At 42.4% G+C, this 115,343-nt stretch carries 108 protein-coding genes, 1 tRNA gene, 1 other RNA gene, 1 riboswitch and 3 other annotated features (2 of these 114 running past the window's edge); of the genes, 13 read left to right on the top strand and 97 right to left on the bottom strand.

All coding sequences use genetic code 11. The features are described 5' to 3' along the window. From alaS to cymR, 6 genes are all read right to left on the bottom strand, one after another. A protein-coding gene (gene alaS / locus FILTAD_RS13910; protein WP_124071574.1) for an alanine--tRNA ligase crosses the window boundary here: on the bottom strand, positions 1-340 show its start. It extends 2,294 nt beyond the left edge of the window; 340 of the gene's 2,634 nt are visible here — the first part of the coding sequence; its start codon is at positions 338-340; its stop codon lies off the left edge, out of view. Between the two features lie 502 nt (positions 341-842). Then, the gene (gene recD2, locus FILTAD_RS13915; protein WP_415579226.1) at positions 843-3,290 is read right to left on the bottom strand and encodes an SF1B family DNA helicase RecD2; all 2,448 of its coding nucleotides are present in this window, start codon (positions 3,288-3,290) and stop codon (positions 843-845) included. Between the two features lie 15 nt (positions 3,291-3,305). Continuing rightward, positions 3,306-3,965 carry a tetratricopeptide repeat protein gene (locus FILTAD_RS13920; protein WP_124071575.1) on the bottom strand — a complete coding sequence of 220 codons (660 nt, stop codon included), beginning with the start codon at positions 3,963-3,965 and terminating at the stop codon, positions 3,306-3,308. Between the two features lie 13 nt (positions 3,966-3,978). Beyond that, a complete protein-coding gene (mnmA, locus tag FILTAD_RS13925; protein WP_124071576.1) occupies positions 3,979-5,100 on the bottom strand; it encodes a tRNA 2-thiouridine(34) synthase MnmA in 1,122 nt (373 codons plus the stop codon). Between the two features lie 22 nt (positions 5,101-5,122). Beyond that, positions 5,123-6,265, bottom strand: coding sequence for a cysteine desulfurase family protein (locus tag FILTAD_RS13930; protein WP_124071577.1), 1,143 nt, complete (start codon positions 6,263-6,265; stop codon positions 5,123-5,125). A 203-nt stretch (positions 6,266-6,468) separates the two neighbouring features. Further along, on the bottom strand, positions 6,469-6,888 hold the full coding sequence (gene cymR / locus FILTAD_RS13935) for a cysteine metabolism transcriptional regulator CymR (RefSeq protein WP_124071578.1): 420 nt from the start codon (positions 6,886-6,888) through the stop codon (positions 6,469-6,471). 131 nt (positions 6,889-7,019) lie between these two features. Here cymR and FILTAD_RS13940 point away from each other — a divergent pair, with 131 nt between their 5' ends. After that, a complete protein-coding gene (locus tag FILTAD_RS13940; protein ID WP_124071579.1) occupies positions 7,020-8,306 on the top strand; it encodes a replication-associated recombination protein A in 1,287 nt (428 codons plus the stop codon). Positions 8,307-8,404: 98 nt separating this feature from the next. Here FILTAD_RS13940 and FILTAD_RS13945 read toward each other — a convergent pair whose 3' ends face one another. From FILTAD_RS13945 to hisS, 5 genes are all read right to left on the bottom strand, one after another. Continuing rightward, complete coding sequence (locus FILTAD_RS13945) at positions 8,405-9,031, bottom strand: Yip1 family protein (RefSeq protein ID WP_160117618.1); 627 nt, start codon at positions 9,029-9,031, stop codon at positions 8,405-8,407. Positions 9,032-9,337: 306 nt separating this feature from the next. Then, a complete protein-coding gene (locus FILTAD_RS13950) occupies positions 9,338-10,111 on the bottom strand; it encodes a tRNA threonylcarbamoyladenosine dehydratase (RefSeq protein ID WP_124071581.1) in 774 nt (257 codons plus the stop codon). 103 nt (positions 10,112-10,214) lie between these two features. Then, positions 10,215-10,395, bottom strand: a non-coding RNA gene (gene ssrS / locus FILTAD_RS13955) — 6S RNA. An 86-nt stretch (positions 10,396-10,481) separates the two neighbouring features. Next, the gene (gene aspS / locus FILTAD_RS13960) at positions 10,482-12,245 is read right to left on the bottom strand and encodes an aspartate--tRNA ligase (RefSeq protein WP_124071582.1); all 1,764 of its coding nucleotides are present in this window, start codon (positions 12,243-12,245) and stop codon (positions 10,482-10,484) included. A gap of 19 nt (positions 12,246-12,264) precedes the next feature. Then, on the bottom strand, positions 12,265-13,539 hold the full coding sequence (gene hisS, locus FILTAD_RS13965; protein WP_124071583.1) for a histidine--tRNA ligase: 1,275 nt from the start codon (positions 13,537-13,539) through the stop codon (positions 12,265-12,267). A gap of 52 nt (positions 13,540-13,591) precedes the next feature. Further along, positions 13,592-13,831, bottom strand: a binding site (T-box leader). A gap of 115 nt (positions 13,832-13,946) precedes the next feature. Between hisS and FILTAD_RS13975 the strand changes: the two genes are divergently transcribed. After that, positions 13,947-15,497 carry an N-acetylmuramoyl-L-alanine amidase family protein gene (locus FILTAD_RS13975; RefSeq protein WP_238988256.1) on the top strand — a complete coding sequence of 517 codons (1,551 nt, stop codon included), beginning with the start codon at positions 13,947-13,949 and terminating at the stop codon, positions 15,495-15,497. Positions 15,498-15,578: 81 nt separating this feature from the next. Here the strand turns inward: FILTAD_RS13975 and dtd are convergent, their stop codons facing one another. The 7 genes from dtd to FILTAD_RS14010 all read right to left on the bottom strand — a co-directional run bounded on the left by dtd (position 15,579) and on the right by FILTAD_RS14010 (position 24,538). Further along, on the bottom strand, positions 15,579-16,019 hold the full coding sequence (gene dtd / locus FILTAD_RS13980) for a D-aminoacyl-tRNA deacylase (protein ID WP_124071585.1): 441 nt from the start codon (positions 16,017-16,019) through the stop codon (positions 15,579-15,581). Positions 16,020-16,034: 15 nt separating this feature from the next. After that, positions 16,035-18,233 carry a RelA/SpoT family protein gene (locus tag FILTAD_RS13985; RefSeq protein ID WP_124071586.1) on the bottom strand — a complete coding sequence of 733 codons (2,199 nt, stop codon included), beginning with the start codon at positions 18,231-18,233 and terminating at the stop codon, positions 16,035-16,037. 177 nt (positions 18,234-18,410) lie between these two features. Next, the gene (locus FILTAD_RS13990) at positions 18,411-18,923 is read right to left on the bottom strand and encodes an adenine phosphoribosyltransferase (RefSeq protein WP_124071587.1); all 513 of its coding nucleotides are present in this window, start codon (positions 18,921-18,923) and stop codon (positions 18,411-18,413) included. Then, a complete protein-coding gene (gene recJ / locus FILTAD_RS13995) occupies positions 18,923-21,262 on the bottom strand; it encodes a single-stranded-DNA-specific exonuclease RecJ (RefSeq protein ID WP_124071588.1) in 2,340 nt (779 codons plus the stop codon). Before recJ ends, FILTAD_RS13990 begins: the two co-directional genes overlap by 1 nt. A gap of 111 nt (positions 21,263-21,373) precedes the next feature. Beyond that, positions 21,374-21,733, bottom strand: coding sequence for a LapA family protein (locus FILTAD_RS14000; protein ID WP_124071589.1), 360 nt, complete (start codon positions 21,731-21,733; stop codon positions 21,374-21,376). 92 nt (positions 21,734-21,825) lie between these two features. Next, entirely contained in the window at positions 21,826-24,093 is a 2,268-nt protein-coding gene (gene secDF / locus FILTAD_RS14005) for a protein translocase subunit SecDF (protein WP_124071590.1), read from the bottom strand. A 124-nt stretch (positions 24,094-24,217) separates the two neighbouring features. Then, on the bottom strand, positions 24,218-24,538 hold the full coding sequence (locus tag FILTAD_RS14010; protein ID WP_124071591.1) for a post-transcriptional regulator: 321 nt from the start codon (positions 24,536-24,538) through the stop codon (positions 24,218-24,220). A gap of 96 nt (positions 24,539-24,634) precedes the next feature. Here FILTAD_RS14010 and FILTAD_RS14015 point away from each other — a divergent pair, with 96 nt between their 5' ends. Continuing rightward, a complete protein-coding gene (locus FILTAD_RS14015; protein ID WP_124071703.1) occupies positions 24,635-26,155 on the top strand; it encodes a putative polysaccharide biosynthesis protein in 1,521 nt (506 codons plus the stop codon). Here FILTAD_RS14015 and FILTAD_RS14020 read toward each other — a convergent pair. The 35 genes from FILTAD_RS14020 to FILTAD_RS14190 all read right to left on the bottom strand — a co-directional run bounded on the left by FILTAD_RS14020 (position 26,146) and on the right by FILTAD_RS14190 (position 56,076). Next, complete coding sequence (locus tag FILTAD_RS14020) at positions 26,146-26,787, bottom strand: DUF421 domain-containing protein (RefSeq protein ID WP_124071592.1); 642 nt, start codon at positions 26,785-26,787, stop codon at positions 26,146-26,148. The genes FILTAD_RS14015 and FILTAD_RS14020 overlap by 10 nt on opposite strands. 122 nt (positions 26,788-26,909) lie before the next feature. Continuing rightward, complete coding sequence (gene yajC, locus FILTAD_RS14025; protein ID WP_124071593.1) at positions 26,910-27,182, bottom strand: preprotein translocase subunit YajC; 273 nt, start codon at positions 27,180-27,182, stop codon at positions 26,910-26,912. A 42-nt stretch (positions 27,183-27,224) separates the two neighbouring features. Beyond that, positions 27,225-28,364 (bottom strand): tRNA guanosine(34) transglycosylase Tgt, encoded by a 1,140-nt coding sequence (gene tgt / locus FILTAD_RS14030; RefSeq protein WP_124071594.1) that lies wholly within the window; start codon positions 28,362-28,364, stop codon positions 27,225-27,227. Then, positions 28,364-29,416 (bottom strand): tRNA preQ1(34) S-adenosylmethionine ribosyltransferase-isomerase QueA, encoded by a 1,053-nt coding sequence (queA, locus tag FILTAD_RS14035; protein ID WP_124071595.1) that lies wholly within the window; start codon positions 29,414-29,416, stop codon positions 28,364-28,366. Before queA ends, tgt begins: the two co-directional genes overlap by 1 nt. 29 nt (positions 29,417-29,445) lie before the next feature. Next, complete coding sequence (gene ruvB, locus FILTAD_RS14040; RefSeq protein ID WP_124071596.1) at positions 29,446-30,456, bottom strand: Holliday junction branch migration DNA helicase RuvB; 1,011 nt, start codon at positions 30,454-30,456, stop codon at positions 29,446-29,448. A 33-nt stretch (positions 30,457-30,489) separates the two neighbouring features. Then, complete coding sequence (ruvA, locus tag FILTAD_RS14045) at positions 30,490-31,095, bottom strand: Holliday junction branch migration protein RuvA (RefSeq protein ID WP_124071597.1); 606 nt, start codon at positions 31,093-31,095, stop codon at positions 30,490-30,492. 120 nt (positions 31,096-31,215) lie between these two features. Continuing rightward, positions 31,216-32,505: a sensor histidine kinase gene (locus FILTAD_RS14050; RefSeq protein ID WP_238988257.1), complete on the bottom strand. Its 1,290-nt coding sequence runs from the start codon at positions 32,503-32,505 to the stop codon at positions 31,216-31,218. Between the two features lie 149 nt (positions 32,506-32,654). After that, positions 32,655-33,431 (bottom strand): phosphotransferase, encoded by a 777-nt coding sequence (locus FILTAD_RS14055; RefSeq protein WP_160117619.1) that lies wholly within the window; start codon positions 33,429-33,431, stop codon positions 32,655-32,657. A 99-nt stretch (positions 33,432-33,530) separates the two neighbouring features. Next, complete coding sequence (locus tag FILTAD_RS14060; RefSeq protein WP_124071599.1) at positions 33,531-34,682, bottom strand: LysM peptidoglycan-binding domain-containing protein; 1,152 nt, start codon at positions 34,680-34,682, stop codon at positions 33,531-33,533. A gap of 172 nt (positions 34,683-34,854) precedes the next feature. Further along, entirely contained in the window at positions 34,855-35,736 is an 882-nt protein-coding gene (pheA, locus tag FILTAD_RS14065; RefSeq protein WP_124071600.1) for a prephenate dehydratase, read from the bottom strand. 15 nt (positions 35,737-35,751) lie between these two features. Further along, the gene (locus tag FILTAD_RS14070; RefSeq protein ID WP_124071601.1) at positions 35,752-36,207 is read right to left on the bottom strand and encodes an ACT domain-containing protein; all 456 of its coding nucleotides are present in this window, start codon (positions 36,205-36,207) and stop codon (positions 35,752-35,754) included. A gap of 63 nt (positions 36,208-36,270) precedes the next feature. Continuing rightward, positions 36,271-37,560: a GTPase ObgE gene (gene obgE / locus FILTAD_RS14075; RefSeq protein ID WP_124071602.1), complete on the bottom strand. Its 1,290-nt coding sequence runs from the start codon at positions 37,558-37,560 to the stop codon at positions 36,271-36,273. A gap of 11 nt (positions 37,561-37,571) precedes the next feature. Further along, positions 37,572-38,171, bottom strand: coding sequence for a Spo0B domain-containing protein (locus tag FILTAD_RS14080; RefSeq protein ID WP_124071603.1), 600 nt, complete (start codon positions 38,169-38,171; stop codon positions 37,572-37,574). A gap of 150 nt (positions 38,172-38,321) precedes the next feature. Next, positions 38,322-38,612, bottom strand: coding sequence for a 50S ribosomal protein L27 (rpmA, locus tag FILTAD_RS14085; protein ID WP_124071604.1), 291 nt, complete (start codon positions 38,610-38,612; stop codon positions 38,322-38,324). 12 nt (positions 38,613-38,624) lie between these two features. After that, a complete protein-coding gene (locus tag FILTAD_RS14090; RefSeq protein WP_124071605.1) occupies positions 38,625-38,954 on the bottom strand; it encodes a ribosomal-processing cysteine protease Prp in 330 nt (109 codons plus the stop codon). Between the two features lie 6 nt (positions 38,955-38,960). Further along, the gene (gene rplU / locus FILTAD_RS14095) at positions 38,961-39,269 is read right to left on the bottom strand and encodes a 50S ribosomal protein L21 (protein ID WP_124071606.1); all 309 of its coding nucleotides are present in this window, start codon (positions 39,267-39,269) and stop codon (positions 38,961-38,963) included. A gap of 12 nt (positions 39,270-39,281) precedes the next feature. Beyond that, positions 39,282-39,355, bottom strand: a sequence feature (ribosomal protein L21 leader region). A gap of 46 nt (positions 39,356-39,401) precedes the next feature. Next, complete coding sequence (locus tag FILTAD_RS14100) at positions 39,402-40,013, bottom strand: M50 family metallopeptidase (protein ID WP_124071607.1); 612 nt, start codon at positions 40,011-40,013, stop codon at positions 39,402-39,404. Further along, on the bottom strand, positions 40,010-40,561 hold the full coding sequence (locus tag FILTAD_RS14105) for a hypothetical protein (RefSeq protein ID WP_124071608.1): 552 nt from the start codon (positions 40,559-40,561) through the stop codon (positions 40,010-40,012). The genes FILTAD_RS14100 and FILTAD_RS14105 overlap by 4 nt, the downstream gene beginning before the upstream one ends. Before the next feature lie 204 nt (positions 40,562-40,765). Further along, the gene (gene minD, locus FILTAD_RS14110; RefSeq protein WP_124071609.1) at positions 40,766-41,563 is read right to left on the bottom strand and encodes a septum site-determining protein MinD; all 798 of its coding nucleotides are present in this window, start codon (positions 41,561-41,563) and stop codon (positions 40,766-40,768) included. A gap of 2 nt (positions 41,564-41,565) precedes the next feature. Then, positions 41,566-42,237 carry a septum site-determining protein MinC gene (gene minC / locus FILTAD_RS14115; RefSeq protein ID WP_124071705.1) on the bottom strand — a complete coding sequence of 224 codons (672 nt, stop codon included), beginning with the start codon at positions 42,235-42,237 and terminating at the stop codon, positions 41,566-41,568. Positions 42,238-42,273: 36 nt separating this feature from the next. Continuing rightward, the gene (gene mreD, locus FILTAD_RS14120) at positions 42,274-42,798 is read right to left on the bottom strand and encodes a rod shape-determining protein MreD (protein WP_124071610.1); all 525 of its coding nucleotides are present in this window, start codon (positions 42,796-42,798) and stop codon (positions 42,274-42,276) included. Beyond that, positions 42,795-43,688 (bottom strand): rod shape-determining protein MreC, encoded by an 894-nt coding sequence (gene mreC, locus FILTAD_RS14125; RefSeq protein WP_124071611.1) that lies wholly within the window; start codon positions 43,686-43,688, stop codon positions 42,795-42,797. The genes mreD and mreC overlap by 4 nt, the downstream gene beginning before the upstream one ends. Positions 43,689-43,706: 18 nt before the next feature. Further along, positions 43,707-44,723: a rod shape-determining protein gene (locus FILTAD_RS14130; protein WP_124071612.1), complete on the bottom strand. Its 1,017-nt coding sequence runs from the start codon at positions 44,721-44,723 to the stop codon at positions 43,707-43,709. Positions 44,724-44,878: 155 nt separating this feature from the next. Next, a complete protein-coding gene (gene radC / locus FILTAD_RS14135; protein ID WP_203229725.1) occupies positions 44,879-45,553 on the bottom strand; it encodes a RadC family protein in 675 nt (224 codons plus the stop codon). A gap of 16 nt (positions 45,554-45,569) precedes the next feature. Continuing rightward, positions 45,570-46,184, bottom strand: coding sequence for a Maf family protein (locus tag FILTAD_RS14140; RefSeq protein WP_124071614.1), 615 nt, complete (start codon positions 46,182-46,184; stop codon positions 45,570-45,572). 95 nt (positions 46,185-46,279) lie between these two features. Beyond that, positions 46,280-46,948: a hypothetical protein gene (locus FILTAD_RS14145; RefSeq protein WP_124071615.1), complete on the bottom strand. Its 669-nt coding sequence runs from the start codon at positions 46,946-46,948 to the stop codon at positions 46,280-46,282. A gap of 89 nt (positions 46,949-47,037) precedes the next feature. Further along, positions 47,038-47,793, bottom strand: a complete 756-nt coding sequence (locus FILTAD_RS14150) for a prepilin peptidase (RefSeq protein ID WP_124071616.1) — start codon at positions 47,791-47,793, stop codon at positions 47,038-47,040. A gap of 32 nt (positions 47,794-47,825) precedes the next feature. Next, entirely contained in the window at positions 47,826-48,530 is a 705-nt protein-coding gene (locus FILTAD_RS14155; protein ID WP_124071617.1) for a potassium transporter, read from the bottom strand. Next, complete coding sequence (locus FILTAD_RS14160) at positions 48,527-49,117, bottom strand: hypothetical protein (protein WP_124071618.1); 591 nt, start codon at positions 49,115-49,117, stop codon at positions 48,527-48,529. The genes FILTAD_RS14155 and FILTAD_RS14160 overlap by 4 nt, the downstream gene beginning before the upstream one ends. Next, a complete protein-coding gene (pilM, locus tag FILTAD_RS14165) occupies positions 49,118-50,095 on the bottom strand; it encodes a type IV pilus biogenesis protein PilM (RefSeq protein ID WP_124071619.1) in 978 nt (325 codons plus the stop codon). A 111-nt stretch (positions 50,096-50,206) separates the two neighbouring features. Further along, complete coding sequence (locus FILTAD_RS14170) at positions 50,207-50,662, bottom strand: prepilin-type N-terminal cleavage/methylation domain-containing protein (protein ID WP_124071706.1); 456 nt, start codon at positions 50,660-50,662, stop codon at positions 50,207-50,209. 92 nt (positions 50,663-50,754) lie between these two features. After that, positions 50,755-51,960, bottom strand: a complete 1,206-nt coding sequence (locus FILTAD_RS14175; RefSeq protein WP_124071620.1) for a type II secretion system F family protein — start codon at positions 51,958-51,960, stop codon at positions 50,755-50,757. Continuing rightward, positions 51,957-53,000 (bottom strand): type IV pilus twitching motility protein PilT, encoded by a 1,044-nt coding sequence (locus FILTAD_RS14180; RefSeq protein WP_124071621.1) that lies wholly within the window; start codon positions 52,998-53,000, stop codon positions 51,957-51,959. The genes FILTAD_RS14175 and FILTAD_RS14180 overlap by 4 nt, the downstream gene beginning before the upstream one ends. 11 nt (positions 53,001-53,011) lie before the next feature. Continuing rightward, a complete protein-coding gene (locus FILTAD_RS14185; protein WP_124071622.1) occupies positions 53,012-54,670 on the bottom strand; it encodes a GspE/PulE family protein in 1,659 nt (552 codons plus the stop codon). A gap of 14 nt (positions 54,671-54,684) precedes the next feature. After that, positions 54,685-56,076 carry a VanW family protein gene (locus tag FILTAD_RS14190; RefSeq protein WP_124071623.1) on the bottom strand — a complete coding sequence of 464 codons (1,392 nt, stop codon included), beginning with the start codon at positions 56,074-56,076 and terminating at the stop codon, positions 54,685-54,687. Positions 56,077-56,279: 203 nt separating this feature from the next. Between FILTAD_RS14190 and FILTAD_RS14195 the strand changes: the two genes are divergently transcribed. Genes FILTAD_RS14195 through FILTAD_RS14205 form a run of 3 tightly spaced genes read left to right on the top strand, consistent with a single transcriptional unit; the run spans position 56,280 to position 59,186 of the window. Beyond that, on the top strand, positions 56,280-56,756 hold the full coding sequence (locus FILTAD_RS14195) for a type IV pilus modification PilV family protein (RefSeq protein WP_160117620.1): 477 nt from the start codon (positions 56,280-56,282) through the stop codon (positions 56,754-56,756). After that, positions 56,734-57,258, top strand: a complete 525-nt coding sequence (locus FILTAD_RS14200; RefSeq protein ID WP_124071625.1) for a type II secretion system protein — start codon at positions 56,734-56,736, stop codon at positions 57,256-57,258. Before FILTAD_RS14195 ends, FILTAD_RS14200 begins: the two co-directional genes overlap by 23 nt. Further along, complete coding sequence (locus FILTAD_RS14205) at positions 57,255-59,186, top strand: hypothetical protein (RefSeq protein WP_124071626.1); 1,932 nt, start codon at positions 57,255-57,257, stop codon at positions 59,184-59,186. The genes FILTAD_RS14200 and FILTAD_RS14205 overlap by 4 nt, the downstream gene beginning before the upstream one ends. A 163-nt stretch (positions 59,187-59,349) precedes the next feature. Here FILTAD_RS14205 and FILTAD_RS14210 read toward each other — a convergent pair whose 3' ends face one another. From FILTAD_RS14210 to FILTAD_RS14220, 3 genes are all read right to left on the bottom strand, one after another. Further along, positions 59,350-61,074 carry a GGDEF domain-containing protein gene (locus tag FILTAD_RS14210; RefSeq protein ID WP_124071627.1) on the bottom strand — a complete coding sequence of 575 codons (1,725 nt, stop codon included), beginning with the start codon at positions 61,072-61,074 and terminating at the stop codon, positions 59,350-59,352. Positions 61,075-61,136: 62 nt separating this feature from the next. Continuing rightward, complete coding sequence (locus FILTAD_RS14215) at positions 61,137-62,840, bottom strand: sensor domain-containing diguanylate cyclase (RefSeq protein WP_124071628.1); 1,704 nt, start codon at positions 62,838-62,840, stop codon at positions 61,137-61,139. 100 nt (positions 62,841-62,940) lie between these two features. Further along, a complete protein-coding gene (locus FILTAD_RS14220) occupies positions 62,941-64,170 on the bottom strand; it encodes a bifunctional folylpolyglutamate synthase/dihydrofolate synthase (protein WP_124071629.1) in 1,230 nt (409 codons plus the stop codon). 62 nt (positions 64,171-64,232) lie between these two features. Here FILTAD_RS14220 and FILTAD_RS14225 point away from each other — a divergent pair, with 62 nt between their 5' ends. Both FILTAD_RS14225 and FILTAD_RS14230 read left to right on the top strand, forming a co-directional pair. Further along, positions 64,233-65,099, top strand: coding sequence for an ATP-grasp domain-containing protein (locus FILTAD_RS14225; protein WP_124071630.1), 867 nt, complete (start codon positions 64,233-64,235; stop codon positions 65,097-65,099). Further along, positions 65,096-65,893 carry an ATP-grasp domain-containing protein gene (locus FILTAD_RS14230; RefSeq protein ID WP_124071631.1) on the top strand — a complete coding sequence of 266 codons (798 nt, stop codon included), beginning with the start codon at positions 65,096-65,098 and terminating at the stop codon, positions 65,891-65,893. Before FILTAD_RS14225 ends, FILTAD_RS14230 begins: the two co-directional genes overlap by 4 nt. A gap of 80 nt (positions 65,894-65,973) precedes the next feature. Here the strand turns inward: FILTAD_RS14230 and FILTAD_RS14235 are convergent, their stop codons facing one another. The 5 genes from FILTAD_RS14235 to FILTAD_RS14260 all read right to left on the bottom strand — a co-directional run bounded on the left by FILTAD_RS14235 (position 65,974) and on the right by FILTAD_RS14260 (position 72,396). Beyond that, positions 65,974-67,194 carry a hypothetical protein gene (locus tag FILTAD_RS14235; RefSeq protein ID WP_124071632.1) on the bottom strand — a complete coding sequence of 407 codons (1,221 nt, stop codon included), beginning with the start codon at positions 67,192-67,194 and terminating at the stop codon, positions 65,974-65,976. Between the two features lie 12 nt (positions 67,195-67,206). Further along, positions 67,207-67,860: a type II secretion system protein gene (locus tag FILTAD_RS16000; RefSeq protein WP_124071633.1), complete on the bottom strand. Its 654-nt coding sequence runs from the start codon at positions 67,858-67,860 to the stop codon at positions 67,207-67,209. Further along, positions 67,860-68,231 carry a type IV pilus modification PilV family protein gene (locus tag FILTAD_RS14245; protein WP_124071634.1) on the bottom strand — a complete coding sequence of 124 codons (372 nt, stop codon included), beginning with the start codon at positions 68,229-68,231 and terminating at the stop codon, positions 67,860-67,862. The genes FILTAD_RS16000 and FILTAD_RS14245 overlap by 1 nt, the downstream gene beginning before the upstream one ends. Before the next feature lie 390 nt (positions 68,232-68,621). Further along, entirely contained in the window at positions 68,622-71,267 is a 2,646-nt protein-coding gene (locus FILTAD_RS14250) for a valine--tRNA ligase (RefSeq protein WP_124071635.1), read from the bottom strand. Between the two features lie 85 nt (positions 71,268-71,352). Continuing rightward, positions 71,353-71,585, bottom strand: a binding site (T-box leader). Positions 71,586-71,811: 226 nt separating this feature from the next. Next, on the bottom strand, positions 71,812-72,396 hold the full coding sequence (locus FILTAD_RS14260) for a hypothetical protein (protein WP_124071637.1): 585 nt from the start codon (positions 72,394-72,396) through the stop codon (positions 71,812-71,814). Positions 72,397-72,464: 68 nt separating this feature from the next. Here FILTAD_RS14260 and FILTAD_RS15850 point away from each other — a divergent pair, with 68 nt between their 5' ends. Next, positions 72,465-72,605, top strand: a complete 141-nt coding sequence (locus tag FILTAD_RS15850; RefSeq protein ID WP_160117621.1) for a hypothetical protein — start codon at positions 72,465-72,467, stop codon at positions 72,603-72,605. 132 nt (positions 72,606-72,737) lie between these two features. Here the strand turns inward: FILTAD_RS15850 and hemL are convergent, their stop codons facing one another. From hemL to FILTAD_RS14315, 11 genes are all read right to left on the bottom strand, one after another. Next, positions 72,738-74,030, bottom strand: coding sequence for a glutamate-1-semialdehyde 2,1-aminomutase (gene hemL, locus FILTAD_RS14265; protein WP_203229722.1), 1,293 nt, complete (start codon positions 74,028-74,030; stop codon positions 72,738-72,740). Position 74,031: 1 nt separating this feature from the next. After that, complete coding sequence (hemB, locus tag FILTAD_RS14270; protein ID WP_124071639.1) at positions 74,032-75,012, bottom strand: porphobilinogen synthase; 981 nt, start codon at positions 75,010-75,012, stop codon at positions 74,032-74,034. Continuing rightward, positions 75,000-75,773, bottom strand: coding sequence for a uroporphyrinogen-III synthase (locus FILTAD_RS14275; protein ID WP_124071640.1), 774 nt, complete (start codon positions 75,771-75,773; stop codon positions 75,000-75,002). Before FILTAD_RS14275 ends, hemB begins: the two co-directional genes overlap by 13 nt. Continuing rightward, positions 75,766-76,695 (bottom strand): hydroxymethylbilane synthase, encoded by a 930-nt coding sequence (gene hemC / locus FILTAD_RS14280; RefSeq protein ID WP_124071641.1) that lies wholly within the window; start codon positions 76,693-76,695, stop codon positions 75,766-75,768. Before hemC ends, FILTAD_RS14275 begins: the two co-directional genes overlap by 8 nt. A gap of 57 nt (positions 76,696-76,752) precedes the next feature. Beyond that, positions 76,753-77,583, bottom strand: coding sequence for a cytochrome C assembly family protein (locus tag FILTAD_RS14285; protein ID WP_124071642.1), 831 nt, complete (start codon positions 77,581-77,583; stop codon positions 76,753-76,755). 50 nt (positions 77,584-77,633) lie between these two features. Beyond that, positions 77,634-78,998, bottom strand: a complete 1,365-nt coding sequence (gene hemA / locus FILTAD_RS14290; RefSeq protein WP_124071643.1) for a glutamyl-tRNA reductase — start codon at positions 78,996-78,998, stop codon at positions 77,634-77,636. Positions 78,999-79,362: 364 nt separating this feature from the next. Next, positions 79,363-79,968: a ribosome biogenesis GTP-binding protein YihA/YsxC gene (gene yihA, locus FILTAD_RS14295; RefSeq protein ID WP_124071644.1), complete on the bottom strand. Its 606-nt coding sequence runs from the start codon at positions 79,966-79,968 to the stop codon at positions 79,363-79,365. Further along, positions 79,955-82,288, bottom strand: a complete 2,334-nt coding sequence (lon, locus tag FILTAD_RS14300; RefSeq protein ID WP_124071645.1) for an endopeptidase La — start codon at positions 82,286-82,288, stop codon at positions 79,955-79,957. The genes yihA and lon overlap by 14 nt, the downstream gene beginning before the upstream one ends. 119 nt (positions 82,289-82,407) lie before the next feature. Further along, entirely contained in the window at positions 82,408-83,670 is a 1,263-nt protein-coding gene (gene clpX, locus FILTAD_RS14305) for an ATP-dependent protease ATP-binding subunit ClpX (RefSeq protein ID WP_124071646.1), read from the bottom strand. A 306-nt stretch (positions 83,671-83,976) separates the two neighbouring features. Further along, positions 83,977-85,263 carry a trigger factor gene (gene tig, locus FILTAD_RS14310; protein WP_124071647.1) on the bottom strand — a complete coding sequence of 429 codons (1,287 nt, stop codon included), beginning with the start codon at positions 85,261-85,263 and terminating at the stop codon, positions 83,977-83,979. A gap of 301 nt (positions 85,264-85,564) precedes the next feature. Further along, positions 85,565-86,545 carry a tetratricopeptide repeat protein gene (locus FILTAD_RS14315; protein WP_124071648.1) on the bottom strand — a complete coding sequence of 327 codons (981 nt, stop codon included), beginning with the start codon at positions 86,543-86,545 and terminating at the stop codon, positions 85,565-85,567. A 409-nt stretch (positions 86,546-86,954) separates the two neighbouring features. Here FILTAD_RS14315 and FILTAD_RS14325 point away from each other — a divergent pair, with 409 nt between their 5' ends. Next, complete coding sequence (locus tag FILTAD_RS14325; protein WP_124071649.1) at positions 86,955-87,521, top strand: NADPH-dependent FMN reductase; 567 nt, start codon at positions 86,955-86,957, stop codon at positions 87,519-87,521. 56 nt (positions 87,522-87,577) lie between these two features. On the opposite strand, the gene FILTAD_RS14330 is transcribed toward FILTAD_RS14325, so the two are convergent. From FILTAD_RS14330 to FILTAD_RS14380, 11 genes are all read right to left on the bottom strand, one after another. Then, entirely contained in the window at positions 87,578-87,937 is a 360-nt protein-coding gene (locus tag FILTAD_RS14330) for a winged helix-turn-helix transcriptional regulator (protein ID WP_124071650.1), read from the bottom strand. Positions 87,938-88,194: 257 nt separating this feature from the next. Further along, positions 88,195-88,268, bottom strand: a tRNA-Arg gene (locus FILTAD_RS14335). A 76-nt stretch (positions 88,269-88,344) separates the two neighbouring features. Next, entirely contained in the window at positions 88,345-88,839 is a 495-nt protein-coding gene (locus FILTAD_RS14340) for a metallophosphoesterase (RefSeq protein ID WP_124071651.1), read from the bottom strand. Beyond that, positions 88,836-89,450 carry an XTP/dITP diphosphatase gene (locus FILTAD_RS14345; RefSeq protein ID WP_124071652.1) on the bottom strand — a complete coding sequence of 205 codons (615 nt, stop codon included), beginning with the start codon at positions 89,448-89,450 and terminating at the stop codon, positions 88,836-88,838. The genes FILTAD_RS14340 and FILTAD_RS14345 overlap by 4 nt, the downstream gene beginning before the upstream one ends. Before the next feature lie 159 nt (positions 89,451-89,609). Next, positions 89,610-90,413 (bottom strand): glutamate racemase, encoded by an 804-nt coding sequence (gene racE / locus FILTAD_RS14350; protein WP_345788909.1) that lies wholly within the window; start codon positions 90,411-90,413, stop codon positions 89,610-89,612. Further along, positions 90,414-90,821 (bottom strand): MarR family winged helix-turn-helix transcriptional regulator, encoded by a 408-nt coding sequence (locus tag FILTAD_RS14355; RefSeq protein WP_124071709.1) that lies wholly within the window; start codon positions 90,819-90,821, stop codon positions 90,414-90,416. A gap of 125 nt (positions 90,822-90,946) precedes the next feature. Then, positions 90,947-91,165, bottom strand: coding sequence for a helix-turn-helix domain-containing protein (locus FILTAD_RS14360; protein WP_124071710.1), 219 nt, complete (start codon positions 91,163-91,165; stop codon positions 90,947-90,949). Between the two features lie 120 nt (positions 91,166-91,285). Next, positions 91,286-91,735 carry an acyl-CoA thioesterase gene (locus FILTAD_RS14365; RefSeq protein ID WP_203229723.1) on the bottom strand — a complete coding sequence of 150 codons (450 nt, stop codon included), beginning with the start codon at positions 91,733-91,735 and terminating at the stop codon, positions 91,286-91,288. Between the two features lie 142 nt (positions 91,736-91,877). Next, on the bottom strand, positions 91,878-92,684 hold the full coding sequence (gene sdhB / locus FILTAD_RS14370) for a succinate dehydrogenase iron-sulfur subunit (protein ID WP_124071653.1): 807 nt from the start codon (positions 92,682-92,684) through the stop codon (positions 91,878-91,880). A 30-nt stretch (positions 92,685-92,714) separates the two neighbouring features. After that, positions 92,715-94,460 (bottom strand): succinate dehydrogenase flavoprotein subunit, encoded by a 1,746-nt coding sequence (gene sdhA / locus FILTAD_RS14375; protein ID WP_124071654.1) that lies wholly within the window; start codon positions 94,458-94,460, stop codon positions 92,715-92,717. A 58-nt stretch (positions 94,461-94,518) separates the two neighbouring features. Beyond that, complete coding sequence (locus FILTAD_RS14380) at positions 94,519-95,127, bottom strand: succinate dehydrogenase cytochrome b558 subunit (protein WP_282432592.1); 609 nt, start codon at positions 95,125-95,127, stop codon at positions 94,519-94,521. 231 nt (positions 95,128-95,358) lie between these two features. On the opposite strand from FILTAD_RS14380, the gene FILTAD_RS14385 reads away from it, so the two are divergent. Both FILTAD_RS14385 and FILTAD_RS14390 read left to right on the top strand, forming a co-directional pair. After that, the gene (locus tag FILTAD_RS14385) at positions 95,359-95,763 is read left to right on the top strand and encodes a YslB family protein (RefSeq protein ID WP_124071655.1); all 405 of its coding nucleotides are present in this window, start codon (positions 95,359-95,361) and stop codon (positions 95,761-95,763) included. Between the two features lie 430 nt (positions 95,764-96,193). Then, on the top strand, positions 96,194-96,757 hold the full coding sequence (locus FILTAD_RS14390) for a hypothetical protein (RefSeq protein WP_124071656.1): 564 nt from the start codon (positions 96,194-96,196) through the stop codon (positions 96,755-96,757). Positions 96,758-97,158: 401 nt separating this feature from the next. Here the strand turns inward: FILTAD_RS14390 and FILTAD_RS14395 are convergent, their stop codons facing one another. From FILTAD_RS14395 to zapA, 13 genes are all read right to left on the bottom strand, one after another. After that, on the bottom strand, positions 97,159-98,373 hold the full coding sequence (locus tag FILTAD_RS14395; protein WP_124071713.1) for an aspartate kinase: 1,215 nt from the start codon (positions 98,371-98,373) through the stop codon (positions 97,159-97,161). A 90-nt stretch (positions 98,374-98,463) separates the two neighbouring features. After that, positions 98,464-98,640: riboswitch (Lysine riboswitch) on the bottom strand. Between the two features lie 67 nt (positions 98,641-98,707). Continuing rightward, positions 98,708-100,501, bottom strand: coding sequence for an excinuclease ABC subunit UvrC (gene uvrC / locus FILTAD_RS14400; protein ID WP_124071657.1), 1,794 nt, complete (start codon positions 100,499-100,501; stop codon positions 98,708-98,710). A 68-nt stretch (positions 100,502-100,569) separates the two neighbouring features. Further along, positions 100,570-100,884, bottom strand: coding sequence for a thioredoxin (gene trxA, locus FILTAD_RS14405; RefSeq protein ID WP_124071658.1), 315 nt, complete (start codon positions 100,882-100,884; stop codon positions 100,570-100,572). Between the two features lie 172 nt (positions 100,885-101,056). Next, complete coding sequence (locus FILTAD_RS14410; RefSeq protein WP_124071659.1) at positions 101,057-102,031, bottom strand: electron transfer flavoprotein subunit alpha/FixB family protein; 975 nt, start codon at positions 102,029-102,031, stop codon at positions 101,057-101,059. A 33-nt stretch (positions 102,032-102,064) separates the two neighbouring features. Further along, on the bottom strand, positions 102,065-102,838 hold the full coding sequence (locus FILTAD_RS14415; RefSeq protein WP_124071660.1) for an electron transfer flavoprotein subunit beta/FixA family protein: 774 nt from the start codon (positions 102,836-102,838) through the stop codon (positions 102,065-102,067). A gap of 25 nt (positions 102,839-102,863) precedes the next feature. Next, positions 102,864-103,637, bottom strand: a complete 774-nt coding sequence (locus FILTAD_RS14420; protein ID WP_124071661.1) for an enoyl-CoA hydratase — start codon at positions 103,635-103,637, stop codon at positions 102,864-102,866. Positions 103,638-103,673: 36 nt separating this feature from the next. Continuing rightward, positions 103,674-104,255 carry a fatty acid metabolism transcriptional regulator FadR gene (gene fadR / locus FILTAD_RS14425; RefSeq protein WP_124071714.1) on the bottom strand — a complete coding sequence of 194 codons (582 nt, stop codon included), beginning with the start codon at positions 104,253-104,255 and terminating at the stop codon, positions 103,674-103,676. 93 nt (positions 104,256-104,348) lie between these two features. Then, positions 104,349-106,046, bottom strand: a complete 1,698-nt coding sequence (locus tag FILTAD_RS14430) for a long-chain-fatty-acid--CoA ligase (RefSeq protein ID WP_124071662.1) — start codon at positions 106,044-106,046, stop codon at positions 104,349-104,351. Positions 106,047-106,281: 235 nt separating this feature from the next. Continuing rightward, a complete protein-coding gene (locus FILTAD_RS14435; RefSeq protein WP_124071663.1) occupies positions 106,282-106,695 on the bottom strand; it encodes a DUF350 domain-containing protein in 414 nt (137 codons plus the stop codon). A 351-nt stretch (positions 106,696-107,046) separates the two neighbouring features. Further along, positions 107,047-109,404, bottom strand: coding sequence for an endonuclease MutS2 (locus FILTAD_RS14440; protein ID WP_124071664.1), 2,358 nt, complete (start codon positions 109,402-109,404; stop codon positions 107,047-107,049). 16 nt (positions 109,405-109,420) lie between these two features. Continuing rightward, positions 109,421-111,127 (bottom strand): DNA polymerase/3'-5' exonuclease PolX, encoded by a 1,707-nt coding sequence (polX, locus tag FILTAD_RS14445; protein WP_124071665.1) that lies wholly within the window; start codon positions 111,125-111,127, stop codon positions 109,421-109,423. A 64-nt stretch (positions 111,128-111,191) separates the two neighbouring features. Then, positions 111,192-111,731, bottom strand: coding sequence for a CvpA family protein (locus tag FILTAD_RS14450; protein ID WP_124071666.1), 540 nt, complete (start codon positions 111,729-111,731; stop codon positions 111,192-111,194). A 9-nt stretch (positions 111,732-111,740) separates the two neighbouring features. Then, entirely contained in the window at positions 111,741-112,001 is a 261-nt protein-coding gene (gene zapA, locus FILTAD_RS14455; RefSeq protein WP_124071667.1) for a cell division protein ZapA, read from the bottom strand. Positions 112,002-112,090: 89 nt separating this feature from the next. Between zapA and rnhC the strand changes: the two genes are divergently transcribed. Then, positions 112,091-113,026, top strand: a complete 936-nt coding sequence (gene rnhC, locus FILTAD_RS14460; RefSeq protein WP_124071668.1) for a ribonuclease HIII — start codon at positions 112,091-112,093, stop codon at positions 113,024-113,026. A 156-nt stretch (positions 113,027-113,182) separates the two neighbouring features. Here the strand turns inward: rnhC and pheT are convergent, their stop codons facing one another. After that, a protein-coding gene (gene pheT / locus FILTAD_RS14465) for a phenylalanine--tRNA ligase subunit beta (RefSeq protein ID WP_124071669.1) crosses the window boundary here: on the bottom strand, positions 113,183-115,343 show its 3' portion. Its footprint extends 251 nt past the window's final position; the window shows 2,161 of its 2,412 coding nt (coding positions 252-2,412); the start codon falls outside the window, past its right edge; its stop codon occupies positions 113,183-113,185.

The following is a 115,343-nucleotide window of genomic DNA, read 5'->3' on the forward strand; positions in this document are numbered from 1 at the left end:
CCGTCAAAAACGACCACGCATGACTGATTGCTTCTTCTTTAAAATAATCCCCAATCGAAAAGTTTCCTAGCATTTCAAAAAACGTATGATGACGGGCAGTTTTCCCTACGTTTTCTATATCATTCGTGCGGATTGATTTTTGTGCATTTACGATACGCGGATTTTCAGGAACGACACGTCCATCGAAATACTTTTTCAATGTCGCAACACCACTGTTTATCCAAAGAAGAGATGCATCGTCAATCGGTACCAGTGGTGCGGATAGTTCGATTCTGTGATCATTTTGCTTAAAGTATTCCAAAAACAGCATTCGGATTTCTGAAGTGGTTAGTTTTTTCATGTGTATTCCTCCTCTTAAAATCAATCACGCCTCGGAGTGATTGCGTCCAGATTTTGAATTGAGCTTGCTCAATTAACTCCTTACAAAATCTGTGACATCCGCCGGAGGCGTTAAGTTTATTCAGCATGGGTTAGACCCCCGCTAAATTGTAGGTTTCGTTCGCATGCATCTTGCCACTTATAAAGATGGTAGACTTCTGCCGAATGAAATTAAAAAAATCCCCGCCCCTAAAACAAGGGACGAAGATGTTAGTCTCGCGGTACCACCCTAATTACCGAACAAATTCAGTTCGGCATCTCTGGTTGCCTTAACGCGGCGGACGGCAGTGATGAGCTGCACTCGGGAGTAGCTTTTCCGACATTCAACTCGAAAGTCCTTTCAGCCAAGGGACTTTTTTCTGAACGAGTGTATATGCGTACTTTCTCCGTCTACGTGTTATGTATGCCTATGGTTTTTCGTTTTAGTATTTCTAATTGGATTATAGAAAAGAATTCACCCACTGTCAATCTGCGGCTTCAAGATACGTATAAGGTGTGATCCCTTCCATGCCAATCATCGGATCTATTTCAATGAACGTTTCAGTTGTCAGCATACACGCAGTCATTTCGGCATCATCCGATCCGTTTACTACTTGACTCTCTTTTTCAATTTCCGAACCTTCTTCTTTTTCTACTTCCGGAAGGGTGACATCGCCATTTAATCGTTCTTTCAGCGTTGTCTGTCTTTCTTGTTCATCCGTACGATTGATGCCCGCTTTAAATTCTTCCGGCTCACCGCAAAGAATAAGAAAGTTTTTCGCACGTGTTATACCCGTATAGAGAAGATTGCGTCGCAACATTTTCCGATGACTCCGTACAACCGGCATAATGACAATCGGAAATTCACTTCCTTGGGATTTATGGATTGAGCAACAATAGGCCAATGTAATCTGATTCAGATCACTTCTTTCATATGTCACTTCAATACCATCGTACGAGACGACTAGTAATTCTTTTTTGTCCACTGTCTCTTTTGCTTTTATAATTGCGATGACTTCACCCATATCCCCGTTGAAGACGTTACTTTCGGGTTGATTGACCAATTGAAGCACTTTGTCACCAATTCTGTAAACAGCTTCACCGAATACGACTTCTTTTCGCTTAGGTCCCGGTGGATTGACCATTTCCTGAATCATCTTATTCAGTCCGTCAATACCCGCAGGTCCTCTGTACATGGGCGCCAGTACTTGTATATCTTTTATGGGGTGGCCTTTTGTTATCGCATTACGAACGATTTGCTGGACCGCTTCCAACACTTGGTCACCACTCGCTTTTAAAAACGAACGATCAGACGTCTTTTTCGTGATATCAGCCGACCATTCCGACCGTTTAATCATATGAGCCATTTCGATAATCGTTGAGCCGGCACTTTGCCTGTAGATTTCTGTTAGCTCGACGACAGGCACTTTTTTTGAATCGAGCATATCCCGCAGTACTTGACCAGGACCGACTGGCGGCAATTGGTCTTGGTCACCTACGAATAGCAATTGTACATCGTCTGCCAGTGCCTTCAACAACTGATGCGCAAGCCAGGTATCCACCATCGACATTTCATCGATAATAATAAGGCGGCCTTCAACCTCGCGTTCCGTCTCTTCTTCTTTTTCTTGTCCTGTGAAACCTAGAAGACGATGAATGGTCATCGCAGGCAGCCCTGTGGACTCTGACATCCGCTTAGCTGCGCGTCCTGTTGGAGCCGCCAAGACAATTGGAAACGGTTCTTTCTTTTTGGCGTATTCCAGCGGATCAAGCGAAAGTCCATGTAATTCTGCATACACTTCTACTAAGCCTCGTATAACCGTTGTTTTCCCCGTTCCAGGTCCTCCAGTTAAAATCATGACAGGCGAATGGAGCGCCGTTTCGATCGCAGCTACTTGCGTTTCTGCATAGTTGACCTCTAGACGTTCCTCCACCTCCCCAACCGCTTTCCGAATTTCAGAAACCGGAAACTGATCCGTTGTATCATTTTGCATGAGTCGTTCTATTTTGGAGGCGATACCAATTTCTGAGAAGTAAAGAGACGGGATATACAACCTTTTTCCTTCTGCAGATAGTTTTCCGTCTTCGACAAGTTCTATAATTGCCTGGGAAATGTCAGTAAAAGGGATATCTATCCGTTGGCTCATTTCTAGTAATCGTTTAACTTCCGGCAAAATAGCCTCTGCTTCAACGAAAACATGGCCTGCCGATTGCACGGTCTGATTCACCGAATGGAGAATGGCCGCTTTTATCCTCGCCGGGTGATTTCCCGTGATACCTAGGTTTTTCCCTAACTCATCAGCGCGTTGAAAGCCAACCCCCTCTACTTCTTCGATGAGTCGGTATGGATTTTCCGTCAAAAGCGCTAGTGCGTTTTCCCGGTAAAGTTGGTAGATGCGCATGGCGATTTGTGGACCGAATCCCCATTCGTTCAGTTGAACAATCGTTCGTTCAAGTCCCATATTCTGTTCAAGTACCGAGACGAGTGTTTCTTTCTTTTCAGCGGATAGCTTTGGAATAGCATCAAGTACGGATGGATCATCCAATATTTTTTTCACTGCGTCTTTCCCTAGTGTTTTTACAATTGTATCGGCGGTTTTCATGCCGATACCCGGGAACAAATCACCTGACAAGTAATGGATAAGCCCTGTTTCAGTCGCCGGCATTTCCTTAGTGAATGTCTGGACATCGAATTGTGCTCCGTATGTAGGATGTTTGACAAGTCGACCTGTGAATTTATAGTCCTCATCAGGGTTCAGTTGCGGAAAGTTCCCCTTTACAATGATTTCTTTGTCCTCGTAACCACTATTCGTCTCCCGCACTTTCAATTTTACAATCGTAAACAGGTTGTCGGGATTATGGAAAATCGTCACGACCGGTCTTCCCATCAAAAAAATTGATTCTATTTTCCCCGTTTCGCTATTAGCCATCATCACCGACACCCTCCTTTAATTTCCCGACTGCTCAATCATGTTATAAATATTACGTGCTTCGATATGTTCAGGGTCAATCGTAAATGCCTTTTCCAAATGATGTAAGGCATCTTCTTTACGATTTGTTGAAACTGCGTAGAGTATGCCCATGTTATAATGCGCGTCTACATTCTCTTCGTCATTTTCGATGATATACCGGAATTCATCAGCAGCTTGTGGAAATAATTCCATTTTTGATAATAAAATACCGTATGAAAGGCGGATTTCTAAGTCTTCAGTAGACAATTCCGCGGCACGTTGTAAATAGGGTAATGCAAGCTTGTCCTTATTTGATCGTTCTAAACTTTTTCCTAGCATGAAGTAAGCATCCGCTTCATCTACACCCTGACGGATTGCCCGTTCATATAATTTTGTCGCTTCCTCGTACCGTTCCTTATTGTAATACAGATTGGCTAAGCCGTAGAAAGCTGTACCGGCTTCTGTATCCAGCGTAATTGCTTTTTGGAAAAACGGTTCTGCCCGTTCAGCATCTCCAAGTGAAGCGAAAACATTTCCTAAATTAATAAATCCTACTGCGTTTTCAGGGTCTTCCTCGACAGCTTTCATAAATGCTTCAACCGCTTTTTCATAAGCCCCATCTTGTAGTGCCGTAATCCCGATTTCATTGTAATTCATGTTGTAATTCCCCTTATCCTACATAGTCAAGTTGCTTGCCGTTTTTACTAACCGTATCAATCGTTCCGCCACCAAGACATTCGTCGCCATCATAGAAAACGACGGATTGTCCAGGTGTAATAGCCCGTACAGGCTCAGCGAAACGAACAATCGCTTGTCCATCTCCCAATCGTTCAACTGTCACTTCCGTATCCGGCTGACGATAGCGGAATTTCGCTGTACAGCGGAACGTTTCCGGCATTTCACGTACAGTTGAAAAACTGACATCGATTGCTGTCAGGCTGTCGGAAAATAATGCGTCGTTGTAGAAGTTTTGCCCGACAAGTAACACATTCGTTTCTAATTTTTTACCAATAACGAACCACGGTTCACCAGCTCCGCCAATACCGAGTCCATGACGCTGTCCGATTGTGTAATACATCAGACCATCGTGACGTCCCATTTTTTTGCCGTCCATTGTTTTCATATCACCCGGTTGTGCAGGAAGATACTGGCCAAGGAATTCTTTGAAATTCCGTTCGCCGATAAAGCAGATGCCTGTTGAATCTTTTTTTGCAGCTGTAGAAAGTCCTGCTTCGACCGCTTTTTCACGCACCAAACTTTTTTCCATATGGCCGATCGGGAACATCACCTTCTGTAATTGTTCCTGTGTCAATTGGTTCAAGAAATACGTCTGATCCTTATTGGCATCTTTCCCGCGTAACATGGATACACCGCCATCCACTTCCACGACTTGCGCGTAATGACCTGTCGCCAAGTAATCCGCTCCAAGACTCATTGCATGTTCCATGAATGCCTTGAATTTGATTTCCTTATTACACATAACGTCGGGATTGGGCGTGCGACCCGCTTTATACTCTTCCAAAAAGTAGGAAAAAACTTTATCCCAATATTGCTTTTCGAAGTTTACTGCATAGTAAGGGATGCCGATATCATTGCACACATTAATGACATCTTCATAGTCCTCCGTTGCTGTACAAACGCCGAATTCATCTGTATCATCCCAGTTTTTCATGAAGATACCGATTACGTCATAGCCTTGCTCTTTTAATAGGAGTGCCGCAACTGAAGAGTCGACACCGCCTGACATACCAACCACTACACGAGTGTCTGCTGGTGATTTTATCGTTTTCATAGATTTTTCATCCTTTTACTTTTCATTTCGCAAGTCTGTTCACGATTTCCGCTGTTTTTTCGGCTGCTTCTTTCACGCTTGTCCTATCAAGTCCCAAGCCGAAACTGAATCGGACCGAGTTACGTAATCTTGGGGAGCCTTCTCCGAACATCGCAGTAAGAACATGGGAAGGATCCAGTGAACCTGCGGAACATGCGGAGCCGCTTGATACGGCAACACCAGCCATATCCAAATTGACAAGAAGTGATTCAATTTCCGTTCCTGGGAAACTAATATTGACTACGTGCGGAAGTCTTGCCGCGTTTTGCACATGGACTTCATAATCGACGCCTTGCTCGTCAAATACGTCCGTCAAAATAGACGTGTAAGCGGCATAGGCTGTTTTCTTATCGTCAATTGTCTGTTGGGCAATTTTAACAGCTTCTGCAAAAGCCACGATTGCGGGAATATTTTCAGTGCCAGCACGCCGTTTTCGTTCTTGCCCTCCACCGAATAGGCGTGGGGAAGTTTCAATCCCTTTGCGTTGGTAAAGAAAACCGACACCTTTTGGACCGTTCAATTTATGTGCGGAAACAGATAATAAATCAACACCCAAGTCACGGACGTCGATTGAAACGATACCATATGCTTGAACAGCGTCCGTATGGAATACAGCTTGATGCTCATTCAATAATTGCCCAATTTCACGGATGGGTTGCATCGAACCAACCTCATTATTCCCGAACATGATGGAGACAAGTATGGTTTCTGCTGTCAATGCAGCTTTCACTTGCTGTTGACTGATTTGCCCGTTTTCATCCACATCCAAATAAGTTACATCATAGCCAAGTGACTCTAGCTGTTTACACGAATGTAGAACAGCGTGATGCTCGATTTTCGTTGTAATAATATGATTCCCTTTCTGTTTCATCGCCATTGCTGTCCCAAAAATCGCGTTGTTGTCCGCTTCTGTACCACCTGAAGTGAAGATGATTTCTGAAGGGTCCGCTTTGATGGACAGGGCGAATACTTTCCGGGCGTCATCCAGCCACTTTCGCGCTTCCCTGCCATAACTGTGAATACTGGAGGGATTTCCGAATGTAGATTCAAGTACTTTTATATAAGTATCGGCAACAACGGGATGAACCGGTGTTGTCGCTGCATGGTCCAAGTAGATTGTTTTCATCGTAAGGCTCCTATCAATCGCGTCTCGGCGTGATTGCGTCCAGATTTTGAATTGAGCTTGCTCAATTAATTCCCTTCAAAATCTGTGACATCCGCCGGAGGCTTTAACTTGATTCAGCAGGGGTTTGAACCTACACTGAATTGAATGTATATCTAGCATTCATACCGCCACTTATGGAAGTAGCGGACTTCTGCTGAATTAAGTTAAATATAAAACATATAGCTATCAGGTTCTGTCATTTTTTCGGATTCCATCAGATCTGCAATCGTTGTAGTGTCAAGCACGCTTCGTACTGCCTCCCCAATTCGTTTCCATAGTTCCTGTTGGGGCATATCGGTTTCATCCAACCCTTCCACGAGTTGAATGGGGCCTTCCAAAATACGAATTACATCACCCGCTGTTATTTCCGTGGGCGGTTTCGCAAGTTTATAGCCACCATAAGCACCTCTGACACTTTTAACGATGCCATTATTACGAAGTGGTGGTATCAATTGTTCTAAATAGGCTTCGGATAAGTTTTGCTCTTCCGCAATTTTACGGAGTGGAATAGGACCTTCTCCGAACTTGCTGCCAAGTTCGACGATGATTGTCAGCCCGTATCTCCCTCTAGTCGATATTTTCACGATGAATCCCGTCCTTTTCTAACGATTGCTACAGAATAGTATAGCATAATGAGGGCGTTCGCTCCCCGAAAATGATTTCTCATCTACCAAAGTGTATAATAAAAGAACTGTTGTACGTAGGAGGGATACATTTGCAAAACGAACCACTTGCTTTTCGCATGCGACCTAGAAATATAGATGAAATTGCTGGACAGAAAGAAATCATCGGAGAAAAAACGGCGCTTTACAGGATGATTAAAAACGGTCATGTCCCTTCAATGTTATTATACGGGGAACCGGGCATCGGTAAAACATCACTTGCTCACGCAATCGCAGGTACGAGTAATTTGCCTTTCATCGCATTGAATGCGACCGTCTCAGGTAAAAAGGATATCGAAGGCGTTGTCGCTGAATCTCGTATTACCGGAAAAGTATTGTTATTTTTGGATGAAATCCATCGTTTCAATAAATTACAGCAAGATACACTTCTACCTCATGTCGAAAGTGGCGCGATTGTCCTGATTGGTGCGACTACCGAAAACCCTTACCATGACGTCAATCCTGCGATACGGTCACGCTGCGGGGAAATACGGCAAATGACGCGCCTAGAACCAGAGGATTTGCTGGCCGTTCTTAAAAGGGCCATGTCGGAAGAAGAACGCGGACTAGGGAAGATTTCCATTGAAATTTCAGAGGAACAGCTAGTAAGGATCGCAGAAGGCGTAAACGGAGATGCACGAAAGGCGTTAACCGTTCTTGAGTCAGTTGTAGCTGCCAGTGATGAACTAGACGGAAGACTAGTTGTTGAAGATTGGCTCATCGATAATTTACTCGGCCGAATTGGGTTATTCGGCGATAAAAAAGGCTCTCATTTTTATAATCTACTATCCGCACTCCAAAAGTCTGTGCGCGGCAGTGATGTGAATGCAGCTCTCTATTACCTTGCAAACCTGCTTGAAATCGGTGACCTTGTCGCCGTTACTAGACGGTTACTTGTCATGAGCTATGAAGATATTGGACTCGCAAATCCCGAGATAGGACCACATGTACTAGCAGCAACCGATGCGGCAATGCGACTTGGTATGCCTGAAGCACGAATCCCACTCGCAAATGCCGTCATCGAAATGTGCCTAGCTTCAAAATCAAACTCCGCCTACAAAGCGTTTGACGCAGCCGTTAGAGCTATCAATGAAGGGAAAATCGGCGATATTCCCCCTCATTTAAGGGATACGCATTACGCAGGCGCAGCCGACCTTGGGCATGTGGGCTACAAATACCCCCATGACACGCCAATCGGTTCCTTCGGCGGTTGGGTTAACCAGTCTTATTTACCCGACAAAGTCCAGGGCGCAGAGTTTTATAAACCCATCTTAGCTGGCGATGAAAAAAAATTGGCCGGTATATACGAAAAGTTGAAAGAGTTTCGAAGAGTGAAATAACAATTACACACTGACTGCAATGACGATTCGTTAATTCATCTAAAAAACCAACCACACAAAATGGTTGGTTTTATTTTCGTTTTTCGTTGTCACTTCGTTCACATGAAGATAAAAGGGACAATGAAAACACTTAATACGAGAACGATTGCGACAAAAGGAATGAACATTGTCAATAAGCTTTTCCAGGCCGAAAAACGATGCGCTTCAGCGATTGCAAAAATAGTGATGACAAAAGTCCAAATCCCAGTAACGATTGCAACAAAACCACTGATAAATAACCAGATTATTTGTGTCCGTGAAAAATCGTACTCTTCAGTAAACATGCCCCCACCAAGAATGGCTATATCAACAAGCCAAATTAAAGAAACTAACAGGTATGGAATTTTGGATATTGCAGTAGCCATTTTAAGCTCATCGAAACCCCCGCTTCCACCAATCCATGTACCAACAATGTAGGAAATGCCCGACCCAATCCACCAACTAAGAAGACCAAGTAACGGCCCCATTATCAGCGCGAGAATGAAGATAGTTGGCAAAGATATGGAATCGCCTAAGTTATTGCTTGTTGCTCCGTCAAGCATCTGGGGAATGCCTGCAAGCAAAGCAAGAATGACCGCAAATTTCATCGGCTTCGTGTTGATTGCGTATCGTACAGTTTCCCTTGGTCTGACCCAAATGGTTAGCCATGGGTTTAGTTGTTTCTCTTCTATTCTATTTCCCTCCAAAATTCCAGCTCCTTTTCTTAATGGATATACCTTTTACTATTGTTGTTGCATTAAAAATGCCATTGAAAACGCTGCGGCGCTTCGTGGATGCCCACGCTTTATTTATATGGAAAGATAATTATTCAACCTATATCCCATTCAGTTATCATATTAATAACCTATATTATGTATGCGTTATCAATGATGGAAGTGCAATAGTTCCCCCATTAGCTAAATTTGAGGACAAAGGCTACGCTGATCCATAAAAAAAATACCTACAGCTAAAACAACTTTGGGCTGTTTTAGCTGTAGGCATTGCCAAAAACGTCACATGACGCGTTTATCTTTTACACGGGTAACCGGAATATCCGCGACTATATCATTCATGACCCAGCTGGCGCAGACGAGTCCTGCGACTGAAGGGACAAATGCGTTCGATGCGGGTGGCAATTGCGCTTTACGTATGAACGCATCTGACTTGCCTACCGTATCGACAACTTCTTGGCGGATGACGATTGGGCTTTCATCTGAAAAGACGACTGGTACGCCTTTCGTTATCCCTTCTTTACGCAGACGAGTACGGATCATTTTCGCAATTGGATCTGTATGCGTCTTCGAGATATCTGCAATTTGGAAACGCGTAGGATCCATTTTGTTTGCAGCACCCATGCTTGAAATGATTTTCACTCCGCGTGCAACACACTCTTTTATTAAATGAATCTTGTAAATAATCGTATCGGATGCATCGATAACATAATCAGGTTTGTAGCTGAAGAATTCTTCAGACGTCTCATCCGTATAAAACATATGAAGCGGAATGACTTCGCAATCGACATTGATGTCTGCAATGCGCTCTTGCATCACTTCCGTTTTCGACCGACCGATTGTAGATAGATTTGCGACAAGTTGACGGTTGATATTCGTAATGTCGACTGTATCTTTGTCTACTAAAATAATTCGGCCGATGCCGCTTCTAGCACATGCTTCCGCCGCAAACGAACCAACTCCCCCAACGCCGAGAATGGCAACCGTCATCCCTTGCATTCGTTTTACGCCTTCTGTTCCTATCGCTAACTCATTTCTTGAAAATTGGTGTAACAAAGTAATTCAACCCTTTCGAAAACTGTGATTTTTCCCAATAAAAAACCTCTCCGCACGTACACGAGAGAGGTATGTAGTCAATTAATGATTGATGTAATAAGGAACAAATCCCGATTGTGCCGTCTTTGTAGTATCGTTTTGAACCCGCACTCAGCAGGTGGGTGCCCTATTCAATTACTTTGACGTCCCATTGAAGGGCTTGCCATCCTAATCGAAATATAGGTTCCCGACGATATTATGTTCGGTCAAAACTGATTGGCAAATAACGAACACTTCAGGATTTGTATTAACTTCATCTTATCATATCTCTTATATTAGTTCAATAGTAAAGTTGAACAAATTTTCAGTTCTATTTCAGATCCATCTTTTTTCAAGCTTTCTTTGCTGCAATCCGTATGCCCAATTCTGCAAGTTGTGCATCATCCACTTGGTCCGGCGCTGAAGTTAGCAAGCAGCTTGCGCTAGCTGTTTTCGGAAATGCGATGGTATCCCGTAAGTTGGTTGAACCTGACAGCAACATGACAATTCGATCGAGTCCGAAAGCAATACCGCCGTGTGGAGGCGTACCATAATCGAATGCATCAAGAAGGAAACCGAATTGTTCCCTAGCCTGCTCTTCGCTGAATCCAAGCGCTTTGAACATTTTCTCTTGCACATCACGTTTGTAAATGCGGAGCGATCCCCCACCAAGCTCATAACCGTTTAACACAAGGTCATACGCTTGTGCTTTAACTGTTTGGGGACTTGATACAAGTTCTTCTACATCTGACGGCATCGTGAATGGATGATGCGCCGCGTAATAACGTTCATCTTCTTCGTCATATTCAAACAATGGCCAATCCGTCACCCATAGGAAATTGAATTGTGTCTCATCAATGAGCCCTTGGTCTTTTCCAAGTTTTGAACGAAGCGCGCCTAATGCGTCAGCTACTACATTTCTCTTGTCTGCAACGAACAATAGCAAATCGCCTGCTTCAGCATTCGCAATTGTTTTCAATGAATTGCCTGCATCGCCTTCAAAGAATTTCGCAATCGGGCCTTTCAAGCCTTCTGCATCTACTTTCAACCATGCAAGACCTTTCGCTCCATAACGTGAGGCGAATTCGCCGAGTGCATCGATGTCTTTGCGTGAATAGCCATCTGCCGCCCCTTTTACGTTAATGAGTTTCACTTGTCCGCCATTTTCGACAGCACCTGCAAATACTTTGAACGCCGAGTCTTTCACCACTTCAGATGCATCGATCAATTCAAGGCCGAAACGAGTATCGGGTTTATCCGAACCGAAGCGGGCCATCGCTTCATCGTACGGAAGACGTTTGAATGGAATTTCAACATCGATTCCTTTTACATCTTTCATGACTTTCTTCATCAAACGCTCATTCAATTCAATAATGTCTTCGATCGACATGAAACTCATTTCCATATCGATTTGAGTGAATTCCGGCTGGCGGTCCGCACGAAGGTCTTCATCGCGGAAACAGCGGGCAATTTGGTAATAGCGATCAAAGCCGGAAACCATCAGCATCTGTTTGAACAGTTGCGGAGATTGCGGCAAAGCATAGAACTCACCTTCATGAACACGGCTTGGTACGAGGTAATCGCGTGCGCCTTCAGGTGTCGATTTTGTCAAAATTGGCGTTTCCACTTCTAGAAAACCTTCTGTATCCAAAAAGTTACGGACCGTTTTCGTAATATCCGAACGCATTTTGAACGTTTTCGCAAGCTGCGGACGACGGAGGTCTAGGTATCTGTATTTCAGTCTGATTTCTTCACCCACATCTGTATCGTCTTCAATGATAAATGGCGGGTTCTTTGCTTCGTTGACAATGATTAGGTTTTCAACTTGGATTTCGATCGCGCCTGTCTTCATGTTCGCGTTTTTTTGCTGTTCTTGGCGTTCAATCACTTTACCCGTCATTTCGATGACAAATTCATTGCGCAATTTGTCTGCAATAGCTAACGCTTCACTTGAAATTGCGGGGTTAAATACCGCTTGCACAATTCCTGAACGATCCCGTACATCGACGAATATAAGGCCCCCGAGATCTCTTCTTTTTTGCACCCATCCTTGTAATGTGATTGTTTCCCCGATTTGTTGTTCTGTTAGGTCATCGCAATAATGTGTCCGCTGCATTGCCTTCATCCGCCTTTCGTTATCTCGTTGTGTTTTTTATAATTTTTTCTACAAGTTCGCCGACAGGCACTTTTTCTTGTGTGCCGTCCGCCATGATTTTTAATTGGACTGCACCTTCAGTCACTTCATCTTCACCGATGATTACAACCATACGGGCCTGTAGTCTATCCGCTGACTTCATTTGTGCTTTCAATTTACGATCCATATAATCCAAATCCGTACGAATCCCGGCTGCCCGAAGTTCGTTTAATAATTTAAAACCTGGTCGTCGGGCAGTTTCACCGAGTGTGATGATATATACATCAAGTGTTGGTTCGTCTGCGAATATCTTACTTTCCGCTTCCATCGCAAGAAGTAAGCGTTCAATACTCATGGCGAAGCCAATTCCCGGTGCTGAAGGACCGCCGATTTCTTCTGCGAGTCCGTTATATCTTCCCCCGCCGCAAAGCGTTGTAATCGCTCCGAATCCTTCTGAAGTACTCATGATTTCAAAAGCAGTGTGGTTGTAATAATCAAGTCCGCGAACGAGGTTCGGGTCTACTTCGTAGTCGATTCCCGCATCTTCGAGAAAGCTTTTCACACTTTCAAAATAGCTTGCAGATTCTTCATTCAAATAATCCGCCAATGATGGTGCTGAAGCGATAAGCGGGTTTCCGCTGTCCACTTTACAATCCAATATTCGCAATGGGTTCTTTTCTAGTCTCGTCTGGCAGTCCGGGCAGAACTGATCAATATGTGGATTGAAATGTGAGACGAGCGCTTCTTTATGTGCCGCTCTACACTCCTTGTCTCCCAGTGAATTGATAACAAGTTTCAGCTTTGTCAATCCGACACGCTTGTAAACGTCTAGTGCAAGCGAAATCACTTCAGCATCGATTGCGGGATCTGCACTGCCGATCGCTTCAGCACCAAACTGTACAAATTGGCGATAACGCCCGGCTTGTTGACGTTCATAACGGAACATGGGTCCTGTGTAGAATAGCTTGACGGGCTGATCTGGATAACCGAACATTTTGTGTTCTACAAATGAACGAACAACCGGAGCGGTACCTTCAGGACGTAGTGTCATCGAACGATCGCCTTTGTCTGTGAATGTGTACATCTCTTTTTGGACGATATCCGTCGTATCCCCGACTAATCGTTGGAAAAGCTCTGTTTGTTCGAATATAGGTGTACGAATTTCTTTATAACGATACACATCACATGCTTCCAGTATCACTTTTTCAACTTGTTGCCACTTCCATGTTTCAGACGGTAGAATGTCTTGTGTTCCTCTAGGCACTTTAAAAATCATTTGACTACAGCTCCTTTTTAAAAATAGAAAAAGACCCCCATCCCTTGCCTATGCAAGGGACGAGAGCCTTTGTAAGCTTCCGCGGTTCCACCCAAATTGACGCATACAACATTAGCGCCCACTTCGTTTCCGGATAACGACCGGCTCCGTCCACACCTACTGAAAGAATTTTGTTCAGCATGGAACCTCGATGGTGTTTTTCATCATTTGCTTCTGTAGGATGGATTTCAGCCACGTCCTTCCCTCTCTTATCAGCAAGCCTAACAATTACTTTCCACGTCATTGGCAATTTCGTTTAATCGATTACCCATTATATTAATGATTGCCTCACATAGTGTCAACCTTTTTCGATTAAATGTAGTTTTTTAGTCGAAAAACTTTTACAATGGCTATAGGGGGGTGATTGCTTGAAGAAAACAGGGAAATGGATACTAGCATTTATTCTTCTATTTACCTTCGTTTTTGATATGCCACGTACATATGCGCAAGCAGAAACAGTTGTTGTCGATACGGAATCTCTTCATATTCGTTCGGGACCAGGTCTAACTCATCGCGTCACAGGTTCTCTTAAGAACGGTGAACGTGTCAATGTACTAGCTGCGTCAGGTGATTGGCTACAAATCCAGTCTGAACACCACGAAGGGTGGATTGCATCGTGGTTGACTTCATCCGACAGCACAGCTGAAATAACAGTTTTAGAAATACTTTCACGTGTGGATGGACTGAACGTCAGGGCTACGCCTACTACTGGCTCTGCAGTCCTTGCCAGAATGAATGCGGGCGATAAAGCCATTATGACTGGACAAGATGGGCAGTGGGCAGCGATTGAATTCAATGGTATCGCTGGTTGGGTTCACACAGATTACATTACGGAAACAGCCATGCCAACAGTAACGCAAACAGAAGAAAAACATGCGATTACATCCAAGGAACCTCAGTCTTTCACAGTTGCCGTAAATGCATTAAACGTTAGGAAAAAAGCGGATTTGTCTTCAAAGCGTATTGCTTTAATCCAGCAAGGAGAAACCTATGCCATTAAAGAAATAAACGGTAATTGGGTTCGAATTTCAATCGGAGGCGGGAAAACAGGTTGGGTTTACTCGTTTCACGGTACACTCTCGACGAATAATCTACAATCAACTTCGCCGGATGCCGAAAAAACAACGACAGTGACCATCCTCACAAACGGGACAAACCTTCGTGAAGCGCCAACGACTTCTTCACAAATCGTAACACGGGCGGATGCGGGAGAAAAATTGACCGTTATTAAAGAAGCAGATGATTGGTATGAGGTCTCTTTACCAAGTGGTGAAACAGCTTTTGTGGCAAACTGGGTTGTTTCAACAGATGAAGAAGAAGTCCCTCTGGCAAAACCAACTAAAAAGGAGAAAAAAGCACGAGTTCCCGGTACATTAAAGGGACTTACAATCGTTATTGACCCCGGACATGGCGGAAATGATAAAGGTACGACAGGCGCACGCGGAACAGATGAGAAAGGGATTACCCTTCAGACAGCCGATTTGTTAGCTTCAAAGCTTCAAGCAGCGGGCGCCACTGTTTTATTGACGCGGGAGACAGATACGTACATTGCACTTAGAAAACGAGTTGCAATTAGCCATCAGTATGAGGCAGATGCATTCATAAGTATACATTATGATGCCAATCCTGACTCCTCTATTGCAGGTTTTACGACTTTTTATACGCAATCCAGTCAAAGAGAGCTTGCTTCAGCAGTGAATGCAGGACTAGGGTCGGCTGTTTCACTGCGTAATAGAGGAACACAACCGGCAGATTATCTAGTTCTTCGTGAAAACAAGCAAAACGCGATTTTGATTGAACTTGGATTTTTATCGAACCCAGCGGAAGAACGTGCAATAACAACAGACATTTTCCGTGAACAAGCCACCCATGGTATTTATAAAGGTTTACTGGATTATTTCAATTCAAATTTGGAATGATGAGTAGACAAAAAGACTTTCCCTTTTAGTAAGGGAAAGTCTTTTTTATTGGCCAATGTGCAAAGCGACCCTTATATAATGTCATTTCGAATCTATAGTAATGGTGACAGGGCCATCATTGACAAGTGAAACGTCCATCATTGCGCCAAAAATACCCGTTGCCACTGTAAGTCCCTCTTGCTCGAGTAGATCATTAAATTGCTCCCAAAGAGGTTCTGCCTGTTCAGGTCTTGCCGCTTCGATGAAACTTGGACGTCTTCCCTTTTTCGTGTCACCGTATAACGTAAATTGGGAAACAGACAAAATAGCACCACCCGCCTCTATGATAGAGCGGTTCATCTTGCCATCCTCATCTTTCCATAATCGAAGACCAGCAATTTTCTTGGCGATATAAGCAGCATCTTTTTCAGTATCCGAATGGGTGACGCCTACGAGTAATACATATCCTTTATCAATCGAACCTGTCACTTCACCATCGACAGTGACAGAAGCCGATTTTGATCTTTGTAAGACAACTCGCATACTAACATCCCCCTATCAGTTTATAACACGTTGCACGGAGTAGATGTCGCGGACTTGTTTAATCCGATCGACGATCCTGTGCAAATGTGCAATATCCGTAATTTTAATCGTCATATTGATCCGCGCAATTTTGTCGCGGTCCGCTTTACCACTTACTGCTACCATTGTTGTCTTTGTTTCCGCGACGACCATCATCACTTCATTCAGCAAACCTTGTCGATCAAATGCAGATACTTCGATATCGACTTGGAATTCTTTTCTCGTGCTGGAAGTTCCATGAGCCCATTCCACCTCAATGATGCGATCAATTTCTTCATCTCCGGCAGAAATGTTTGGACAATCAGAACGGTGGACAGAAACACCCCGGCCTTTTGTTATGAATCCGACAATTTCATCACCCGGAACAGGGTTACAACATTTCGACAAACGAATGAGTAGATTATCAATTCCTCTTACGATGACCCCTGATTCAGTCATCTTATCTGGTGGCGCTGTATTCATATCGGAAACGATTTTATTGATTGTATCTAGCTGTTCACGTTCTTTGCGTAATTTTTCTGCGAGGCGATTGACGACTTGTTGAGCGGTTATCCCATTGAATCCGACAGCGGCATACATATCTTCCTCAGATGTGAAACTGAATTTCTCAATTACCCGTTTGGTATTTCCTTGTGTCAGCACGTCTTTCAAATCAAATTCCTGTGCTTTCACTTCTTTTTCAATCATTTCGCGGCCTTTTATAATATTCTCTTCGCGCAACTGTTTTTTGAAAAATTGACGAATCTTATTCTTTGCTTGAGATGTATTAGCGATTTTCAGCCAATCGCGGCTTGGCCCGAATGATTGTTTTGAAGTTAAGATTTCAATAATATCACCGGTATGTAATTCAGTATCAAGCGGAACCATTTTGCCGTTCACTTTCGCTCCGATTGTCCGATTACCTACTTCGGAATGCACACGATAAGCAAAATCGATGGGTACCGATCCGTCCGGTAACTCCATAACATCACCATCAGGTGTAAATACATATACCATGTCCGAGAACAAATCGAATTTCAAAGACTCCATAAATTCTTCAGCATTCGAAGACTCATTTTGAATCTCGAGTATTTCCCTGAACCACGTCAATTTGGAATCGATATCTTTTGAGTCACCTGTCAGTTTTTTACCTTCTTTGTATGCCCAATGCGCCGCCACTCCGAACTCCGCGATTTTGTGCATTTCTTCTGTCCGGATCTGCACTTCAAGCGGGTCACCGGCTGGACCCACGACTGTCGTGTGCAAGGATTGGTAGAAATTTTGTTTCGGCATTGCGATATAGTCTTTGAATCTGCCTGGCATCGGCTTCCAAAGCGTATGGATACTCCCGAGAACTGCGTAGCAGTCTTTTATACTGGGAACGAGTATACGTACTGCAAGAAGGTCATATATCTCATTGAATTCTTTCTTTTGAAGGACCATTTTCCGATAAATGGAATACAGATGTTTCGGCCTGCCTGAAATATCTGCAACGATATCCATATCGCTGATTTCTTCTTTAATTTCTGTCATCACTTTTTCCAAGTAATTTTCACGCTCAACACGTTTCCGTTTCATCAAATTAACAATTCTGTAATATTGCTGCGGATTTAAATAACGCAATGCAATATCCTCTAATTCCCACTTGATAGCCGAGATTCCGAGTCTATGAGCAAGCGGCGCAAAGATTTCCAACGTTTCAGCTGAAATACGGCGTTGTTTCTCTTCTGAAACATGTTTTAGCGTCCGCATATTATGAAGACGATCTGCCAACTTTATAAGAATCACACGGATATCTTGCGCCATCGCAATGAACATCTTGCGGTGGTTTTCCGCTTGTTTTTCTTCTTTTGACTTATATTTCAACTTATCCAGTTTGGTCACACCGTCAACAAGCATCGCCACTTCTTCACCGAAATCGCGAATGATATCTTCGCGGCTAACGGCTGTGTCTTCAACGACATCATGGAGGAATCCAGCAGCCATTGTTGAAGGATCCATCTCTAGTTCGGCAAGAATCCCGGCAACTTGTATCGGATGGATAATATAGGCCTCGCCTGAACTTCTAAACTGGCCTTCATGCGAGTTTTTCGCGGCTTCATATGCTTTCACAACGAATGCAACATGCTCTTCGTTCATATAGGAGCCGACACGTGCGAAGATGTCTTCCGCCGTCATGTCACGATTTTTCGCCATGTTCTAACCCCTTTCGACATTTTCCGCAGAAATGATAGTACTTCTATTGTATGTATAAACGTATACCAATGTAAAGAGTGTTGGCAAAAGAAAAACAAAAATCACATAGAATACACAATTCAGCTATATTTAAGTCTTAAGAAAAATCCTTCGCATCTCTAACGCGAAGGATTCTTTTTAATATGTAATTAATGAACGCATGTCATAGCCTTTTAATTTGTTGCGGCCGTCAAGGTAAGACAACTCAATAATGAAAGCGCATCCAGCAACGATGCCGCCCAGTTTTTCGACAAGTTCAATTGTCGCACCGATTGTTCCACCCGTTGCGAGTAGATCGTCTACGATTAACACACGTTGGCCCGGTTTGATGGCATCTTTGTGAATAGTCAGCACATCTTTCCCATATTCCAGATCATATTCCACTTCTATTGTTTCCCGTGGTAATTTTCCTGGTTTACGGACTGGTGCAAATCCAGCTTCAAGCGCATACGCAACTGGACAGCCGATGATGAATCCGCGTGCCTCAGGTCCGACGATGATATCCGTCTCAACCTCTTTTGCGAATTTAACGATTTCGTCCGTGGCAAATTTATAGGCCTTCCCATTATCCATTATTGTAGAAATATCTTTAAAACTAATGCCTTCTTTCGGATAATCCGGTACAATTGTTACAAATTCTTTTAAGTCCATCATTGTTCCTCCCCATCGATTGCTCGATTTAGAATTTCATCGAACCATTGCTTCAATTCCATATATGGTGCATACAGCAATTTTTCTTCAAGTTTCATTTGCCGTTCCCGCTGTTTGTAGGAAGGTGCCTCGGAAAGATCACGCTTTCCGACAGTTTCCAAAACAGAAACAAAGCCATCTTCTATCTTAACAAATTCGAGCTCAGAAAACACCTTTGACATGAAATAAACCGTATCTTTTTTCCATCCTTTATGTTTTGTGAGTTGTTCTGCATTACTCACAACATCAAATCGCTCTCTTTTTTTAAGAAAACTGTAATACCAACCGAACTGATCGCGTCCTGGTAGACCTTCAAAATATTTTGATTCGGGTACATGAAAATGCGCATAAATGCGGTCGGCTTGCATCGACTTCACAAGCTCTTCTAGCTGTGAAGATTCATCTGGGATATCCAGCAGTACAATGTTATCAGCTTTCGGCAATTGATCACCTTTCATCAATTGGATATCAATCCCTTGTAGAGAAGGACGGAAATAATCTGCAGTTTGTGCGTTAAACGCAATGAAAGATGTGCTGTCGGTAGGTACGGTCGGAAGCCATCTGGACGGCTCGCGCATGCCCCGTAAATCGAATAGTTGCCAGTCATCCGAGCGGATATCCCGGATTAAAAGCTGTGGCTTCTTATTCCCATTCCACTCATTCACTTGTAGATCGCCTGTAATCGATAGCTTGACGCCTGGCGTTATGTCGTCAGCAAGTGACCCAATGCCAAACCCGATTGCATCTAACGTTTGAGCCCCATCCGTCAGCTCTAATTTCATATGGTTTTTAGCCGCACCGATTTTCCGAACGGATGAGGCTGTCAGGTCTTCAAGCATATACATCGGTTTCTTAAAAGCCATTCCAAACGGTCGTAAACTATCCAGCGACTCAAGAACGCCTACATCAATTTCATCAATTGACAACGGGACATCGATTTCTATGAGAGGCGAAAGCATTTCAGCGGTCAATACTTGTTCAGCTTGTCCATTCAAATTATCTCGCAAAATGCCAATATCCTCTATGGCCAGCGACATCCCTGCTGCCATTTGGTGCCCGCCAAAATGTGGCAGATACTGCGCATTTTTTGACAGCTCTGCATACAAATCGAATCCTTCGATGCTCCTTGCTGATCCTTTTGCAATGCCCGATTCCGAATCAATCGATAAAACAATTGACGGTCGATAATATTTCTCCGTCAGACGGGATGCGACTATGCCAACAACGCCGGCATTCCATCCCTTTCCTGCTATCACCAAGCAATGCGGTACCACTTCACCATACAGATCGGTAATCATTTTTTCCGCCTCCGAAGTGATGGCTGTGACGATTGCTTGCCGTTCTTTATTCAATGTATCCAGTTCTTTAGCGAGCGTCATTGCATGAGTGGAATCATCCGTTTTCAGCAAATCAACCGCCGGATAGGCATCCCCCAGACGGCCTGCCGCGTTTAGACGGGGCCCAATCATGAAACCGATTGATTCTTCCGTGAGCTCTGCCTGTTCAGTACTTGAAATTCTAGCAAGCGCCTGGATTGCAGGTCGCTTGGAGTTACGCATTCTTCTAATACCTTCTTTAACAAAATACCTGTTTTCATCGCGTAGCGGAACGAGATCTGCAACTGTCCCGATGGCTACGAGTTCCATAAGTTCATAGGGAACGGTTCCCATCAATGCAGTTGCCAGTTTGAATGCAACACCGACACCTGCAAGTTCCCCAAAAGGATAGTGACCTTCAGGATGACGTGGATGAATAATCGCATCCGCATCCGGTAATACGGCCCCTATTTCATGATGGTCTGTAATGATCATGTCCATTCCAAGAGATTTTGCGTAGGCTACTTCTTCAACGCCTGAAATCCCATTGTCAACGGTGATGAGTAGAGAAGCGCCTTCTTCATATAACTTGAGAAATAGCTTCTTATTGGGACCATAGCCGTGTTCAAATCGATTGGGTATGGAGAATGTGACATCTGCCCCTAATGACTCCAGTGCCGTCGTAAGGACCGTCACGCTTGTCACACCGTCGGCATCGTAGTCGCCGTATACGACAATTTTCTTATTCGCAGCAATAGCGGATTCGATTAGATGAATAGCTTTTTCCATGTCGTACAACAAAAACGGGTCATGCATTGTCGTTTCGTCCATATGTATAAATGAATGCACTTCCGTAGGGTCAATTATCCCCCTTGAAGCGAGTATTTTCGCATGTAATGACGGAATGCCTACTTCCTTTTCCAATTGTTTAACGATTTCTTCGTTTGGACGATTAACAGTCCATCTTTTTGCTGACTTGATCAAGTATGCTCACATCCTTGCTCTCATTATAACGGATGGATTCGTCAGACGAAAAGAAAAGGATCAACTTCTTCATCAACAAAACAAAACACCGTTACAGGAAGGTGCCTTATCTCAGTGTTTCTTTCCTTTTAATGTTTGTTCGCTGTCTATTGCCTCTTGCTCTTCAACGGGGAAAACGACTTTTTGCAACTCTGCAATTTCATTCTGTTGCGTGGCAATTGTTGATTCCTTTATAGTTATTTCTTTTTCAAGTGCCTTGATTCGCCGATTCAGTTGAATCGCACGGAACATGGCGACCAAACCACTGACTACCGCCCCTAAAAGTGCGGCACATAAAATAACGAGTACGAGCGGCCACTCTGCTTCTCCGAATACATAATTCACCGGTACGGAATCGACATTTACAACTGCAAACACGGCGATGATTATCGCAAAAAGAAGACCTACTACTAATGTCCATTGAAATTTCAACCTAATCCCCCCTATGAAGTTAAAAAAATGGAACAGAATATACAAATGTATACCCTGTTCCATCATTTTCTTAAACAACTATACCTCTTTACTTAAACGACCGGCTCATCCGATCCAAACTTCTTCTTCTCTTTATCCACTGAAATAGCGCCGTTTTTCCTGATTTCACGTTTTTTCAGATCAAACCATATTTGAGCTGAGATGAAAATCGAAGAATACGTACCTGCGACTAGACCAATCAAAAGTGCAATCGAGAATGTCTGGATAGAAGGTGCACCGAGTATCAACAACGCCGCTACGACGAAGATTACGGTAAGCACTGTATTAACGGAACGCCCAAGTGTTTGACGTAGTGATTTGTTTACGATTTCCGCAAGTTCTGTTTCATCACTGATCTTACCACGATGGGTCATGTTTTCACGTATGCGGTCAAACGTAACAATCGTGTCATTGATGGAGTAACCGACAATTGTCAAAACAGCCGCAATGAACGTAATATCGACTTCAAGACGTAAAATACTGAACAACGCTACCATGAAGAATGCGTCATGCAGAAGTCCCAGAATAGATGCCAGACCCATTCTCCATTCAAATCGGAATGCTACATAGATGACGATTCCAAGTGCTGCGAAAAGGAGTGCAAAAAATGCGTTTTTCGCAAGTTCACGACCAACTGTAGATGAAACAGTCGAAATGTTCGGTTGTTCACCATATTGTGAAGCTACTTCTTCTTTGAATTTTTTTACGCCTTCTTGATCGAAATCATCTTTATATCTGACGACACCGATATTTTTCTTATCACCGGAAATGACAATATCTTCAGATGGATGTCCGATTTCTTCCAAGTAATCCGTTAATGCGTCTTTCGACAACTGTTTATCAGCAAGTATTTCTACACGGGTACCACTAGAGAAATCGATTCCAAGATTCAACTTGAAAACGCCTAGCATAATGACACCTGCTATAAGTAAAATTGCCGATAGAACATAGAATTTCTTCCGCGAATGAACAAAGTCAAAACGGTCGAATTTCGTCGTAAGATCGAGTGCTTCCACATTTTCTTCCGGCGCATGGATTCTTTTTTTCGAAATACCAAGAAGACCCTTTTGATTGTCAAGTTTACCACTATTGACCAACAGCCCTAATAGTAGACGTGATCCCCATACCGCTGTCAAGAAGCTGACAAGGATGCTGATGATGAGCATCGTTGCAAATCCTTTAACGGAGCTTGTCCCGAATATGAAGAGAACAGCCGCAGCTAGAAGGGTTGTAATATTGGCATCCAAGATTGCTGTGAAAGAAGATTTGGCGCCGGCCATAAATGCTGTTTTCACCGATCTTCCCACCCGTAATTCTTCCCGTATCCGCTCATAGGTTAAGATATTGGCATCGACTGCCATCCCGACCCCGAGCATAATTGCCGCGATTCCCGGTAATGTTAATACACCATTAATGAGTGTAAACACTAGAATAACAAGGAAAATGTAAACAAAAAGTGTAATAACAGCTACAAATCCTGGCAAACGATAATAAAGCAACATAAATGCAAAGATAAGCGCTACACCGACAATACCAGCTGTAATTGTCTTATCCAATGCTTGTTCACCAAACTGTGCACCAACAGAAGTTGAATACACTTCTTCAAGATGAACAGGGAGTGCTCCTGCATTCAAAATACCTGCAAGGTTTTTTGTTTCCTCTACAGTAAATGAACCTGAAATTTCTACGTCAGATGAATTGATTGGATAGCTGACACGCGGGTCCGATATGAACTTCGGATCAGGCTTTGCCATTTCTGCTTTGTAAGAGTCAACGCCCTCTACAAAATCAAGCCAGATGACAAGCACATTATTCGGTGCCGGTTTACTTGAAATCTCTGTAGTCACTTTACCGAACAATTTCGGGTCTTTCATTTCAAGTGTGACAACAGGACTGCCGTTTTCGCCAAAGTTCGCTTTCGCTTTTCCTTCTTTCAAATCGTTTCCGTCAAGAAGGAGATTATCTTCGGAATCCCTAAATGTCAGATTTGCCTGTGTAGAAAGAAGTTCACGAGCCGCTTGTTGGTCTTTCACGCCCGCAAGTTGCACACGGATACGATTGCCTGATTCGATTTGGATACTTGGCTCACTTACACCCAGTACGTCAACTCGACTTGAAAGGGCTTTCGCCGTATCTTTAACCATTTCTTCTGTAATATCTTTGCCATCTAACGCCTCTACTTGATAAAGTACTTCAAATCCACCTTGAAGGTCTAAACCGAGCTTCACGTCTTTCACTATCGGAGTTGCAGTCTTTCCAATCGTCAATCCTAGTAGCACGATTAATAGAAAGAACGCAATAATCCGGCCTGTTCTTTTCATAGTTGAATTTCCCCCTCTTAATATGGAGCGGCACGGCATATTACTATGTACGTACACTAAAAAGCAATAAGTCCATTATGAAACACGGTCATCCGTGTGTCAAATGGACTTGCGTTATTTTTTATTATAACGTATTTTTCGACTTTTGCGAGGTTAGCAATATTTGTAATTCATCGCTATTCAAATCGGAAAACCAATCTCCTTCACGTTGTTCTTCAATTTGTGTATAGGTCATGAATGCGGAAGGGGAAATTCGTAAGATATCATTGGCCATTTCATGGATCCTCATCGCGGCAATGTCTTTTTTACGCCATTTTTTTTTGACACAATATGTCCAAATATCTGTTGTGGTCACAGTCGGATATCCGTATAAATGAAATTCGTTTTTTTTACTTTCAATTGCCGGGAGCATATGGGTGAATAATTGTTCGAACTCTATTTTCATTTTTTTCATCCCTTTTCAAAGCAGTCGTAAGTTTCTTCATTTACGCATACGTTTAGTGTATATGAAATGATTGGACTTGAGAAGGAGTTGTTGAAATTGTCTTCGTTCATCCGTGGAACAGTCGTCTTGATGTTCGCTGCATTCCTTACTAAATTACTAGGATTCGTTTTCCGAATCCAATTCATGCGGATTGCAGGTGAAGAGGCGGTCGGCATCTATATGACTGTCTATCCCGCATTCATTTTTTTCCTATCACTTGTCCAATTAGGTGTACCAATCGCCATTGCGAAGGTAATCGCCGAGCTCGAAGCGAAAGGGCAAGCGGTAAAAATTCCCGCTGTGATGAAAACAGCTGGCTTCATCACGATTATGACTGCTACTGTTTTCATTCCAGCTTCTATTCTGTTTGTACCATATTTGTCAGGAACACTTCTTGGTAACTCGGCTTCTTCCACTACGTTATATGTCGGAATTGCAATTGTACCAATTGCGGCGATTGGCGGGTTGATACGCGGATATTTCCAAGGGATTGTGCGTATTGAGGAAACTGCATGGTCACAAATCATCGAGCAAATTTGTCGTATCGGACTCATTACATGGTTTTTGCCGTATCTCTTGTCTGGCGATAATAATGCGATAAATGCGGCTTACGCGATGGGCATTACACTTATTGCCGAAGCATTGTCGGTCCTTTATTTATTATTCAAGTACCGTCAGCAGAAAAAGACCAGAGCTACAAGTCAAGAAAAGACGAAACGTTATCCATTTGAACCGCTTCTATCTATTGCACTCCCCTCTTCGGGAAGCCGACTTTTCGGTACGTTTACTTGGTTTCTGGAACCTATTATCTTTCTGCGGGCTTTGTCGCTGTCCGGTGTTACTGCAGTTGCGGCAACTTCTTTGTATGGAATTATTTCAGGCGTACTCGTTCCTTTGCTTCTTTTCCCGGCTTTTATCCCATACGCGCTATCCGTCGTCCTTGTTCCTGCCGTCAGCGGTGCGGCTGCGTCGAAAAATAAAAGCAAGTTAAAAGAAAGAATTCATCTTGCTCTCCGATTATCAGCATTAACTGGCTCATTTGCAGCAACAGTTTTTTTCATCCACGGACAGGCGCTAGCGGAGAAGCTTTTTCATGTAACAGAAGGAGCATCCTATATGTTACTACTCGCTCCTGTATTTTTCTTTTACTATATCCAAGGTCCGCTATACTCCATTTTACAGGCAACGGGCGACGCGAAGGCAGGGATGATGAACTCCGTATATGGCGGAATCGCAAAACTCGGTGTCATGTTCATCCTCGCGTCTCAACCAGGTCTGCAAGAGGCAGGTGCGGTACTAGCAATCGGCTTTGGTGTGCTTATTACATCATTTCTTCATATTGCAACATTACGGAAAAACAAATCGACGGCAACCGGCTTTTCTATGTTTGCGCTACCGTATGTCTCCTTCATTATGACGGCTATTATGCGTCCGATTTTCATCCCGATTGGGAATTTCGGCTTGTTGATGGAATGTGCAATCACTTCACTGTTTTTACTCGTTATTTTAATTATTACCGGCCAAGTGAAGGTGAACGATTTACGGCTCTTTAAAAAGTTATTGAAAATTCAGCGATAGTCCTGTTTTAATTGGTAATGGAGTTCACCTTGTTCGAATGAGCAATAGAAAACCTGTTTAACATCATTTACTCCTTTTTCTTTTAAAGACTTTTCTAGCCATTCAACCGTTTTATCTATCAATTCTAAATGCCTATTCTGAATGACCCCATCTGTAACGAGCGACAAAACGGGCTGACTTCCATCATAAGTGAATACGGATAGATTGCCCGATGGTTCTAAATAAGCGAATGTGACTTCGTTAATGGAGCCTACCTGCTGTTCACGGAGTTGTTGAAATAAGTCATCCAGATTATAACGTTGTCTTCTCATTTCCGATTCAATAATTTCACCATGCCGGATAATCACCGTTGGATCACCATCAACTAAATCTCTAAATTTTTTACTTTTCATCGACACATAAGAAGATGACACTTGAATGACAAGCAGAATCAGTATTGGCACAATGGATAGAAGCAGTTTACTGTCAGGGTCATCAAGTGCAAATGCAGCAACTTCTGCAACAATAACAAAGACAACAACATCAATGACACTGAGTTCGCCGACTTCCCGTTTCCCCATGATACGTAATATGACTAATATGAAAACATAAAGGAATACCGTTCGAAAACTAATAATCAGTAAATCTTCCATAACAACCCCTCCTAGCGGGAAGGATACCCATATACCTTCAACTTGTATACACATTTCCGGTAAAAATAGAGGCGATAGCTACAACGAGAAAAATCTCGTTAAAGCTACCGCCTCTATCAATTTTACAATGCTGCCTTAGATTCAGTCACACGACCGATTGCTTGTCTGTCGAATTGCAATGTCGTACCATCTGACACTTTAAGAAAGACCGACGAGTCATCTACAGCGTCAATTGCTCCGTGAATTCCACCAATTGTAATAACCTGATCTCCACGTTTTAAATCGCTTTGCATCTGTTTCGTCGCTTTCTGTTTCTTTTGCGCCGGACGGATAAGCAAGAACCACATCACAGCAAACATCGCTACGAATGGCAATAGACCCATTAAACCTTCCATTTAAAAATCCCCCTTTTTCGTTCTCGATTCATTATACAAGATTCAAAAGTTTTTTGCATTCGGTTTGTTGAACCCGTAACTTTCGAAGAACTCTTCCCGGAAATCTCCGAGACAATCATGACGTATTGCATCTCTAACTTGTTCCATTAAGTTAAGTAGGAAATGCAAGTTGTGATACGAAGTAAGCCGAATTCCGAATGTCTCGTCCGCCCTGATAAGGTGACGGATATAAGCCCGACTATACGTTTTACATACATGACAACTACATTTTTCATCGAGTGGCCCGAAGTCCCGTTCGAATTTCGCATTTTTGATGTTGAGGCGGCCTTCGCTTGTCATGAGTGTTCCGTTGCGCGCAATACGTGTCGGCAAGACACAGTCGAACATATCGACACCGCGGATTGCGCCGTCGATAAGCGAATCCGGTGAACCAACGCCCATTAAATAACGCGGTTTATTTGCCGGCATAAGTGGAGTTGTGTGTTCAAGCATCCGGTTCATAATATCTTTCGGTTCCCCGACTGACAAACCTCCGATTGCATATCCAGGGAAATCAAGTGACACTAGGTCCTTGGCACTTTGTGTCCGCAATTCTTCAAATTCTCCGCCTTGGATAATGCCGAATAACCCTTGGTCTTCTGGACGTGCGTGTGCCTTCAGACAGCGTTCAGCCCATCTGGATGTCCTTTCCACACTCGATTTCATGTATTCATAGGTTGCAGGAAATGGCGGACATTCATCGAATGCCATCATGATATCCGATCCAAGTGCATTTTGAATATCCATGCATTTCTCAGGACTTAGGAATAACTTACTCCCGTTCAAATGATGTCTAAAATGGACGCCCTCCTCTTCAATCTTACGAAACTTGCTCAATGAAAATACCTGGAATCCACCTGAATCCGTTAAAATCGGTCTGTCCCAATTCATGAACTTATGCAGGCCACCCGCCTCTTTGATAATATCATGACCCGGTCGAAGCCAAAGATGATAGGTGTTACTTAAAATGATTCCCGAGCCGATTTCTTTTAATTCTTCAGGAGACATCGTCTTTACAGTAGCTTGTGTTCCAACTGGCATGAATGTAGGGGTTTCGAATGATCCATGGGGCGTGTGAACAATTCCAAGACGTGCTCCTGTTTGTTTACATGTTTTAATATGTTCGTATGTGATTGCAGCCATTAGTATGACTCCTTCCTATGTGACGGTTTTATGAACATTGCGTCTCCAAAACTGAAAAAGCGGTAATTCTCTTTTACTGCTTCTTCGTAAGCGGCTAGCACAAATTCACGTGAAGACAGTGCAGAAACGAGCATGATTAATGTCGATTTTGGTAAATGAAAATTCGTCAAGAGACCGTCAAGAATCGTAAATTCATATCCGGGGAAAATGAAAATGGACGTCCAACCGCTTGAAGGTACGATTTTCCCGTTATTCGCTGAACCAATTGTCTCGAGTGTCCTTGCAGAAGTTGTACCTACCGCAAATATGCGTCCACCCTGTTGTTTCGCGTCATTGATTGTATTCGCGGTGCTTTCTGTGACATGATAATACTCGGAGTGCATCGTATGGCCTTCAATTGAATCGGCACTAACCGGACGGAATGTCCCTAGACCGACATGCAATGTGATAAATGTAACCGTAACGCCTTTAGCCCGAATCTCCTCAAGAAATTCCGCCGTAAAATGAAGCCCCGCCGTCGGTGCTGCTGCAGAACCGCGCTCTTTTGCAAAAACAGTCTGGTAGCGTGACTGATCATCAAGCGATTCAGTTATATAAGGTGGCAAAGGCATTTCACCAAGCGCGTCCAGGATTTCATAGAAAATCCCTTCATAGCTGAATTTGAATATACGTCCACCCTGTTCCAGTATGCCTGTACATTGCGCTTTCAGACGTCCATCACCAAACGTGACAATCGTTCCGACTTTCACTCTTTTAGCGGGCTTAACAAGCGTCTCCCATTCATCATAGCCCGTCTCCTTTAAAAGAAGCACTTCAATGGTCGCACCTGTTTCTTCTTTTACACCCATCAGTCGGGCAGGTAAAACACGTGTATCGTTTAAAACAAGCACGTCTCCTTTTTGCAACTCGTTTAGCAAGTCAGGGAATTGGCGATGTTCCACTTGCCCTGTCTCTTTGTCCAACACCATGAGACGGCTTGCCGTGCGATTTTGTAAAGGTGTTTGTGCGATTAGTCTTTCCGGTAAATCAAAATCAAAATCATGTACATCCATTGTTTATGTAATCTCCCTTAGCTGTTAAATTAGTAATCTTGTCCCGCCGGAAATGCATAGCCAAAATGGTCATAGGCAAGCCGAGTGGCAATTCGACCACGAGGTGTCCGTTGAAGAAAACCGATTTGAAGTAGATACGGTTCATAAACGTCTTCAATTGTCACAGATTCCTCGCCGATACTTGCGGAGATTGTATCGACGCCGACAGGACCTCCACGGAATCGTTCAATCATCCCAGTGAGAAGTTTGTGGTCGATATGATCCAAGCCATGCGAATCGACTTGCAGCATCTCCAACGCTTCTTGTGCTGTTTCCACTGTGATATTACCATTCCCTCTTACTTGTGCGTAGTCACGCACGCGGCGCAGCAACCGGTTCGCTATCCGGGGAGTTCCGCGCGAACGCCGGGCGATTTCAACAGCTGCCTGCTCGTCGATTGCCACTTCAAAAAGACTGGCACTTCGAACAACGATATTCGTAAGCGGCCCGACTTCATAGAATTCGAGACGAAGCGGCACACCGAAACGGTCTCGTAAAGGAGCAGATAATGCACCGGCACGAGTTGTCGCACCAATTAGCGTAAACGGTGGCAAGTCAAGGCGAACCGACCGGGCAGCCGGACCTTTTCCAACGACGATATCCAGACAGAAATCTTCCATTGCAGGATAAAGCACTTCTTCAATCGACCGGTTCAGTCTGTGTATTTCATCGATGAATAACACATCACCCGGTTCAAGAGATGAAACAACCGCAGCAAGATCACCGGGACGTTCAATTGCAGGTCCGCTTGTCATGCGGATATTAACATTCATCTCATTGGCGATGACGCTTGCGAGTGTCGTCTTTCCTAGCCCTGGCGGCCCATACAGCAAGACGTGATCCAGGCTTTCGTTCCGCCCTCTCGCCGCTTCAATGAAAATACTTAAGTTATCTTTGACTTTTTCCTGTCCGATATATTGACTTAGAAATTGTGGCCTCAGTGACTGTTCGAACCGCTCATCAAAATTCGTAACATCGCCTGAGATAACACGTTCTTCCATCGTTCATCCTCCTTTCCGAATACGAGTATTCATTTAACGCTGTTTCAATAATAATCTAAGCGCCAATTTCATGTAGCCTTCGGTATCAAAATCCTCTTTTTCCAATACAGGTTTAATTTTCGTCAGTTCACGCTGGGAGTAACCGAGCGCCTCAAGTGCCAAGATGGCTTCATCGAGCGCACCATTTTCCGCCATTGTCAAAAGTGTACTATCTTCGTCTGGAAAATCAGTTTCACTAAATAGATCATGCAATTTCCCTTTTAAATCCAAAATCATCTGACGCGCCGTCTTTTTCCCAACACCTGGAAACCGGACCAAAAATGACTCATCTTCTCGTTCAATTGCGCCGATTACCTGAGAAGGTATGCCGCTAGCGAGTATGGCGAGCGCTCCTTTAGGTCCGATACCGGAAACCGTTATGAGCTTTTTGAATAACTCCCGTTGCTCCAATGATTTGAACCCCAAAAGAAGTTGAATATCTTCACGAACATGTAGATAGGTAAACACTTGTTGGATAGTATCCGTCTTATGGAATGCGTACGGGTTCGGTGTCATGATAAGCCAGCCTACCCCGCTTTGTTCGAGTGTAATGTATTCCGGCGTCACACGTGTGATATGCCCTTTTATGTAATCGTACACAAAACTCTCCCCCTATACAGTACATCGATTATACCATACGAACGCACTTTCTACATGGCTAACCATCCTTATTTCACCTATCCAAAGAAAAAAAAGGACCGCTTTCTTGGCGGCCACTGATTATGCAGGGATGATGATCAGGAATGTAGTTCCTTTCCCTTTCTTACTTTCCACTTCAATTCTTCCTTTAATATTATTTATCACACTATATACCATAATCATACCGAGGCCTGTCCCCTCTTTTTTTGTGGAATAATAAGGCTTTCCTAACTGTGAAATTTCTTCACTTGTCATACCGACACCATTGTCTTTTATGCGTATTAGTATGTTTTTATGCTTTTCCGAAACGTCTATGTAAAGAACACCACCGTTTCCGTCCATGGCTTCAACGCCATTTTTAAATAAATTGATCAAACATTGCTGTACCTGGTTTTCATCAAATTTTTTCTTTAATGTATTTGCAAAATGTACATTCAATTCAACCTGATGTCTTTTTGCATAGGGCTTGATAATCGATGCGACATATGCTATTTCCTTTTCAAAATTGGAATAGACCATATGTGCTGACTGAGGTTTGGAGAAGGCTAGAAAATCACTAACAATTTTTTCAGCCCGTTCTAATTCTTTCAATGAAAATTCAATATACGTTTTTTCTTCTTCAGCCAAACTTTTTGATCCATGTAAAAGTTGGAGAAATCCATTCGTGACTGTAAGCGGATTTCTTATTTCGTGCGCAACACTGGCCGATAATTCACTGACAATATTCAATCTTTCCGAATGTAAAAAGGCCTCACGTCTATTTATATTGAAAATGATTTTTTCGATTAACATCATCACAATTGTCATAAAGATTATATGTGTTGCCATCATGTAAATAGCTAACAACCAATACTCACTTGTTAACTGTTCGAAAAAATAGCTTAGTGTTACTAGATAAAACAGCATTGAACCGGTAACAACGCCTGCCGAATATAGTATACGATTACGGGCGTCCAGATCGTTAAACTTTTTACTCAGTAAAGGGACTAAAATAAAAATAACTAGTGCAAATAACAGAGAGTGGTAAGTACCTTCTCCCCCAATATAGAATCGATAGCCGTTCAGCACTAGGAAAAGCGGGAAAACCATCTTATACCCACCATAAAGCGCAGTAATGATAAAAGGAATATACCTAAAGTCCATTATAAATCCCATTTCTAATTCAATGGGAAACATCATACATAGAAGCATAGAAATTGATGTAAGAATAATATAATATATGTATTTATTCGAGTAAGTCGTTCTATTTTCTAAGAAGATTACGGCTATTAAGACGGGAAGTAGTAAGAATAAGAAATTAATAAGTATTGTTTCAATCAAGTGAAGTTTCCTTTCGTCGTCCTTATTAGTTTGACCGTCATCTTTGGTCATTTTGAATTATACCCGATTTTTGTAATAAGACCATGCCGTAACGCAATTTTCCCCATATTAATATCCGTCCCATGCAAGAATGTAGTTCATTCAATGCATTGGACGGATACTATTAAAAAATCTAGTTACATCACGCCGTGACACAATCCCTATTTGTTGAGCCGCTCTACATCATACCATAATTTTGGCCAATGTAAGAGAGCAGACTCTGTAAATGGGATGAGCAGTTTTGCTTGTTTTTCTTTGGAAGTAGCCGACAATGTGAAAAAATGTAACCACTCCCGCAACAATTCGTTTGGAAATAGAAGTAATGTACTTGAAGATAAATCCAATTTTTTCAGTGACGGTTGTTCATCCATCAAAAATTCGATATCGTATTCTATTTGAGGCAACACACGATGTATCCATAATGCAATTTCAGTACCTGCAGGCCCCGTGCTAGCTAAATCGAAGTCAATAAAGCGAATTAAACCATCAGGACCTCGAAGAATATTGTGATGGACGACATCTCCATGAAGCAGTGTGCCGTCCAAACTATCTTTATAATTTTTCTTTACAAGACTAAAAGCATGTAATGCATAAAACATGATTTCTTCAACCCGGCCTTTTCCGATATACACCTCGCATGCTCCCATGATTTCACGAAAACGAACAATCCTCTCTTCCCATTTGGCAAGTAACGGGTAAGGATGTAAGTAGGTGGAGGTGTGCCAGTCGATTCGTTCTTTTGTATCGTGTAGCGCGTGTAGTGCCGCAAGTGAGTCTGTGCGGTCTGCTCTTTTTTTGAAATTAACGGCTTTAGACCCTTCAAGCCATGGTTGTATAAAGATCAGATCGTCCTCAGCACTCTCAACCGGTACAATGTTCGGGTACGATACGGAACTTAGAGCATTATGGATAGACTGTACTTTCATCGCAGTTGCCATGGAACGGTATTTCTTAACAGAAAAGAATTTCCCATCTCTTTCTAGTTTCCAAACATTATCTTTAATTTTTCTGAGTTTCTCCTTCTGACCCATCCCGCGTCAGTACGTTCCGGGCCAGTTAGAGCCTTGATAAGGTACTGGACTCATTTGGTGAGGCATTGCCTGGTTTCCTGGTTGGCAATTACAAGGTACCGCTTGATGGGCGGGATGCATCATTGGATAATACCCCATTGGTATCATTTGAGAGTGACCCATCGGCGGCATCATCTGATACTGACCTGCATCATGACACCCACAGCCACATCCGTGATGAGTTAAATGCGGCATATATTGCGGCGGACTCCAATCAGTCGGCTGCGATATAGGCGTATCCCAATCATTCGGCTGGGGTACAGGTGGTACAACTTGCGGGACATAGTTGTCTTCAGGTGGACATGATACAGATGGCTCCACTTCACAGGTAGGAGGCTCAACAACTAGTATTTCAGGTGACTCCAGTAGTTGCCACCCATCAGGCATTGGTTTTGTTGGTGGCTGTAATGTAGGACCATGGCTTGGATAGATTGGTGATTCATCATGATCCATTTCGTAATATGGATAGTGCTGGTGTGGCGGCTTCTGCATCGGCGGCAACGGTTGTGGTATTGGTTGCGGCTTTGGTATTGGTGCTGGCTTATATTCTTGATGACTAGGTATTTCCGGTACCGGGATAGCCTGGATTTGGCCAGAATGAATGTATGAATGGCAATCGGCATCGTAAATCGGCATCCATCCGCACGGAATCCCCATAACCTGGTGAACACAAGCGTGTGTGTGATGCTGGTGTGTTGGTTTCGACGGTTGTTGTTGCACTGGCGGTTCTTCTTGTACCGGTGGCAACGGTTTTGGTGTTGGCTTTGGTGTCGGTGTCGGTAATGGTTTCGGCGTCGGTGTTGGTGGCGAAACCGGCTTCGGCAATGGGATTGGTGTTGATGGAACGCCTGGTTTTTCTTGTGTTGGCGGAGCCGGTTTTTCTGGTTTCTTCACTTTATCCGGCGTTTTCACAGGACCTTTACCAGGAACCTTCCCGCCGCCTTTTTGTCCTCCTTTCGTTCCTGAATGGTTGTCTGGCAAAAATATTTTCATACCGGGTACGATATAATCGGGATTCGCTAGATGCGCATTCACCCGTTTCAATTCTTCGAACGGGATTCCGTGCTGACGCGCAATCTTCCATAACGTATCCCCTTTTGCAACAATGTGGACTTCCACTTAAAAAATTCCCCCTTCCATCATTTCATCGTATGAACGAACGCCCGCTTTTGTGACGTGCATTCTTAGCAGGGCGTCCCCTCTTGCCATTTATATGCGGGACGGGGGTTTTTATTCGAAAAAAGAAGTGAGCAATTTTGAAACTAAAAAAAGTACCATCCCTTTACTGCTACTAGCGGGATGGTACTTCGTTATATGTAAAATAGGAACCCAACGATTTCACAGTACAATTAAGCGCGGCAAGCTCTTCCATTGCACCTTTCATCATCGGGTGGTCAATTGATTCCAACACATCGATTATGAAGAAATAATTGCCAAGCCCTGTTTTTAGTGGCCGGGATTCAATTTTACTCATATTCAGCCTACGCCATGCAAAAACGGATAATATCTGATGTAACACACCTGACCGATCATCTTCAGGTAACTTCACCATTAATGTTGTCTTCGGCGTTTCTGAATGACCCTCAATTTCCAACATACCCTTGCGTAATGACAAAACGACAAAACGTGTATGATTGAAATGAAAATCATGAATATTTTCTTCTGCAATGTGAAGTCCATATTTTTCGGCTGCTAGTCGATTGCCGATTGCTGCAATTTTTTCATCCGGATTTTCAGACACGTATTTTGCAGCTGCCGCCGTCGAAGTCGTCTGAATAAGTGGAACCCGACGAAAACGGTACTGCAAATACTTGTGACACTGCGCTAGTGCATGAGGATGTGAATGAACGGATTCGATTTCATCTACAAATTCTTCCTGTTTTTTATTGACCATAATATGTTGTTCGATCGGCGTCGAAATTTCCGCATTGATGAATAATTCATTGCCGTGAAATAAATAATCAATCGTCAATGGCACGGAACCTTCCAATGCATTCTCAAGCGGCACGATAGCATACGCTACATGCCCTTCTGCCACCGCTTCAATACAATCGGGAATTGTAGGTCGTGGTGACAATCCCACGGTCCCAAATAACGTTGTTGCCGCAATATGCGTAAAGGAAGCTTCCGGCCCCAAGTAGGCAACAGTCGGTGTGAAATTTTTATCAGTCATAAAACGAACCCCCCATTAGAGTGCACCTGAACTGACCAAGTTAACCGAATCGACAAAGTCGGGTGCTTTCAGCCGTTGCAGGAACTCTTCCATTTTGATAGACATTTCCGTTACATCGAGTGACAACGTAATATTCGCCCGTAATTGGACGGGAATTGTTTGGTGAATCGTCAGAATGTTGCACTTCGCCTCAGAAATAATTCGTAATAATGTTGCAAGTGACCCTTTCCGATCTTCAAGTTGTATGAAGATTGTAAGGACACGTTCTCGAGCAATTGACTCGAACGGAAAAACGGTATCACGGTATTTGTAAAAAGCGCTACGGGACAAACCAACACGCTTCGTGGCCTCTTGAATCGTCGACTCTTCACCGCTTGCCAAAAGCCGTTTCGCCTCCAGCATTTTCTGCATAGATTCCGTCAAAACGTCTTCCCGTACAAGATAAAACTGGCCTTCCCCCAATTGTTTCATCGTTTGCCCCCTACTCCCGTATCGCATATTCTCTGTTTAACTAGTCAATTGACCTTACTAAAATCATTCCAGGAATTCAAATTCAAATTCAAGAAGTCGAACGATATCTCCATCTTTTGCACCGCGTTCACGAAGGGCATCATCTACACCCATTCCACGCATTTGTCTTGCAAATTTCCGTACAGATTGGTCGAAGTTGAAGTCCGTCATTTTAAAGAGTCGCTCAATTGTATAACCGGATAATACAAATGCCCCGTCATCATCGCGTGACACTTCAAAGTCCGCTGCTTCAGCTTGATGTTTATAAAGAACTGCATGTTCTTCTTCATCGACTGCTTCATGAAGTGGGAATTCAGGTGTAGTTTCCAAGAGGTCTGCAACTGCAAATAATAATTCATCGAGCCCTTTTCTTGTAATCGCTGAAATCGGGAAGATGAGGGCATTTTCGTCATTAAGCTTCTCTTTGAATAAACGTAAATTCTCTTCAGCTTCAGGCATGTCCATTTTGTTTGCAACAATGATTTGCGGACGTTCTGTTAACCGTAAATTATATTGTTTCAGTTCTTCATTTATCGTTTGGAAATCTTCGTATGGGTCGCGCCCTTCCAGCCCGGACATATCAATTACATGGATAATAACCCGTGTGCGTTCGATATGACGAAGGAATTGGTGTCCAAGGCCTACGCCTTCTGATGCGCCTTCAATGAGCCCTGGAAGATCCGCAAGTACAAATCCTCTGTGATCATCCGTCTCGACCATCCCAAGGTTTGGTACAAGTGTTGTAAAATGATAATCTGCAATTTTAGGTTTTGCAGCAGAGACGACAGATAACAATGTCGATTTCCCGACACTTGGAAATCCAACCAATCCCGCATCCGCTAAAACTTTCAATTCAAGCGCCACTTCGCGGTCGACTCCCGGTTCTCCCATTTCGGATAATTCCGGTGCAGAGTTTTGCGGTGTAGCAAATCGGCTATTTCCTCGGCCTCCACGACCACCTTTTGCGATGACAGCTGTTTGACCATGTTCAACAAGGTCAGCAATGATATGTCCATCTTCTACATCTGTCACTACTGTACCCGGTGGAACTTTGACAATCATATCAGTGGCGCCTTTTCCGTGCTGGTTTTTACTTCCGCCGTGCTCGCCGCGCGGTGCTTTGAAATGGCGTTGGTACCTAAAGTCCATCAACGTTCGTAATCCTTCATCGACGACAAATACGACATCAGCGCCTCTACCACCGTCGCCTCCAGCTGGACCGCCGTATGCGATATACTTTTCTCGACGGAAAGCAACCATTCCGTCACCACCGTCGCCACCTTTGACAAATATCTTTACGTGATCGACAAACATATATTTTCCTCCTATTGTCCACTGATTGTGAACGTCCATTGATTCGTTGAAACTTTTTCTTCGACTTTGAAATCCCCAATGACTTTCGGGGAGGGAAGTTTGGTATCCATAGGGCCACCGCTTACGCTAATGTCTATCTGCCAGCTTGTTGAAGAAGCGTTCACAATGAATTCTGCATGATATTCAGCCGCAGGGTCCATCGAAGCTTCCGCATCCTGAAAGACTTGCTTCAGATAAGCGACAACCAGTCCGTCTTCTACTGCTCGAACGCCAGGTGTAATTTTACAAATTACGGTTTTGGAAAAAGCGCCATATACCCAGTCAAATGTACTTATCCACATTTCAGTGGCCGGTAAACCAAGCCCTTCCAACATCGCTAATTGGCGCATGCCTTCTGTCACGTCTAAAATCTTCTTTTTCGCTTCCGGAATTTTTCCAAGGTCGATATACAGTAGGATTACCTGAAGTTCATTCAAAAAGTCATGGCGTGCAAATTTCAACGCATTACCTATAGTCAGTCCACCGTTTCCCATTTCCCATTCACCACCAACATTTTCTAGATACAGTATAGCATTTTTTAACGGTTCTTCGCTATGCATGCATTCATGCATTCGAAGAATCCTCTCAACAACGCTCGGCGCTTGGGGATGCCTCCCGCAAGAGATTATAAAACCATATTATATAGAGTTATTAGTTCAATAAAAAGAAGTTGAAATAGAAAAAGAGGACTGCACATCATATGCAGTCCTCCAAGTCGTATATTAAGCTTCCTGAACTTCAGGATATACACTAACTTTTTTCTTATCGCGACCGTAACGTTCAAAACGAACGACGCCATCAACTTTAGCGAAAAGTGTATCGTCACCACCGCGACCGACATTTTCACCTGGATGAATTTTCGTTCCGCGTTGACGATAAAGGATTGAGCCACCTGTAACGAACTGACCGTCTGCGCGTTTTGCGCCAAGACGTTTCGATTCTGAGTCACGACCGTTCCGAGTAGAACCTACTCCTTTTTTCGATGCAAAAAACTGGAGATCTAAACGTAGCATGTATTCCACCTCCTACTTTTTAAATGTGAGTTTTATATGTTGCCCATAGTCTTGTTCAATCGTCTGCAAAGAAACAATCATCGCTTTTACGATCAACTGTATATCGTGATCGCTGTCCGAAGCTTCCGGAAAAATGACTTTCAAGTAACCACCGTCTGTACCCTGTTGGATGTCAGGTGTCTCGCCTGTTAGCGCGATAATAGCATTAACAGCACCGAATGATACTGCAGATGCACCCGCACAGACAAGGTCTTTTCCATGTTCAGCGAAATCTGCGTGACCTTTCATCTCAAATGAATGGATGCGGCCTGAAGATTGTTCGTTGATTATGATTTTGATCATGTCGGCTTACAGATTGATACCGTCAATGACGAGTTTCGTGAATGGCTGACGATGACCTTGTTTTCTTTTGTAGTTTTTCTTCGCTTTGTATTTGAATACTGTGATTTTTTTACCGCGGCCCTGATTAACAACTTTCGCTGTTACAGTAGCACCTTCCACGAATGGAGCGCCAACTTTCACATCTTCTCCACCTACGAATAAAACTTTGTCGAAAGTAACAACATCTTTAGCTTCACCAGCTACTTTTTCGATGATGATTTCTTGACCTTTTTCGACTTTGATTTGTTTTCCACCAGTTTCAATGATTGCGTACATACTTGCACCTCCTCTTAGACTTAGACTCGCCTTCCAGGGTGACCCTTTCGGATGCTTGTACCCTATCAGTGCGGTTGCAGTAGCACGGGTGCTACAAACAATAACATTTGAATATTATCACATAGAATGCGTTTATGTCAATTGTTTTATTTTCAAATCGTGGAACGCTTTTTCATATTTTCTAAACCGGAATACGGATATATTTTGCAGAAAGAGGAAGAGTGCAAGCAGTACATACGGCAATGTTTCAGGTAAACCGGTCAATAGGAGGATGATTGAAAAGCCCAATAAAAAAATCGAGGAAAGTAAATAGTGTGCCCGTGTTTCATGGGCGTTGCCATCGGTTTCCAATAGCGCAGATAACGCCTGTCCGCCATCAAGTGGAAGGATTGGTAGTAAATTTAGAAAGAGTAGCGCCAATTGAATCCGGATGACTTGGTCGTCACCCGGAAAAGGAAAGACCATCGCCGCAATAAGTAAAAGTAATGTCGCCACAGGACCGCCTAACGCCACGAGGATACGATCTTTTTTCGGAGCCGTTAAACGATCCGCAAATATGATTTCCCCGCCGTAGGGCATGATTGTGCACGATCTAACGCGCATTCCTGTTAATCGGGCAAGGAGAAGATGCCCAGCTTCATGAATGAGCAGTGAAATGAACAGCAATGCATACAGCGAAAGTCCACCTGTTACAATTAAAATGAAAAAAATGGGTAAAAGGACGGGATGTAAACGAAACTTCATTGGCCAGCTCCGGATAGATACGTCGGCAATAACGATGCATCTAATTTAACACCGTCACGTTTCACCATCAAATAGATTGCGCCTTCATCCATAAGCGCGAGCGTGTCCCCTTTTTTTACACTTGTGTATGGAAGTTTCGCAAATTTGCCTATAAACCCATAAGTCACTTCATCACCGTTGTCATACATAACTGTCACGGTTTTCCCTGATTGGCGTGTATAGCCTGTAAAGCTTATCAGCCCATTTCCTCGCGCTTCGATTGGGATGGGATGCGTATAGGAAACGATAACGCCGTCTTTATAAGGTTGCATAGTCTCATATGTGGCAAAAGGCTCTAGTTGATGGGGATCTGCCATTACTTTAATCGTTCCACTTTCAGGTTCTTGCATCATTGATGCGACCCATTTTTTCATCGCGACAAAGTCTTCTCCGGTTGTTACGTATTGCGTAATCGGCTTACTGACTACGCCATCGTTTTCCAACTTCGCCAATCCGAATACGCCGATTGTCAACACAATTGCTAAAAACCATTTTGTTCGCCATTTCAACCCGATACACCACCTGTTTTTTTCAGTATATGATAAAGGTGTGTAAAATATTTGGGTTCGGTGAAGTTTCGCTGAAAGTTTGTGTGGTGATTGGGAGAAAGAATCTCCATTGAAGCCGCTTTGGCGCTTGGGGATACCTTCGCTGGTTTGTAGCACCGAATTCAAAAACCCCCGATGCGTAATTCGCTTCGGGGGTTTTGGGTTTTATTTAAATAGTTTTGACTTTAGTTTACCGAAGAATCCGAGTTTACCAGTGTCGAGAGACATAAGTGGAACGGATTCGCCGAGGATTCGGCGTGCAATGTTGCGGTAGCCCATTGCTGCCGGATTGGATGGGTCCATGACAATGGGTTCTCCTTTATTTGAAGAGGAGATCACGTTTTCATCATCGAGAACGATACCTAATAGGTCGATTGAAAGATGTGATGTAATATCGTTTACATCAAGTGCCTCACCAGTTGCGGCGAGATGTCGTCTGATACGGTTGATAATGAGCTTAGGCGGCTCAATGTCTTCCTGCTCAAGTAGACCGATGATACGGTCAGCGTCACGTACAGCTGAAATTTCGGGTGTTGTAACGACGATTGCACGGTCTGCACCAGCAACGGCATTTTTATAGCCTTGCTCGATTCCTGCAGGGCAATCTATTAAAATATAATCATAGTCACGTTTCAATTCAGTGACCAGAACTTTCATTTGTTCAGGATTAATGGCATTTTTATCGGTCGTTTGAGCCGCCGGTAGCAAAAAGAGTCCATTTTCGAACCGTTTATCTTTTACAAGTGCTTGTTGCACTTTGCATCGTCCTTCAATTACGTCTACAAGATCGTAGATAATCCGATTTTCAAGCCCTAAGATGACATCCAGGTTCCGAAGCCCAATATCTGTGTCGATAAGACAAACTTTCTTCCCCTGGAGAGCCAATGCAGTGCCAAGATTTGCTGATGTCGTCGTTTTGCCGACACCACCTTTACCAGATGTAATTACGATTGCTTCTCCCACAATTAGCTTCCTCCTTTAAATGATGAAAGACCAGGCCGGAGGATCCGGAGCTCCTGCAAACGGTCAATGGCGATGAAGCCATTCGAATGTATATACGCGCATTCCATTTCCGGGTGTTCCGAAAGAATGGTTAGTTCATCCGTCATAATTTCAATTTTATCTGCAATCAGTAGATGTGTTGCTTCAAGCCGGGAAGCTGCAATGACTGCTTGTGTATTCCCGTTTGCACCCGCATGCGCAATTCCTTTTAACCTGCCAAGGACAAAAATATTACCCGCAGCTTCAACACGGCCGTTCGGATTGACATCACCCACGACTACAAGATCTCCCTTAGCCTTCACTACTTGTCCGGAACGAATGATCCCGACATACGTTTCAGATTGGTTTTCAAGTATTTTTCGATTACACTCTTCCATTGTGATAACATCACTTTGAATTTTCGATACACGTAAATTAGGAGAGGCATGAATTGCGTTCATAATCTCCTTTAATTCTTCTTCGTTGCAGTAGCGGTTGCCTGTTTGAACCTGGACTTCCGCAATCCCTTCCAGGCGATCCTCCCCCACTTTTCTATGGAGTTCGGCAATCATATCCGAATAGGCGCATTTGTCGTCAAGCCGGAGGACAAGCCCGTCCTTAGTCCCTTTGATTGTCACATATTGCTGTTTAGCCATTTGCGTCACCCCGAACTCTCCTTTCACGCCTACGTCTTATAACGTTTCGCCTTGTCTTTGCAATACCCTTTTATAAATAAGATTTTTGAAAAACCAGCCGAACATCCCGACAAAAATCGAATTCGCTATAATCGTCGGTAAAAGTCTAGTAAATAAAAACTCTTCCATCCCGATAGATGTCAATGATATGAAACTAGCAAAAAAGTACGAGAGAACTTCAAGTAATAGTATCAAAGCCAATGCCAAAAGCATTACAGTCGTAATATGCCGATGGACTTGGCGTATCATCACTGTTGCGATGAAGCAAATCAGTGGATATAGAAATGCATATAATCCAATAATATCAATGTGGAACATATCATACAAGAGGCCAAGAACAATTCCGTAAACGATTGCACGCGGACGGCTATCATATATGGCTATGAAAATAAGATATACAATGACAAACCTCGGTACAAGCGTGAAATTCACACCACCGATATCAATCGGTGAAAACAAGCTAAATACAGGCTCAAAGAAAAAAAGCAAGACAGCAATAAGAGGGATAACGGAACGGATCATGATCCTTCCTCCCCCTCAACCCCTGCTGTGCTATCTCCATCCGTACCGTCAACTATAACTGACGTCCGTTTCGCAATGATGACATGATCCAACATTGCGAAGTTAGCAGCAGGACGGATATAAGCCAATTTTGTAAGCCCGTAATCATCCGTCGAAATTTCAGTTACTTCGCCAATGAGAAGTCCTTGCGGGAAAATGCCGCCAAGACCTGAAGAAATAACTTTCTGGCCTACCTCCACGTCAAAGTTCGAATCAATCCGTTTCATTATTAATTCGCCACGTGCAGGGTCATATCCTTCTATGAGACCGAAAGCGGATTTCTTACCCGGAATAACGGACGCAACACGGAAATTACGATTTTCTGTCGATAACAGTTCGATTGTAGATGTGAACTTGTTCACGAGTATAACTTTTCCCACAAGCCCGTTAGCGGTAATGACCGCCATATTCTTCCCTACACCGTGCACTTCACCTTTGTCAACGATAATTTTCTCTTCCCATTGATCGGGATTTCGCGATATAACGGTCGCATGGACGGGTTCGTAATCACGTAAGTTATCTTCTTTACCTATGATTTCACGTAAACGTTCATTTTCAGACCGTACATCAGCGAGTTCTGCTTGTCCAGACGCATATTCACTCAGCCGAGACTTCAATGTCTTGTTTTCATCATATGTATTCAATATACCATCAATATTTTCAATAACACCCGTTATGTAATGCGCCGGCTTCGAGAAAAATGATTGTCCGAAGCCGACGACGTCCTTCACAATTTGTTCTGGAAGTGAGGCGTGCTGCCGGTCTCTTAATGAGAATGAAATCATAGCTACCAGGACAATTATGCCTACTAGCAGTAAAATCAGTCGTTTGTTCGAAAAAAATCGCGGCATTGCCTGTGTCCTCCCCGTTTATCTAGATTGCATCTTTTTAATCAGTTCAAAATTATCAAGTGCCTTACCTGTACCTATCGCAACACAATCCAGTGGATCTTCTGCTATGAACACAGGCATATTTGTTTCATCGGAAATGATTTTATCAAGATTTTGAAGTAAAGCACCACCGCCCGTTAAGACGATACCACGTTCCATGACATCTGCTGATAGCTCAGGAGGCGTCGTTTCAAGTGTTTTCTTCACACCATCAATAATTTGTGTAATGGATTCACGAAGCGCTTCAGCAATTTCATCTGAAGAGATTTCAATTGTTTTCGGTAAACCTGTTAACAAGTCACGTCCACGGATTTCCATTTTCTCCGTTTTGCCAGTTACTTTAGCAGAACCAATCTCAATCTTGATGGCTTCAGCCGTCCGCTCACCGATTGTTAAGTTATACATTTTCCGAATGAACGTAATGATGGCAGCGTCCATTGTATCTCCGCCAACTCGTATAGATTCACTTGTGACGATGCCTCCAAGTGAGATAACTGCGACTTCTGTCGTACCGCCACCTATATCGACGACCATACTGCCGGTAGGTTCCCATACAGGGAGATTTGCTCCGATTGCAGCTGCAAAAGGCTCTTCAATCGTGAAGGCTTCTTTCGCTCCGGCTTGTCTCGATGCATCGATTACAGCCCGTTGTTCGACTGAAGTAATTCCGTATGGCACACAAATCATGACATTCGGCTTTTTCCACGAACCGCCAGCTGCTTTCGTAGCTTCTTTCATGTAATACTCAATCATTGCAGTTGTAATTTCATAATCGGCAATAACGCCATCTTTCATTGGACGAATCGCGACGATTGAACCTGGTGTACGGCCAATCATATTTCTTGCTGCACTACCGACTGCGACTATTTCACCTGTATGTGTATTTTTCGCGACAACAGAAGGTTCTCTGAGCACGATGCCTTTTCCTTTAATGAAAACCAATGTATTTGCTGTGCCGAGGTCAATCCCGACATCTCTAGATCCTATTCCAAACAAGTATATTCTTCCTTTCTCCTTAACCGCCTAATTACGGCCTTCATGAAATCATACACCCTAGTATAGCGGATAAGGAGGAAAAGTTACAGTGTCAATAGCAATAGGTACAATTTTAATTTTATTTTCCAATTTTCCCACAGTTATTAGTCAACGGGTCACCCCATGTACCCTTTTTCTTTAAGGCTGATAAACCGGTGATCTCCGATGATGACATGATCGATAAGTTCAATGCCCATAATCGACCCCGCCTCGATCAAACGCTTCGTTACTTCTATGTCTTCAGGCGACGGTGACGGGTTGCCGGACGGATGATTATGCGCAACAATTATAGATGCGGCGGAGCGTTTTACGGCTTCGCGGAATATGTCCCTTGGGTGCACTATCGAGCTGTTTAAGCTGCCGATGAAAATGGTCTGCTTATGTAGCACTTCGTTTTTCACATTCAAAAACAACACAACGAAATGTTCCTGCGTCAAGGAAGACATGTCCGTCATTAAAAACGATGCGGCGTCTTCAGGAGAGCGAATGGTGTATCGCCCTTCCGAATGTTTGCGGTACAAACGCTTGCCGATTTCGGCAGCAGCAAGGAGTTGTACCGCTTTTGCTTTCCCCACGCCTTTGACGGACATCATTTCTTCAATTGTCGCATCCTTTAAATCCTGAATCTTATCAAAAGAAGATAAGATACGGTTGGCCAGAACAAGTACGGACTCGTCCTTTGTACCTGTACGCAGTAGAATCGCAATCAGCTCCTGATTAGACAGGCTAGCCGCTCCTTGGTTAATCATCCGTTCACGTGGCCTGTCCGCTATGTGAACATCACGAATCATCATTTTAGGTTGCAGGTCAATTGTCACTATTCGCGTCACCTTCTCCCAGGGAAAGGTAAGCTTGCGTCCGTAGATGCTCAGTCAGCTTCGAAATAGGTAGTCCCATAACACTGTAATAGTCGCCCTCAATCTTCTCGACTAGAAGCGCACCAGCTGTTTGGATGCCGTACGCACCCGCTTTGTCCATAGGATCACCCGAACGGACATACTCGGCAATCAACGCATCATCCAACTTACGGAAAGTAACACGCGTTTCAACAGAGAAAGAAGAAATTTGGTCGTCACTATACATCGCAACACCTGTAATAACGAAATGTGTCTTACCGGATAGTTCTTTTAAAAATTGTGTCGCCTGTTCTTCACTTTCTGGTTTTGTATACATTTTTTCATCAAAAACGACAATTGTATCCGCACCGATGATAAGACTTGAACCATAATCCTTGGAAACCGCCTGTGCTTTTTTCGTCGCAAGCTCTCTTGCATAGGCACCAAAATCAGTACCTATCATTTCAATATCTTCCGAAACATGACTCGGCACAGTTTGAAATGGGATGCCAATCATTTGTAACAATTCTTTTCTTCTTGGCGAAGTTGACGCCAAAATAATCGGTTTTGCTGCCTTGAATTTCATTAGCTATTCCTCCTTTTTTCCATCATAGCGGATAAAGAGGAATGTGAAAATTGTGTTTCGTTTAAGATAAAGAGGATTTGCAAGTGAAAAATAGGTCAAAACGTGATTTTGACACATTTATCGGGTTGTGCATAATGAGATAAAAGAAGAAGTCGAATCACTTCTAAATCGTCTGTAAATGCAGTAGCGGCGGTAATATGCTTCTCAAATTCCTTCTGTTTTGCACTGCTTTTTTCCTTACTTTCTGCTTTCTTATCAGGTATCAATTTTTTAATTTTGGCTATATCTGTTTCAGCTAGTACTTGCTGAAGTTTTCCCACGCCATCGGCTGCACAAGAAGAAGCATTTGCGTTAAGGACTTTACGGAACGAGCCTTTTTCAGCGCTTACCTCGATATCTCCCTCATTCAAACCAACCTCGGACCATATGAAATACGTTTTATCCACCATTACAATCGCTGCTTTTGCAAGGGTTGGATCTTCAGCCTGGAATGTTTCAGCAGCTTCGACAGTTGAAAAAGCACCATGCTGTTTCGCAAAAAGCTGCAAGGACTCATCTGCCTTAGCCACTGGATCAGTTGTAGTTTTGTCAACCGGTGCCGGGCCCGACGTGGGAATATCCTCCTTTATCGCTCCCACCGGATCCTTGCCATTTGTCACGACAAATAAAAGACCAATCACAGCAACCGCTGTAACACCTACTATCACACCATGTACCATTGCCATAAATACGGACACTCTCGAATACTTTTTTCCGAATTTCATTGCCATTCACCCCGTTTTTATTAACCGTATCAGAATAAACATGAAAAAGAACAAGACGTTTGTCGCCTTGCTCCAGAAAATTTATCGACTTATGTAAACAGATTACTATACCATGCGACAAAATCGGCTCCCCAGAAATAAGAAATGACAGCGGCAGCTGCAATCGAAGGACCAAACGGGATCGGTGTTTTCCTTCCTTTACCGCTCCGTTTCAAAAGTATGACACCCGCAATCGCACCGATAAGTGCTGCAAGGAACAGCGTCACAAGCGTATTCAGCGTACCGAGCACAAGCCCAATGACGAAAAACAGCTTAATATCGCCACCACCCATGCCCCCTTTCGACACAACCGCAATGAGATAAAGGACTGCAAAACCGACAACTGCACCTAATAGACTATCCCACCACGGTTCTAAAGGAATAAACAATCGTGCTGCGAACAACACAATCGCAAACGGCAGAAGTATTCGATTCGGAATAAGCATATAAGCAATATCAGACACCGTAATAATGACGAGAAGGGACATGAACAAAATAGCCAAGATGAGTTCTACGCTAAAACCGAGCTTGTAATAGGCCAACGCAAAAAGAACCCCCGTTACAAACTCCATAAGCGGATAAACGAAACTGATTTTCGAGCCACAACCCCTGCATTTTCCTTTCAAGAAAAGGAAAGAAAAAACCGGCACTAAGTCAAGAGGTCCCAAATTGCGGTCACATGTCGTGCAATGGGACGGCGGTGATACGATTGATTCCTTTTTCGGCACACGTAAGCCGACAACGTTGAAGAAAGAGCCGAAGACGATGCCGTAGATGAAGAATAAGGTTGTATATACATAGATCAATAGACGCACACTCCAACAGAAACAGACTTAGGTTATTGTAAATAAAACGTTGTCATTCGAATTGTTGACGATATTGTTTCCACTTCATCAGCACCAATATCTTCACCCGGTAAACTGAAATTCACGGAATCTATTTTTATAATCCGCTCATTCTTCTCGATTTCTTTTAAAAATAGTAGAAATTGTTCATAGTCTTTATGAGTAACAGTTGTTTCAAGTGTTAGCAACTTAAGACTTTCCGGTAGCGATGTTTCTGCAATCTCTGAAACAGGTGTCGGACTCGGGGTCACTTCACTTTCTGCACCTTCTGATTCGATCGATGAATTTTCCTCTGGCGTTTCAGAGGTTTCACTTTCAGATTCCGGATTCGTTTCCGGTTCGGGTACGTTAATAGTAGACTCTTGTACAGACCCATCATAATTATTAAAAGCAATTGACTGTATCGTAGACTCTGTACCTAATTCCGCTTCCTGCAAGATTTCAATAACATTCGAAAGTTCACGGTTATCTGGGACCTTTTCCAACAGTTTCATCTCACTTGTATCATCTTTTCCCCAACTGTTCGCTTCAATGCGCGCTTCTAGTGTAGCAACCTCTTGTTTCGATGATGCAACAGACGTCTCAATGGACATTACTTCATCTTGAACAGGCTTCACAAGATAGAAATAAAAAGCAAATAACAAGGAAATCAAAAGAACTGTTACGAGTGCAAAAGGTAACATACGATTCATTGTCATTTTGTCACCTCCATGCTACTTACATAAGACACATTAATATCAAGTGTAAAACTTGCTGAATACCGAGGAACTTCATCGAAATCCTCTAATTCATCAACGGTCGTCCCATTCCCAACCTGGAAAGAGGTGATTTCATCCACTTTTACATCCGCGAACAACGGACTAGTCAATAAATCCGAAATAAATTGCGCAATCATAGTCTTATCTTCAAAATCCGCCTGGAACTTTACCGTTTGCTCTGAGAACTCATAGTTTCGCAGATAGGAATGGCGTGGCAAATAGGTACCCACTTCCAGGATAATCGGAGACACTGGATACGAAACCATTTCCGTAAAATCGACAGCAGATTGCCTAGATCCAGTTTCATTTGACGTTGTCGCGGCCACTTCACTTTGTAGCGTTATAACTTCAGCCTGCACCTGATTCTGTTTAGATTCCACTAGCATTCTTTCTTGTTTACTTGATAAAAGTAGGTATGTAAGAAACAGTGCAATGATTATAAAGACGATACCAACTATGATTATGTACACCTTACCCGAAAGAATCTTTTTGTTCTTACTAGGAAGCAAGTTTATTTCAGCGACCATTTATTCTCCTCCTCTTAACGCAAGACCGACAAGTGCAGCATGTCTTCCATTTAAATTTGGATAGAACCGATCCATATACATATCATCGATAACTATGACGTTTTGTTCTTGGGCTTGTTCGGTCTGTTCCCTGATGAGGTTCATTTTAGGGTTGTCTCCCATTAGAATAATTTTCTCGATGGTACGGTCACCTTTATGAAGTGAGAAACGATAGAAGTTAATAATACGTCCGATTTCCCCGACTTGATCGATAAGCTGGTTATCATAATCGAAGGGTGTTCCTGAAAACTCAAATGTCACTTTTTTATCTTTGGTTTCTTCGGCCTTCCATTGCGAAAATTGACTGTCGATTTCTTGAAAGCGAAGAAACTCCAACTCATTATTCGTGAAAATCCCGACAGAAAGCCCATTAATGGACCAATCCGCAACTAAATAAGAATCATCTGTTGAAAAGACATTCGTTTTTTTCAAAAATCGGCCATTTGCAAGCATACGTATTTCAGCCACTTTCGAATGAAGAGACGAATCATCGTATAAGTCTGCAAGTCCTCTTACATCCTCTTCGGGTGATGCAAAAAGAATCGCTTTGCCATCCGCCGGGTCTGCATCATATACGTCAAAAAGCGGATTATCAAAAGGCAAGTGAATGGAGTTACCAATCTCCATCTCTACAAACCCTCTTAGATTCGCACTCTGTACTTCTTCAGGTACATCAATAGGACGCATAAGAACAGATTGATCCGGTACGAAAAAACGGACATCTTTCTTACGCATTCCCCAACTGCTTAATGTCTTTTTAAGTAAATCGAATAACTCCAGTTCATTCAACAATTGACCATGTGTGACGAGTCCTTCATTCAACGCTAATTCAAACACGGAAAAATTAGTATCTTCAACAGACTCCTTATACAACAGCCTAAACACATAATCAGTTAACTCCACACATACAAATGACTTTTTTCCAAACTTCTTAAACATTTAAATCCCCCTTGAACTTCAGTCGACCTATCCAATGAACGACAAACGCATTCATTCGAGATGAAAACTAAAAAAACTGCAGCAACAGGGATTGCTGCTGCAGGGGTGTTATTAATTGTTCAAAAGTTCGTTAAGTTCAGATTCAGTTATTTTTTTATCTGTACCAGCGTCATATTTTTCGTTATTTATCTGACTTAATCCGGAATAGGTCACAGTCCAAATATTATTTTTCAATTCGGCTGAAAAGTTTGTAGGAACGTTTTCAAAGTCTTTAACATTTTCAACATATTTCTTTAGAACATCATGGGAACATTCAACAGCAGTAATAGTAGCATCAGTAGCATCAGTTGTTTCTGTACAAGCCCCACCAGCATTTGCTAATTTAGCTCCCGCAAGTATATTTGACGCATCAGCGAGTAATGCTTTGTCTTTTGTATTACTAATAATCCCACCAATTGCCGGTACAGCAATCGCTGCGATAATCGCGATAATCACGATAACTGCTAGTAATTCAATCAAAGTCATACCTTTTTCATTTTTCATTTGTTTCTTGAATTTATTCAACATAGTATTGCCCCCTGTAGTTTTAGTCATTTCATTCGAGCTTAATCCGTTCATTTTCTTTCTTCACCTCCTCTCAATGTCAAATAGGTCTATCCTTAAATCTGTTCAAACAGGCTGTACATCGGTACCATGATGGCTAGTACAATGACACCAACGACGACGGCCAATATAACAATCATTAGCGGTTCGATTAGTGATTTCAATGTATCCACTGTACGATCGACATCATCTTCGTAAAAATCGGCAATTTTCTCGAGCATATAGTCAAGTGAACCGGTTTGTTCCCCGATTGCTGTCATTTGCGTAACGAGAGGCGGGAAAATCCAACTATTTTTAAGTGGTGCTGTCAACGTGCCGCCCCTTTCTAAGCTTGCACGAGATTCTAAAACGACTTTTCCGACAACAGGATTACCGATTACCTTCTCTACAATCGTTAGCGCATTGAGAATTGGCACTGAACTACTGAAAAGGGACGATAACGTTCTTGTCATCCTGGCAATCGCCGCTTTTTGAAGCATCTTGCCGAAAATAGGCATTTTCAATAATACAACACTTACAGAAAAGCGAAATGCTTCACTAGATTTATAGGAATACGTCAAAACAATGATACTAATCGCAACAATTGACAATCCTATCCACCAGTAATTTTGAATCCACTCACTAAGTCCAAGGACGAACAAGGTGATCCATGGCAGTTCTGCACCAAAATCAGCAAACATCGATGTAAACCGTGGCACGATAAAGATCATCATAAATATAACGACAATTATTGTGATAAATAGTAAAGCAAAGGGATACATCATTGTCGATTGAATCTTTTTTTTAAGCGTAAATTGCTTTTCATAATAAGCCGCTAGCCTGTCCAGTGTATCTTCCAAGCCACCTGTCGCTTCCCCTGCCCGAATCATATTGATGAATAACGGTGGGAACACTTTGCTATGCTTATTTGTTGCTTCCGAAAAAGGTGTCCCGCTACGTATATCTCCTTCTACTTCACTTAATGCTTGTTTCAATGGCTTACCCTCGGCTTGTTCACTCAAAATACCTGTCGCTTCCACAATCGAAATCCCAGCGCGAATCAATGTTGCAAACTGCCGGCAATAAATGACAAAGTCTTGGTTTTTCACGGATCCGCCTAATCCGATATCCTTATGCAGAATGCTTTTGGATGGTTGTATTTCTCTTGGATTAATGCCCTTTTTCCGCAAATCTTCAATTGCTTTACTTTCGCTTGGTGCGTTAATAACGCCCTTTTTCACTGAACCATCTTTTGCACGTCCACTGTATTTATAGACTGTCATCGGAATTCACCTACTGTTAGAAAAGGCTTCGCCTGTTCGTAGCTGATTGTTTTTGTAGCTAGTAAACGTTGCACGTCCATTTCAATCGTGTGCATACCAAGTGCTTTACTTGTCTGTAATACATTTGCAATTTGATGGATTTTTTCACTCCGGATTAGATTCGAAATGGATGGTGTTTGAATCATAATTTCAGTTGCAGCAATTCGGCCTGACCCTCCTGCCTTCACAAATAAACGTTGTGATATAACGCCGCGAATGACCGTAGAAAGTTGTTGCCTAATCTGATTCTGCTGGGACGGTGGGAATACATCGATAATCCGGTCAATCGTTGAAGCCGCCGTACTCGTATGCAATGTAGCTAGCACCAAGTGGCCAGTTTCTGCAGCTGTAATGGCAGTCGATATCGTTTCTAAATCCCGCATCTCACCGACTAAAATGACATCAGGATCTTGCCGTAATGATGCCCGAAGTCCATTTGCAAAACTCGCTGTATCCAAGCCGATTTCCCGCTGATTAATGACCGATTTCTGATGCGTATGTAAATACTCAATCGGATCCTCAAGTGTAATGATATGTTTCGAAAACTTTTTATTCAGATGGTCAATCATTGCTGCCAATGTTGTCGATTTTCCCGAGCCAGTTGGGCCTGTTACTAGGACAAGTCCTTGACGATGTTCCGCGAGTTCTTTAAACACACTCCCCATGCCAAGCTCGTCCAGTGATGGAATTTTAGTTGGAATAAGCCTTAGTGCAACGGCGTAGGATTGCTTCTGCTTATAGGCGTTAATCCGAAACCGACAAATTTCTTCAAGCGCAAAATTGAAATCCGTCTCACCTATTTCTTCCAATTCGAGACGTTTGCGGTCAGGGGTGATCTCCCAGACCATCGCCTTCAAGTTATCAGCAGTGACAGCATCACCACCTATTTTTACTAACGCTCCGTCAATCCGAAATACTGGTGGCAAATCCGATGTTAAGTGAATATCGGATGCTTTTCTATCGAATGCTTGCCGCATTAATTCTTTTAATATAAAATCCATTTGCTCACAACCTATTCAAGCGTAGTAACTCGCAACACTTCTTCCAGAGTCGTAATTCCTTGTTTCACTTTCAGAAGACCATCTTCTACCATTAAGTGAATGCCGTCTTTTTCCATTTGACTCCGAATAGCATCGGAATTCATCGCTGTCATCATAATGGTCTTTATTTCCTTACTGATTGGCAATACCTCGTGAATCGCAATTCTTCCCTTGTACCCCGTTCCATTACATGATGGACAACCATGGCCTTTTCGTAATTCAGTTACGTCCATACCATACTTGTGAAATATAGAACGTGTTGCCTCATCAGGCGTATAGGCTTGCCCACAATCTCGACATACTTTTCGAACGAGACGCTGTGACACAATCCCCACAAGAGATGAGGAAAGTAGAAATGGTTCAACGCCCATATCACTCAAACGTGCAAGCGATTCAACGGCACTATTTGTATGTAACGTACTAAGAACCAAGTGACCTGTGAGTGAAGCCCTGACCGCAATTTGCGCTGTTTCCAAATCCCGGATTTCCCCAATCATTACGATATCAGGATCCTGACGTAGAATTGAACGTAATCCCGATGCGAATGTCAAGCCTACATCATCTCGAACTTGAATCTGGTTAACTCCTTCTAACTGGTACTCGACAGGGTCTTCAACAGTGATAATATTGACGCCCTCGGTATTTAGCGTACTGAGACCTGCATAAAGTGTGGATGATTTCCCTGACCCGGTTGGTCCTGTTACAAGGACAATACCATTTGGTGAAGTAATCATTTTCTTGAACAACCCTAGATTATTTTCTGAGAAATTCAGCTTTTCGATTGAATTTAACGCACTTCCCATATCCAAAATCCGCATAACCATTTTTTCACCAAAAACGGTTGGTAATGAGGAAAGTCGGATATCAACCGCCCGTAAGTTAATAACGGTCTTAATACGGCCATCTTGCGGAACTCTATTCTCAGTAATATTTAAATTCCCTAAGATTTTAACGCGCGCAATGATGATACTTTGCATATGTTTTGGTATGGCTCGCTCAGTGCGTAGAACACCATCTACTCTGTAACGAATGCGCATTTCATTTTCCTGGGGATCGAAATGGATGTCACTTGCATTCTGGGCGACGCCATTCGCAATGATCTGGTTTACTAGTCGAACGATTGGCGATTCCTCATCCAACAATTCAGCATCATTAGCAACTTCTTGAAGAGTGACGTCACTCATTGCATCTTCCATCGATTGTTGTAAATCATAGTACTTTGTTATCGTTCGGTAAATGTCGCTTTTGGATGAAATACGTGGTTCAACATGATACCCCGTCGTAAGCCGTATTTCCTCAATCGCGAAATAGTCCATCGGATCCGCCATCGCGACAAATAATTTGTTCCGTTCCCGACTGATAGGCATGACTGAAGCCCTTTTTGCAAGCTCTTCAGGAATCAGTTTAAGTACTTCTGGTTCAATTGGAATCTGGTTTAAATGGACATGCGGTACACCTAACTGAAACTCCAGCACCTCTATCATTTGTTGTTCGGTCAGGAGATTCACCCGTATTAGGTAGTCCCCTATTTTTTCTTCATTCATTTTTTCGTTGAGAGCTGTTTGCAATTGCTCTCTGGTAATAGCTTCCGCATCAACAAGTAAGTCACCAATTCTTTTTCTTTTAATCATCTGTGCATCGCCTCTTACTTTCCAGGCGGCTCGACAATATTGCCACCTTTGTCGTAAATTACTTCTTCGTCTTTTTTATCCATAGGTTGATTTAGATCATCATTTTGACCGGCATCCGTATTCAACGTCGCTCCATTAGAGTCTGATTTGTTTTCTTCATCAATCAGGTTATTCGCTGATTGATTGGAACTTTCATTTTCTTGATTTTCATTCATCCCAGAACTCTCTCCCGACAAAACGCCATTACTCCCATCCGCCTTCGGTAAAGGTTTCAAGATAACACGATGTGTAGGTGGATAAAAATCAGTACTAATCAGATTATCTGTTTCAAAGGAACCGAACTTTTCTGATGTCTTACGATAAGTTGAAACTTTAACGCCCGATTTCCCGACTTCTACTATTTTTTCGCTATTTTGCGCGATGTCCGCTGAATAGCGATAAATCGTACGTGGTAAAATTTCTTGTTTATCTCTTTGATAGAACTCTGCATCTACATCAAGTGGAAGCGAAAATAATTCTGCTGTTACATAGTTATCTTCCACACTAAAATGAAAAGTACCTGGAACAACATTTGGATTAGTAAATAGAAGGTCTTTGCTCAATACCTGATTCACATGTGCTTCAGTCCCAGGTGTAAATGACTTGAATTGGACAGGGTTTGCATGACGTTCTAAAATCGAATAATTAGATTGTAAAACGAGTGTATATAGCAATGAAGCCATGAAATCCAACGCTTCTGGATCATTCAGTTCAACGAGATTACTTACAATTTCTATATAAGATAGTTGTTCATCAGGTTGTATGGTGTATCCTTCTAAACGTTCAATAAGTAATTCCAACGAACTATTGTTCACTTCGATTTCCTTTACAACTACCGCAATTTGTTCTTCATCAATCGATTCAATATTAGATTGAATCGCCTGCACAGTATTTGTTAAAAAGTATCCTATCTCTTCATTAACTTTCTCAATTGTTTCATCGATAACAATTGAGGCGTCACTCCTTAACATATCAATCACTTTTTCATCCATTGTAAATTGAATTGGCACATCTACCAGTATATTCTTTTTCCAAAACTCATACCAGGGTTGATGCGTTTTTTGTAGAAATTGTTCGATAGTTTCATTTACATGAAATTGGATTAACGAGGTATCTAATTCAATCGTTCCATGACTTTTCTCGATTAACAATGGCGTTTCACTCCATTGTAGTAGTTTCTCTGCTAACAGTTGTTTAATTTCATTTTTGTCATCTGTATCGATTTGGATTCCTGCAATGGTGGACACATCGTTCTTTTTAGAAGCTGCTGCCACATTCGAAAAAGGGCTGATTTCAGTTAATGTTAGAATGAAAACAAGGAAAATAGAGCTTATTTTGATGAGCTTTTTATTCGATAATTTATGCATAGTGCCCTCCTACGAATAAGAAATGTTGGGATATTAATAGTTCAATAGACTAATCGCTATCGGATTTAAAACAGGGAGAAGAATTAAAATCGGTCTTTCGCTCTAAATTATAGCCTACTAACAAGTGAATAGATAGAGAGTTAGAATATTTTTATGTTATCATATTGGTACTTATAGTAATCATACATAAAGGGAGGATGGACATGCAATCGGAAAAAGGATTTTCTCTACTAGAAGTTGTTGCATCACTTGTCATTATTTCCATAGTTCTACTAAGTTTCTACCCTTTTTTCATAAATGCTAAAACAATGTCCGACTCTAATATGGAAAGACTCGTTGTAATCAATCTAGCAGATGCGACATTAGAAAGATTAAAAGCAGATCCTTATGCTTATATAGAAAAACCGAGTACCGATCCAGATTATTTAAGTATAAAGTCTGGTGAAAAAGTTTATTCAAATACAAACTGTCAAAAAGATGGCGTGGTGCCTGATCCATGCATCCCTTTTTCAATTGAATTAAATGGGGAAAATTATTTTGTGGTTGTAAAGTCATCCCAAACAAACGGGGAATCGGAATCGAAGTTAATTGAAATACTTGTCACTGTAAAAAATGAGAGCGGAAAAATCAACTACTCAGTGGAGGGATATATACCTTATGGACAAGCATCTACAAAATGAGTCAGGGATGTCACTTGCCGAGTTGCTTGGAGCCATCGTTATCCTTTTCATAATTACAGCACTCACCTTCCCTATTCTTCTCAACGGTATCAAAACTGCAAATACTATCCAGCAAGAAACGATGTTCCGAGATGAAGCGGATTATTTGATGGTTGCGTTGCTGAAAGAGCTATATGTGACGAAAGAATCAGAGCTTATTAGTAGAGATACCCATGAGGCGGGGACCCCAAATTACTATATTGAAAGAAGTACTAAGGATGGGGAGACAGTTAATACGAAAACAGGATTCATTAATAACAAACTCGTTGTAGCAAATCAAGTTATCAATACAAAAAATGAAAATATCTCTATACTACCTGGCTCTTCTATCGTTAAGAAAGAGGAGGGACAATACGAAGTGATACTCCTTCTACACTTAACAAGCAAGAAAGGAAAAACAATGACATTTAAAAACTTTATTAGGACGATTGATGACATAGACAAAAAGGAGGTTAATCAATGAAGCACATTAAAAATGACAAAGGCTATGCATTATTCCTTACCTTTGTAGTTATTATTCTATTTACAGTTCTCGGCATGACGACGCTCGCGCTTACTTCAGATGGAATGAAGAAGAATGAAGTGAGGGAAGAGAATGTGCAAGCATCTGCACAGGCGGAAAAAGGCATTGAGCATATTGTTGCACAGATTAACGGAGAATTACAATCAGCAATAGATAATGGAATAATGACTTCGACAGGTGCTACTGGAATTAAAAAAAGTTTGTTCGAAGATATGCTTGACAAGACCTTAAGAAAATATAATTGCAAAACTGGTAGCAAAATCGTTCCAAAAGTTAGTGGAGGGAATGGTTCATACGAAGTTTGCATCAAAACTATTGAAAATAAAGAATCGTTGCGAAAAACAGTACATTTTTCGAGTACTGGCATTTCAGGAGAATCCTCAAGTAAGACATTAATAAGTAAAATTGAAATAGGTGCAGAGCCATTCCCAGATTCACTAAAATATACAGTTAGCGCTTACAAATCCAAAAAGTGTCAAGATAGTGGTCTTTGTATATCCGGGGAAGGTAATTTGTTTCTTCACGGCGGCATATCTATAACTGGAGATATGAAAGTCGATGGAAACTTAATTTCAACTGATGAATCTTATACACCTACAAGAGGACAAGAATATTATCTTGAAGATAACAATTGGATAGGTTCAACTTTACCTGAAATGAAGTCTGTATCGAATGAAGAAAACTCAATCCTAACTTTAGCAGGCGATTTATACAAATATAGCGTTCCTTCAAATGAAAATTATTTAACCAATAAAGTAAGATCAAAAAACTATTACAAACATACAACTACGACCGACTTCTCTAATATAAAATACGAAAAAAAAGAAAATGTACAAGATCTATTTTCTAAGGCCCCAAAATTAGTTAGAAATGAACCAATAAGAAGTGATATCGCAATTGAAGAAACAATATCAAACTTTTCGTATGATAAGAATGACTCTAATGTTGAAATATTTAATTCGGAAGGACCCAAAGTTTTTGAAAGACATAGGACATTTGTAAATGTTAATAGACCCAATAGCAAATTGTATGCAGTCTACTGTGATTCCGGTTTACTATCTGAGTGCATATTTAATGTTAATCCAAACTTTGGTGGTACATTTTATATGGTTGGAGATAATAATATTGGCCAATTTGCAACCTTGGAAAACTTTCATATAGGAAAACATATATTTGGCGGCAACATCAAAGCCACTTTTAACGAAGGTTTATACGTTGGTAAGAACTTAACAATCGGAAAAACTATTAAATCAGATATTGGTTCAGCCCTTGGAAAACCTAATTTAAATGTTCAAATTGCGGGTAATATTTACGTAAACGGGGATTTAGATATCTCAGGAGTTAATGGGGAATTCAATTCAGTGATATACGTAAATGGAGATGTAACAATTGACCATTCCATATTAAAGGGATTGGTTAAGGATGGAAAAGAAGGGTCTCTTATAATTTTTGCAAAGGGAAAAATAAAATTTACAAAGAATAGCCTATTCGAAAATACACCCAGTGAAATTCGTGGGTTCTTTTACTCTCAGACCGGCATAGAGATTTTTGCTTCCGCTTCAAATATTAAAATCAAAGGCGGACTTTCAGCACCACATATCAGTTTAAATGGAACACGTGGAAGATCAGGAACGGGTGGACTTTTTGGACTTGTTAGACCATTTGAACCTAGTCAACACTTTTTTGGGGAGTCCGAGTACTATGAAACGGTTTTTAACCAGAAAAGTAATGACCCAGAGATGTCAACTCCTCGTTTACAGATAGAATATGATCAGGAGGTAATTGAAAATTATTCAGATATGAAAGGTCAAGAGCAGATTATTTATAGTGTTATTCAGCCTCAAATACTAAGCCGTGAAGTTAACTAAGTTAACAGTTCGAATAAATTTAGTTATATTTTAATCCATTGTCTAACTTTGGTTCTAAAATTACTAGATTCTGTATTAAGCCATACATTTATAATCGAGTACCATATACTAAAAAGAGTCGAAGAAGTGGATTGATAATCCACTTCTTCGACTCTTTTCCAATTCAAACATGTATACTCTTGTCTCCCCCATATACCCCAACCCGATTTCTCCCAGCTTGCTTCCCGCCAATATACAACGCCCGATCCGCATTCCTTATTAAAGCTTTCGCATCATCGGCATCTTCTGGCACGCTTGCCACGCCAATACTGACAGTCATATGGACATCAACGGGCTCACGTTCTTCGGACAAGTCAGGTACAATCGTGAATAGCGATTGATCAACTTCATGTCGAATTTGTTCTGCGAGTTCGATAGCTGCTTCTTTTTCGATGTCTGGCAACGCAATAACGAACTCTTCTCCCCCGTATCTAGCTAGAGTAGCCTTTTCCGGCACAACCTTTTCAAGAAGTCGTGCGAGAGCAACTAACAAGTCATTGCCACTCTGGTGTCCATAAGTGTCATTGATGGATTTGAAATGGTCGATGTCCATCATAATGACGGATAACGAGGCGATTTCCCTTGTATGTAAACGAATCATTTCTTCATCAAGGGTTGCGTCAAGGTAACGGTAGTTATAAAGGTGCGTTAACCCACACCGTTCGCTATTTTCGATGGTTTTTTCATAATAACTGGCTTTTACAAGTGATATCGCAAAATAGCCGGTCAATATATCGACGATTTTACGTTCAAGAGACTGGAAGACGTTTTTCTTGTTGGAAGTCAGAATGAGAAATCCTTCTGTCTTTTGGTTACGTCTTATCGGTGCCGTCATGACACACTTTACGGAATCCAAGAATTGAAAGTTCTTTAATGACCGCAGTTCCTTTTTTGATCTTAATATGGTTGTGACGTCTAGGCTGAGACCATCATTCTCTTCTTTCAATGACTTGAAATCAATACAAGACGCGTTTTGGGAAATAAGACCGTTTTCAGAACTCATTAACAAATATAAATGCTCACCTGATCGTAAATCCAGTACATATGCATTTTCGTAGGATACAACATCTTTCAACTTTTCGATGAATGTCTTAATGACATCGTCAACTCTTAACTGGTCGGCCAGTTTTCGACCAACGCTACTTGCCGAAGACAATTTTCCGTTGAGATTATCGGACTGATTGTACATTTTCCCAATCAAAAGAATGATGAGAAATGGAATACCCGTTAGTATAATTGCCTTGTTACCAAGGTGTTCATACAAAAAATAAAGGGCGATTGCGAAAGGAAGCAATAACATCGTAACAAGGAAATCCCATGCAATATGTTTCTCCCAAAATGTAAATACGCCAAATTCAAAATATAAATAAAGCTGCATGATAATGCTATTCAATACAGTATAACTGACCGCATATAAAAGACCGAATAAGGAAATATGAAAGAAATCCAATGAGCCAATAACGCCGCCCATATAGTGGAATATGTATCCACTAATAAAAGATACAAGCGTGAAAATTAAAGAATTAATGAAAAAACGATGTAGGGCTGGTGTATCCGTTTTACTTCCGAATAATAATAGAAACATTGCCAGCTGTGTGAAAATCAGTTCAGTAAATAAACCATATTGAAAGAATATTGTAAATGTTATCCATCTCTCCAATGATATCATTACATTTTGAAATTTGAAGGGCAAAAACATTGTAATGAAAAGAATTGCGAATAGGAAAATGACATTTTCCCAATCAATTGGCAAGGAGGGGGAATAGGAATAGGCGTTATAAACACCTAGCGGAACAATAAGTAGCCATGCGAAAAATATACTAATCCGTTGCTTTTTTGAATTCAGCAATTCTATTCCTCCCTCCCGTCAATTAGCTGAATCTGCCCGTATACTTATCTTATTTTCCATACTCATTTCACATATGAAGCAACTCGATTTCGTCCGGCATGCTTCGCGCCTGTATAAAGCGCACGGTCCGCATTACGTAATAAGGACATCGCTTCATCGGTGTCTTCCGGTGCCGATGAAACACCGATACTCAATGTAATCGTTACTTCAAGCTGCTGCTTATCATCCCCCAGATCCGGGGTGATTAGAAAACCGGATTGGCTGATTTCCGCACGTAGTCTTTCAGCAAATTCCATCGTCATTTCTTTTGACATATTCGGTAGGATGTAGACAAATTCCTCTCCTCCATACCGACCCACGGTTGCGCCTGTTGGCAACAAATCCTCAAGCTTCCTTGCCAATTGGTAAAGAATATCGTTACCACTTTGATGTCCATATGTGTCGTTTACATTTTTAAAGTGATCGATATCGAGCATAATGACAGAGAGATTGGTTATCATGTCTTTTTGTAGCTTATCCATTTCATAGATTAATTTCTCTTCTAGAAACCTGTAATTGTAAATCTTCGTTAAAGCACAACGTTCACTTCTCGTAACCGCTTCTTGCATATAGCGTGCCTTTTCAACCGCTACGGCGAAATAAGAGCATAGCAAATCTAGTATTTGCAATTGGTAGTCATCGAATGCATTTATCTTCTCTGAAGCCAATAGTAAGACGGATTCGACTTTCTTATTGCGGGATATCGGCACGCAGAGAACGCTTTCAATTGAATCCTGTGCGGTCCCCTTCCCAATTAGTTCCCATTCCGCCTTTTTTGAATAGATGATGGGTTGATTTTTTTCAAGGACTAAACCGGCGATCCCTTGTCCACTCACCATTTGATCGAATTCGATGTCTATGAATGTTTGGTGTTTATATACACGGATTGGTTCAAGCCAGCCCTCTACATGATCGAAAAGATAGGAGAAGCTCGAGTCGAACATATCCGCGACTTCAATGACAAAGCGATCGATGACTGCTTTTTCTGTCAGCATATCCGATAAGCCATGGCCAATGTCCCCTGCTTTCTGCAAGCTTTCATTGATTGTTTCCGAATTGCTGTACAAACGAATGACTAGGATGATGAAAAAGAATGGAATACCAAGCAATAAAAAAGAACCAATTCCTACGAATTGAAGTAAATAATATTGTGTAAGTGATAAAGGCAATATAACGAAAATCATTCCATAATCGAAAATCATCTCTTTAGTGAATAAAGGACTACTATTTTTTTTATAAATCGCAACTAGCTTTATGAATATGTCGTTGAATACCATATGGGCTACTTGGTAACAAAATACTGCCAAAATGAGGGGCCAAAATTCGTCTGATCCAATCTCACCGCCAACCAATCTAAATACCCATGCTGCACTAATTGATAAAAAGAAAAAAACCAAAGAATTAAGATAAAAACGGATGGAGATTGGATTCTTGTTTGAAGTATTGAATAAAGTGGCCAAAAGTGCAATCTGCATAATAATCATTTCAGTGAATATCCCATACAGTAAAAATGCGGGAATGGTAAGCCACAGTACAAGAAATACTGGTGTTCCATTTCTAATTATCGGAAACCGCACCGTGAGGAATCCAAATACGATGAAGAATGCAATGGATAACCAGTTCACTTCTGTAGGTGGATAGGTACTATATAAATAGATGGAACCCGGCGGAACGATTAATAACCAGACGACAAATAGCTTAATCGTGGACCTTTTGATACCCCACATAAAACAATCCACTCCCAATCGGATTTATCAGAATTGCTAGAGTTGTAAATGTCTAAATAATAATAACATATAGTTATCAATATTAACTACTCTTTTTGGATTATTTCTCTTTTAAATAGTACTTTAGACTAGACAACAAATAGAGAGAACCTGTTACTATTATCTTTAATTCGCCACGCTTTTCTAGTGTTATCGTATCATTAACGGCATTTATCACTCTTTTATGTTGATGTGAACAGTTTTCAATCATGTGGCCTGCTTGTTCCGCTTGCGGGTGTGAAAATGTTAAAAAAGTAAATGACCCAGCAACAGGCATGAGTGCGTTCAACGTTTTTTTTATGTCTTTCCCTTTTATCATTCCCATTACAAAATCAACTTTCTCACCTGGAAACTCGCTTTGGATGGTTTTCGCTAATGCTTTTGCAGCTGCCGGGTTATGCGCTCCATCTAGAAACAAACCTGGTTGAATCTCTTGGAATCGATGGTTTAGTTGGGCATTTGCAATTGCTTTTGCGACTCGATCCCCGTTTAGATCCATTTTTGCCGCCAATAATGCCTCTATCGCAAGGGCTGCGTTTACGCCTTGATGAGGACCTTTCATTTTCCGGGTAGGTAGGGGAATGGTTTTAGTTCCTACAAAAACTTCTTGCTCTGTACCCTCCATTTTTAAATCTATTCCATAGTGTGCTAGCGGGCTTTCCTGTTCCAATGCAATTCGTTGAATTGTTTCCAACGATTCTTCCTGCATTGGCCCGATTACGACAGGAATCTTGTTTTTAATAATACCCGCCTTATGCCCCGCAATTTCTGCAAGTGTCGTGCCAAGAAATGCGCTATGTTCAAGGGCGATTGATGTAATGACCGATACGAGGGGCGTTACGACGTTTGTACTGTCCAATGTGCCGCCCATCCCTGTTTCAAGCAATACATAATCGGGCGCAATCCGTCTCCATGTACAAAACGCGGCCGCAGTCAATAATTCAAAATCCGTCAGCAACCCACTTATACCAGCTTCTTTTAATTCATGGAAAGAGTTATTTAATTCGTCTTCGGAAATAGGGTTTCCGTCTATTCGAATTTGATCGTGAATATCGATTATTGCAGGAGAGGAGAAGACGCCTGTCGAAAAGCCGTGTTCTTTCAATATTGCTTCCATGAATGCGATTGTCGAGCCTTTGCCGTTTGTTCCTGCAACGTGGATAACATTCAATTTCTGCTCGGGATTGCCGAGTTTGCGAAGTGCTTCTTGGACCGCTTCAACGCCTGGTTTGACAATGTCGTCACTTTCTATTTCCCAGCGTTCTTTGTAAACTGACATGTTTGGAATCAATTAAAACCCTCCATATGATAGAATCTAGTTAATGAAATTATACCACGGTTGGAGGAATCGCAATGACAAGTTGCTGGGTGATTTATAACGGAAGTTTGACGAGTGATAAATTCAAGGATCAAGCGGAATTGTTGAAAGAGGCGGCAGAACGTGCTGGTTTACAAGCATCATTGAAAAAGAATTATGAAGTGATGATGGATCTTGGACAAGGGGTAGATTCCCGTCCGGATTTTGTTGTTTTTTTGGATAAAGATATTCTATTAGCCCATTTTTTAAAAAATGAAGGAATTCCCGTTTTCAATGATCCTGAAGTGATTGAAACATGTGACAATAAAGCGAAACAGTATTTACTGTTGGCAAACCATAGCGTTCCAATGCCCGAAACGATAATCGCACCGAAAGTGTATCCGGCATTTACAATCCGTGATTCAGGTTACTATGAACAGGTACTGGACCGGCTTGGATTGCCCCTTATCATTAAAGAAGGCCACGGATCCTTTGGGATGAAAGTGTATTTGATTGAAACTGCCGAACAATTTTATGCGAAGACGGATGAATTACATGGTGTCGACTATGTCTTTCAGAAATTCGTTGCGACAAGCAGAGGTCGGGATATCCGTGTGAACATCGTCGGCGGTGAAATCGTTGCCGCCATGTATCGTCACTCTGAAACTGATTTCCGGGCGAATATCACGAACGGCGGTGTTGCGACAGTCATCGAACTCACCGCGCAACAGAAAACGTTAGCGCTACAAGCCGCTTACGCTGTCGGTGCAGAGTTCGCAGGCGTCGACTTACTGTATGGCGATAATGAAGAACCACTCGTCTGTGAAGTGAATGCAGCCGCCCACATCCGCAACATCTACAACGTCACGGGTATTAATGTTGCTGATGCGATGATTGCGTATATTTTGGGGAAGCTCGGATGAAGGGTTACGTTTACTACTCTGAAAAAGAATCGGTGAGAAATAAAGCATTTATTGACGACTTAACGAATGAGTCGCGAAAACTCGGCATTGAACTTAACTTGCTAGTTGAAGATGAACAACCCGATTCCGATGCAGATTTCATCCTATTCCGGGACCGTAATTCCGAACGTGCTGCATTGTACGATGCGGCAGGTTTCCGGTTATTCAACCGAGCAGAAGTGAACCGCATCGCCAACGATAAATTGCGGACATTTGAACTGGCTACCCTACTTGGTGTACCTGTAGTTCCAACGAGAAAAATCCGCTCGATCGACGAAATCAATACCTATCCTTGCGTCTTGAAAACGGTCGATGGTCATGGCGGCAACGAAGTTTTCCTCTGTACATCAGCGTTGGATGCAGCATCGTTTTTCAATGACTTCCACGACAGGAAATTGATTGTCCAGCCTTTTATCGAATCGGGAGCTCGGGATGTACGCGTATTTATGATTGGTAAAGAAGTTATCGGGGCCGTGAAACGCACTGGAAACGGCTCGTTCAAATCAAACTATACGCTTGGTGGATCAGTTGAAAAGTATATACTATCCAGTTGGCAGGAGAAAGACGCAATGACAATTGCCAAAGCGATTAAAAGTGATTATGTGGGGATTGATTTTTTATTGTTGCCGGATGGCAGATGGATGTTGAATGAGATTGAAGATCCTGTTGGGGCTAGGTCGTTTTATGATACGTGTGATGTGGCGATTGCTGGGAAATTGATAGGGTATATTAAAGAGAAAATTTCCGGAGAATAACCGTCTGCATATAAAAAAAAGGTACCGGGTTATGAAACAATTCGGAGTCGTTTCATAACCCGGTACCATAAATGACTCTTTTATAAGTATTCTGCATCCACTCCAGGCTGTATCTCCCAATTATAAACCTTGCCAACCGGTGGTCCTGGGTTTGGGTCTGGGTTTGGGTCTGGGTCTGGGTTTGTATTTGGTTTTGGACAAGCGGAAAAATCAAAGTTCGTAGGTGGTTTATATTGGTTTCCCTGGTCTATGTTATCGATTATAGTGTTTCCTACTACATATACTTTCGAAATGCCAGTTGGCTTATATTTAAGATATGCATTTCCATAGACTACTGCGCAACGCGTACCATTCACTGACATGTGACCTTCAACATGCATATCTTCTCCCACTGAAATTTTAGTTCCACTGTCAGAGTTCTGGCTTATTGTTAAAGCTCCTTTAACAATAAAATCGCCACCAACCGTCAAGGTAGTTCTATCATAATGACCCCGACCGACCTCTAAGCTGCCAGCACTAATAAAATCCCTCCAAACAGAAAGACTTGTATTATCACTAGTATCTCCACCCACTGTCCCACCACCAATTCTCAAGGAGTTTTTGAACTCCCATTTCAAGTTGCTCCATATATTTATAGCCCCTGCAATTTCATATTCATCTGCCGTCGAAAATACTTTTCCGGGAGGAGTTGTAGTTATAACTTCTCCACCACCTGGATTGGATGTTACAGGATATTCAGACCCTTCATCACCCAATATGTCACCTGTTGAGACGATTGTCACTCTAGCTTTTATAGTTTTCGAAACGTCTGCTATTGCACCGGTACTTTCTACAGCTAGGACAATCTCTGTAGGCTTATCTGTAAGATTGTAGTTGCGTTCGCATTCTTTGTTTATTTGATTCTGACTCATATCTTCCTCTTCCAATATATAAGTGCCTTTTGTAGAGGATTCTGGAATTACATTGACTTTTTTTGTTTTTTTGCATAATCCTATAAAATAGTTTTTTGACGACTTTTCATAATCAATTTCAGTTATTTTCTTGTTATTCTTCCAATAAGTCACATAGTCAGGTTTAAAACTTTCATTATATTCTTTTAAAGTTTTTCCAACCTCAGCCTTGTAATGCAAAACACCCATTTCAGCCAAATGCCTTGCCTGCACTTGTTCTCCTTTTTTATGAAACTGTTTTGTTGCAGAAATGTTCATCGTCAGCAGTCCTATACCAAGGACAGTGAAGACGACTATAATCATCAATACCATCGCTAATGCGCCGCCATGTTCATTGTTTCCCGCTCTCATCTTCATCCCTCCCTAGTGTAGTTTGCTTAACGTCGTTTCGACTATGTAGAATAAATCACCTTTCAAAACTTTCAAATAAAATTTACTGTTTTCTTTACGGTTAACGGTGATTGAATCATCACATTCGTCTTCGCAATCATCATCTGCTTCTTCACAATCTTCTTCATCTTCCTCTTCTTCACAATCCTCTTCATCATCATCTGCTTCTTCACAATCTTCTTCATCCTGTTCTTCTTCCTCTTCTTCTTCTTCTTCTTCTTCTTCTTCTTCTTCTTCTTCTTCTTCTTCTTCTTCTTCTTCTTCTTCTTCTTCTTCTTCTTCTTCTTCTTCTTCTTCTTCTTCTTCTTCTTCTTCTTCTTCTTCATTTTCACCTTCATAACAAAGTTTATAGATATAGCCTTCAGAAATAATCTTACTTTCTATTTTCAAAGTTTGATTAACATCATCACTATAAATTGTAAATGAACCAGATCCTTGCCCTAAATATTCATTCCTTACTACTTCTGTTATATAATTCGCTTCCTGTTGTAGCTGTTGTCTGGTCGTGGTTCGATTAGATGCCTTGATGCCATTTATTAAAACAGAACCAAGTAACGCCATGATTACACCAACAATGGCAAGAACCGCAAGTAGCTCAACGAGTGTAAGACCGCGTTCGTTTTTCATTAGCTCCCCCCACCAAAATACATTTCAGTTGTGAAAGATGACTCTTTAATTCCTTCTTTAGAAAAAGTTTCCACTGTAATTCTAGCTTTCTGTAATCCAGCTGGACCAGGCTGGATTACAATATTAACATCGTATCCATCGTAACTATTATTTACATACTTACCGTTTTCTTTACTTTTCCAATTCCGTACATCGGCAACTACGTCTTCTGCTACTTCTACAGCCGTCAATTTCTCTTTGTTGTGTTGCGTGAATTTTGCGGATTGGAGAAAGAATGTGAAAAATACAACGAGCACAATTGAGAGTATGACAAGTGCTGCCAGAATTTCAACAAGGGTTACTCCTTTTTCGTCTTGATTATACTTTTTCATTGCTAATCCCCATCCTTTCTTAATTGACATAGTAGGTTCTATTTTATAGATATGCACCAGCGAAGGCACCTTACAGGGGTAGCCGAAGCAATAAGACTGACAGTGTTCTGTCTGGCTTATTGCGGGAGGCATCCCCAAGCGCCGAAGCGAGTTGAATGAACTTCTATGAATCCGGATGCCAGCTTCTGCCACAATTTGAAGAGCACAAATGGTGTCAGAAACCGGCACCGGGTGTGTGGAATTATTTATCTATATTTAGATTAGATTAAGAAGCAAGTTCTAGTAAACTTGAATCCATAGTACCACAGATTCCAAGTTTCGAGCTAGAGACAACATTCTATTCGCCCAAAAACCCCGTCACATTTCGCGACGGGGTTACTCGATTCGTTATCAAATTTCCTTCATTTCCTCTATACGGCGCTCGACCGCTGCGTACTTTTCAAGATAATCCTTTTCCTTGGCGCGTTCTTCCTCAACAACTGCTTCGGGTGCTTTGGACATGAAGCGTTCGTTGGAGAGTTTGCCCTGGACGCGTTTTACTTCGCTTTGCCATTTCGCTAATTCTTTTGTGAGGCGAGCGATTTCTTCGTCGATGTTGAGCAATCCTTCAAGTGGCAGGAATAATTCTGCGCCTGTTACGACTGCTGACATCGATTTTTCAGGTGCTTGGCTATTTTCGCCGATTGTCAGTGTTTCTGGGTTACAGAAACGTTCGATGTACATACGGTTTGATTCCAGCACGGTTACTGTCGCTGCGTCTTTTGCAGAAAGGGTGAGTGGTACTTTTTTACTCATTGGTGTATTCACTTCTGCGCGGATTGTACGTACGGCACGGATGATGTCCATGAGTAATTTCATGTCAGTTGCACGTGTATGATCCGTTAACGCTGCATCTGCAACCGGCCACGCAGCGACTGTGATTGATTCACCTTGGTGCGGTAGGTTCTGCCAGATTTCTTCTGTGATGAACGGCATGAACGGATGAAGCAAACGCATTGTGTTATCAAGCACATAGGCAAGAACGGAACGCGTCATTTTCTTCGCTGTTTCGTCTTCACCGTACAATGGCAGTTTCGCCATTTCGATATACCAGTCACAGAAATCGTCCCAGATGAAGTTGTAAAGCGCACGGCCGACTTCACCGAACTCATATTTGTCGGCAAGTTTCGTTACTTGCTCGATTGTTTCATTCAAACGTGTCAAGATCCATGCATCTGCAACGGATTTTTCACCTGTTAGATTGATTTCATCATAAGTCATGCCATCCATATTCATAAGTGCAAAACGGGATGCGTTCCAGATTTTATTGGCAAAGTTCCAGATGGCTTCGACTTTTTCCGTTGAATAACGAAGATCTTGGCCTGGCGATGAACCTGTCGACAAGAAATAGCGTAATGCATCTGCGCCATATTTTTCGATGACATCCATTGGGTCGACACCGTTACCGAGCGATTTGGACATTTTGCGACCGTCTTCTGCACGAACAAGTCCGTGAATCAATACGTCTTTAAATGGACGTTGGTCCGTAAACTCAAGTCCTTGGAAAATCATCCGTGATACCCAGAAGAAGATGATGTCATAGCCTGTTACAAGCGCATCTGTCGGGTAGTACCGTTTGAATTCCTCATTGTCCACGTCCGGCCAGCCCATCGTTGAGAATGGCCATAGAGCTGACGAGAACCACGTATCGAGTACGTCGTTGTCCTGTCTCCAGTTTTCACTATCTTTCGGCGCTTCATGACCGACGTATACTTCGCCTGTTTCATTATGGTACCAAGCTGGAATGCGATGCCCCCACCAAAGTTGACGTGAAATACACCAATCATGGACATTTTCCATCCATTGTAAATACGTATGCTCGAAACGGTCAGGAACAAAGTTGACTTTGCCTTCTTGTGCTTGAAGTTTGATCGCTTCTTCAGCAAGTGGCTGCATTTTCACAAACCATTGCGTCGATAAATACGGTTCAACGACTGCACCACTACGTTCAGAGTGACCAACTGAGTGCAAATGCTCTTCAATTTTGAATAAAACAGCCGTCTCTTGCAAGTCTTTGACGATTTCTTTACGGCATTCGAAGCGGTCCATTCCATCGTATTTGCCGGCAAGTGCATTCATGGAGCCGTCTTCTTTCATCACAAGAATTCGGGGAAGGTCGTGGCGATTACCGATTTCAAAGTCGTTCGGGTCATGAGCAGGTGTAATTTTCACTGCCCCACTTCCAAATTCCATGTCGACATAATCGTCGGCAATAATCGGAATCTCACGACCGACGATTGGTAATGTCACCATTTTACCGATTAAATGTTTGTAACGTTCATCTTCAGGATGTACCGCTACTGCTGTGTCGCCAAGCATTGTTTCCGGGCGAGTTGTCGCAATTTCGATACTACCTGTTCCGTCTGCTAGTGGATAGCGCATATGATAGAATGCACCTTGAACGTCTTTGTGGATGACTTCGATATCTGAAAGCGCCGTTTTTGTCGCAGGATCCCAGTTGATGATGTATTCACCGCGATAGATGAGTTTTTTATTGTAAAGTGTGACGAAAACTTCTTGAACAGCCTTGGAAAGTCCTTCATCCAACGTAAAGCGTTCACGTGAATAATCAAGACCAAGTCCTAATTTCGCCCATTGTTCGCGAATATGATCTGCATATTCTTCTTTCCATTTCCACGTTTCTTCGACGAATTTTTCGCGACCTAAGTCATAACGGGTAATGCCTTCTTCACGAAGTTTCCCTTCAACACGTGCTTGTGTTGCAATGCCCGCGTGGTCCATACCTGGAAGCCAAAGTGCATCATAACCCTGCATGCGTTTCATGCGCGTCATAATGTCCTGCAGAGTTGTATCCCATGCATGACCTAAATGGAGTTTACCTGTAACGTTCGGTGGCGGAATGACAATCGTATAGGGCTTTTTCCCGCTTTCCGGTTGCGCTTCAAAGTACTTCCCTTTCAACCACCATTCATAGCGACCTTTTTCGATGGCCTGCGGATCATATTTCGTCGGCATTGTTAGTTCTTCATTTGACATTCTATTTCCTCCTTTGATTTTTGGGAATAAAGAAAAGTGGTTACTTCTAATTTTTAAATTTGGACACAAAAAAACTCCGTTCGTCTTAAAGGACGAAGGAGCTGTTCGCGGTACCACCTTTATTCGTGCACGCAAACTAAACGCACACCTCAAAACTGTTTAACGGCTTCAAACCGGTTTCCACTACTTGCTTGTTTTCAAATTTTCACGGAAACTGCTCACGGGGGACATTCGGCAAATCATTTACAGGCCCTCTCACCACCGGAACCCTCTCTTAAGTCAAATCAATTCGCGTACTTTCCCGTTCATCGCATCATTATGTTGTTTTCATAATTGTAGCGGAATAACGAGTTGCTCGTCAAGTATAATACGAAAGGATTGTATAATGAGAAAAGGTTATAACCCCTACCTGCTTCCGCCCTGGCTTAGAAAGACACGTTTTTATTGCAAAGGAATCATTATTCCCATTTGTGTATTTCAACTTATACGGTTATTGATCGTCCCGACGACTGGTGATTTTTTACTTCTCTGCCTACTGTGCGGTTTAGCCTTTGTTTTGCACAAGAATATCATTTAAACGGAATGACGTGGTCGACACACCGTCTTCAAGTTCTGCGATGAATGACAGTACTTCATCCGCATCATTGAATGAGGTACTGTCCAGTCTAGCAAGGGGTGCTTCAATTACTTCTTGCACCTCTTCTTTTACAACCGGCTCAATCTCCACTGCCACTATTTCAGTATACGTACACTCGACCTCCCAGACGACTGCGAATGAGCCTTGTCCGTCCACTTCAGCATCCATTTTTGCCGTGACGACTTGTAGCGGGCTTTCCGCTTTGGAAGATAAATCGATGTTCAGCGGGACAGCGTATTCAAAGTAGCCGACTTGATCGTCTAGGTCAACATCATCAATTTGAACGGTTGAATCCGCATCACTTTCCGAAGGTGTCCCTTCTTCGAATACAACCTGGACAGCAATATGGTAGATACCTGTAAGGCGGACTGCATCTTCCGTCCGTTCCTCCTTAAACCGTGGTGTAACTTGAATCGTTTCAGTTCCTGTAGGCACACCTGCATGTTCGGGGAATGAAAAGTTCTCCTGCATTTTCCATTTAACTGTTTCCATACGTGTTCCCTCCTCTTATTCCTTCACAAACAATTGTATGCATGGAAAGTCTAGTATAGAAGGATATGATGGATGAAAAAAATAGTATATGGGTTGAGAAAAAGAATTCCATTGAATTCGCTGCGGCGCTCGGGGATGCCTCCGCTGGAGATTATATGGATCGGGGGTTATCACCGTCTCTATGGCATTTATCACCGCCATCGCACTAGTTATCACCGCCTCAACCTGGGTTATCACCGCCTTAAACTGGGTTATCACCGTCTCAATGGGTTTTATCACAACCCAACCAAAAAAAGTGCTTCATTCATTTAAATTCCAATGAATGAAGCACTTTTTATAAATCACTTAGCAAGTTTTGCAAACACTGTGTGGAATGCTTCTACTGTTTTTGCAATGTGGGCTTCCGTATGTGCTGCCGACAAGAACATGCCTTCGAATTGTGATGGCGGTAGGAAAATGCCCTCTTCGGCCATTAGACGATAGTATTCAGCGAATAGCGCCAGGTCGGCTGTTTTCGCTATGTCGAAGCTTGTGACGTGTTCATTCGTAAAGAAGAAACCGATCATGGACCCTGCACGGTTTACCGTGTGAGGGATGTTATATTTTGAAGCAGCTTCACGGAAACCGGCTTCCAGCTGGTCACCAAGTTGCATAAAGTGATCATATGAAGCAGGTGTCAATTTTTTCAACGTCTCTACTCCTGCTGTCATCGCAAGCGGATTTCCTGACAATGTACCGGCTTGATAGACGTTACCCGCGGGAGCTATGTTTTCCATTAGCTCACGTTTGCCGCCGTATGCACCGACGGGAAGACCGCCGCCGATTACTTTACCGAGACATGTAATATCAGGCGTGATGCCGAAATGACCTTGCGCACAGTTGTAACCGACGCGGAAACCTGTCATGACTTCATCGAATATAAGGAGTGTGCCATGTTTCTCAGTCAACTCACGTAGTCCTTCCAAGAAACCGGGTAGTGGTGGGACAACGCCCATATTACCCGCAACCGGTTCGACAATGACTGCTGCAAGGTCGTCACCGAATTCATCGAAAGCTACTTTTACACTTTCGAAATCATTGTATGCAACTGTAATTGTGTCTTTTGCAACGGCTTTAGGAACGCCGGGGCTATCTGGAAGACCAAGCGTTGCAACGCCGGAACCAGCTTTTATGAGCAATGAATCGCCATGCCCATGGTAGCATCCTTCAAATTTCAAGATTTTTTCGCGACCTGTAACACCGCGCGCCAGGCGAAGCGCACTCATTGTCGCCTCTGTACCTGAAGACACCATACGCACCATCTCAATGGATGGGACACGGTCAATGACCAGTTTTGCTAACTCATTTTCGATACGTGTCGGCGCACCGAAACTTGTACCTGTTTCAGCAACTTTTTGAATCGCAGACACAACGTCCGGATCTGTATGACCTAAAATCAGCGGTCCCCATGATAGTACGTAATCGATGTATTCATTGCCATCGATGTCCGTAATGATTGCGCCTTTACCGCTTTGCATGAATATCGGATCCATATTAACTGATTTAAACGCGCGGACAGGTGAATTTACCCCGCCTGGCAATAAATCTATTGCTTCTGTAAATGCCTGTTTCGAGTTGTCATAATTTCTTTCCAAATTACTTCTCCTCCAACCAACGTGCCGCATCTTTCGCGTGGTACGTCATAATAATGTCTGCTCCTGCTCGTTTCATGCTTGTCAACGTTTCCAACACAACATCTTTTTCATTAATCCAGCCGTTTTGCGCTGCTGCCTTAACCATCGCATATTCACCGCTTACATTGTATGCGACAACCGGTAATGTAAAGTTGTCTTTTACATCACGCATGATATCAAGATAAGAAAGTGCCGGCTTGACGATTAAGAAATCAGCGCCTTCTGCAACATCAGATTCCGCTTCACGTATTGCTTCCATACGATTCGCAGGATCCATCTGATATGTTTTCCGGTCACCTGACTGTGGTGATGAGTTCGCAGCATCACGGAAAGGTCCGTAATAAGCGGATGCATATTTCACGGCATAGGACATAATTGGAATATCTTCAAAGCCGGCAGCATCCAAGCCTTGACGGATTGCAGCTACGAAGCCATCCATCATATTAGACGGTGCAATGATATCCGCGCCCGCTTTCGCTTGGCTTACAGCTGTACGTGCTAGTAATTCTAATGACGGATCATTTAATACTTTACCATCATGGAGAACGCCGCAGTGGCCGTGATCGGTGTATTGGCAAAGACATGTATCAGCTATTACAACAAGTCCGGGGTGACGCTCTTTAACAAAACGAGTCGCTTTTTGAACAATTCCTTCATCAGAAAAGGCTTCGGAACCTTCTGCATCTTTCGCGTTCGGTAGCCCGAATAAGATAATGGAAGGGATACCGAGTGAAACAACTTCATCAACTTCCGCTGCCAAAAGATCAAGTGAAAAATGGTAAACGCCCGGCATAGAGGCGATTTCTTCTTTCACATTTTCCCCTTCAACAACAAAAATAGGGTAAATGAATTCTTCTTTCCGTACTACAGTTTCCCTAACCATTGAGCGCAAAGCACTTGAATTGCGAAGACGACGATTGCGTCTGAAATTTAACTGTTCCATTGTAAGCCTTCTTTCCGTTTCGCTAATTTGTCTACAAGATCCACTAATGTATACGTATCAGGTCTGACGTGAACCGTTGCTCCTTTTTCAATCAATGCATTTTCCGTAACATGTCCAATCGCACCAACCGTAAAGCCGTTCCATCCCGTGTGTGGAAGAACTTTTTCCGCAAATGCCTGGACCGCAGACGGACTTGCAAATAGCACCGTCTTCTGTTTCTTTTCGTGCAATAAATTGACAAGGGCATCAATCGAATCAGTCACTTGCACTGTCGAATATAACGTCCATTCATCGACTTCAAAAGGCAATTCTTCTCTTATCGTGCCACTAGCCATTGAACCACGCAAGAAAAGAAGTCTAGGGCTGATTGTTTCATTCGCTTCGAATTCTTTAACAAATACATCCGCACTAAATATAGACGGGATGAAATCGACGACTAAGCCGATTTTCTCAAGCGCTTTGGCGGTGCGCGTACCGACTGCTGCAATTCTGGAAACAAGTAGTTCAGCCGGCATATTGTAACGCTGTAATTTCGCGCCAAATGCTTCGACTGCATTTTGGCTTGTGAAAATAAGCCATTCGTATGTCAAACAGGCTTTTAACCGTAATTCATCCGTCGGTTCATGCAGTTCAGCTACTTGGATAAGTGGTAAAGACACTGGAAGCCCGCCGTACCCTTTTACACGCTCAAATGAATCGTTTGATTTTAATGTACCCGTAAAGATAACCGTTTCATCTTGTAAAGGTCTTCGTTCATGCATCCATTTCCGCCTTCACTTTCTCAATCACTTCGGACGCCCCTTCAGCACGTAATGTTTTTGCAACTTCTTTACCTGCCTCAATTGGGTCCTTACTTATGACTGACTTCTTGAAAATCTGTGTCGCGTCTGGAGAAGCAATATAGCCTGTGAACTCAACGTTCGTTCCATCAAACTGCGCAAAACCTGCGATTGGAACTTGGCAAGACCCATCCATTTCAGTAAGGAATGTCCGCTCCGCTTCGACTTCTTTCCATGTTTTTTCGTCTGTTAATTTTGCGAGTTCCGCAAGTAATTCCGTATCGTCAAATCGACACTCAATTGCAAGTGCGCCTTGACCTACAGCAGGAATACAATCTTCGACAGACATATATTCCGTTATTAAATCTTCACTCCAACCCATCCGTTTCATACCTGCTGCAGCGAGTAAGATTGCGTCGTATTCACCCGCTTGCATCTTCTTCAATCGTGTGTCGATATTGCCACGAATCCACTTGATTTCAAGATCGGGTCTTAACAGTAGAAGCTGTGAGCTCCTGCGTAGACTGGACGTCCCAACAACCGCTCCTATTGGCAAATCCATAAATTTCACATGATTGTTGGAGATGAATGCATCGCGCGGATCTACACGCGGCGGCACACAGCCAAGGACGAGACCTTCCGGTACAACTGCTGGCATGTCTTTCATGCTATGTACAGCAAAATCGATTTCTTTATCGAACATCGCTTGTTGTATCTCTTTTACAAAAAGGCCTTTTCCGCCGACTTTCGATAACATAACATCGACAATCTGGTCGCCTTTTGTGACAATTTCCTTCACTTCAAATTCAAATGGTGCGCCAGCCGCTTTCATCTGATCGATGAACCAGTTCGTTTGCGTTAATGCAAGCTTACTTCTTCTTGAACCTACTATAATTTTTCTCAATTAAATCGTCCTTTCATATTGACGTTCAAAAAGGTTCTTGTCTTTTTGAACGAAACGCTATATCCAAAAATGGAACGCCGACAATCTACTGCCGAGGAAAAGGTTAATAATAACTATTAAAAAAGTGAATATATTCGCCCATGCAAAGTCGTTTCCTATTAGCTTGCCACTACGTTGCATAAACAATACCGACCCATAAACAGCTAAAATTAAAAATGAGCCAAGTATTTTCATGTCGAAAAATGACCAATTATCTAATGCAACCGTCGCCCATTGCACACCTAAGATAAGACTGATAAGCAAGAAAGGAAACCCTGTAAGTAAGGATGCCTTCATACTTGTTGTTGTTTGTTGGAGAGATGGCAGTCGACTGAATTGTTTTGACCACTTCTTCTTTTTTAATATATTATACACCAGAAGGTATAGAACGCCTGAAACAAACGACATTGCAAAGGCTGTATAGGACAGAATGGCAAATGTAATGTGAATGAACAGCAACTCGGAAATGAGCGCTTCACCCACTTGGGATTGCTCATTTTGTAAGGGTGCAAATGTATGAATCGTTATCAAAACAAAGCCGATTGCATTTAAGAAAAAGACGGCATAGCCTACTTTGTAAAAAAGATGGAGAATAATCGATAACGTAATGATAAGCCATGCGTAAAAGTAAATCCCTTCAAAAAGCGATAATACCGGGAAACGTTTTGTCTCAATCATATAGTCAATTAAAAATCCAGTTTGCATGACATAAACGACAACTAAAACCCAGAATGCACTACGGTGCGCCACTTTGTCTCTGTTCAAATAATCTACAAAATAAAAGACGAGGCTTACAGCATACAAAACGACCATTAACTCTTGTAGCCTCGCCATCGTCATTTCAGTCATGATATCTACTCTGCCTTTCTACCTGAAAAAGTGCGAATGTGGGTGTTAACTTAAAAAGTCAATCCGAGTTTTGTTTCGGTATTCCTGTCCACTTTGATCTTTACTCTATCTTTCGCTTGGCTTGCCAATGTTTTTTCTTCTTTTGTGACGTCTTCTTCAATACCGAATATTTGTTGGAATAAGGCTAGTTTTTCTGCTGCATTCGCATCAGTGGCCAATTCTTTCGCTTGCAAGATAGGATCTTTCAGTAGTTGATTGATAATCGATTTTGTATGTTTATTTAATACTTTTTTCTCTCGTTCAGTCAAATCAGGCATTTTATTTTCGATGCTTGTCATTGTCTCTGTTTGGATACGGCTCGCCTTTTGACGAAGTGCCGAAATAATCGGGACTACACCTAGTGTTGCAAGCCACTCCTTAAATAGACTAATTTCCCGTTCAATCATAAGACCGATTTCTTCTGAAGCTTGTTTTCTGACTTCAAGATTTGCTTCAACAATTCCTTGTAAGTCATCGATATCATATAAGAACACATTAGGTAAATCACCAATTCGCGGATCTAGGTCACGTGGTACAGCAATATCCACCATGAAAATCGGTCTACCTTTTCTAAGTCGCTTCACAAGTTGCATGAGTTCATAATCGATTACGAAACCTGCCGCTCCTGTTGAACTTATTAGGATATCTGCTTCTAGAAGAGTACATTGCAATTCTTGCATCGATTTTGCTGCTCCACCGAATTTCGCAGCAAGTTCCTCTGCCTTAGAAAGTGTTCGGTTGATAACCGTCACTTTTCCAGCTCCACTTCCGTGCAAGTTTTTAGCCGCCAACTCGCCCATTTTACCCGCGCCGAGAATGGCAATATGTTTTTGATTCAATGAACCAAATATCTTCTTACCAAGTTCGACTGCCGCGTATGACACGGATACTGCATTTTCCCCAATTGCCGTTTCAGAATGCGCACGTTTCGCCAAAGTAATTGCTTGTTTAAACAGCTCGTTAAAGAATGTACCAGTCGTTCCAATTTCCTGTGCTTTAAGGAAACTATCCCGCACTTGGCCTAATATTTGCGTTTCGCCAAGTACCATTGAATCGATACCCGCAGAAACCCGCATAAGATGATCGATTGCGCCATCATTTTCGAAGATGACTAAATGCGATGAGAAGTCTTCAAGAGGGATTTTGAACCAATCTGCTAAAAACTGTTTTACATAATAACGTCCAGTATGGATTTGATCGACGACTGCATATATTTCGGTACGGTTACATGTCGATATGATTATATTTTCCAATATGCTTTTTTGTTGTTGTAAAGCCTGCATCGCCTGTGGCAACTGTGTTTCAACGAAGGATAACGTTTCCCTAATCTCAACAGGTGCTGTTCGGTGGTTTACACCGACTACGATTGTATGCATGAGGTGTTCACACCTTTCACGTTCTATTTCACGCCTTCTAGTATAACATATGCCCATCTTTATTTTTGTATCAATTATGAAGAAACGATGACTAGTATTCATACTCTACCGGTGCCGGTTTCTGACATCATTTGTGCTTTTCAAATTGTGGCAGAAGCTGGCATCCGGATTAAAAAAAGTCCATTGAATCCCGCTTCGGCGCCTGGGGATGCCTCTCGCTGGTTTGTATAGCGCAGGATACAAATCCTTAATTATAATAATTCTAATCTATTCTACCAATGAAACCCGCCTACCGCAACGGTTATGCACCTTTCTTTTACAGGGAAAATCCGGCAACGTATGGACGTTAACCGGATTTGGATAGTTACTCATTTTCTTTTTCTGGAAGTTCCATGCGGCGCTCAATTTCAACCCATGCCTCATCCATCCCCATCGGTTTTGCAGATGAAAATAGAAGAAGTGGATCCGACTTACGTAGATTTAATCCTTCACGGACAATCTTTTTGTGCTTTTCCCATTTACCTCGCGGAATTTTATCAGCCTTCGTTGCAATGACGATGGCTGGGATATTGTAATGCACAAGGAAATCGTACATTGCACAGTCATCTTTAGTCGGTGGATGACGTAAATCAATGATTTGAATGACAGCACGTAAATGCTCGCGTCCCACCAAATACTCTTCAATCATTCTTCCCCATGTTTCACGTGAGGATTTAGAAACTCTTGCATACCCGTATCCAGGCACATCGACAAAAAATAATTGTTCTTCAATTTTATAGAAGTTCAACGTTTGTGTCTTCCCTGGCGTTGATGATGTACGTGCTAAGCTTTTTCGTCCAATCATTTTGTTGATGAATGATGATTTTCCGACGTTCGATCGTCCTGCAAGAGCAAACTCGGGGTATCCTTCAGCGGGATACTGTTCCGGTCTGACTGCACTCATGATCATTTCAACGTTATGAACTTTCATTTGAAGCCGCCTCCAGTGCAATTTCGAGGACTTCTTCTGCGTCGGAAACGAGTTTAAACGTTAACTCTTTACGGACGCTTTCTGGAATATCTTCGATGTCGCGCTCATTATCACTTGGCAAAATAATAACCGTCAAGCCTGCGCGATGAGCACTTAATGTTTTTTCTTTCAAGCCGCCGATCGGTAATACACGACCCCGCAGTGTTACTTCGCCGGTCATGCCAACTTCTTTGCGGATAGGACGTTTCGTCAATGCAGAAACAAGTGCCGTGACAATCGTAACTCCTGCTGAAGGGCCATCCTTTGGAGTGGCTCCTTCTGGTACGTGGATATGAATATCACAGTTCTCATAAAAATCAGGATCAATCCCGAATTCTTTAACTTTCGAGCGTACATAGGACAGGGCTGTCTGGGCAGATTCCTTCATCACATCACCCAGTTTACCAGTCAAGATCAGTTTACCTTTTCCGGGGGATAATGAAACTTCTATTTGCAACGTATCGCCGCCTACTTGTGTATAAGCCAGTCCCGTTGCAACCCCAATCTGATTCACCGTCTCCGCTTGGCCATATCTATATTTTTTCTTACCAATTAGCGATTCAAGCGTATTCGTATTGATTGTAACAGTCTTTTTCTCCCCGGTAACGATTTTCTTCGCAGCTTTTCTGCAAATCCCTGCAATTTCACGCTCCAAACCACGTACACCAGCTTCTCGCGTATAATACCGAACGATATCCATAATCGCCTCTTCGTTAAATCGTACTTGCGATTTCGTCAAACCATGTTCTTTCAGTTGTTTCGGTATCAAATGATTTTTTGCGATGGATTGTTTCTCTACCTCAGTATAGCCCGCAATCGAAATGATTTCCATTCGATCACGGAGCGGTCCTGGTATCGAACCTAAGTCATTTGCAGTAGTGACGAAAAGAACATTCGATAAATCATACGGCTCTTCAATATAATGATCGCTGAATGTATCGTTCTGTTCCGGATCTAATACTTCAAGCATGGCCGACGAGGGATCCCCACGGAAGTCATTTGACATTTTATCGATTTCATCCAGGAGGAATACAGGATTGATAGTCCCTGCCTTTTTCATCCCTTGAATAATTCGTCCCGGCATCGCTCCGACATACGTCCGTCTATGACCGCGGATTTCAGACTCATCGCGTACTCCGCCAAGCGAAACGCGGACAAAATTTCTGCCGAGCGATTCCGCAATTGAACGAGCAAGTGAGGTTTTACCCACACCCGGAGGGCCCGCTAAACAAAGGATTGGACCACGTAACGTTTTTGTTAATTGGCGTACAGCCAAATATTCAAGTACACGTTCCTTCACTGTTTCCAATCCATCATGATCTCTGTTCAGGATTTTTTCAGAACGTTTAATGTTCAGCTGATCCTTCGTAGCCTCAGTCCAGGGCAACGAAACAAGCCAGCCGAGGTAATTTCTAATGATTCCACTTTCAGCTGAAGCAGAAGAGATTTTTTCGTATCGATCGAGCTCGTGATACGCCGCTTCTTTTATCTCTTTGGACATGCCAGATTTTTCTATTTGGTGAGTTAGCTGAGCTATTTCTATGCCTTTTCCATCCTTATCACCTAGTTCCATCTGTATGGCTTTCATTTGTTCACGCAAATAAAATTCTTTTTGCGTTCTTTCGATTGCTTCCTTAACGCGTTTGCTTATTTTCTGTTCAAGACCAAGCACTTCTTGTTCATTGTAAAGTCGGCTTATCAGCCATTCTAGCCGTTCATTGACATCTAGAATTTCTAGAATTTCTTGCTTCGCAACAAGCTGCAACGGTAAATTAGATGCTATCGCATCCGCTAATCGGCCGGGTCCCGTTATAGACGCAACGGAATCGTATGTCTCCATCGTTAAACTCTTCGATAGTTCCACGTACTTTTTAAAATGTGTAAGCAATGTTCGTACAAGGGCTTCAGACTCATGAGTTTCTTCTTCATCATCAGGGGAACTGACGATGTCAACAACCGGGTAAAGGTCGGCTTCTTCGTAATTCGACCATTGTGCCCGCTCTAAGCCTTCAATTAGCACACGGTATGTCCCATTAGGAAGCTGCGTCAGCGATTTTACTGAGGCTAATGTCCCTACGTTATATAAATCTTCCGACTCGGGATCTTCTAGACTTGTGTCCCTTTGTGTTGCTAAGAAAATGAGGTTGTCTTGGGCAATTGCATGTTCGATGGCAAAAACGGAGCGCTCTCTTCCGACATCAATATGTAAAATCATCGTTGGGTAGACTAGCAACCCGCGAAGCGGTAGAACCGGTATGTTTTTTTTCTTTTTTGTTGGCATGTGGAAGGCACCTCCTATTTTTATGTATGATTACAGCTATTCATGAGAAAAAGAAAAAGCTGACAACCGATATGCGCGTTTATACGCGCGTCGTCGGAGTCAGCTTCATCCTTCAGGCGTTACGCCGAATTTCTTTCGTTATCCATTTCAACAATCGTGCCATCTTCTTTATAAAGGATTGGGCTTGATTGTCCCAAGACAGCTTCTTTTGTAATGATGCATTCTTCAACTTCTTCAAGTGAAGGCAATTCATACATGACGTCAAGCATCGTATTCTCGATGATTGAACGTAATCCACGAGCACCCGTTTTGCGTTCGATTGCTTCTCTTGCAATTTCCAACAACGCCTCATCTTCAAATCGAAGAGCGACATCATCAAGTTCGAACATTTTCTGATACTGCTTAACAACTGCGTTCTTAGGAACCGTCAAGATCTGGTAAAGCGTATCTTCACTCAGTTGTTCCAAGCTAGCAAGAACAGGTAACCGGCCGATAAATTCAGGGATAAGTCCAAAACGTTGAAGGTCTTCAGGGATCAATTTCGACAACAAAGAACCTTCTTCTTTTAAGACATTTGGTTCTGAACCGAAACCGATTATTGTTTGTCCAAGACGACGTTTAATGATATCTTCTATTCCGTCAGCACCGCCTACGATGAATAGTATATCCGTTGTATCAATTTGTATGAATTCTTGGTGAGGATGTTTACGTCCGCCTTGTGGTGGCACACTCGCAACTGTTCCTTCAAGAATTTTAAGAAGTGCTTGTTGGACACCTTCACCTGATACGTCTCTTGTAATGGAGGCATTTTCAGATTTACGTGCTACCTTGTCAATCTCATCAATATAGATAATGCCTTTTTCAGCACGTTCTACATCATAATCCGCAGCTTGAATCAGTTTAAGCAAAATATTCTCAACATCTTCGCCCACATAACCTGCTTCAGTCAGTGAAGTTGCATCAGCAATAGCAAACGGAACGTCAAGGATTCTAGCAAGTGTTTGCGCAAGAAGTGTTTTACCACTACCTGTCGGGCCGATTAGAACTATATTAGATTTCGATAGTTCTACATCATCAATCTTACTTTGTGAATTGACACGTTTATAGTGATTATAGACAGCAACAGAGAGCGCTTTTTTTGCGCGGTCCTGCCCAATTAAGTATTCATCGAGTATACTTTGTATTTCCTTCGGTTTCGGAACGTCTTTTAGTTCAAATCCCTCTTCAAGACCGACTTCTTCCTCAACGATTTCAGCACAAAGTTCAACGCATTCATCACAAATATAGACGCCTTGACCAGCGACTAACTTTCGAACCTGCTCTTGGGATTTCCCGCAAAAGGAACAGTTCAAGTTATCTTTTTCATCGTTAAATTTGAACATTATGCTCACCCCTATTCAAGTGATTATCTTACAAGATTCATCGGTTTTTATCAACTAATTAGAATTTGACTGTCATGTAGAGCTATATGCATTGACATAAAGAATCCTCTCAACAACGCTCGGCGCTTGGGGATGCCTCCCACAATAAGCCGGACAGAAGATCGCTGTCAGTCTTATTGCTTCGGCTATCCCAGTGAGGCGCCTTCGCTGGAGACTATATGGAATCATTAGTTCAACATATATAGAAGAACTCTTTCTATTAAAAACAAGGTACGGTCTTCCGTACCTTGTCCTTATGCTACTTTATCATTCAGTGATTTTTGCGTTTTCAACTAGGAACTCTACAGCTTTATTGAATCGAAGATCGTTTTCAAGAACTGAAGTTCCGCCAAGTGTTGTTTTAATCTGCTCAACATCCATACCGAATTGTTCAGACATTTTTTCAATCTCAACATTGATATCTTCTTCAGATACTTCAATGTTTTCAGCATTGCCAATTGCTTCAAGAACCAATGATACGCGGACACGATTTAACGCATCGTCTTTCATTTGTGAACGAAGTGCTTCTTCGTTTTGTCCTGAGAATTGGAAGTAAAGTTCAAGATTCATGCCTTGCGTTTGTAGACGTTGTTCGAATTCAGTCATCATACGGTCTGTTTCTGATTTAATCATCGCTTCAGGGATGTCGATTTCAGCATTTCTTGCAGCTGCTTCAACAAGATCATCGCGAAGTGCTGTTTCAGAACCCGTTTTCTTCTCTTCTAATGTTGTTTCTCTTAATTTTGCACGCAATGCATCAAGGTTTTCTACTTCTTCGTCGATTTCTTTTGCAAGTTCATCATTTAATTCTGGAATTTCTTTTGATTTGATTTCATTGATTTTCACTTTGAATACTGCAGGTTTACCAGCAAGCTCAGCAGCATGATACTCTTCAGGGAACGTCAATTCAACGTCTTTTTCTTCCCCTTGCTTCAATCCGATTAATTGCTCTTCGAATCCTGGGATGAATGATCCTGAACCAATTTCAAGGTCATATCCTTCAGATTTTCCACCTTCAAATGCTTCTCCATCAGCGAATCCTTCAAAATCAAGGTTTACAGTGTCGTTGTTTTCTATTGCGCCTTCTTCTTTTACAACCAATTCTGCAAAAGCTTTTTGGCTTTCTTTCAATCTTTCTTCGATTTCTTCTTCTGTTACTTCTGTTTCCAAACGTTTCACTTCAAGACCTTTGTAGTCTCCAAGTTTTACTTCAGGTTTCACTTCTACAGTTGCTTTGAAAATAAGAGCTTTTCCTTTTTCCATCTGTTCAATATCGATTTCAGGCGTATCGATTGGATTGATAGCTGCTTCGTCAACAGCTGTCGCATATGCTTCTGGAAGAATGAAGTCAAGCGCTTCGTTGTAAAGTGACTCAACACCATACATCTTTTCAAACATTTGACGCGGCATTTTCCCTTTGCGGAATCCTGGTGCCTGTACTTGTTTAACAACTTTCTTGAATGCTTTGTCAAGACCTGCAGTAACTTCTTCTGCTGGTACTTCAATTGTAAGAATTCCTTTGTTTCCTTCTTGTTTTTCCCATTTAGCTGACATAATAAAATACCTCCGTATCGTTTTGGCGAATCTGATTTTTTTTACTTATCATGTGTATTCAAAAAAGAGTTGTATAGCTGATGAAATAAATATACCATTCAAAATTGCTACGGCTAACCCTTGTAGAGTGCCTTCACAAGTTTTCATACAGGTTCATTAATTCAACATATATAGCGAAACTCTATTGCATACTATCGCAATAGTAGCATGGCCAATTTCCTAAAACTTCTTTGAACATCCTCTTATATACGCATTGACAACCATTTCAGTATAACATAAACTCTTCATCTTTCAACAATTTTCATTCATCGCTGAAGTCCGATTCATTGTCTATACGGCGAATTAAACTAATAAGATTTGTCACCGGCAAATCCTCTCCTGAAAACAAGCTTTCTATGTACTGTATATACGCGGTGGCGACGTCCTCCGGCGTGTAATCTCCCCAATCGAATGGGAATGCTGTTATCGCGAACTTTTCAATGAGTCCACGGACCATATCCAAGCGTGATGGATCTTTTTGTAGCTGCTCTTCAACCGCTACTAATACATCGGCTGTCATAACGTCTTGCCCGGGTAACGTCATTTCAGCAGGTATAATTGTTTTTTTCCCTCCAAATTTACTGACGGTGACTTCTTCAGAATACGCAGTTTGATGTAATAATGTCAATGCAAACGTAATGACAAGGGGTGAAAGTTCGCTCAGCTCAATAATTTGATGCATGACAGGCGCGATACTTGATAAGTCGGAACCCTCTAATGAAGCAAGGGCGTATTGTTGACTTAACGTATCCATTGCGATGAATTCATCGACTGTAAACACGATTGCCGGCGTTTCGAAAGCATTCTCCATATAGCGTTCTGACAATCGCGTGTTTAGTTCCCGTAAATAGTTGAATTTCTTCATCATGTCTTCAGGGACTATTCCTTCATCCATAATTGCACCAATTGTCATTTCAACTTCCTCGTATTCCTGCAACTGTATGCTGATCGTTAAATACAATTCCATCGCATCGATGTAATCGGTTGTTCCAGTATGTAGTAGTCTGGCTGCAATTTCTTTCGCGCGTTCGAATTCTTTTATTTCATAGAGGGAGACAGCGTATGGGCCAAGAAAGTCAGGATAATCTGGCTCGTATTGGATTGCTTGATCAAACGCTTTCACCGCTTTTTCGTACTCTTCCTGATCTACAAAAGTATGTCCTGTTTCAACTAGTTTTTCAAATGTTCCTGGGAATACTACGATGTTTTCCTTCTTCCGGAGCCTTCCGTATTTCCTACGCATTGCGCTCACCTGCTTTCGTCATTCCCACTATAGCATAGTGAATTTTATTTTGAAATTGATTGGTGGTTAATCGGTTGAAAAATGTTTACGACGAATCATTTCCTGTGATGCTGTTACTTACACTTTCGCTTTTAACTTCACGGTATCTTTTAGTATACTATGGAACTCGAGAGTGCGTACTTCACTTATTGTATTACTTGTTTTATACTAACAAAGGAATCAACGTTATAAAGCGAAACTTCAATCAGTGGGGGGTTCCCCATCCCTCACTGATTGTTAGTTAAGCCATTCGGGCTTTTACGGGCAGTTGATCCCCCACTTATTCTTCTTGTTTCCTTGAAGACTTGAAGTTGGGGGTCTTACTGTCCGTTAATGCGGGATAAATCATCTATAAAGAGGAGTTTTCATCATGACAATTAAAGTAAAAGCGATTATTGGTAGTACGAGTTCGACTTCATTCAACTTGAAATTAGTTGAGCATATGAGAAGCCGTTATTCGGAACAGTTAGAAATAACGCCTGTTTTCATCAATGATCTTGAAATGTTTTCAATTGATATAGAGAGCAACCCGCCTGCAAACGTGGTGGATTTTAAAAATAATGTTAAAGATTCAGATGCTGTACTTTTTGCAGTTCCTGAATACAACTTCTCTATTCCAGGCGCGTTGAAAAATGCGATTGACTGGTTGTCACGCGGTGGCGATTTCACCCTTCAAGGTAAACCTGGATTCATCGTAGGTTCTTCTATGGGCGTAATGGGGAGTATCCGTGCACAAATGCATTTAAGAGAAATCCTTTCAAATCCGGCATTAGCACCTGTTTTACTGCCAGGTAACGAAGTATATATTGGGGCGGTTCACACTAAAATGAACGAAGATGACGAACTTACCGATAAAGCTACAATCGATTTCTTGGATTCAGTTGTTTATAACTTTATTAAATTCTATAAGAGAACGGCTATTACAGCCAACGTATAAGTTGAGCCACCAAAAAAACAGACACTCTTTTTCATGGAGTGTCTGTTTTTTAGTACCTATTTTACCAATGAATCGCCGATAACATAATCATTTTTCATTTTTGCAATATGGGAGGCATGGTTGGTTCCCCATTCGTGCATAACTGCCAAGACAGGTTGCAAACTTTGTCCGTATGCTGAAATAGAATACTCAACTTTTGGAGGTACTTGGGGGTAAACGACTCTGTTTACAATATCCTCGTCTTCTAATTCCCTTAGTTGTTTCGTCAACATTTTTTGTGTAATTTCGGGCATCAATCTTTTCAGTTCACTAAAACGTTGAGTACCTTCATTGAATAGGTGCAATAAAATAATCGGTTTCCATTTGCCGACTAAGATCCCTAAAGCTTGATCAACCTTACATAGTTCGGGTTTCATACTGGCATAGCCTCCTTTAGTATCTTTTTGTATACTATAGCATAACAAGTCTCGTACGTGAGTGTGTGGTGCCAGGCTATTGGCACCGTTTGCGCACTTCAAATTGTGGAGGCACATAGCATCCCGTGCGAAAAAGAAAAAATGTACTTGCATTTGTATTTCCTTTAACGGATATATCTCTTATGACTTTTCTAGCACTAGAAAACTACCGAATACAAAAAACGCTAACCGATTAACACGGTTAGCGTTTTTACTTACGTCCCAGGCAGGATTCGAACCTGCGACCGATGCCTTAGAAGGGCATTGCTCTATCCAGCTGAGCTACTGAGACATGCGTTTAGCAATCGATTGATTGTTAACGACAAACTTTATTATAAAGAGTATAGATGCAAAAGTCAACACTCTATTCACATCTTTTTTAATTCTGTTGAATCCACTGTTTTATGCGCCAGGTTTTTGAACGTCACTCGGACAGTTTCATCCCACTCGATGACCGCATAGGTCGGCTCGTTGCCACCACGTGGCTGCATTGTACTTCCCGGATTAACGAATAGAATACCGTCTTTCACCTCTGCGCCGTAAACATGCGAATGGCCGAACAAAACGATATCTGCGACGCATTCTTTTGCGGCATAGAAAAGCGCCATTAACGATTGCTTCACGTTGTGCTCATGGCCGTGGACAGCGAGTACCGTCTTTTCATTGACGGAAGTGACGACTGAAGAAGGAAACCGCGTATCGATATCACAATTCCCCCTTACTTTGTGCACCTTAGACAAAACCGGGTCGTTGAATGCTAATTCACTGTCCCCGCAATGGAAAGTTGCATCCGTCTGGAGCAAGGAGACCGCTTTTATCGTCTCCTTGTCACCATGCGAATCGCTCATCACGATAATCTTCATTCTGAATCCTTCAACTGCTTCAAGAAAAGAGGAAGCTTCTTTTTTAAGTTAGCAAGTGCTGCTCCACGATGGGAAATTGAACTTTTTTCTTCCGCAGACAACTCCGCCATCGTACATTTTCTGTCGGGAAGATAAAAAATCGGATCATACCCAAATCCATTCGTCCCTTTACGTTCAGAATGAATGCGACCTTCGCAACTACCCGAAAACGTTTCTGTCTCCATACCAGGCCCTGCAACAGCGAGCACACAACGGAATCGCGCACCACGCCCCTCTTCAGGCACCGCTACAAGCCCCTCCAACACTTTGTCGTTATTGGCATTGTCACTTTTACGTTCGCCTGCATAGCGTGCAGAGTACACGCCGGGCGCACCATCGAGCGCATCTATTTCAAGCCCACTGTCATCCGCGATAACAAACTTACCGAGAAGTCGTGCAACTGTCTCGGCCTTCAAGATTGCATTTGCTTCAAACGTATCACCCGTTTCTTCAACATCAATCGCCTCATCGATATCGTTCAACGTCAAAACAGTGACGCCGAACGGCTTAAAAAGCGTCTCGAAATCTTTGGCTTTTCCTGCATTATTTGTTGCGATGAATAGTTCTTTCATGGCTTACTTCCCCCTTCATTTAGGCCCGTTTTGCTTGTCCATCCCTTGTTATGTCAGCAATCCTTCATCATCACATCTCTCGTATTTCCACATCTTGTCATCTCTATTGCTTATACAAGAAATACCCGAAATATCCCTATCGGAATATTTCGGGCACTTTTACAATATAATGGTCCTTACATCCGGCTTTTCAATCGACAACCAATCGATAACGATTTCCTGAAAATCATGTAACTCTCCGGTTGTATAGAAAACAGAAGGTGCATCATTGCCAGGCTTATTAGCTATACTGTTTAAACGTAAAGTACGTTCCACATCGCATACCGTTTCGATTGCAGATGAGATGATTGTTACATCTTTCGGTAAATGGTTTTGAATATGATGTTGCAATAAAGGATAGTGCGTGCATCCTAAGATAACAGCATCAAAGTCTTTATTGGAAATTTCATGTAATGTACGTTCAACAATATGCCCGGCTTTTTCCGTTTTATAATGGCCTTTTTCAACGATTGGCACAAATTCAGGACACGCAAGTGAGTGAATTTGTGCATCTACAGAAAAGGCGTGGATTGCATCGTTGTATGCACAACTATTAATCGTTCCCAACGTTCCAAGAACAGCAATCTTTTTCATCTTGGAAGCATTTACTGCCGCACGTGCACCGGGTTCTATAACACCGATGACTGGGAAGTTGAATTGCTCACGGATATCATCCATTGCTGCAGCTGTAGCTGTATTACAAGCAATGACGAGCATCTTGATGCCCATATCTGCTAATGCTGTTGCCATTTCAGTTGTGAACTGGCGTACTTCTTCTTCTGGTCTTGGCCCATATGGACATCGTTCATCATCGCCTATATAAATAATGGGTTCATGCGGTAATCTTTCGAGCATCTCTTTTACAACGGTTAGACCGCCGACACCCGAATCGATAATCCCAATTGGTGCATTCACTATAATCACTCAATCCTTTTTCATCTCTAGATGTAATTTGCTTAACAAATGGGAAAGATTTTTCACTTCTTCTTCACTAAAATCTTCCAAAACGGTATCCAAATAATGGCGCCGCTTCACGATCACTTCTTCGATTATTCTTTCACCCTCAGAGAGTAGATGGATTCTCACAACGCGGCGATCTTGTTTGTCACGAACTCGCTTCACCAAACTGTTCTTTTCCATCCGATCCACTAAGTCTGTCGTCGTACTGAACGCTAAGAACATTCGGTTCGATAAATCACCGATCGTCATATCCCCATGTTCAAATAACCATTGCAATGCAATAAATTGAGGCGGAGTGATTGTATAATTACTTAGAATCCTGCGACCTTGCTGCTTAATGATTCCTGCTATATACCTTAACTCTTTTTCCATAAGCGCAACTTCATCATGTTCTTCTATTTTGGGTGCGATCCGTTCCGTCAAGTCAACCAGCTCCTTGAAAACGATTACTGTCTTCCTATTGTCCCCTTTTTAACTGCATATGGCAATACATTTAACTACAATTGTAACTCTCCTAGCCTTAAAAGTTCGACTATCGCTTGAGCTCTACCCGAAACGCCCAACTTTTGAATCGTATTGGAGATATGGTTCCGGACTGTTTTTTCACTAATCCCGAGCCGTCCCGCGATGTCTTTTGTCGTTTGATCTTCAACGAGTAAATTGAATATTTCTCGTTCCCTTGGTGTTAATAATGAACGGTGTTTCGATCCTTCCATCAAGACGCGCCCCTCCTATCCGCTTTCACTCTAAAATATGTGAGGAGGATGCAGGCTGTGCCGGCTACTTCATTATTAAATGGGAAAATTGTCTGTCTGGCAAAAGGTTAACCATTCACGTTAACGTGACAGACCAAAAAGTAACAATGCATCTTTTGTCCATGGAACACTTTTCCCTGTCCGTCTACCAATCTGAACAACAGTACCTCTTCCAGTAAAGACGATATCACCATTTCCATTTTTGGCCATATAATGAATATCGATTGAACTATTCCCGATTGTAGCGACTTTTACATATAGATTAACTGTTTCATCAAAAAAGACTTGTTTAACAAAATCGCATTGCAAGTCAGCTACAACAGGAATCGTTTCACTTACAGGATTAAGCCAATCACTCATCAGTCCGATATGCTTAAAATATTCAATCCTGGCATATTCGAAATAAGAAAAAGGAATTGTATTGTTTAAATGCCCATACATATCTGTTTCTGAAAAACGCACGGTTATGGGAGCAGAAAAAGCAAATTCCGATGCCCACGTATCTAACTCTTCTATGTAGCTTGCTTTCATAATCAAAATCCTCCAATATTTAAAATGAATGATGGTTCATTTCTTTATAGTACCAAAAATCCATACAAAAAAGTAGTACAACAAACAAAAAAAGAAATAAAACCCTACAAGGCCAGTAGCCATTGCAGGGTTTTTGAAAGAATTAGTCTACCATATGATCGCTTCCGAAGAAGTTTTTAAACAGCTGAACTGATGTTGCACGGTTCATAGCCGCAATCGATGTTGTAAGTGGAATACCTTTTGGACAAGCAACTACACAGTTTTGTGAGTTACCGCATTCAGCAATCCCGCCATCTTGCATCAATGCTTCTAGACGTTCATCTTTGTTCATAGCACCTGTTGGATGCGTGTTAAATAGACGAACTTGCGATAATAGTGCAGGTCCGATGAAATTCGTTTTGTCGTTAACATTCGGACAAGCTTCAAGACATACACCGCATGTCATACATTTCGAAAGTTCATATGCCCATTGACGTTTCCGTTCAGGCATACGCGGTCCTTCACCAAGGTCATATGTTCCATCGATAGGAATCCAAGCTTTGATTTTCTTTAATGAGTCAAACATGAAATCTCTGTCTACGATAAGATCGCGAACGACAGGGAATGTTCTCATCGGCTCAAGTCTGATTGGTTGCGTGAATTGATCAACAAGTGCTGTACACGATTGACGTGGACGACCATTAATGACCATTGAACAAGCTCCACAAACTTCTTCCAAACAGTTCATATCCCAGCTGACAGGTGTCGTTTTCTTACCTTCAGCATTGACCGGATTACGACGGATTTCCATTAGTGCGGAAATCACGTTCATGTTCATTCTATAGGGTACTTCGAATTTTTCCCAATAGGGTTTCGAATCGGGTGTGTCTTGGCGGTGTATCTCAAATTTAACAAGTTTCTGCGACGTCTGCTGTTCTTTTTCTTGTACGGCAGTGTTGTTCTCGCTCAATTACTTCGATCTCCTTTCGATAGAGAAAAATTACTTAACAGAATAGTCACGTGCGCGTGGCGGTATTAACTCTCCGTCAATCTCTTCATAATGGAAAACCGGTGCAGAGATACCATCGAATTTTGCCATTGTCGTTTTCATAAATTCTTCATCGTTACGTTTCGGGAATTCCGGTTTGTAATGAGCACCACGGCTTTCATTACGATTAAGAGCCCCTAGCGTGATTACACGTGCCAGATATAGCATGTTTTTCAATTGACGCGCGAATGTCGCACCTTGGTTAGACCACAATTGCGTATCCGTCATGCTAATGTTTTCATATCTCTCAAGAAGCTCCAAGATTTTAGCATCCGTTTTTTCCAATCTGTCATTGTGACGAACAACTGTTACGTTGTCAGTCATCCATTCACCAAGTTCTTTATGAAGTACATAAGCGTTCTCTGTACCATCCATTTTAAGAAGAGCGTCCCATTTGTCTTGCTCTTCTTTTATCGCTTCGTCATAAATTGTAGTAGGCAATTCATCTGCACTACGCTCTAGACTATGCATATATTTAACCGCATTCGGTCCAGCGACCATTCCGCCGTAAATTGCAGAAAGTAGTGAATTCGCACCAAGACGGTTCGCACCGTGTTGGGAATAATCACATTCACCTGCTGCAAATAGACCAGGAATATTTGTCATTTGATCGTAATCGACCCATAGTCCACCCATTGAATAATGGACTGCTGGGAAGATTTTCATAGGCACTTTCCGTGGATCGTCCCCTGTAAACTTCTCATAAATTTCGATGATGCCGCCCAATTTGACGTCCAGCTCATGTGGATCTTTGTGTGAAAGGTCAAGGTAAACCATGTTTTCACCGTTAATGCCTAGTTTTTGATTGACACAGACGTCAAAGATTTCACGTGTTGCAACGTCGCGTGGTACTAAGTTACCGTACGCAGGGAAGTTTTCTTCAAGGAAGTACCAAGGTTTACCATCTTTATATGTCCAAATACGGCCACCTTCACCGCGAGCCGATTCACTCATAAGACGAAGTTTGTCGTCTCCAGGAATAGCCGTCGGGTGAATTTGGATGAATTCGCCGTTCGCATAATAAGCACCTTGTTGGTATACAATCGATGCCGCTGAACCTGTGTTGATAATTGAGTTAGTGGATTTACCGAAGATGATACCAGGACCGCCTGTAGCCATAATAACTGCATCAGCTCTGAATGCTTCGATTTCCATTGTTTTAAGGTTTTGTGCACGAATCCCTTTACAGTGACCTTTTTCATCTTTGATTATACCAAGGAATTCCCAGTTTTCGTATTTCGTTACGAGTCCGTCAACTTCATAGCGACGGACTTGCTCGTCCAATGCATATAAAAGCTGTTGTCCTGTTGTAGCGCCCGCAAAAGCTGTACGGTGATGCATTGTACCGCCGAAACGACGGAAGTCAAGTAGTCCTTCAGGTGTACGGTTGAACATAACGCCCATACGGTCCATTAGACTGATGATTCCAGGTGCCGCATCAGTCATCGCTTTAACTGGTGGCTGATTCGCTAGGAAGTCTCCCCCGTAAATCGTATCGTCGAGGTGAATGGCAGGTGAATCGCCTTCCCCTTTTGTATTAACCGCACCGTTAATGCCGCCTTGCGCACAGACGGAGTGTGAACGTTTAACCGGGACAAGAGAGAACAGTTTAACCGGCGTGCCTTCTTCGGCCGCTTTCATCGTTGCCATCAAACCGGCAAGACCTCCGCCGACAACAATCAATCTGTTTTTTGCCATTATTGTTTCACTCCTCAAATTATAGCTGATCTCATATTACATTTAAGTTACTTAAGAATTAAATGAAAGCTAATGCGGCTTGTACGCCGATAATAGATAGAACTAGGAAAATGATAATTGTTATATACGAAACAACTTTTTGTGATTGTGGTGATTGTGTGAATCCCCAAGTAACTAAGAATGACCATAGTCCGTTCGCCAAATGGAATGTAGCTGCGATGACGCCGACAATGTAAAATGCCATCATAAACGGATTCTCTAAGATGTCGTGCATCATGTTATAGTCTACTTCAACACCCAATGCTTTTTGAATTCTCGTTTGGTAAAGGTGCCATGCGATGAAAACAACAAGGAATACACCCGTAAAACGTTGTAACTTGAACATCCAGTTACGGAAAGTGCCATACCGTCGTGTGTTGTTTTTCGCTGTGAAGGCTATGTACACACCATAGAACGCATGGAACATCAACGGGATGTAGATAATAAACCATTCCAGGAATAACACAAATGGTAAGTTCCCCATGAAATTAGATGCGGTATTGAATGATTCTGCACCGCGTGTAGCAAAGTGGTTGACAACCAAGTGTTGAGTCACAAAAAGCCCAACTGGAATAATACCAAGCAATGAATGAAGACGGCGCAAATAGAAATCTGATTCTTTCAACAAGTTTTTACCCTCCTTTATAACTGAGTCCACCAATCAATATTTGCCATCGTTTTGACACGAGAAAACGTTGACGGCTTGTCTCTTCATGGTACAATATTTATAACATATCTATTGTACTCCTACGTTTTCAGCAGGTCAAGACGATGAATGTTTTTCAATGCGTTTAACTTGCTATTTTTTTATTTATTACACGAAATCATTTATCTTTAACCGAAAGGGTTGCATCCAAGATTGAAAAATGCATATAATTCGCCGACCCAATTCGGCTATGAGATTTTGCGCGACTTCGTTCTCCCGAGTATATTAGGCCCTCATGAAGATGAAATATTATATTGGACAGGGAAAGACGTGGCAAGGAAGTTCCCTGTTTTCACAATCGATGAATTGCCTACTTTTTTTATGGAAGCCGGTTGGGGACAGTTGACGTTAAAAAGTTCTGTAAAGGATGAAGCCTTCTATTTAATGGATATGGCGCAAACAAATAACCAGAGTCGATCTTGTCATCTGGAAGCTGGCTTTCTCGCTGAACAGTACCAAAAGTTGAACGGTTTTCTAACAGAATGCTTTGGTGAGAAAAAGTTAGCAGATGGACACGTACAATTCCATGTGAAATGGGATTTAAAAGAGAAATGCTAACACAAAAAAGGAAGACCTATTCGCACTTTTGAATAGGTCTTCCTTTTTTCGCAGTCAATTATAAAATGAAACTACTATATAGAATAAACGAAGTTTCATAACATCACAAGGGCAGTTGCTTTCCGCTCCAAGCAACTACAACTCCTCAAACGGAATGCTTAAAAGAAGTCCCTTTACAATCTAGATAGCCAAGTTATATGTGCAATTTTTTGTGAATCCGATGCCCGAGAAAGTGATAGCCAGAGCAATAGGACTGGCAGTGCTCTTTCTGCCTGGCTTATCAAGGGAGGCATCCACGAAGCGCCGAAGCGATTTCGAATGGATTCTTTAGTTCAACTAATATAGTCGCAATAATGAAACCTTTCTAGCATTTTTAACGTATAAAGAGTTGAAGTGAAGATTTCTTTCAATAGAAAGAGGAGGAGAATAGATGAATAAAAAGACAGGTAGAAACCGATTCCATTTATGGAAACTAGGTATTGCCCTACTTTTTTCCCTTTGTTGCCTAGCAATTACAGGCTGCTCACAAACCGAACCGCAGGATAAAAACAAAGAAGGCATTCAATCGGTTCTGGAATTTGAATTCAATGCACCGAACGGGGAAGCACTGTCTGCCTATAATAAATGGATAGACAGCGAGCAAGGAGAACATGAAACATATGCTGACTATAACGACTACCTAGAGACTACCTTCGAGCCTTATTTTACTGAAAACGGCTTCGAAAGATACGTTAGAATGGGGTCCTCATTACAATTTCACTTAGCAGCCGACAAAAATGACTACCAACTAAAAGTCAACAAGATTGAAGTAGAACAAAATAAGAAAACACCAACAATCTACGACTTTGTCGTGTATATGGATTATGTACAACAAGACGGAGAAACAAAGAAAATCGAAATACCAGGCATAGCAGTCCTTCGGGAAGGTAAAATAGAGAAAATCACTTATATGGGTGACAGGAAATTACGAATTGAACTTTCGCACGGGAAATAATGCGAAACCTTAACCAATGGGGGGTTCTATTAAAGCCGAAGCAGTAAGACCGACTGTGCCCTTCAAGGCCACTGAAAAAGTTCTTTTTTATAGTGAGAACTAGTTGATTGTAGTGAAGAGCGGCGACTCCTGCGGGAACAGCACGAGCTGAAGACCCTGGACTGAGCGCAGCGAAAGCCGTCACGCAGAACGGCTTTTGCGAACAAAAGCGTAGCGTTGAGAGCAAGGGCAAGAGTGCCCGCGAAAGCGTCCGCTCGGAACGGAAATCAACGGGATACGAAGAGTTGGACTTTTTCAGCGGCCTCGCGCCCTTCTGTCTGGCTTATTGCGGGAGGCTACCCCAAGCGCCAAAGCGGGATTCAGTGGACTTCTTTTAATCCGGCACCGGGTGGGATTTCATTTTACACATGCAAACCAAACGTCTCATGTAAAACAGCTACCGCATTCTCCATTTCCGGTTCGGGTACGACAACAGAAACTTTAATCTCGGACGTACTGACCATTTTCACGGGAATAGACGCTATACGTAGCGTATCGAACATTTGGGCAGCTACACCTGGATTTGATACCATTCCACTACCGACAATCGATACTTTTGCAAGTCCCACTTCAAAATCGGCACGGCTATAGCCAAGTACCTCTTTCTCTTTTTCAAGCAGATTAATCACTTCAGCGAAATCCTCTTTTTTAATGGAAAACGAAACGGACGGCTGAACACCTTCCATAATTGTTTGGACGATAATGTCCACGTTTATGTGGTGATGCGCAAGAGCCGTGAATATATTTGCAAGTGAGCCGTTAAAAGGCATATCGTACATCACCGTAATCCGAACGATATCTCGTTCAAAAGCGATTCCTCGAACGATAAGATTATTTTCCAAATCGATTTCCTCCTTGATAATTGTCCCCACCCCATCCTTATGCGCCGGTCGTACACGGAGAGGTATTTGATGGTTTTTTGCAAATTCGACTGCTCGTGGATGAAGAACACCTGCACCAAGATTGGCAATTTCCAACATTTCATCATAGGCTATTTCCTCAAGCTTCTTCGCTTGTCCGATTAACCTCGGATCCGTAGTAAACACACCTTCAACATCTGTATAAATATCACAGACAGCCGCATCGATTGCAATGGAAATCGCAACCGCACTCGTATCCGAGCCCCCGCGACCCAGTGTCGTCAATTCGCCTTTATCATCTACACCTTGAAATCCCGTAACGACTGCAACGGACCCCGACTCTATTGCCGCAATGATCTTGTCCGCGTGAACCTGTTCGATCCGCGCATTACCATGTATTGATTCAGTCGTAACGCCCGCTTGCCATCCCGTATAGGAACGGGCTGGCACTCCTTCCGCAGAAATGGCCATCGCAAGTAACGATGCCGTCACTTGTTCTCCAGTTGCTAGCAGCATATCAATTTCACGACGGTCTGCTTGACTATTGACTTCCCCGGCAAGCGCCAGTAACTCATCTGTTGACTTCCCCATTGCCGAAACAACCACTGCGACTTCATGTCCGCAACGAACTTCTTCAACAACTAGTCGTGCAGCACGGGAGATCCTTTCGGGATTTGCAACAGATGTACCCCCGAACTTCATAACAATTCGTTTCATCATCATCCAGTACCTCCATTTTTCTCCTGAACACAAAAACGACTCCCAGATAGAGGAGCCGTTCCGATTGGAGCTATCGCCAAAATGGCGCAATCAGATAGCTCTCCAGGTAATTTCACCTGACAAACTCCCACTTGTTCAATGGAAATCCAGCAAATCGAATGTGGCAACAGTCGATTCACTTCGGCAGAGACGCCTTTCTATCCTTATCATCGGGTAGCCACCCTCAAAGAGTATACTCATCGTGCCCGCACCTCTATCTTCACTATGAAAATACTGTTCAATTTGAACATTCTCTAGTAGCGTAAAAATTCAGTACATTTACTTTACCATACTATTTTTCTGTCTGCAAATCGTCTTTTCGGAAATAAGCCTCGATGGATTCGGCAACAGCCATGGGTAATCCCGCCTCTTGTAACGAATCGACAGATGCTTCCCGAATCTTTTTCACAGAACCAAAATGTTTAAGCAACAACTTTTTCCGCTTCGGTCCAACACCCGTCAATCCGTCTAAAACGGATGTCAGTGAATTTGTTTCACGACGTTGCCGATGGAATGTAATCGCAAATCGGTGGACTTCATCTTGAATACGCTGCAAAAGATAAAAAGCTTCGCTCGTTCGTTTAAGGGGTATCAGTTCCACTGGATTCCCATATAACAGTTGCGCTGTCTGGTGTTTGTCATCCTTCGCAAGACCCGCAATTGGAATCGACAAGCCTAATTCATCTTCAATAATTTCCCGCGCCGCTTCCATATGCCCTTTTCCACCGTCAATGACGATTAAATCGGGAAGCGGCAATTGGTCTTTCAATACGCGGATATATCTTCTGCGTACCACTTCACGCATTGCGGCATAATCATCATGCGCGGCGGCTGTCATCGTTTTATATTTCCGATAATCTTTGCGATTTGGTTTACCGTCGACGAATGACACCATCGCGGACACTGCATCCGCCCCGTACGTATGGGAATTATCAAACGCCTCAATACGAAGAGGGGCAGAGATGTTCATCGCCTCACCAAGCTCTTCACACGCACCAATTGTTCGAAGTTCCTGACGTTCAATAAGATGGAATTTCTCTTTCAACGATATTTCCGCATTTTGTATCGCCAAGTTTACAAGATCCTTCTTTTTGCCCCGCTGCGGCGTCAACACATTTACATCGAGAAGTTGTCGAATGATATCCGTGTCGATTCCTTGGGGTACAAGAATCTCCTTAGGGAGTAAATGTGCGGATTTACTATAGAATTGACCGATATACGTGAGCAACTCTTCTTCAGGTTCTTGATAAGGCGGAAAGAGTGACACATCCCGTTCGATTAACTTACCTTGCCTGACGAAGAATACTTGCACACACATCCATCCTCTATCAACCGCATAACCAAATATATCCCGATCCGTAAAGTCGTTCATCGTCATCGCCTGTTTTTCCATCACCGCTTCAATATTAGCTATCTGGTCCCGGTATTCTTTGGCACGCTCAAACTCCAGATTTTCGGCAGCCGCCATCATTTTTTCCGTCAACGTTTTCTTCATCTCTTTATAGCCGCCGTTCAAAAAGCGAGAGACATCTTCATTCATTTCCTTATAAGTGCTTTCACTTACTTCATGGACGGAAGGGCACAAACATTGTCCCAAATGGTAGTAGAGACAGGGACGATCCCCACTCAAATTGCATTTCCGGTACGGATAAAGCCTATCAAGTAATTTTTTCGTTTCAGTAGCGGCATGTGCATGAGGGTACGGACCAAAATATTTCCCTTTGTCTTTTTTCACCTGTCTTGTGATGATTAACCGTGGGTGGCGTTCCGCCGTAATTTTAATATAAGGATACGTTTTATCATCTTTTAACATAATATTATATTTTGGATCGTACTGTTTTATAAGATTCAACTCAAGAACAAGCGCTTCAATATTAGAAGACGTAACAATGTACTCAAAATCGACAATTTCACTGACAAGCCGTTGCGTTTTCGCATCATGACTTCCGGAGAAATAACTACGGACTCGATTTTTCAACACTTTTGCCTTCCCTACATAAATAATAGTCCCTTGCCTATCTTTCATCAAATAACAGCCAGGCAAATCCGGTAAAATACTCAACTTCTGTTTGATTAAATCATTCATCATTCTCACCTACTAAAAAAACCGGGCACCCTCGGAAGGACCCGGTCTTCTGTTAGTTATAAAAAAAATTAAGCGTGTTTTGAAATCAATTCCGCTAGTGCTTCTTTCGGTTTAAAACCGACTACTTTATCAACGATTTCGCCGTCTTTGAATAGTACAAGAGTCGGAATCGACATGATGCCGTATTTGCCCGCAGTTTCTTGATTGTCGTCAACGTCCACTTTTACAATGTTCGCTTTACCGTCAATCTCACCGTCAAGTTCTTCAAGTACCGGTGCAATCATTTTACAAGGTCCACACCAAGGTGCCCAAAAGTCTACAAGGACAAGTCCTTCTTTAATATTTTCATCAAAATTCTGATCAGTTGCATGAATGATAGCCATGTTGAAATTTCCTCCTTTTATGAACTACTATGCATTAATTATACCATGCACAAGTATTGCGAGCTAAATATATGCTTAACCCGTAGAAAAGCAATTCTTCGTCCAATCAATGCAGAAAGCCTCCTGCGAAATGAGGAGGCTTTCACTACTTAACTATTGTGGATATGACCCATTAGTTGGTTTTGATTTTTTTGATTTCTTCTATCATCATTGGAATGACTTCGAACAAATCGCCAACAATCCCGTAATCTGCAACTTTGAAAATATTTGCTTCAGGATCTTTGTTTATCGCTACAATCACTTTTGAGTTGGACATACCCGCCATATGTTGGATTGCTCCAGAAATACCAGCAGCGATGTACAAATCAGGTGTTACAACTTTACCTGTTTGACCGATTTGCAATGAGTAATCGCAATAATCAGCGTCACAAGCACCACGTGATGCACCGATTGCGCCGCCTAGCAAGTTGGCAAGTTCTTGTAAAGGTGCAAAACCTTCTGCACTCTTCACGCCGCGCCCACCAGCAATAACAACTTTAGCTTCTGATAAGTCAACGCCTTCTGTTGACTTACGGATGACTTCTTTAATGACAGTACGTAGATTCGTAATGTCTACAGTCAATGACGTTACCTCACCAGTACGGCTTGCATCATGTTCAAGTGGTGCAATGTTATTCGGACGAACTGTTATGAAAAGAATACCTTCTTTGTTTTTCACTTTTTCAAACGCTTTACCAGAATAAATCGGACGAATGAAAACAGCTGCGTCGTCTTCTCCTTCAATAGCAGTCACATCAGATATCAATCCGGATGCTAGTTTACTAGCAATCTTCGGAGATAGATCTTTACCAAGGGCAGTATGTCCGAAAACAATAGCATCCGGTTTTTCTTGCTCATGAACCGCCATGAAAGCTTGGCTATAACCGTCAGAAGTATATTGTTTCAAATGTGGATGTTCCACAGTGATGACACGGTCCGCTCCGTAGTGAATCATTTCTTCTCCAAGTGATTGGATTGAATCGCCGATTAGAACGCCGACTACTTCTCCGCCACCGGAAATCTTTTTCGCAGCTGCGATTGTTTCAAATGAAACGTTACGCAATGCTCCTTCACGTGCTTCTCCAAGTACGACTACTTTTTTAGACATGTTTAAGTCCCTCCCAGTACAATTTCAATTCTGTTAGATTACTTTTGCTTCAGTATTAAGTAGATTTACAAGTTCTTTCGCTTGATCGGCTAAATCGCCTTCAAGGACACGCCCAGCCGCTTTTTGCGCTGGAAGATAGATTTCGATTGTTTCAGTTTTCGCTGCTACGTCATCTTCTTCTATATCCAAATCATCAAGTTCAAGCTCTTCAAGCGGTTTTTTCTTCGCTTTCATGATGCCTGGAAGGGATGGATAACGTGGTTCGTTAAGCCCTTGTTGTGCTGTAACAAGAAGTGGTAAAGACGTTTCTAGAACTTCTGAATCCCCTTCTACGTCGCGTGTGATGCTAGCAGTCGTTCCATTGATTTCAAGATTAGTAATCGTCGTTACATAGTTGATGTCCAACAATTCTGCAACGCGTGGTCCAACTTGTCCAGACCCGCCATCGATTGCAACGTTACCTGCGAGGATCAAGTCTGCATTTTTATCTTTTAAATACTCAGCAATAATTTTAGCAGCTGTAAATTCATCCATTTCATCAAGATCGTCTTCAGAATTGATAAGGACCGCTTTGTCTGCACCCATCGCAAGCGCTGTGCGAAGTTGTTTCTCGGCATCTTCTCCACCGATAGTAATGACAGTCACTTCACCATCATTCGCATCGCGCACTTGGATTGCTTCTTCAATTGCATATTCATCATATGGATTGATGATGAATTCAGCACCGTCATCTGCAATTTTACCGTTTGTGATTGCAATCTTTTCCTCTGTGTCAAATGTCCGTTTTACTAATACATAAATATTCATATTGAAGACCCCCTCAGCTTTTCAGTTATTTTCCTTTAAACACCGGTTCACGCTTTTCCAGGAATGCCTGGATTCCTTCTTTTGCATCTTCTGAAATGAAAACGTTTCCAAAAGAATCGGATTCTGCTTTAACGCCTTCATGATAGGAAGAGTGCTTGGAATATTGTAACATATTCAAAGCGTTTTTCACTGCTACAGGACTTTTTTTCGCAATTTTCTTTGCAAGTTCCATTGTTTTCGGTAATAATTCATCATCGGCATATGCGTGATTTGCAAGTCCAAGACGCACTGCGTCCGTACCATTAATTGGTTCGCTTGTCAGTAACATTTCTGCTGCTTTCGGCATGCCAACATAACGTGGTAGACGTTGCGTGCCTCCGAATCCCGGAATAAGTCCGAGTTGCAACTCAGGTAAGCCAAGTTTCGCTTTTTCAGTAACGATGCGTATATGGCAACTCATGGCTAGCTCTAATCCCCCGCCAAGTGCTGCTCCGTGTATGGCTGCAATTACCGGTTTCGAGAAACATTCCAGCCTCTCAAATACGGCTTGCCCGCTTGCGGCAAGTTGTGAGAATTCCTCTCCTGATTGAACAGAAGTGAATTCCTTGATGTCTGCCCCAGCGGAAAAGAACTTACCTTCCCCGTGCAACACAACTACACGCACAGCCTCATCGCCTTCCACTTGGTCAAGAAGTGAATCTACTTCTTGGATAAGTGCACGCGATAGCGCATTGGCAGGCGGTCTGTTAATCGTCGCAACAGCAACTCCATCTTCAATCGCAATGTTTAAATAGTCCATCCCACACCATTCCTTTCTCCGCTCGATCATGAATGGCTATGCTTTGACGCCATTCATGATGAGCTTATGTACTTCTGGTGACAATTTCATTAAATCATACTTTTGATCATTCATCACCCATGAAGTAATCGTTTCATCAATGGTACCGAAAACCATTTGCCTGGCTAGTCTGACATCCAGACCAGCGACCAATTCACCGTTTTCGATTCCATCTCTTAAAATCGTATCAAGTAGTGATAAATATTCTTTCAGTACTTCGTTGATCCGTAACCTCAATTCCTTGTTCGATTGCCGTAATTCGAGCTGTGTAACGATTGCCAGATGACGATCATCATGAAGCACACGGAAATGATTGTCAATCATCTTTAACAGTCTGTCGGACGTATCCTTATTGTTGTCAAGAATGACCTGTAAGTTATGAACGAAAATCGCCATTTTTTCCCTGAATACAGATATAAGAATATCCTCTTTATTTTTAAAATAAAGATAGATTGTTCCGTCAGCAACACCTGCTTCTTTTGCAATCTTTGAAACTTGTGCTTGGTGGTATCCATTCTCAGCGATAACGATAACTGCTGCATCTACTATTTGCTTGTATTTAGGCTTATCCCGTTTCACTTTCATTATCACCACCACAAAAAAGAAAATATGAATGATGATTCATTCATATTTTCATATTAGTATTTAATTGGTCCTGAGTCAAGCATTACATTACGATGGAAGTGGTTCTTTTGCAACTTTCTTTTTTTCTTCGTCCACCAATGTGCGCCGTAATATTTTACCGACGGATGTTTTCGGGAGTTCTTTACGGAATTCATAAAGTCTCGGTACTTTAAATGCCGCCAGGTTTTCACGACAATACTTATTTAACTCTTCTTCTGTAACTGTCGCGCCTTCTTTCAATACAATATACGCTTTCACCGTTTCTCCTCTGTACGCATCAGGGATACCCGCAACGATACATTCTTGAATACTTTCATGTTCGTAGAGGACTTCTTCGATTTCACGCGGATAAATATTGAAACCACTTGCTATAATCATATCCTTTTTGCGATCTACAACATAGAAATAACCCTTATCGTCCATATAACCAAGATCACCTGTTAACAGCCAGCCTTCACGGAACGTATTTTCAGTGTCTTCCGGTCTGTTCCAGTAGCCCTTCATGACTTGAGGTCCTTTTACGACGATCTCGCCAATCTCTCCATTCGGTAAAGGTTCTGTTGAGTCCGGCCCTAGTATACAGGCGTCTGTGTCTGGCCAAGGAACGCCGATTGATCCTTTTTGTCTTTCAGTTGCCCATAAGAAATTTGCATGCGTAACAGGTGACGTTTCTGTCAGACCATAGCCTTCTACAAGTTTTCCACCCGTTACTTTTTCGAACTTCTCCTGTACTTCAACCGGCAATGCAGCGGATCCACTTATACAAGCTTTAATGGATGAAAGATCGTATTTGCCAACTTCAGGATGATTTAAAAGTCCGATATAAATAGTAGGCGCTCCTGGAAATAGAGTTGGTTTTTGTTTATCGATTGTTTTCAATGCAGTTTCAAAATCAAATTTAGGGATGAGTACCATCTTATTTGCTAACATCACAGATAAAATAAGGACTGTGGTCATGCCGTATACATGGAAAAACGGCAGGATACCCATTACTGTTTCCTCACCCTCCTTACATTCATAGAGCCATTCATCACACATTTTTACGTTTGAAATGAGATTGGCATGCGTCAACATGACACCCTTCGGTGGACCGGTTGTTCCCCCCGTATATTGTAAAATCGCGATATCTTCGTCATAATCGAACTCTTCATTACTCGGTGCTGCTTTAGCCGTTTTCATGATTTCTGTGAATAAATGATTCATGCCGCGATGTTCGATTTTCACCGTGACACCATGTTCTTTCTTTTGGATAAAAGGGTAAATCAGATTCTTTGGAAATGGAAGATAGTCTTTAATGCCTGTGATGATTAAATGTTCTAATTCCGTCTTTTTAATCACTTTAGAAACTCTGGGGAATAAAATATCAAGTGTGATAATCGCTTTTGCACCTGAGTCCGCCATTTGGTAGGCAACTTCACGTTCGGTGTAAAGCGGGTTTGTTTGAACGACAATAGCGCCTGCGTATAAAATACCGAAGAAAGCGATTGCATTCTGTGGGCAATTCGGCAGCATAATTGCCACCCGATCCCCTTTTATAATGCCAATGGACTTCAAATAGTCAGCAAACTTCAACGACGATTCGTGAAATTCTTTGTACGTAATGTCTTTCCCCATAAAGTGCATAGCAGTCTTTTCGGGGTATTTCTTACCTGACCTTGTCAGAAATTCTTGGAGGGGAATCCTTTCGTAGTCGAGCGTCTTTGAAATCTCCGCCGGGTAAAGGTCTAGCCATGGTTTCGAAGTCATGTAAAAGCCCCTTTCTCTCTCCTATTAAGTTCTTTGAATATTCCTATATTAAGTATAGATGAAAGTCCATCTTCTTTCAAATAGATTTTTCAGAAACGTCAAGAAAAAAAAAAAAAAACTTGACCGGATTTAACCGATCAAGGCGTTTTAACGTATAGCCAGTATATACCGACTAGGATAAAAAGAATACAAACGACGATTAAAATTTTTGCTAATTTTTCCATATGCTGAGCTCCTATGAAATACTTGCCCCAATCACAAATGATAATCCTACCGAAATCGTTAACGATATGAATCCAACTGAACGGTTATCTTCTTCAATTTCCTTATCTATATGAAATTTCGGTGTTAGAAATTCAAAAAGGATATAGGCGAATATGAGTAGAACAAAACCGAACAATCCCCATCCAATCATCTGGGGCAATGTATTATGTTGTTCAATCGAGTACCTGAAAATGTTTGAAACACCAAAAATTTTACCACCTGTTGCAAGAGCAACTGCGACATTTCCTTTTCGGATTTCTTCCCAGTTCTTATATTTGGTGACGATTTCAAAAAGCACCATCGAGACGATGAGACAGAGGACTACGACACTGAAATATCCTGCGGTTTCAACGAGCGGATGGCTCCAAAATCCGGTTTCTGTCATGGTTTTACGCTCCCTTTACGTACAGTCTTGCTTTTATATACGTACGGGCTTGTTAAAGGTTTCAAAAAAACTTGTTAAAAATAGGATTCCATTGAAACCGCTGCGGCGCTCGGGGATGCCTTCGCTGGTTTGTGACACGGAATTCATATGGTTGTTTGGAATTTTCCCCGTATGCATTCCATTTAAGTCGTAGCAGTTGCTTGGAGTGCAGAGCGGCGACTCCTGCGACCAAAAGCGTTAGCGTTGAGAGCACGTGGCAAGAATGCCCGCGGAAAGCGTCCGCTCGGAACGGAAAGCAACCGCCTTTTTTTGAAGATATAACCTTTTGTTTGTCTTATATAGGTCGACTATTTATTTCAGTTCGACAACAGTGACGCCGTGGCCGCCTTCGCCGGATTCCCCGAATCGATAATTTTTCACGCGGGAATGACTCTTCAAATACTTTTGGATTCCCTGTCTGAGTGCGCCTGTTCCTTTACCGTGAATAATCGATACTTGGTGGTAGTTTGAAAGGATTGCATCATCCAAATATTTTTCGGTACGAATAATTGCATCTTCATATCGTTCGCCACGAAGATCGAGTTCCAATTTAACATATGAATCCCGACCTTGTACGGATGTGGAGACATATGATTTCTTTTCTTTCTCGGGTTTAACATATTCAAGACCTGATTGGTCAAGTTTCATTTTCAAAATACCGATTTGGACAATCCATTCTGTGTTCGATACTTTTTCAATAAGCGTCCCTTTTTGACCGTAACTAAGCACTTTTACCTCATCTCCCGTTTGTAAAGGGCGCGGGGCGGCTTTCGCTTTAACCGCTTTCTTCTGCTCTTCCGCAGGTGTTGCCCCTTCAAGGCGTTTCCGTGCTTCAATTAGTTCATGCTCTTTTATATCGGCCCCGACGTTGACCCGCATCTGACGCAAATCTGAAATGACCGCTTCCGATTCGCGTTTTGCATCGTCAATAATTTTCTTCGCACGCTCTTTTGCCTTCGCTTCCATTCGGCTTTTCATTTCATCGAAGTCGTTTAATCTTTCTTCCAGTTCACGCTTCAATCGTTCCGTTTCCAGTAGAATGTCATGCGTTTCTTCAGCATCTTTTTCTGATTGGACGCGGCTTGTTTCAAGTGAAGCGATCATTGAGTCGACTTCACCACGATCTGTACCGGTGAATGTTTTAGCACGGTCAATAATCCGTTCCTGTAAACCAAGTCGTTTTGAAATTTCGAATGCATTACTGCGACCTGGAACGCCTATTAAAAGACGATACGTCGGGCTGAGCGTATCAATATCAAATTCCACACTTGCATTTGTGACACCCGGTCGATTGTAGCCATACGCTTTCAGCTCGGGGTAATGTGTAGTTGCCATTACTCTCGCGCCATGTCCATGCACTTCATCAAGAATAGAGATGGCCAGTGCCGCCCCTTCTTGCGGATCCGTGCCCGAACCGAGTTCATCGAAAATGATTAGCGAACGATCGTCGTATTTTTTAATGATATCTACGATGTTCACCATATGAGATGAAAATGTACTTAGGCTTTGTTCGATGGATTGTTCATCGCCGATATCTGCGTAAACAGAGTCGAACACAGCGATTTCCGATCCGTCGAGTGCAGGAATCGGAAGACCCGCCTGCGCCATCAACGTACAAAGTCCGACTGTTTTCAACGTCACCGTTTTTCCGCCTGTATTCGGTCCTGTAATCACAATTGTGGTGATGTCTTTCCCAAACTCGATTGTGTTTGCAACCGCCTCATCAATCGGCAACAATGGGTGTCTCGCTTTGGCAAGACGAATATAGCCATCATTGTTCACTTCAGGTTTCGTACATTTATTTGCAACGCCGAATTTCGCTTTCGCAAGTATGACATCAATCTCGGCCAAGATAGCTACAAGTGTGAAGATATCGTGTGCAACTTCCTGTACTTTTGCAGAAAGCTCAAGGAGAATTTTATCGATTTCCTCTTTTTCTTGCAATTTCAGCCGTCTAATTTCGTTATTGGCCTGTACAACTGCATCCGGTTCGATGAACAACGTCTGACCCGACGAAGACATATCATGGATGACGCCACCAAAGTGCGATCGGTATTCCGCTTTCACCGGAATGACGTAGCGGTCGTTTCGAATTGTAACGATTGAGTCGGACAACATTTTCGATGCATTGCGACCGCGCGTATAACTTTCCAGCTTGTCACGGACGCGCCCTTCTTGGATCCGCAACCCTTGGCGTATCGTGCGCAGTGTGCCAGTCGCACTGTCGATAACATGTCCATTGTCATCGATTGCGTCATTGATATCATGTTCCAAACCGGTTAATACAGGAATAGCCTCTTTTTTGGCAATGAAATGCGGAATCTCAACATCTTCGTCAGCTACAATTGCTTCGATGAATTGCCGCAAAATACGGCTTGCACGAATTGTGTTCGCTGTTTCCATCAATTCATATGCACTCAGCATACCGCCCATTTGAGCACGCTTTGCATGCGGTCTAATGTCACTAATTCCGCCCATTGGCACATTTCCGCGAACGCGCAGGATGGATAACCCTTCATCCGTTTCTTCCAGAAGACGAACAACGTCATCATACTCACTGACGGGCTCCAAATTATCCATATGAGATCGTCCAGCTGTAGAAGTACAATGGTTTGCTGCTAACTCCCGGATTTTATCGAACTCAAGTGTTTTTAAGACACGATTTTCCAATGTCTTACACTTCCTTTCATTTCCGTACGATTTCACGGATGAATTTATCGAGCGGCCATGTATTGACGACCGTTTCTTTTTTTAGCCATGCCTTTTTTGCGTAATTCACGCCTGTTTTCATGTATTTCAACTGATCAATGGCATGTGCATCTGTATTAATGGCAATATGTACACCCGCTTCCTGCGCCATGATCAACTGCTCAGTCATCAAATCCAATCGATATGGACTGGCATTCAATTCAAGTATTTTCCCATATTCCTTCGCCCATTCAATAAGTTGTGGAACGTCTGGGTTATAGCCTTCTCGCTGTCCGATAATGCGACCTGTCGGATGTGCAATCATATCGACGTTCGGATTACTGATTGCACTATGAAGGCGTTCCATGATTTGTTCCTGTGATTGACTAAAGCTTGAGTGGATTGAAGCGATGACAAAATCGAGTTCTTTCAGCAGATCATCGTCAAAATCGAGTGTCGCGTCAGGAAGTATGTCCATTTCCGTTCCGCAAAAAATTTCAATGTCATCGTATTCTTCATTCAACGAACGGATTTCTGCAATCTGATCGCGTAGACGCTCGGGCGTTAGTCCATTTGCTACTTTCAAGTACTGCGTATGATCGGTGATGACTAGATGTGAATAGCCTTTCACGCGACACGCATCCACCATTTCACGGATTGAATAGGCACCGTCAGACCACGTCGTATGCATGTGAAAATCACCTTTAATGTCTTCAAGGTCAACCAAACCCGCTATCTCATCTGTACGATCGATTTCACGGCCATCCATTCGCAATGATGGCGGGATAAAAGGCAAATCGAAATGGGCGTAAAATTGTTCTTCCGTTTCAAACGTGATAATTGAACCATCTTCACTTTCCACACCATATTCACTGATTTTCATCCCTTTGGATTTCGCCAGCTGACGCATCCGGACGTTATGGTCTTTCGATCCTGTAAAATGATGGATGGCGGAAGCGAATTGTTCGTCTTTTACGAATCGAAAATCGGCGTCAATCGCTTCTTCCAGATCGAGCGTAACCGACAATTTTGAATCCCCTGCAGCGATTGTCGCAAGTAGCGGTAGTGATTGCAGTAGTTTTTCCCTAACGATGGACGGCTCGTCCGTAACAATTATGAAATCGACATCGCTGCTTTCCTCTTTTGTCCGGCGGTAACTGCCCGCAACAGAAAAATGCTTTATTTCCGTAATTTTTTGGAGCTCTGTTTCAAGGAATGTAACAACTTTCTCCATTTGCCATATCGGGAATTTCCCTTGGCGTGTGCCTAAAATATCGATTTCATTCAACAGGTTTTCTTCTGTTTTCTTGCCAAAACCGGGAAGCTTACTTACTTCCCCGGCGGCACAAGCTGCACGTAGCGATTCAACTGAATCGATTCCAATCGCTTCACGAAGCTTTGCAATACGCTTGCCCCCAAGCCCCGGGACTTTAAGTAGTGGAATAAGGCCTTTCGGTACCTCTTCCTCCAATTCCTTTTGCAGATCAGATTCCCCTTTTTCCAGTAAATCTGTAATAACTGCTCCCGTTCCTTTACCAATCCCTTTTAACGTTAAAATATCGTCCATTTCCGATAAACTGCGTGGATCGAGTTCCAAAACATTGGCCGCTTTTCTGAAAGCAGAAACTTTGAAGTGATTTTCTCCTAGCAATTCCATGTATAAGGCGATTTTTTCAAATGTACGGATAATCGTTTTTTTATTCACGAGTAGGCCTCCATTTCATAATCTTTCTTTAAAAAAAAGCTTCCCTCCAGCTTGGGGGAAGCACTCAGGTTGTATAGATGTACCACCATTTTTTCACAGTTTCAGTCAGTATGGGTGTATGCTCTAGTATTGTATTTGTTAGGAGCGATTTATCCATGGCGGTTTGGATAAAGTCCAGCGGTATCATAGCGCCCAGGTAAAGTAGGAAGAATAGCAGGATATAAAACTCAACGAATCCAAATACTGCACCTACAAGGCGGGAAACGAATCCTAATACCGGCAAATACTTTAAAAAGTCGAACATCGATGCAACGAGTTGTAAAATGAATTTGACGACGAAAAAGATAGCGACAAACGCAATGAGTCTACCAAACGTTACATCCAAATCTAGCTGACCCACCGCTAAATTCAATTTTGATTCCGCCGTCACGCCTGGATAAGGTATCCAAAGTGCAAACTTTTCCGCGAGTTGCTTATAATAGCTATAGGCAACGATAAGCGCAATGATGAATCCTGTCATATGTATAATCTGTACAATAAGTCCTCTTCTAAAACCGGTGATGAGTCCCCCTAAAAGGAGGATTAGTATAAGTAAATCAAGCATGTACGTCAGTCAACCTTTCAACTTAGCCAATTCTTGTTCCAGTTGTTCAACTTTCTCTTTTAAATTCAAATAATCATGTACACTATTTACAGCGGTAAGCACAGCGACTTTTGCAGTGTCGAGATAGGGATTGTGATTACTGATTTCTTTCATCCTATCATCGACCATCGTGGCGACCAGCCGCATATGACTACTCGTTTCCGTACCGACCATTTTATAGGTCTGTCCGTATATGTCAACTGCTATGCGTGTTTTCTGTTCGTCTGCCAATGCCCTGACCTCCCACGTAAAAACTATGTTTATAATTATACCATGAAAGCCATTTAGTTGTGAATTATGTTGATGAAAGGAAGTTATTTATGAGCAATCAAGTCGTTATTTTAGATTCACAAGTTTTGAAGAAAGTGATGAACCATTACAAGTCATCCACAGTTGTACGCAATGCACCGGGTGTCGTTTTTGCGGCAAAACTGGCTGACACTTCCATTACAGCGTATAAATCAGGTAAAGTGCTGTTCCAAGGGGCGGGATCGGACCGCGAAGCTGCATTATGGGGGGAGGTCCTGAACAAAGCTGCTGCGGGTGTCGGGAAAGCAAAAGGTGATGTCCTGCCCGAGCGGTTTGCGGCGCTATCTGTCTTGGGCTCCGATGAAACGGGTACGGGTGATTTCTTCGGACCCGTTACGGTTGCGGCTTGTTTCGTCCGAGCCGATCAGGTTGAACTTATACAAGAACTCGGTGTAAAGGATTCGAAAATGCTAACGGATGATCTTATGCGGAAAATCGCACCTAATCTGCAAGCGACGCTAACGTATAGTGTGTTGACATTAAAAAACGATAAATACAATGAAATACAAGCCCGCGGATGGTCGCAGGGGAAGATTAAAGCACTTCTTCACAATCAAGCGTTGAGGCATGTTCTGCGGAAAATAGGAGACGAAAAACCCGATTATATATTGATTGACCAATTTGCTGAACGCGGTATTTACTATAATCATATTAAAGCAGAAAAAGAAATCGTCCGGGAGAATGTGTTGTTTTCGACGAAAGCGGAAGGACTTCATGCATCGGTTGCCGCCGCGTCCATTATTGCGCGGGTCGCGTTCCTTGAAGAAATGGACCGCATGAGTAAAATCGCCGGTATGACACTTCCAAAAGGGGCGGGTCCGAAAGTGGATAAAGTAGCTGCTAAGATTTTATTGAAAAGTGGTGAAGAGGCATTGAAGTCATTGACTAAGTGGCATTTTGCGAATGCTGGGAAAGCAAAAGGTATTGCGATGAGAAAAAGAAAGTGACTGAAAGAATTAGGGTATTCCAATGAATTCGCTTCGGCGCTTGGGGATGCCTCCGCTGGTTTCATATAGATGGTTCATTCGCTAAATATATGTCTAAAACTTAATATTAAAAAAGCCGCCCACGGAATCAATTTCCCGTGAGCGGCTTTTTTTCAGTTATCCACGAAGCAGTGCGCCTGCCTCTGTTGTTAATGCGTTCAATACGTTTTCGTGTGCTTTGACGACTTCTTCATCCGTCAATGTGCGCTCGGAGTCTGTATAGGTCAGTGAGAATGCGACTGATTTTTTGCCGTCTTCCACATTATCCCCTTCATACAGATCGAACAGTTTGATGTCTTTCAACAATTTACCGCCCGCGTTGCGGATAACGTTTTCAAGCGCTCCTGCGGATGTTTCACTTGATACGACAAGTGCGATGTCTCTTGAGCTGGATGGGAAACGCGGTACTGGAACATAAACTAATTGTTCTGTTTCGATGGAAAGAACTTTTTCTAGATTCATTTCCATAACGAATGTGTTTTTCAAGTCGCGTTTTTTCTGTTCTGACGGATGGACTTGTCCGATTAACCCAATGTTTTCACCGTTATGACGAATGGTAGCTGTACGTCCAGGATGCATTCCCTTCACGTCTGCTTTTTCGAACGTCAAGCCTTTCAAAAGACCAAGACTGTTCATCATTCCTTCAACAATCCCTTTTAGGACGAAGAAATCGACGGCTTTCTTTTCTGCTTGCCATGCATGATCAACCCATTTGCCTGTGATGACAGCTGCGACATGCTCGACTTCTTTAGGTAGGTCATCTTCACCTTTTCCAAGGAATACTGAACCTGTTTCGTACAGCGCTACCGAATCGGTTCGGCGAGCCACGTTGTACGTAGCCGCTTCCAAAAGATGCGGTAGTAGACTTTGACGGAGCACGCTACGGTCTTCGCTCATTGGCATAAGCAATTCAGTGACAGGCGCGGTTTCCAATGCATACGCTTGCGCTTGCTCTTTTGACGTCAATGAATACGTTAGTGCCTGATATAATCCGGCGCCTTCGAGGAAGGCCCTTACCGTACGACGTTTTGCTTGGTAAGGTGTCAAACCGCCCGGCGTTGACTCTGTAACGGGTAGTGTCATCGGAATAGTGTCATAACCGTGCATCCGTGCAATTTCTTCTATGATATCCTCTTCGATATTCAGATCCTGTCTGCGTGTAGGGGCATCGATAACAAGTTTACCGTTTACCGCTTCCGTTTTAATCTGCAAACGGTCCAGAATAGACAGCATTTCTTCAAGTGAAATTTTCATACCCAAATGGTTATTGATAGTGTCCGGCGATAGTAAAATACGCTTAGGCGTCTTATCCAGCTCGTCAACTGTTACTGAACCGGCCAACACTTCTCCGCCTGCAATTTCGGACATCAGTTGCGCAGCACGTTCTGCAGCTGCAGCTACCCGATTCGGATCTACGCCTTTTTCGAAACGCGTGCTTGCATCACTACGCAACCCAAGTTCCCTTGATGTACGACGAACAGATGCGGGTGCAAAATAGGCTGATTCGATGACAACCGTCGTCGTTCCTTCATGCACTTCCGTATTCAATCCACCCATAACACCTGCAAGCGCAATCGACTCTTTGTCGTTTGTAATGACTAGCTGATGCGGGTGCAAAGTGCGCTCGACGTTATCGAGTGTTGTAAGTTGTTCGCCTTCTTCTGCAAGACGGACGGTAATTTGTCCCGTGCCAATTCTATCGAGGTCAAAAGCGTGAAGCGGCTGACCATACTCCATCAAGACATAGTTCGTAATGTCGACGACGTTATTATGCGGACGTACTCCTGCTGCCATCAACCGATTTTGAAGCCATAATGGAGACTCGCCGACTTTTACATTCTTCACGACTTTGGCTACATACATGGGATTGTCTTCTTTTGCATCGATGCGAAGTTTCAGCATGTCTTCCGCTTTTTCCGTCGATTCCGGATAGCTTATTTCCGGCAGCTTTACGCCTTGTGATAAAATCGCACCCACTTCATATGCAACACCTAACATGCTAAGTGCGTCTGAACGGTTCGGTGTTAAATCGAATTCAAGAACAATGTCGTCAAGTCCAAGTAATGCCAAGGCATCTTCACCTGGAACTGCAGTTTCCGGCAAGACATAAATACCTTCTGCATACTTTTTCGCTACAAGTTTCCCTTCAACCGCAAGCTCTTGAAGCGAGCAAATCATACCGTTCGATTCCTCACCACGTAGTTTCGCTTTTTTGATTTTCATGCCGCCTGGAAGAACGGCCCCTGGACGTGCGACAACTACTTTTTGGCCTGCTGCA

The organism is Filibacter tadaridae, assembly GCF_900609045.1.
Taxonomy (GTDB): Bacteria; Bacillota; Bacilli; order Bacillales_A; family Planococcaceae; genus Sporosarcina; species Sporosarcina tadaridae.

Bases quoted from the DNA above. Each gene is read 5' to 3' on its own strand.
- FILTAD_RS14245 (WP_124071634.1), bottom strand. From the start codon at position 68,231: ATGAAAAAGTATAATCAAGACGAAAAAGGAGTAACCCTTGTTGAAATT.
- recD2 (WP_415579226.1), bottom strand. From the start codon at position 3,290: ATGATGGCTAATAGCGAAACGGGGAAAATAGAATCAATTTTTTTGATG.
- FILTAD_RS14055 (WP_160117619.1), bottom strand. From the start codon at position 33,431: ATGGCAACTGCGATGAAAGTACAGTCTATCCATAATGCTCTAAGTTCC.
- mreC (WP_124071611.1), bottom strand. From the start codon at position 43,688: ATGCCGCGATTTTTTTCGAACAAACGACTGATTTTACTGCTAGTAGGC.
- FILTAD_RS14020 (WP_124071592.1), bottom strand. From the start codon at position 26,787: ATGGAAGATTTACTGATTATTAGTTTTCGAACGGTATTCCTTTATGTT.
- FILTAD_RS15850 (WP_160117621.1), top strand. From the start codon at position 72,465: ATGGATGAAAAAAATAGTATATGGGTTGAGAAAAAGAATTCCATTGAA.
- FILTAD_RS14415 (WP_124071660.1), bottom strand. From the start codon at position 102,838: ATGAATATTTATGTATTAGTAAAACGGACATTTGACACAGAGGAAAAG.
- FILTAD_RS14435 (WP_124071663.1), bottom strand. From the start codon at position 106,695: ATGACAGAAACCGGATTTTGGAGCCATCCGCTCGTTGAAACCGCAGGA.
- FILTAD_RS14050 (WP_238988257.1), bottom strand. From the start codon at position 32,505: ATGACCAAAGATGACGGTCAAACTAATAAGGACGACGAAAGGAAACTT.
- FILTAD_RS14160 (WP_124071618.1), bottom strand. From the start codon at position 49,117: ATGGTCGCTGAAATAAACTTGCTTCCTAGTAAGAACAAAAAGATTCTT.
- rpmA (WP_124071604.1), bottom strand. From the start codon at position 38,612: ATGCTACGTTTAGATCTCCAGTTTTTTGCATCGAAAAAAGGAGTAGGT.
- FILTAD_RS14420 (WP_124071661.1), bottom strand. From the start codon at position 103,637: ATGGACTATTTAAACATTGCGATTGAAGATGGAGTTGCTGTTGCGACG.
- FILTAD_RS14195 (WP_160117620.1), top strand. From the start codon at position 56,280: ATGCAATCGGAAAAAGGATTTTCTCTACTAGAAGTTGTTGCATCACTT.
- FILTAD_RS14140 (WP_124071614.1), bottom strand. From the start codon at position 46,184: ATGAAATTCAAGGCAGCAAAACCGATTATTTTGGCGTCAACTTCGCCA.
- FILTAD_RS14230 (WP_124071631.1), top strand. From the start codon at position 65,096: ATGAAGGGTTACGTTTACTACTCTGAAAAAGAATCGGTGAGAAATAAA.
- FILTAD_RS14450 (WP_124071666.1), bottom strand. From the start codon at position 111,731: ATGCTTGATTTACTTATACTAATCCTCCTTTTAGGGGGACTCATCACC.
- tig (WP_124071647.1), bottom strand. From the start codon at position 85,263: ATGTCAGCTAAATGGGAAAAACAAGAAGGAAACAAAGGAATTCTTACA.
- FILTAD_RS14345 (WP_124071652.1), bottom strand. From the start codon at position 89,450: ATGAAAGAACTATTCATCGCAACAAATAATGCAGGAAAAGCCAAAGAT.
- yajC (WP_124071593.1), bottom strand. From the start codon at position 27,182: ATGGAAGGTTTAATGGGTCTATTGCCATTCGTAGCGATGTTTGCTGTG.
- FILTAD_RS14200 (WP_124071625.1), top strand. From the start codon at position 56,734: ATGGACAAGCATCTACAAAATGAGTCAGGGATGTCACTTGCCGAGTTG.
- FILTAD_RS14430 (WP_124071662.1), bottom strand. From the start codon at position 106,046: ATGACTTCGAAACCATGGCTAGACCTTTACCCGGCGGAGATTTCAAAG.
- dtd (WP_124071585.1), bottom strand. From the start codon at position 16,019: ATGCGAGTTGTCTTACAAAGATCAAAATCGGCTTCTGTCACTGTCGAT.
- FILTAD_RS14080 (WP_124071603.1), bottom strand. From the start codon at position 38,171: ATGCATGAATGCATGCATAGCGAAGAACCGTTAAAAAATGCTATACTG.
- FILTAD_RS14315 (WP_124071648.1), bottom strand. From the start codon at position 86,545: ATGCGTAGGAAATACGGAAGGCTCCGGAAGAAGGAAAACATCGTAGTA.
- FILTAD_RS14330 (WP_124071650.1), bottom strand. From the start codon at position 87,937: ATGAAACCCGAACTATGTAAGGTTGATCAAGCTTTAGGGATCTTAGTC.
- queA (WP_124071595.1), bottom strand. From the start codon at position 29,416: ATGGATGTACATGATTTTGATTTTGATTTACCGGAAAGACTAATCGCA.
- FILTAD_RS14185 (WP_124071622.1), bottom strand. From the start codon at position 54,670: ATGATTAAAAGAAAAAGAATTGGTGACTTACTTGTTGATGCGGAAGCT.
- FILTAD_RS14390 (WP_124071656.1), top strand. From the start codon at position 96,194: ATGAATAAAAAGACAGGTAGAAACCGATTCCATTTATGGAAACTAGGT.
- rplU (WP_124071606.1), bottom strand. From the start codon at position 39,269: ATGTACGCAATCATTGAAACTGGTGGAAAACAAATCAAAGTCGAAAAA.
- FILTAD_RS14340 (WP_124071651.1), bottom strand. From the start codon at position 88,839: ATGAAGATTATCGTGATGAGCGATTCGCATGGTGACAAGGAGACGATA.
- FILTAD_RS14285 (WP_124071642.1), bottom strand. From the start codon at position 77,583: ATGACTGAAATGACGATGGCGAGGCTACAAGAGTTAATGGTCGTTTTG.
- FILTAD_RS14090 (WP_124071605.1), bottom strand. From the start codon at position 38,954: ATGATCAAAATCATAATCAACGAACAATCTTCAGGCCGCATCCATTCA.
- clpX (WP_124071646.1), bottom strand. From the start codon at position 83,670: ATGTTCAAATTTAACGATGAAAAAGATAACTTGAACTGTTCCTTTTGC.
- minC (WP_124071705.1), bottom strand. From the start codon at position 42,237: ATGGCTAAACAGCAATATGTGACAATCAAAGGGACTAAGGACGGGCTT.
- FILTAD_RS14225 (WP_124071630.1), top strand. From the start codon at position 64,233: ATGACAAGTTGCTGGGTGATTTATAACGGAAGTTTGACGAGTGATAAA.
- FILTAD_RS14170 (WP_124071706.1), bottom strand. From the start codon at position 50,662: ATGTTGAATAAATTCAAGAAACAAATGAAAAATGAAAAAGGTATGACT.
- aspS (WP_124071582.1), bottom strand. From the start codon at position 12,245: ATGCAGCGGACACATTATTGCGATGACCTAACAGAACAACAAATCGGG.
- mreD (WP_124071610.1), bottom strand. From the start codon at position 42,798: ATGATCCGTTCCGTTATCCCTCTTATTGCTGTCTTGCTTTTTTTCTTT.
- FILTAD_RS14360 (WP_124071710.1), bottom strand. From the start codon at position 91,165: ATGGAAGGATCGAAACACCGTTCATTATTAACACCAAGGGAACGAGAA.
- FILTAD_RS14395 (WP_124071713.1), bottom strand. From the start codon at position 98,373: ATGAAACGAATTGTTATGAAGTTCGGGGGTACATCTGTTGCAAATCCC.
- trxA (WP_124071658.1), bottom strand. From the start codon at position 100,884: ATGGCTATCATTCATGCAACTGATCAGAATTTTGATGAAAATATTAAA.
- FILTAD_RS13985 (WP_124071586.1), bottom strand. From the start codon at position 18,233: ATGGCGAAAAATCGTGACATGACGGCGGAAGACATCTTCGCACGTGTC.
- FILTAD_RS14325 (WP_124071649.1), top strand. From the start codon at position 86,955: ATGACAATTAAAGTAAAAGCGATTATTGGTAGTACGAGTTCGACTTCA.
- radC (WP_203229725.1), bottom strand. From the start codon at position 45,553: ATGATTCGTGATGTTCACATAGCGGACAGGCCACGTGAACGGATGATT.
- tgt (WP_124071594.1), bottom strand. From the start codon at position 28,364: ATGGCTGCAATCACATACGAACATATTAAAACATGTAAACAAACAGGA.
- ruvB (WP_124071596.1), bottom strand. From the start codon at position 30,456: ATGGAAGAACGTGTTATCTCAGGCGATGTTACGAATTTTGATGAGCGG.
- uvrC (WP_124071657.1), bottom strand. From the start codon at position 100,501: ATGAATGATTTAATCAAACAGAAGTTGAGTATTTTACCGGATTTGCCT.
- FILTAD_RS14235 (WP_124071632.1), bottom strand. From the start codon at position 67,194: ATGAGAGCGGGAAACAATGAACATGGCGGCGCATTAGCGATGGTATTG.
- FILTAD_RS14215 (WP_124071628.1), bottom strand. From the start codon at position 62,840: ATGTGGGGTATCAAAAGGTCCACGATTAAGCTATTTGTCGTCTGGTTA.
- FILTAD_RS14175 (WP_124071620.1), bottom strand. From the start codon at position 51,960: ATGACAGTCTATAAATACAGTGGACGTGCAAAAGATGGTTCAGTGAAA.
- lon (WP_124071645.1), bottom strand. From the start codon at position 82,288: ATGCCAACAAAAAAGAAAAAAAACATACCGGTTCTACCGCTTCGCGGG.
- FILTAD_RS14205 (WP_124071626.1), top strand. From the start codon at position 57,255: ATGAAGCACATTAAAAATGACAAAGGCTATGCATTATTCCTTACCTTT.
- FILTAD_RS14355 (WP_124071709.1), bottom strand. From the start codon at position 90,821: ATGGAAAAAGAGTTAAGGTATATAGCAGGAATCATTAAGCAGCAAGGT.
- sdhA (WP_124071654.1), bottom strand. From the start codon at position 94,460: ATGGCAAAAAACAGATTGATTGTTGTCGGCGGAGGTCTTGCCGGTTTG.
- FILTAD_RS14100 (WP_124071607.1), bottom strand. From the start codon at position 40,013: ATGAAGTTTCGTTTACATCCCGTCCTTTTACCCATTTTTTTCATTTTA.
- hemB (WP_124071639.1), bottom strand. From the start codon at position 75,012: ATGGAACAGTTAAATTTCAGACGCAATCGTCGTCTTCGCAATTCAAGT.
- secDF (WP_124071590.1), bottom strand. From the start codon at position 24,093: ATGAAAAGAACAGGCCGGATTATTGCGTTCTTTCTATTAATCGTGCTA.
- hemA (WP_124071643.1), bottom strand. From the start codon at position 78,998: ATGCATACAATCGTAGTCGGTGTAAACCACCGAACAGCACCTGTTGAG.
- yihA (WP_124071644.1), bottom strand. From the start codon at position 79,968: ATGAAAGTTCATAACGTTGAAATGATCATGAGTGCAGTCAGACCGGAA.
- FILTAD_RS14155 (WP_124071617.1), bottom strand. From the start codon at position 48,530: ATGACAATGAATCGTATGTTACCTTTTGCACTCGTAACAGTTCTTTTG.
- FILTAD_RS14010 (WP_124071591.1), bottom strand. From the start codon at position 24,538: ATGAAAATAGAGTTCGAACAATTATTCACCCATATGCTCCCGGCAATT.
- pilM (WP_124071619.1), bottom strand. From the start codon at position 50,095: ATGTTTAAGAAGTTTGGAAAAAAGTCATTTGTATGTGTGGAGTTAACT.
- FILTAD_RS14365 (WP_203229723.1), bottom strand. From the start codon at position 91,735: ATGAAAGCAAGCTACATAGAAGAGTTAGATACGTGGGCATCGGAATTT.
- FILTAD_RS13990 (WP_124071587.1), bottom strand. From the start codon at position 18,923: ATGGACTTAAAAGAATTTGTAACAATTGTACCGGATTATCCGAAAGAA.
- FILTAD_RS14145 (WP_124071615.1), bottom strand. From the start codon at position 46,948: ATGAAATTCGGAAAAAAGTATTCGAGAGTGTCCGTATTTATGGCAATG.
- FILTAD_RS14410 (WP_124071659.1), bottom strand. From the start codon at position 102,031: ATGTCTAAAAAAGTAGTCGTACTTGGAGAAGCACGTGAAGGAGCATTG.
- FILTAD_RS14275 (WP_124071640.1), bottom strand. From the start codon at position 75,773: ATGCATGAACGAAGACCTTTACAAGATGAAACGGTTATCTTTACGGGT.
- FILTAD_RS13920 (WP_124071575.1), bottom strand. From the start codon at position 3,965: ATGAATTACAATGAAATCGGGATTACGGCACTACAAGATGGGGCTTAT.
- FILTAD_RS14260 (WP_124071637.1), bottom strand. From the start codon at position 72,396: ATGGAAACAGTTAAATGGAAAATGCAGGAGAACTTTTCATTCCCCGAA.
- pheA (WP_124071600.1), bottom strand. From the start codon at position 35,736: ATGACTGATAAAAATTTCACACCGACTGTTGCCTACTTGGGGCCGGAA.
- rnhC (WP_124071668.1), top strand. From the start codon at position 112,091: ATGAGCAATCAAGTCGTTATTTTAGATTCACAAGTTTTGAAGAAAGTG.
- obgE (WP_124071602.1), bottom strand. From the start codon at position 37,560: ATGTTTGTCGATCACGTAAAGATATTTGTCAAAGGTGGCGACGGTGGT.
- FILTAD_RS14250 (WP_124071635.1), bottom strand. From the start codon at position 71,267: ATGTCAAATGAAGAACTAACAATGCCGACGAAATATGATCCGCAGGCC.
- FILTAD_RS14070 (WP_124071601.1), bottom strand. From the start codon at position 36,207: ATGAAACAATTGGGGGAAGGCCAGTTTTATCTTGTACGGGAAGACGTT.
- FILTAD_RS13930 (WP_124071577.1), bottom strand. From the start codon at position 6,265: ATGAAAACAATCTACTTGGACCATGCAGCGACAACACCGGTTCATCCC.
- FILTAD_RS14190 (WP_124071623.1), bottom strand. From the start codon at position 56,076: ATGCATAAATTATCGAATAAAAAGCTCATCAAAATAAGCTCTATTTTC.
- mnmA (WP_124071576.1), bottom strand. From the start codon at position 5,100: ATGAAAACGATAAAATCACCAGCAGACACTCGTGTAGTGGTTGGTATG.
- FILTAD_RS14180 (WP_124071621.1), bottom strand. From the start codon at position 53,000: ATGGATTTTATATTAAAAGAATTAATGCGGCAAGCATTCGATAGAAAA.
- hisS (WP_124071583.1), bottom strand. From the start codon at position 13,539: ATGATTTTTAAAGTGCCTAGAGGAACACAAGACATTCTACCGTCTGAA.
- FILTAD_RS16000 (WP_124071633.1), bottom strand. From the start codon at position 67,860: ATGAAAAACGAACGCGGTCTTACACTCGTTGAGCTACTTGCGGTTCTT.